A 115,343-nucleotide genomic window follows, 5' to 3' on the forward strand; every position below is an offset into this window, starting at 1 on the left:
CGTAAACAGGCTTTAATTCCTTTAAAGACCATTTTTTGATATTCTTTGTCAGTTATATTTGAAGAACGATTTCCTATAGATTTAAAAGAAAAAAATGAAAAATTTTTTCTTTTAACTAATTTAATTAATTGATCTATGGAGGTATTTTTTATGTTAGAAAATTGATGTTCAATTAGATACATATTGTTATAATAATGGTGAAATATGATTAAGTTTCCATAGAAACAAAATCTTATTTGAGGTAAATTATATGTTTCTTTAATAGAAGTGTGGAATTGAATATTTTCAAAATATTGTATACTATCATAAGATATATATCCATATAACCCAGAATAAAATTTTGAATAATTTTCACTCTTAAACTTTTTAAAAAAATTGTCTATTAAAATTGGAAGATCCAATTTATCATTAATAAAAATATGTTTGTGAACACAATTGGGATAAGATATTTTTACTACATTTTTATCCAAAATAAGTTCCGAAACTGGATTTATGCAAAGAATAGAAGAGTAATTTTTTGTAAATTGATAATCAGAAAATTCTAACAACAATGTATTTGGAAAACGATCTCTTAATTTTAAATATAATTCTATTGGTGTAGTACTATCCGCTAAAAGTTTTTTCTGAATAGTTCTAAAATGAAATTCGAACATGATTTATGGTATTTTTTATGAGAAAAGTTTGCCCTAAAGACAAGTTCTAGGAGACGGGGACGTTGTTGGACAGTTTTCTCCAACTAACTTCTTAACTGAAAGAATACCATTCTCTTTTTATCTAATCTATAACAAAGATAAATAAATTTTTCATATTTATTATTGATTTTAATTATAAAAAGTACAATTTAAATTCAAAAAAATGAAAGAATCTATTTTGGAAATAATAAACAACAAAAATTTATTTTTAAAAATAAAGGAGTTCACATAAGTTTTATTCAAAATATTCTTTCATCTTGAGTTGATCAAAAATATCAACATCTACTAAACTAAAAAAGTATTTCAACAATAACAAGATGAAATGAATGTTTTTTTCATTTCTAATGGTCTTATTGTAAGATAAAATATAACATCAATTGAATCAAGATAAAATGAATAATCAAATCAAGGTGAAGAAATAGATTTTAAAAGCCTAAATAGAATTTCTATTCCTTAAATAAGGGGAAGATTTTTGTTAGATTATTTTTGAATTTGAAAATATTCAGAATTGTATTTTACACGAAACAAATAATGAAAAAAAAGAATATTTTTCTCTTAATTAAAAGAGGATTATTGAGGATTATTATGGAATTTTTTTACTTGATTTAATTTTACAAAATATGTAATTTTATTTTTTTATCTTATAGTTTAAACTTTATACTTTATGAAAAAATGAAAGAATTTTTTTGTTTTATTTTTTCTTTTTTTGTAACCTTTTTCTTTTTATTTTCAAAAGAAAAAGAAGAAGAAAAAAATTATAAAAAAAATGTAATTAAATATATTAAAGATCATGTGAAGTTTGCTCTTGAAGAAATGGAAAAATTTAAAATACCAGCTAGTATTAAATTAGGACAAGGAATTTTGGAATCTTCAAGTGGAAATAGCACATTAGCAAAACTCACAAATAATCATTTTGGAATAAAGTGTGGAAAAGAATGGAAAGGAGATATTTATTATCATGATGATGATCTTCCAAAAGAATGTTTTAGAAAATACAAATCGGTTAGAGAATCTTTTAATGATCATTCAAAATTTTTAAAAAAATCTCGTTATTCTAAACTATTTCTTTTAAAAATTAAAGATTATCAATCTTGGGCAATTGGGTTGGAAAAAGCTGGATATGCAACTTCGTTAAATTATTCTGATCAACTGATTTCTAAAATAGAAAAGTATTCTCTTTGGATCTTTGATGAAGAAACATCTCAAGAAATAGAAAAAAGAATAGACAAACATTTAAATAAAATAAAAATGAAAGAAAAAGAAACAAAAAAAACTATTCTTAAATCTTTTTTTCAAAAGATTTATTTTCTTTTAAAAAGAAAGCTAACAAAAAATTAATAATTATTATTCATGAATCCCAATAATTTAAAATATAGCAAAAGTCATGAATGGGTGGGGGTCGATCTATATAACAAAGAAATTTATGTTGTCGGAATTACTCATTTTGCCCAAAATGAATTAGGAGATATTATTTACTTAGACATAGATGATGCTATTGTAAAAACGGAAATAAAAGAAGGAAATGTTTTTGGAACAATAGAAGCAGTGAAAACCGTTTCAGATTTGTTCATGCCAGTTTCAGGAAAAATACTTGAAATTAATCAAAATATAAAATCAAAACCAGAATTAATAAATAAAAATTCTTATGATGATGGATGGATTATGAAAATTAAAATTTTGCATAAAAAAGAATATGAAAAACTAATGTCTTTTGAAGAATACAAAAAATATATAGAAAAATAAATGTACAATGTATTTAAATAAAATATAAATAAAAATAAAAAAGAAAGAATAAAAAAGAATAAACTTGATTATTTATTCAATAATGATATGAAAATAGTTGAAAACTTTGATTTTCTTGATGATGAAAAAATTGAAGAAAAGATAATTGATTTTAAACAGAAAAATATTACTTTTATTCGCTTTTTGATTCCTTCTATTCATTGTAGTTCTTGTGTTTTCCATTTGGAAAATTTGTCTAATCTTCATAAAGATATCTTTGAATCTACAGTTGATTTTCCCAATAAAAAAGTTGGAATTACATTTAATAATGTAAACTTAAAACTAAGTGAATTAGCAAGATATCTTGATAAAATGGGTTATAAACCATCTATTAATTTTGAATCCGTAGATAAAAATATGGATTTTAATAGTAATAAAAATAAAAAAATATTTGATAGAAAATTAGTAGGAAAATTAGCCATTTCTTTTTTTTGTTTCGGAAACATTATGCTTTTATCTATTCCAGAATATGTAGGGGCTTATGAAGAAGATTTATGGTTTTTAGAGCATCGTTATTTTTTTCGTTATTTAATGATTATTCTTTCTTTACCTGTAGTTTTTTTTTCTTTTATAGATCATATAAGAGATGCATTTTTAGGATTAAAAAAATATATTTTTAATATAAATGTTCCAATTTCTATTGGAATATTAGTTCTTTTTTCATGGAGTTGTTATGAAGTCTTTTCTGATTTAGGATCTGGATACTTTGATAGCCTTTCTAGTTTTTCTTTATTTTTACTCATTAGTAGGATGCTTCAAATTCATACTCATCATAAAATACTGTCTTTTGAAAAAAATTATAAATCTTTTTATCCTATTTCTGTTACGAAAATACAGAATAATGAATTTCATGAAAAAGAAGAAAAAATTTTACTTTCTCTTTTAAAAAAGGGAGATATCATTCTCATTAAAAATGAAGAAATTATTCCTGCAGATTCTTTATTAATAAAAGGAAAAGCAATATTGGACAATAGTTTTATTACGGGAGAATCTTATTTGGTAGACAAAAAAATAGGAGATCGTATTTATGCTGGATCAAAACAAAAAGGAGAAGCTATTTTTTTAAAGGTCATTAAAAATGTAGATCAAAGTTATTTAAGTCTATTATGGAAAAAAAATTTTCGTGATAAAAAATCATTTTCATTTCATATTAATTCTTTAACTAATAAATTAAGTCAATACTTTACTCCTATTGTTTTGATTATTTCGTTAATAACGGGAATATATTGGTCATTTTCTACTAATGTAGAAAAAGTATTTCAAACAATTTTTTCTGTTTTAATTATTACTTGTCCTTGTGCATTAGTTCTTTCAAATCCATTAATATTAGGAAATATTATACGGTATTTTTCTAAAAAAGGATTTTATGTCAAAGATATTTTTACAATGGAACGAATTTCCACTATAAGTACTTTAGTGTTTGATAAAACAGGAACTATTACGGATCCAAATAAAGAAAAGATTTTTTTTGTAGGAAATATTTTAAAAAATTACGAAAAAAAAATGATTACTTCTTTATTAAGAAATTCAAATCATCCTTTGAGTAAAAGAATATTAAAAGAATTATCTGTAAATATAAAAGAATATTATCCTATAAAGGATTTTAAAGAAGTAATTGGAAAAGGATTAGAAGGAAGAATTAATAACGTTTCAGTAAAGATTGGATCTGAAAAATATTTAGGAATTACTACTACTAATTGTTACAAAAACAATACAAAAACAAGTGTTTCTATTTCTATAGATGATAAATTTATAGGTTCTTTTTTCTTTAGAAATCATTATCGTGATGAAATAGAAAAAATATTTAAAAATTTAAAAAAATATAAAATTGTTATTCTTTCCGGAGATAGTAATGAATTAGAAAAAAAATATTTAGAGTCTATTTTACCCATATCAAGTAAAATATTTTTTCATCAAAGTCCAGAAGAAAAACTAAATTATGTAAAAAAATTACAAAATAAAGGAGAAAAAGTAATGATGTTTGGAGATGGAATTAATGATTCTTTTGCATTAAATCAAAGTGAAGTAGGAATTGCTGTATCAGAAAATACTAGTAGTTTTTTTCCAAACTGTGATGCTTTTATTCATTCTAGTAATTTAGATAAAATTTTTTTATTTCTAAAAGTATCTAGAATATCGATTATACTGGTAATAACTAATTTTATAATTAGTTTATTTTACAATGGAATAGGAATTTTAGTTGCTGTAACTGGACATTTAAAACCTTTTATTGCTGCTGTTTTAATGCCCTTAAGTTCTTTATCAGTTATCATATTTTCTATGTTGTCTACTTGGATAATTTCACGTAGATTTCTATCTTAGATAGAAGAAAATTTTTAGGGATATGGATATATTAATTCTTATGATATTATCTAGTATTTCTTTGGGGGGTATTTTTCTTATTATTTTTTTAATAAGTCTTTATTCTGGTCAATTTGATGATTATGAAACTCCTAGAGTTAGGATTTTAATTGATGATGATATTCTTTATTATAAGAATAATAAAGAAAAAAATGAATCAAATGAATAATAATATATTATGATGACGAAAATAGAACCAGAAACATGCTATTATAACAATCATATTGTTAAAGCTTTTCTATATGCAACTATTTTTTGGGCTACTGTTGGTTTTTTGGCTGGATTAATTATTGCTCTTATGTTATTTTATCCTGAATTTCCTGAATTTTTACTAGGAAATAAATTAAGAAATTCTCATGGAATGATGGGATTTGGACGTTGGAGAATGTTACATACCAGTACTACTGTTTTTGCTTTTGTTGGAAATGTTATTTTTACAGGATCTTATTATTCTTTGCAACGTCTTTTAAAAACAAGAATTTTTAGTGATGTTCTTAGTTGGATTCATTTTTGGGGATGGCAAATATTTATTCTTTCTACTTGGATAACTTTTTTATTGGGAATAAATACTAGCAAAGAATATGCTGAACATGAATGGCCTATAGACATATTGATTCTTTTTATTTGGATTGTCTATGGAATCAATATGATAGGAAGTATCTTAAAAAGAAGAATTAAACATCTATATGTTAGTATTTGGTTTTTTTTAGGAACATGGGTAGCTGTAGCTATGTTGCATATATTTAATAATCTTGAATTACCTATTTCTCTTCTATCTTTTAAAAGTTATTCTATATATGCTGGAGTACAAGATGCTTTAATGCAGTGGTGGTATGGACATAACGCTGTTGCATTTATTTTAACAACTCCTATACTTGGGTTAATGTATTATTTTGTTCCAAAAGCATCTAACCAACCTATTTTTTCTTATAAACTTTCTATTATTCATTTTTGGTCGTTAATTTTCATATATATATGGGCTGGGCCACATCATTTAATGTATACCTCTCTTCCTAATTGGGCTCAAATGTTGGGAACCATCTTTTCCATTATGTTGATTGCTCCTTCTTGGGGGGGAATGTTAAATGGATTGTTAACCTTAAGAGGAGATTGGAAAAAAGTAAAAAAAGATCCTATTCTAAAATTTTTTACTGTAGGTATTACTTGTTATGGAATGGCAACTTTTGAAGGACCTATGCTTGCAACTAAAACACTGAATTCTATTGGTCATTTTACAGATTGGGTTATTGCTCATGTTCATTTAGGAACTTTAGGGTGGAACGGATTTATGGCTTTTGGAATAATTTATTGGATAACAAAAAGATTATGGAATACTAAATTGTATTCTACTTCATTAGCAAATATTCATTTTTTTTTAGGAATACTTGGAATTATATTGTACATATTTCCTATGTATTTTGGATCTGTATTACAATCTGAAATGTGGAAAAAATTTAATCCTGATGGAACTCTAGCATACAAAAATTTTTTAGATACAGTTTTATCCATTATTCCTTTTTATAAAATTAGATTTTTAGGTGGAATTCTTTATTTTTTAGGATTTATTCTGATGATTTATAACATATTTAGAACTATAAAAAAAGGTTCTTTTCTTGAGAAAGAATCTTTTCAAAGAATTCCACTTTATGACGATAGTAGTAATAAAAATGAAAAGTTTCATAGTTGGTTAGAAAGAAAACCTATACAACTAACTCTCCTTTCTTTTGTAGCTGTTTTTATTGGAGGATTTATAGAAATTGTTCCTACTTTAGTAATAAAATCTAATGTTCCTACTATTAATAGTGTAAAACCTTATAAAGCTCTTGAATTAGAAGGAAGAGATCTTTTCGTAAGAGAAGGATGTAATGCATGTCATAGTGCGCAAGTTCGTCCATTTAGAGATGAAGTTGTTCGTTATGGAGAATATTCTAAAGCAGGAGAATTTGTATATGATCATCCATTTCTTTGGGGATCTAAACGAACAGGACCTGATTTAGCAAGAGAAGGAGGAAAAAATCCTAATTCTTGGCATTATAAACACATGTATAATCCTCGTTCTACATCTCCAGGATCTATTATGCCAAGGTATCCTTGGTTAGTTTACAATAAATTAGATAGATCAAATACAGAAAAAAAAATAAAATCTATGATAAAATTAGGAGTTCCATATTCTTCAGAATACATAAAGAATTTCCATTATGATATGGATTATCAAGCTAATAAAATTGTTTCTGATATATATAATGAATATCCAGAAATAAAAAAAGAGATAGATTTACAAAAAAGAAAAGAAAAAGAAAAATTTGTTCCTTTGGAAAAAAGAGAGATTATAGCTCTTATTTCTTATTTGCAACGTTTAGGAATAGATATTAAATCTTAATTCATGATAAGTTTTTTTAAACATTATTTTTCAACTGAAAAAAATATTGGAATTTTTCAAACTATTATATTAATTTTATTTTTAATGACTTTTTTTTTCATTTTGTTTTTTGTGTTTTCAAAATCTAAAAAATATTATAAAAAAATAAGTGAGTTGCCTTTAGAATAATAGAAAAAAAACAGGAATATTTTTATGAGATCCAAAATTCCTTCTTTTATTATGATTCCTTCTACTTTATCTATTATAATGTTTATGTTCTATGTTTTTTTAGGATATAACTATATAGGTCATCCAATAACTATATCTTTTTTTGTAACGGTAACAATTTTATTATTTATTTTAGATACTATTGATGATTTAATATTTCGCAGGAAAATAAAATTTTTAACAGAAAAAGAAAAACGTGCAATTTTTGAGGAAAATGAAGGAAATTATTTTTTTAAGCTTTATCAATTTATATTTGATGATCCTAAAAAGATAAATAATCAAGGAGTCAAAAAAATAGATCATGGATTTGATGGAATTATAGAATTAGACAATAAACTCCCAATGTGGTGGATTCACCTCTTTTTTCTTACAATTATTTTTTCTTTCATTTATTTTTTTTCTTATTTATTTACAGATTTTTCTAATCCTTATAAGGAATATGAAATAGCTTATAAAAAGCAGTTAGAAGAAATAGAAATTTTTGAGAAAAAAAAACCTCAAATTACTATAGAAAACGCTTTTTTTGACAAAAAGTTTGTAGATAGTGGAAAAATTCTTTTTGAAGAAAATTGTGCTACTTGTCATAAATCTGATGGAAGTGGAAACATAGGGCCTAATTTAACAGACGATTACTGGATAAATATAGTTGATAAAAATTTATATAAGAATATATTTTCTATAATTTGGAATGGAAGTCAAAATAATCCCACTATGCGAGCTTTTGGAAAGTCAGGAGAAATTAAAGGAAATGATATTCAAAAAATATCTAGTTATGTTTATTTCATAAATAAAAAATCAAAAAAACCTATAAAATATAAAGAACCTCAAGGAAAAAAAATCATGGATTGGAACTAATTGATAGTTATCATGTTTATTGATAATATTTTTTTTAAAACGTTTTTTAAATTTGAATAATGAAAATAAAATTTTCATGGGAAATAGGAATTGTCCTATCTTTATTTGTTTTTATAGTTTTTATTATTTATACTGCATTTTTTTTTCCTCATGTAGGAAGTCAACTTGTATCAGATAAATATTATGAAGAAGAAATAAAATATCAAGAAATTATAAATGAAAAGAAAAATGCATTAAAACTTCCTAAAAAAATTAAAATATCCATTTTATCTTCTGGAATCAAGATCATATTTCCACAAATTCTTATAGACGATAAGAATAATGTTCATGGTTTTTTTACTTTATTCCGATATTCGTCTAAAGATTTAGATATTTCACGTTCTTTTGAAAAGATAAAAAATTCAAATAAAACATTCTTTATTCCTAAAAAACTATTGAAAAAAGGATATTACAAACTTATAATTAGATGGAAATCTAATGAAAAAAAATATTTTCTTGAAAAGAATTTTTTTTGGTCATGAAAAAAACATTATAACGGTTTATTTTACTTTCAATTCATTTTCTGTTTTCAAAATTATTTTATTATATAATGAGAAAAAATATAAGTAGTTTTCGTGAAGAATCCTTAGACTATCATAGTCAATTCCCTCCTGGAAAAATACAAATTACTCCTACTAAAAAATACAGTAGTCAAAGAGATTTATCTTTGGCATATTCTCCTGGAGTTGCAGAACCTTGTAAAGAAATAGCTCGTTCAGCTAACGAAGTTTATAAATATACTTCCAAAGGAAATCTTGTCGCTGTAATTACTAATGGGACAGCTGTATTAGGTCTTGGAGACATTGGAGCGTTAGCATCTAAGCCTGTTATGGAAGGAAAAGCTCTTTTATTTAAAATATTTTCCGGAATCGATGTTTTTGATATAGAGATAGATGAATCTGATCCAGATAAGTTCATAGATGCAGTAAAAGCTATAGCTCCAACTTTTGGAGGAATTAATTTAGAAGATATAAAAGCTCCAGAAGCTTTTGAAATAGAACGAAGACTTAAATCAGAACTAAATATTCCTGTAATGCATGATGATCAACACGGAACAGCTATTATTTCAGGTGCAGCATTAATTAATGCTATTAACTATGTTGAAAAAAATATTCATCATATAAAAATGGTGGTGAATGGAGCAGGAGCTGCAGCAATTTCTTGCACAAGAACTTACAAACAACTTGGAGTAAATCCTAAAAACATTCTTATGTTTGATAGTAAAGGGTTATTACATACTTCAAGAAAAGATTTAAACAAAGAAAAAAAAGAATTTGCAGTAAATACTTCTTCTATTCAAAAATTAGAACAAGCAATTCAAAATGCTGATGTTTTTATAGGATTATCTATAGGTGGTATTTTAACTCCAAAAATGTTAAAAAGTATGGCAAAAGATCCTATTGTTTTTGCTATGGCTAATCCTGATCCAGAAATTGATTATAATTTAGCAGTAAAAATACGCCCAGACGTCATTATAGCAACTGGAAGAAGCGATTATCCTAACCAAGTAAACAATGTATTAGGATTTCCTTATATTTTTAGAGGAGCACTAGATGTTCATGCAAGGATCATCAATGATAAAATGAAATTAGCAGCTGTTCACGCCATTGCTTCTTTAGCAAAAGAGCCTGTTCCAGAACAGGTAAATATTGTTTATAATAAAAAAAATCTTTCTTTTGGGAAAGAATATATTATTCCTAAACCTTTTGATAATCGATTGATAACTCGTGTAGCTCCTGCTGTTGCAAAAGCCGCTATGGATTCTGGAGTAGCAAGAAGTCCTATTTTAGATTGGAAAATCTATCAAGAAAAACTACTTGATAGAATGGGATACGAAAGTAAATTACTTCGTATGATTCAAAATAGAGCACGTACAAATCCTAAAAAAATTGTTTTTTGTGATGGAATAGAATATGATATTATTAAATCTGTTCAAATACTTAATGAAGAAGGAATTGTTTCTCAAGCTATTGTTTTAGGAAATGAATATAGAATCAAACGATTAATTGATGAAAATAATTTAGATGTAGAATTGAAAATAATAGATCCTGAAAAAGAAGAAAATAAAAAAAAAATAGATTTTTATGCTAAAATTCTTTGGAAAAGAAGAAATAGAAAAGGATTAACTCTATATGATGCAAAAAGTCGCATGCGTACCCCTGATCATTTTGGAGCAATGATGGTGGATCAAGGAGAAGCAGATGCTGTGATTACGGGATACTCAAGAAGTTTTTCATTAAGTTTACGACCTATGTTAGAAGTTATAGGAAGAGCCGAATCTGTTCATAAAATAGCAGGAATGATAATTTTATTAACTAAACGTGGTCCTCTATTTTTAGCAGATACAGCCGTTATTCCAGATCCAACTATACAAGAATTGGCTAGAATAGCATTAATGGCTTCTAATGTCGTAAAAGCTTTTGATATAGAACCACATATAGCTATGTTATCTTTTCAAAACTTTTCATCTAGTTCTAAAACTTCTTCTAAAGTTTCTCAAACCGTTGCTTTTTTGCATAAAAAATATCCAAATTTAATAGTAGATGGAGAATTACAACCAGATTTTGCTTTAAATGAATTTTTGCTAGCTAGCAAATTTCCTTTTTCTAAACTTGTTAAAAAAAGAGCAAATATCTTTATTTTTCCTAATCTTGAATCAGGAAATTTAACTTATAAATTTATTAGAGGATTAGGATTAGGAAATGTTCAAACCATCGGTCCAGTTATGTTAGGAATGCGAAAGCCAGCACATGTAATGCAAATGCAATCAAATATAGAAGAAATCGTAAATCTGACTACTTTATCTGTAATAGATGCACAAATAAGAAAAAATTAAAAATATGTGTTTTAAAAAAAACTTTTTTTCCAAAAAGAATTTTAACTTGTTCTTTAAAGAAAGAAGAAACAGAATTAGATGTAGTATAAAAGATAGGAGGATGAAGAGGATCATCATCATTCCATGTTTTTTGAATAGAAATAGTATTTTTATTAGAGTTATTAAGATATAATAAATTATTATCATATAATTTTTTTTGTATATACTGAACGACTATCTTTTGTACATCAATTATATGAACTTTTCCGTGAAAAAAATTATTTATTTCATTTTTTATAAATAGATAATGAGTGCAAGCTAACAATAATGTGTCTATTGATTGAAAACGATTTAAATAAAATTCAACGATAGGATTCATATTTTTTTTTTCAAATCCATTTTCAATAATAGGAGCTAACAAAGGAGTAGCTATTTGTTGAATTACATTCTCTAAATCTAGATGATGAAAATATTTTTTTATTTCTTTTATAAAAAAATTTGAACGTATAGTAGCAGGAGTTCCCATTATTCCTATTCTTTTTATAGAAGAAATTAATGTCTTATTTTTTATTATAGGTTCTATAACATTAAATATTAATAATTTTCTCCCAAATTCTTCTTGAATATTATTTAAAGCATTGGATACTATTGTATTACAAGCTACCACTATCGCTTTACACTTTTTTTTGTATAGAAAAGAAGCAATTCTCATTGAATATTTTCTAATAAATTCTTTAGATTTATTTCCATAAGGCATATTTTCAGTATCTCCAAAATAAATAATCCATTCATTAGGCATATGAATTTGAATTTCCTTAGCTATAAGAAGTCCGCCAATTCCAGAATCAAATATTCCAATTGGAGATGATGGAACTTTTATCATTTCTTTAAATGAAAATTTTTACTTAATTTGTTTTTTAACCTTGCAGCTTTATTCATATGGATTATATTTCTTTTAGCTAACTTATCTATCATAGATAGTATTTTGTAAAATTTTTCTTTTTTATTTTCTTTTATTAATTTTTTAATAGCTGTTCTTGTACTTTTATACAGATATCTGTTTCGTAGCCTTCTGACATGATTTTGCCTAATTCTTTTTATAGCAGATAAATGATTTGCCATAATTTAATCTGTTTTATGTTTTATAGCCCATAGGGGAATCGAACCCCTCTTTTCAGGATGAAAACCTGATGTCCTAACCAATAGACGAATGGGCCTTTTCTAAAATCTTATTTAGGACAAATTAAATTTTTTTTCTCTTTAATACAAGTTACAAGTATTTTACTTACATTTGTTTATAATGTTTTACGTTTAGTTTTAATTTTTGTTATTTTATATTTTTTTCATAACACACATAAGAAAAAGTAAAAATTATTCCGATTTTAAAGAATATAAAAAATTCTAAAATTGTTTTATTCGTGTTGTTCTATTATCATTTTTTTTCTATCCCTTTATTTGGTGGTGGGAATATAAAATATAATCAGAAAAAATATGAAAAAATTTCTTTTAGAAAAAAAAAACAAAAACCATTCTTATACTCAGACAAGAAAAAATCAATCAAAAATCATTTCTTATACTCAGACAAGAAAAAATCAATCAAAAATCATTTCTTATACTCAGACAAGAAAAAATCAATCAAAAATCATTTCTTATACTCAGACAAGAAAAAATCAATCAAAAATCATTATCCAATTTTGGATAACAAACTTCTTTTTAAAAAAAAAACTGATTCTATTATTCAAATAGCTAAAGACTATATAGATACTCCATATAAATATGGAGGGACCAACAAAAAAGGAATTGATTGTTCTGCTTTCATAAAAAATATTTTTTATTCTCACAAAATATTATTGCCACGTGTGTCTTACCACCAAGCTAAAAAAGGTTTTTTCGTCCCAAAAAAGAAAATAGAAAAAGGAGATCTATTATTTTTTGCAACAGGAATCTCTAAAAAAATTAATCATGTGGGAATGGTGATTCATGTTGAAAATCATAAAAGTATATTTTTTATTCATGCTTCTACATCAAACGGAGTAACAATTTCTCAATTATATCAAAAATATTGGAATAATAAATTTATTACAGCAAGAAGAATTCTTCAATTGTCAAAATAATCAATTGAAAATCCTAAATGTTTTAAATCTTTCCAAAAATCAGGATATGATTTATCGACAACATCTGGTTCCTCTATTTGAAGAGAATAACATAATCCAAGTGGAGAAAAAGACATAGCCATTCTGTGATCTTGATAAGTTTTTATTCTTATAAATGAATTTATTTTCTTTGAAAAAAAGTCTTTTATTTCTAAAGAAGAATTTGTAATATGTATTTTTATTCCTAATTTGAATAATTCATTTTTTAATGCTTGTAATCTATCTGTTTCTTTGATTTTTAATGTTTCTAATCCTTTTAATATACATTTTATCCCTAATGATGCACAAGTGACCACAAGAGTTTGTGCAATATCTGGAGTTTTATTTAAATCTAAATCAATAAATTTTAATGGAGTAAAATTGGATTTTTTATTTAGAAAAATTTTTTTTTTACTAAAAATAGTGGATATTCCAAAATATTTTTCGTAAATGAAAGAGACTTCTTTGTCTCCTTGTAGACTTTCATGAGTGTATGATTTTAAAGCTATATTGCATTTTTTTGATATAGCGGCCATAGAATAGTAATATGAAGCAGAACTCCAATCTGATTCTATAGAAAAACATTTTTTAACTTTTTCTTTTCCTGGAAAAATATGAATTATCTTGTTCTTCCAAGAAACTTTTATTCCTACTTGATTTAATAAGTCAAAAGTCATTTTGATATATGGAATAGATGTAATTTCTTCTTTTAAAGAAATTTTCAATCCTATATCGAATTTACTGGCTATTAACATCAAGGAACTAATATATTGACTACTAATTTTTGCATTAATATCAATTTCCCCTCCTAATATTTTTTTTCCAATAATTTTTATTGGAGGGTATCCTACTTTTTCTAAATAATAAATTTCTGAACCTAATTTTTTTAAAGCATCTACAAGAACGGATATAGGTCTCTCTTTCATTCTATTGGATCCTGTTAAAATTACTTTTTTTCCTTCTTGTATAGAAAAATAAGAAGTTAGAAAACGCATGGCCGTTCCCGCATGATGAATATCTATTAAAGAATTAGAAATAATATGATCATTCAAATTTTTTTTTAAAATTTCTGTATCCTGACAATTAGAAAGATTTTCTATATGAATATCATTTGGATAAATAGCTTTTAAAATTAAAAGACGATTCGATATACTTTTAGATCCTGTTATAGATATAGAACCATATAGTAAAGAATTTTCTAGTTTATGAATAGTAATATAAGAAGACATATTTTTTATTTTAATTTTTCATTATTATGGTGTCTTTTATGATCTCTTATTTTCTTTTTTTTTAACTTTTTATTAAAAGATTCTTCCAAATTAATTCCCGTTTGATTTGCCAAACAGATTAAGACAAATAAGACGTCTGCTAATTCTTCTCCAAGATCATCTATTGTATTATTCTTTTTGCATTCTTTTTTTTGAGATTGCTCTCCATAATTTCTTGCAATAATTCTAGAGACTTCACCTACTTCTTCAGACAATAAAATAGTGTTAGTTAATATATTAAAATAACGTACTCCATGATTTAGAATCCAATGATGAACTAATTTTTGTATATCTTTTATTTCCAAGATGATTTTTTATTTATGATTGATATATTGATTCTTTTTTTTTAGAACTAATATTTTTTTTACATGATTTATGATTGATTTACGATCGATTTTATATTTCTTTAACAATTCCATTGGTTTTCCACTTTCTCCAAAAGTATCATTTACTGCAACTATACTTTGATAAACAGGATGTTTTTTTTGGTTAGTATTGGTCGTAATAATTCTAGCAACACTCTCTCCTAATCCTCCTAAATAATTATGTTCTTCTGCAGTAACAACACATTTTGTTTTCTTAATAGAATTTAAGATCGTTTTCTCATCTAATGGTTTTATTGTATGAATATTAATTACTTCACAATTAATTTTTTCTTCTTCGTATAATATTCTAGCTGCTTCCAATGATTCCCAGACTAAATGCCCTGTACTAATGATAGTGATATCTTTTCCTTTTGTTAAAATAATTGCTTTTCCAATCTCAAATTTTTGATTCAATTCTGTAAAATTAGCGACAGAAGGACGTCCAAAACGGAAATAAACAGGACCTGAGTAATCAGCTATCGCTAAAGTGGCGGCGTAAGTTTGATTGTAATCACAAGTATTTATAACGGTCATTCCAGGAAGCATTTTCATCATTCCAATATCTTCTAGACTTTGATGTGTAGCTCCATCTTCTCCTAAAGTTAATCCAGAATGTGAGGCACATATTTTTACATTTTTACAAGAATAAGCAATGGATTGACGTATCTGGTCATAGACTCTAGATGTGGCAAAATTAGCAAATGTTCCAGCAAAAGGAATATATTTTCCAATGCTAAGTCCAGCTGCTATGCTTATCATATTTGCTTCTGCAATTCCAATTTGGAAAAAACGTTCAGGAAATTCTTTAGAAAATTGATTCATAAATAAAGAGTTAGTAAGATCCGCACACAATGCAACAATTTTTTTATTTTTTTTTCCTAAAAAAGTCAAAGCATTTCCAAATCCAGCTCTAGTTTCTTTCAATCCTTTATTTTCATATAATTTCATAATTTTTCATTTTTGTTATTGGAAAATCTCCTAAACTGTCAGGAACAGGAAGTTGAGAAAGGGCTTTTTCCAATTCTTCTTGATTAGGAGATTTTCCATGCCATAAATGATTTCCTTTCATAAAATCGACCCCATACCCCATTTGGGTATGTAAAATAATTAAAATAGGTTTTCTTTTCCCAATTTCATTTTTTGCTTTTTTTAAAACATTAATAACTTTTTCTATATGGTTTCCTTTTAATTCTTCTAAAACTATCCAATCAAAAGATTCAAATTTTTTTTTAAGATTTCCAAGAGATAATACTTTATCAGTAGGTCCATCTATTTGTTGTCTATTGTAATCTACAGTTGCTATATAATTATCTATATGTTTAGCTCCTGCATATAAAACAGCTTCCCATATTTGTCCTTCATTTAATTCTCCGTCTCCATGTAAACTATAAACTATTTTATTAAATTCTTTACTGAGTTTTTTTGATAATGCTGCTCCAATGGCAACGGACATTCCTTGTCCTAAGGATCCAGAAGAAATTCGTATTCCTGGAAGACCTTTTTGTACAGAAGGATGTCCCTGTAAACGAGAATTTAATTTTCTGAAAGTTGATAATTCTTTTATGGAAAAGAAACCTGTACGAGCTAATATACTATAATAAACAGGAGATATATGTCCGTTTGATAGAAAAAAAAGATCTTCTCCTTTCCCATTCATAGTAAATTTTTTAGGATTGAAAGACATAATTTCTTTATATAAAGCTACCAAATATTCTGTACATCCCAAAGATCCACCAGGATGTCCTGAATTAGCGTTATTGATCATTCTTAAAATATCTCTTCTTACTTGAGTACATAAATCCTTTAAATCATTTACATTCATATTCTTATTCTTAAATTTTATTTTCTTTCTCCATTTCAATAACATGAAATTATTGAATTGTTTTTTTTTTGAAAAAATTTTATTTCTCTTTCTTTTCTTACAAAAATGTAAAATTTTTACATGAAATTTATAGAATTTCAAAACACAAAAATAACAATTAATTATGAGTATTTTAAATAAAAAAGCAAGATTTCAATATCAATTTATTGAAGAATATATAGCTGGTATACAATTATTTGGTACTGAAATTAAGTCTATAAGACAAAATAAAGCAAATATCACGGAAAGTTTTTGTCAAATAAAAAATGGAGAATTATATTCTATTAATATGTATATATCTGAATACAAATTTGGAACAAATTGGAATCATAAAAGCAGAAGAGAAAGAAAATTATTGTTAAATAAAAAAGAATTAATGAGGATAGAAAAAAAATTAAAAAATCCTGGATTAACTGTAATTCCTACTAAATTATTTATTAATGAGAAGGGATTTGTAAAATTACAAATAGTTTTAGCAAAAGGAAAAAAAGTATATGATAAACGTGAATCTATACGAAAAAAAGAAATGATTCGTGAATTAATGAAAAAGAAAATAAGTTATTAACATTATTAATAACAAAAAAAAAATTAAAAGAATAATAAAAATTTATTTAACTCTTTATATAAGATTACACTATATTTGTTGGTATTCAAAGAAATTATATAGTTTTATGAAAAACGTCAATTTTTTTATTATTACTTTATTTATTTTTCTTTCATTTTTTTCGTTTTTATTTTCTCAATCTTATACTAAAAAGTATAAATGGTTTATTAAAATAAGATCGCATGATATAAATTATTATCCTATTCCTAAAAATAGATCTATTTTTACTGCCAAATCAACTTTATTAGATTTTTTTGAAAAAAAAAACAATACAATTAATCCTTTTTTTTCCGATGTAGAAATCGGATATTTTTTCAATAGAAGAATAGGTTTTTATTTGAATAGTATGTTAGGAATGGTTGATAATCAGAGATGGAATAAAATGGATTATTTTTTTGTGAAATTCATTCATGGAATGAATATTCATCTATTTTCAAAATATAAAATTGATCCTTATTTGAGATTAGGAGGAGGATATCATCAATATAATTACGAAAATAGCATGTTAAAATTAAAAACTGACAATTCAAATTTCTATAAGTTAAATCAAAAACATTTTGTTCTGTTTAATGGAGGATTGGGAATAAATTTTTGGATTGTTTCTAATGTGGGGTTAAATGTTCAAAGTGATTACAATTATGTTATTTCATATCTTTCTAAAGACTATTTGAATTTTTGGGGACATTCTGTGGGATTAACATTTCGTTTTGGAAACAATGATGATCATTATGATGATGATTATATTAAAATTAAAAAAAATGAAAAGGAAAAACAAAAAGAAAATAAAGAAATTACTGATATAGAAAAAGAAAAAAAAGAAGAAAATACTACTTCTACTACGACACTTTCTTCCCCTCTTGACCTTAAAGAAAAAACACTTACTAATACTACTTCTACTACGACACTTTCTTCCCCTCTTGACCTTAAAGAAAAAAAAGAAGAAAATACTACTTCTACTACGACACTTTCTTCCCCTCTTGACCTTAAAGAAAAAAAAGAAGAAAATACTACTTCTACTACGACACTTTCTTCCCCTCTTGACCTTAAAGAAAAAAAAGAAGAAAATACTACTTCTACTACGACACTTTCTTCCCCTCTTGACCTTAAAGAAAAAAAAGAAGAAAATACTACTTCTACTACGACACTTTCTTCCCCTCTTGACCTTAAAGAAAAAAAAGAAGAAAATACTACTTCTACTACGACACTTTCTTCCCCTCTTGACCTTAAAGAAAAAAAAGAAGAAAATACTACTTCTACTACGACACTTTCTTCCCCTCTTGACCTTAAAGAAAAAAAAGAAGAAAATACTACTTCTACTACGACACTTTCTTCCCCTCTTGACCTTAAAGAAAAAAAAGAAGAAAATACTACTTCTACTACGACACTTTCTTCCCCTCTTGACCTTAAAGAAAAAAAAGAAGAAAATACTACTTCTACTACGACACTTTCTTCCCCTCTTGACCTTAAAGAAAAAAAAGAAGAAAATACTACTTCTACTACGACACTTTCTTCCCCTCTTGACCTTAAAGAAAAAAAAGAAGAAAATACTACTTCTACTACGACACTTTCTTCCCCTCTTGACCTTAAAGAAAAAAAAGAAGAAAATACTACTTCTACTACGACACTTTCTTCCCCTCTTGACCTTAAAGAAAAAAAAGAAGAAAATACTACTTCTACTACGACACTTTCTTCCCCTCTTGACCTTAAAGAAAAAAAAGAAGAAAATACTACTTCTACTACGACACTTTCTTCCCCTCTTGACCTTAAAGAAAAAAAAGAAGAAAATACTACTTCTACTACGACACTTTCTTCCCCTCTTGACCTTAAAGAAAAAAAAGAAGAAAATACTACTTCTACTACGACACTTTCTTCCCCTCTTGACCTTAAAGAAAAAAAAGAAGAAAATACTACTTCTACTACGACACTTTCTTCCCCTCTTGACCTTAAAGAAAAAAAAGAAGAAAATACTACTTCTACTACGACACTTTCTTCCCCTCTTGACCTTAAAGAAAAAAAAGAAGAAAATACTACTTCTACTACGACACTTTCTTCCCCTCTTGACCTTAAAGAAAAAAAAGAAGAAAATACTACTTCTACTACGACACTTTCTTCCCCTCTTGACCTTAAAGAAAAAAAAGAAGAAAATACTACTTCTACTACGACACTTTCTTCCCCTCTTGACCTTAAAGAAAAAAAAGAAGAAAATACTACTTCTACTACGACACTTTCTTCCCCTCTTGACCTTAAAGAAAAAAAAGAAGAAAATACTACTTCTACTACGACACTTTCTTCCCCTCTTGACCTTAAAGAAAAAAAAGAAGAAAATACTACTTCTACTACGACACTTTCTTCCCCTCTTGACCTTAAAGAAAAAAAAGAAGAAAATACTACTTCTACTACGACACTTTCTTCCCCTCTTGACCTTAAAGAAAAAAAAGAAGAAAATACTACTTCTACTACGACACTTTCTTCCCCTCTTGACCTTAAAGAAAAAAAAGAAGAAAATACTACTTCTACTACGACACTTTCTTCCCCTCTTGACCTTAAAGAAAAAAAAGAAGAAAATACTACTTCTACTACGACACTTTCTTCCCCTCTTGACCTTAAAGAAAAAAAAGAAGAAAATACTACTTCTACTACGACACTTTCTTCCCCTCTTGACCTTAAAGAAAAAAAAGAAGAAAATACTACTTCTACTACGACACTTTCTTCCCCTCTTGACCTTAAAGAAAAAAAAGAAGAAAATACTACTTCTACTACGACACTTTCTTCCCCTCTTGACCTTAAAGAAAAAAAAGAAGAAAATACTACTTCTACTACGACACTTTCTTCCCCTCTTGACCTTAAAGAAAAAAAAGAAGAAAATACTACTTCTACTACGACACTTTCTTCCCCTCTTGACCTTAAAGAAAAAAAAGAAGAAAATACTACTTCTACTACGACACTTTCTTCCCCTCTTGACCTTAAAGAAAAAAAAGAAGAAAATACTACTTCTACTACGACACTTTCTTCCCCTCTTGACCTTAAAGAAAAAAAAGAAGAAAATACTACTTCTACTACGACACTTTCTTCCCCTCTTGACCTTAAAGAAAAAACACTTACTATCCCAGATAATGAAAAAAATTGCTGTGAAGGAGAAGAAGATCAAGATGAAGATCGAATTCCAGATAAAAAAGATTTATGTCCTGATCAATTTGGATTAAAAAAATTTCATGGATGTCCTGATACAGATTCAGATAATATTCCAGATTATGAAGATAAATGTCCAAAAGAATTTGGAAGAAGGAAAAATAATGGATGTCCTAATCAGAATATAATTTTTAGACCTATTTTATTTAATACTGGTCAACATACATTATCTTCTAATTCTATTTCTATTCTTAATGAAGCAGCTGAAATTATGATAAAAAAAATTCCTAATTCAAAATTTTATATAATTGGATGCACAGATATTCATGGAAAATCTTCCTTTAACAAAACTTTAGCCATGAAAAGAGCTTCTTCCGTTTTTAAATTTTTAGTTTCTAAAGGAGTATCTCCTTATAGGATAAAAATGAAAAGATTTATAAAATGTAAAAATAAAGGAAAACGTGTTGAAATCATTATAAAAAAATAAACTAAGAATTAAGAAAAAACCTCTCGATCAAGAGGTTTTTTCTTAATTCTTCTTAGAAAGAGAAAAGGAAATATAAAGACTCAATTGATAAAGAATAATCAAAGGAATTAAAACAATTATTGTGCTTAAAATATCTCCAGGAGTAATTGCAGAAGCAATAATAAATATGATTAAAAAAGCATGTTTTCTATACTTTTTTAAAAAGGAATAAGATAACAATTCTATTTTTGTTAAGAAATATATAAAAACTGGAAAAAGAAAAGTAATTCCCATAGATAATATAGAATGCATCATAAGAGATATGTAATCAGATAAATCAAATACATTTCTTGGAAATGAACTTATTTTAAAAGAATAACCAAAATAAATTAAAAACGGACATAACACAAAATAACCGAAAAAGATCCCTAATGAAAATAAAAATGTAACAATTGCAATGATTTTTTGAGAATATTTTTTTTCTTTCTCAGAAAGAGCAGGTTTTATAAACTTCCAAAATTCATAAAAAACATAAGGAAAGGACAAGATAATTCCTCCTATAAAACAAGTCCATACATATGTATTAAATTGACCGAATATTTTTCTATTTTGTATTTCCAAGTTTTTAGAAAAATGGAAAATGGATTTTTTTTTGAATAAAAAATTTTCTAATTTGGAAAACATGCGATAAGTAATAAAATCCGTTTTTGCAGGACCAAAAAGAATATAATCAAATAGAATATGTTTATTATTCATTAATAAAACCATTGCTATTATAATAGCACATAGACTGTGAATCACATGTTTTCTTAATTCTTCTATATGTTCCAAAAATGGCATTTCTTTTTTCATATGTAAAAAATGAAACAGATTTAAAACAAATAAGATAAAAAAAACAAATCCAAATTGAACATAATAATTTGTCAGTTATTTGAAAATTTTTTATTACATGAAATGTGGAATTATTGGACTTCCAAATACAGGAAAATCAACACTTTTTAATATTATTTCTAATAATGAAGTTTTATCAGAAAATTTCCCTTTTTGTACCATAGAACCAAATTATGGAATCGTAAGTGTTCCAGACAAAAGATTGTATGAACTCAAAAAGATCATTAATCCAATAAGAATAATTCCATACAAAATAAAAATTGTAGATATTGCTGGATTAATTAAAGGTTCCCATAAAGGAGATGGATTAGGAAATAAATTCTTATCTCATATTCGGGAAACAAATATTCTCATTCATATGATCCGATTTTTCACTGATATTAGTGTTCTTCATGTAGAAAAATCTATTGACCCTATTCGAGATAAAGAAATCATTGATTTAGAATTACAGTTAAAAGATTTAGAAACAATAGAAAAAAGATTAGATAAAATGAAAAAAAATAAAATCGATCAATCTTATATTCTATTAAAAAAAGTTTTTTCTTTTTTAAAAGAAGGAAAAAATATTAGGATGTTTCCTTTTAAAAGTCATGAAAAAGAATACATAAAAAATTTGCATTTATTGACAATAAAACCTGTTATATATGTATGCAATATAGATGACAATCAAAATTGTTTTTTTCTAAAAACTATAAAGGAAATGGGAAAAAAAGAAAAATCTCATACGATAATTTTATCGTTAAAAAACAAATCAATAATAAAAAAAAATAATAAAGAAAATTTCCATGAATCTGGAATTTATAAATTAATAAAAAAAGCATATGAACTATTAAATCTGCAAACTTTTTTTACAATAGGAAAAAAAGAAATTCGCGGATGGTCTATTCCAAATCACTGGACTGCTTATCAAGCATCTTCTGTAATACATACAGATTTAAAAAAAGGATTCCTATGTGCAGAAGTCATTCATTACAATGATTTTATCAAATATGGTTCATTAGAAAATGCAAAAAAAGCAGGAAAAATGTTTTTAGCAGGAAAAAATTCTTTTCTCCAAGATGGGGATATTATTCATTTTCGATTTAATAAATGACAAATTTTATTTTGATTAATTTCTTTTAAAATTTCAAAAATTAATTGTATAGTTTTCTCTACATCTTCTTTATGAATCATTTCTACTGTCGTATGCATATATCTGAGAGGAATAGATATTAATGCAGATGCGACTCCTTTATTTGAATAAGCGAAAGCATCTGTATCTGTTCCAGTAGATCTAGATGAAACTAAACGTTGAAAGGAAATTTTTTTACTTTTAGCAGTATTAATAATAAGTTCTCTAAGATTTTTTTGTATTGAAGGTGCATATCCAATAACAGGACCTTTTCCACATTTAACATCTCCTTGGATTTTTTTATCAATCATAGGAGTAGAAGTATCATGTGTAACATCAGTAACTATAGCTATATTAGGTTGAATTGTATTGGAAATCATTTTAGCTCCTTTTAATCCTATTTCTTCTTGAACAGAATTTACTACGTATAATCCAAATTCAAAATTATGTTGATATTCCTTTATCATTTTTGCGACTTCGGCAATTATAAATCCTCCTATTTTATTATCTAACGCTCTAGAAACAAAATAATTCTTGTTCATAATAAAAAATTGATCAGGATAAGTTATTACACAACCAACATGAACTCCCATTTGAGAAACTTCTTTTTTATTTAAAGCACCTATATCCACGAATAGATTATCTATATTTGGGGATTTTTCTTCTAAAAATTTTCTTGTATGAATAGCAGGCCAACCAAATATTCCATGTATATATCCGTTTTCTGTATGTATAATGACTCTTTTAGATGGAGCTATTTGATGATCTGATCCTCCATTTCTAGATACATAAATAATTCCATTATCTGTTATATAATTCACATACCAAGATATTTCATCTGCATGTGCTTCAATAATTAATTTATATGAAGAATTAGGATTAATTATCCCTACTGCTGTTCCATATAAATCCGTTTCTACTTTCTCTACATAAGTAGAGATGTAACTTTTCCATATTTTTTGTCCTTCATTTTCATCTCCTGTTGGAGAAAAACTATTTAAATAATTTTTTAAAAATTTTAGAGACTCTTCACTTATAGAATAAAAATCTTTTTTTTTCATGACATTAAATTAATACAACCTTTAAATACAAATTTAACAGAACCAGTTAAATAAATTTCTTTATATTTGTTTTGTGTTTTTTGAAATGAAACCCACAATTTTCCTCCAAAAGTATGAACTAAAAATTCTTGATGAGTGTTTTTTTTTTCTGAATGATTTTTTTTTATTTCATTTATTTCATATGCTGCGATTACAGAAGCAACAATTCCTGTTCCACAGGATAAAGTTTCATTTTCTACACCTCTTTCATAAGTACGAACTTGTAAAATGTTGTTTTTAAGTATTTTTACAAAATTTACATTAACTCCACCTATTTTAGAATAAAAATTGTGAAATCGTATAATTTTTCCACGTTTGAAAACATCTATTTTTTTTATGTCTTTTTCTTTTATAAAAAAAATATGATGTGGAGAACCTGTGTTCAAAAAAACATGATTATTAGAATTAGCAACTTTTTTTATCATATTTCTATCTATATCAAGTAACTTTACAGAAATTAAATCTTTATTTTTTATTATTCCATAATGATATCCATCTACAGCTTTGAAATAGATTTTATTTTTTTTTGTGATTTCTAATTTTCTTGAAAAAGAAACGGCACAACGTCCTCCATTTCCACACATTGTGCTTTCTTTTCCATCAGAATTATAATATTTCATATAAAAATCACTTTTGGAATCATTTTTAATGAAAATAATTCCATCTGCTCCAATTCCAAAATGTCTATCACATAATTTTTTTAAAAAATGATTTTCTTTCTGAATCTGTGTTTCTTTGTTTTTGTTTCTAATATCTATTAAAATAAAATCATTTCCTGTCCCCTGAAATTTAAAAAAATCTATTTTCACAATAATTCAATTCACAATAATTCAAAATAATTCAATTCACAATAATTCAAAATAATTCAATTCACAATAATGAAGTTAATAGATAGAAGTTAATATAATTTTTTAAACTTTTTTACTAAAAAAAAGTTTAATTTTTATTTATTATTGTTTCAACAAATTTATATATTTGTGTTGTATTTGTTTATATGTATTGTATATTGATTGATTACAAAGATCTAAGATTATAGTTTATTATACAAACTTTCAAAAGTTATGATTATGAAGAAAATAATCACTTACATTATCATTAGCAGTTTAATGAGTTCAGTAGTAACTATTGCTGCTTACAAAAAATATTCTAACGAAGAATCTTTTCCTTTTCCATCGTCATCTGTCATTTCCCCTTCTTTGATGAAAACGTCATCAAATCCTTCAGCCTCTTTAGTTAGTAGTTCTGCTACTACAACAGGATACCCTGATTTCACTAGAGTTGTGGAAAAAACTATACATGCAGTAGTTAATGTAAAAAATTATTCTAGAAAATCTAATGTAAGAGGAAATGGAAGAATGGATCCGTTTGACTTTTTCTTTGGATTTCCTGATGATTCCTTTGGAGAAAAAGAAAAAACTTCTCAAAAAAATGATTTTATAGGACTTCATGGATCTGGAGTGATTATATCTCCTAATGGATATATTGTAACTAACAATCATGTCGTAAAAGATGCAGACAAAATAGAAATAACTCTTAATAATCAAAGATCTTATAGAGCAAAATTAATTGGATCAGATCCTAGTACAGATATTGCATTGTTAAAAATAAATGAGAATAATTTGCCTTTCATTTATTTTTCAGATTCTAATAAAGTGAAAGTGGGAGAATGGGTTTTGGCAATAGGAAATCCTTTTGATTTAAATTCTACTGTTACTGCAGGAATTATAAGTGCTAAAAATAGAAGTCTAGGAATTTTGAGAGAGGAGAATCAAGCTGCTATAGAATCTTTTTTTCAAACAGATGCAGCGGTTAATCCTGGAAATAGTGGAGGAGCATTAGTTAATACAAATGGAGAATTAATTGGAATTAACACTGCTATTTCTTCAAATTCTGGAAATTTTATAGGATATAGCTTTGCCGCTCCTTCTAATTTAGTGAGAAAAGTTATACAGGACATCAAAAAATATGGAACTGTGCAACGTGCATTTTTAGGAATTAAAGGAATGGATCTTTCTCAAGATGAATATTTAAAAGCTTATAATAATGAAACACACAAAAATATAAAACAACAACAAGGTTTTTTGGTTGGAGAAGTTCTTAATGGAAGTGGTGCGTATGAAGCAGGAATTAAAAAAGGAGACATTATTAAAAGTATAAATGGAAAGAGAATACAAAATCTTGCTGATTTATCATTTATTGTGGGGACAAAACATCCAGGAGATAAAGTCAAAGTAAGTCTTATTAGAAATGGAAAAATAAAGAGTTTTGATATAACTTTAAGAGATTTACAAGGAAGAAAGAAAATTAGAAAAAAAGAGGAAATTAGTTCATATGAATTACTGGGAGCAACTTTTGAATCTGTTGGAAAAGAAGACAAAAAATATTTTGGGATTAATCACGGAATTAGAATAAAAGAAATAAATCCAGGTCGTTTAAGTAATATGGGAATGGAAGAAGGAGATATTATTTTATCTATTAATGGAGAAAAAATGGAAACATCTAGTGATGTAGATCAAATCTTATCTCGTCTTTTAAAAAAATGTTCAGTAACAGATGTGACCATAAAATCCATTAAACAAAATGGACAAGTTTATATAGTAGGATTTGAAATTAATTGATTTTTTTACAGTAAAGAAAAATTGCAATTATTCCAAAAATACCGTTTGGCAGCCAAATGAATAAATAAGAAGGAAAATAATCTTTTTCTGAATATATTTTCGTAATTTCTATGAAAAAAACATATAAAAAAGCTAATATGATTCCAATCATAAGATTGTTTTCTGTTTCTCCTTTTTTTTTTACTGATGAAATAGATAATCCTAAAATAGTAAAAATTAAAGTAGAAAAAGGCAAACTTGTTCTTTGATAATATTCATTTAAGTGGGAATTAATATTTTTGGATCCTCTTTTTCTTTCTATTTCAATAAATTTTTTCAATTCAGGAGTGGTCATAGTTTCTGCTATATATTCTTCAGGAAGGAGTTCTTCTGGAGAAATAGAAAAATATTTCTCCAGATAAATTCCTTTTGAAGTTGAAGAGAAATCTTTATTATTATTATTTCTTATATAGGTTTCTATATAATTAGATAAAATATATTTCCTATATTTTATAGACCAAAAAATGGTTTTAGATTTTAGAATATATACTAATCTTTTTCCATTAAATTTTTGATAAACACATTCATATCCAATATTTTTTTTTCTTGAAAAATTTCGAATAAAAATATATTCATTTTTAGATATTTGAGTACTTATTGTTCGAATGTTTCCATATTTATATTTTTGACTTGCCAAATATTTATAATGAAATTTATTTTTTATTTTATTAGATAAAGGCAAAAGAGAATAGTTTATTGTAAAATTCCCCAGTCCTATGATAGAAGATGAAACTAGATAAGGAATTGTTATTCTTTTGAAACTAATTCCGCTTCCTAAAATAGGAATATATTCTGAATATTGAGTTAATCTAGAAGAGAAAAATATAACAGATAAAAAAAGAGCAATAGGAGAAAAAGTATTAGCTAACCATATCGACCAAAATGGATAATAATGGATTAAAGCTTCTTTAATAGATCCTTGGTTACTTTCTAATCTGTGGATTCTGTAAGTTAAATCAATAATAACAGATAGTACTTGTATTGCAATAATAATAAATAGAAAAGTGAGAAGAACATTACGAATGATATAACGATCAAGTATTTTCATTTATAATCTTTTTTTTATAAAAATATAAAAACATGTATGATTTATTTTTCTTAGAACTGAAAAATTCATCTAATTTTGATTCCTATGGTTTTGTTTGTATAACTTAGTATCTGAATGGATCAGATCAGTATCCTCTAACTAACTACTTATATTATGTTTTGAGACTACTGACTATAATAATGAAAAAGGGAGCAATCATAACTAACAATAATTCCTAAATTTAGGAATAGATTTTTTTATCTAAAAAAAAAAGATGATTTGATCATAATTGATAAAATAAATCAAACTATTTTATAGTTTTCTTATTTCTTATATGATTCAATATAAAAATCATTATAAAAATGAAGTTTCAAGTTTTTTTTAAAAAAAATAAAAAATTATATTGTCTTTGTCTTTTTTGAATTCAAAATAAAAAATGAATTTACGGCATGATTTTTACTCTCATAATCCAGTTCTTTTGAAAGAAAGTATAGAGAATTTGATTACAGATAAAAATGGAATTTATGTAGATGTTACCTTCGGTGGAGGTGGACACTCTTATGCTCTTTTAAAGAGATTAGATAAAAGAGCAACTTTAATTGCTTTGGATAAAGATAAGGAAGCAATTAAAAATAATTTTATAAAAGATGAACGATTTCATTTATTTCATGATAATTTTATTCATATTAAACATATATTAAATTGCAATCATATTAAAAAGGTATCAGGGTTATTAGCAGATTTAGGAATTTCTTCTTTACAAATAGAAAATCCTCTTAGAGGATTTTCTTATAGATTAAGAAATTGTATTTTGGATATGAGAATGAATCAAGATGATCCTTATTCTGCTCAATATATTATTAATAAATATTCTAAAGATAAATTATTTCATATGTTTTATGAGTATGGAGAATTTAAAAATGCAAAAAAAATTGTAAAAAAAATATTAAGAGAACGTTTTAACAAACCTATTAAAACAACATTTGATTTAAAAAAAATTTTTTTTCTAAAAAAAGTATCTTTTAAAGAGAAAAAAAATTTTTTTTCTAGACTTTTTCAGTCTCTACGAATAGAAGTTAATAATGAAATCAACTTTTTAAAAAATTTATTGATAGAATCTTCTAAAATTATGCAAAAAGGAGGGAGAATTGCTATTATTTCATATCATTCAATAGAAGATAGAATTGTAAAGTCTTTTTTTAAAACAGGTTTTTTTCTTAAAAAAAAAGGAATTATAAATATTCATAATGATATGATTCCATTCAGAATGATACATAAAAAAGTTATTAAACCAAATAGATTAGAAATTATAAATAATCCAAGATCTAGAAGTGCTAGGTTAAGAATTGCTGAAAAACAATAAAAATATTTTTAATTTGTTAATTAAAATCAAAATAATCATAAAATGAAGAAAAATTTTTCTATCAAAGACATCCTGAAAGGAAAATTTTTAGTTAAAGGAAATGCATATCGTAGCTGGAACTTTATTGTTTTTCTGACGGGGCTTTCTTTAATAAGTATTACTAGTTCTCATCTCATGGACAGAAAAATTAGAAAAATGACTAAGATTAGTGAAGAAATAAAAGAATTAAAATCTGTGTATGCAGATGTACATAGTCAATGTATGAAAAGACAATTAGCATCTTCTTTAAAAAAGAAATTAGATAATAAGTTGAAATACTTAAAAGAACCACCATACGAATTAATTTTAGAGGAAAAACAAGATATGTATAGTTAAGTCTTTAAAGAAATGATGAAACAAAAAAGATATATTTCATTATATAAGTCTTATTTAATTGGTTTTCTATTCATGTTTCTTGCGGCAAGAATTATTTTTAATTTATTCCAGATTCAAAATTCTTCAGAAAAAAATAGAAAATTTGTTATTAGAACCAATTTAATTAAAGCAAAACGCGGAAATATTTATGCTTCTGACAATAGTCTTATAGCTATGTCTGTTATTAAATATGATGTTCATATAGATTTTAAATCTATTTCAGAAAAATTATTTCGAGAGAATATTTTTTTTTTATGTGATTCTTTGGAATGTTTGTTAAAAAAACCAAAATCTTTTTTCTATAAAAAATTTAAATCAGAAAAAAAAAAGGGAAATAGATATTTTTTATTAGGAAAAAATTTGGATTATACATCCTTAAAAAAATTACGTGAGTTTCCTATTTTCAATCAAGGACAAATACGAGGAGGTTTTATTGTGGAAAAGAAAATATGTAGAATTTCTACATTGAAAAATGTAGGAGAAAGAACATTAGGATATGATGACCATAGAGGAAAAGCTGGATTAGAAGGTGCCTTTAGTAAATATCTTAAAGAAAAAGATGGAAAAAGATTAGAACAACGTATTAGTTATAAAGTATGGAAACCATTGAAAAATGAAGTAGATCCAGAAGATGGAAAAGATGTTTATTCTACTATAGATATATCTTTGCAAGATATTGCTTACCATGCATTACTTAAAGAGTTATCCATTTCCCGTGCAGAACATGGATGTGTTGTTCTCATGGATGTAAAAAGTGGAGAAATTCCTGTTATGGTGAATTTGGAAAGGACAAAAAAAAATACTTATGAAGATTTAAGAAATTTTGCCGTATGGGAAGGAAATGAACCTGGATCTACTTTCAAGACTATGTCTATTCTTGCTGCTTTAGAAGATAAAAAAATAGATGTAAATATGATTGTCAATACTGAAGGAGGTGTTTTCAAATTGAAAGGGAGAGAAATACGTGACACCCATTATAAAGGAGAAAAAAAAATGACTCCAAAACAGATTTTGGAACGTTCCTCAAACATAGGAGTGGTAAAAATTATTTTGGATCATTACAAAAATGATATAAAAGGATTTATAAAACATTTATACAAATGGAAACTAAATCAAAAAATAGGAATAGATATTCCAGGAGAAAGTGATCCTTTCATTCCAAAACCTGGAGAAAAAAATTGGAGTGATTTAACATTACCATGGATGACTTTTGGATACAACATAAAACTAACTCCTTTGCAAATTCTTACTTTTTATAATGCTATTGCAAATGGAGGAAAAATGATAAAACCTCTTTTTATTAGAGAAATAAAATTTCATGGAAAAAGCATAAAAAAATATACAAAACCTATAATCATAAATCCTTCTATAGCGTCAAAAACATCTTTAAAAAAAATTCAAAACATGTTAGAAGGAGTTGTAAAAAATGGAACAGCTAAGAAATATTATCATCCAGAATATCCTTATGCAGGGAAAACTGGAACTACACAATTAGATTATTGGAAAAGAAAATTTTTAACGACTTTTTATAAAAAAAATAAGAATAAAACAATTTTTAATAAAAAAAATAAAAGAACAGCTTATTATTATAATAGTTCTTTTGTAGGATATTTTCCTGCTCATGCTCCTAAATATTCCTGTATTGTTGTGATTTCAAAGCCGAAAAAAAGATATTATGGAATAGAAGTCGCAGTTCCAATTTTTGATAAAATAGCTAGATACATTTACACAAGAACAGAAAAAAAAATGTTTTCCAAAACAAATAAAGCAAATATTGATTTTTTGAAAAAAATTAAAGAATCTAAAAAATACTTTTACTCTACTATTATTGAAAAAGGAATTATGCCTAACCTTCTCTCTGTTCCTGGAAAAGAAATCATTCCTATTTTGGAAAATAAAGGGTTAAATATAAAATATAATGGAATAGGAAAAGTTCTTCATCAATCAGTGAAACCAGGAGAAAAATTGAAAAAAAATCAAACAATAGTTCTTGAATTAGAAGAATGAAAAAAAAATTAAAACATCTTTTAGAAAAAGTCAATGTATTAGAAATAATAGGAGATTCTTTAAAATGGATAGAAGGAATTTCTATGAATTCTAAAACAGTCAAAAAAAATATGATTTTTGTTGCCAATAAAGGCAAAAGAATAGATGGACATCAATTTATTATGGAAGCGATCCAAAAAGGCGCTACTGCTATAATTTGTGAAAAAAAACCTTTTCTCTTACACAAGAGTGTAACCTATATCCTTGTTCCAAATTCTACGGATTCTTTAGGAGTAATTTCTTCTAATTTTTATGATCATCCTACAAAAAAAATAAAATTAGTAGGAATTACTGGAACGAATGGAAAAACTTCTGTTGCAACCATACTTCACCACTTATTTTATAAGATGGGAGAAAAATCTATTCTTATTTCTACCATGGGGATAAAAATTTTATTAGAGGAATTTTATACTATATATCCTCATACCACACCTAATATTATTGAAATCAATAAATATTTAAATCTATCTATACAAAAAAAATGTAAATATGCATTTATGGAAGTTAGTTCACATGGAATTCATCAAAAAAGAATTTCAGGATTATTATTTACAGGTGGAGTATTTACTAATATTACACATGATCACTTAGATTATCATAAATCTTTTGAAAATTATCTTTCAACTAAAAGAGATTTTTTTGAAAAATTTTTGCATAAAAATTCTTTCGCATTAATTAATTCAGATGATAAAAATTCACATAAGATCATAAGAAATGTTTTGTCAAAAACTTATTTTTATGGAGTAAAAAAAAAAGCAGATTATAATATAGAAATTTTAGAAAAAAATATTCATGGAAACAATTTGATGATTAATGGACAGACTTTTTTTACTCGTTTGATTGGAGAATTTAATGTTTACAATTTATTAGCAAGTTATGCAACAGCTATGCTATTGGGAAAAAAAGAACATGAAATATTGAAAATCATAAAAACAATACAACCTATAAAAGGACGTTTTGAACAATTTGTCTCTCATTCAGAAAGACGTATAATTGTTGATTACGCTCATAATCCAGATGGATTAAAGAACGTTTTAAATACTATTAAGAAAATGAAAAAACAATATGAAAAATTAATTTGTGTAATAGGTTGTGGAGGAAATAGAGATAGAAAAAAACGTTCTTTAATGGGAAAAAGAGTTTATGAAACATGTGATATATCTATTTTCACATCAGATAATCCTAGAGAGGAGGATCCAAATCAAATTTTGAAAGATATGAAGAAATTCAGATCATATCTAAAAAAATCTGCTATTATAACTGTTATAAATAGAAAAAAAGCTATTCAAACTGCAATTCAAATTTCAAAAAAAAAAGATATCATTCTTATAGCAGGAAAGGGACACGAAAATTATCAGGAAATAAAAGGAAAACGTTATCCTTTTGACGATATGCAAATCGTTAAAACATTATTAAAATGAAAATATTAGAGGTATATAAGTATGATGATTTTTCATAGTTTTTTTTTTAATATTCTTGATTATTCTTTTGTAAATTCTATTTCTTTAAAATTAAGATCAGGAATTGCTTTTGTTTTGTCTCTTTTTATAGCATTAATTTTGAATAGAAAAATTATTCTATGGAATTATAGAAAAAAAAGAATAGGAGAACATATACGAGACCTTGGGTTAATTGGACAAAAGGAAAAAGAAGGAACTCCAACAATGGGGGGGGTTATAATCATAATTTCTGCATTAATTCCCACATTTTTTTTTTCTACATTGAAGAATGTATACGTGATAATTTTGATTGTGACTACACTATATATGGGATGTCTTGGTTTTATAGATGATTACATAAAAATCAAATATAATAAAAATGGACTTAATGTCATTGGGAAAATATTTGGTCAAATAATTTTAGGAATTTTTATTGGAAGTATTATGTCTTTTCATAAAAATATTACTATTTTAAAAAAAATAGATCCTATAAAAATCGTTCAAAAATATTCTTCAGTAGTAGAAAAAGAACATGCTTTGAAAACAACTCTTCCTATTCCTAGGATTGTTCATAACAATGAGTTTGACTATGCTTGTCTTTTGAAATGGTATAATAAGAAATGGGAAAAATATGCATGGTTGATTTTTATTCCTATAGTCATTTTCATGACGATCTCATTATCCAATGGGGCTAACCTTACTGATGGAATGGATGGGTTAACAGCTGGAATTTCTTCTATTATTTTACTCACATTATTTTTAATAATATCTATTTCTAGAATATTATCTTATGAGGATATTCCTAATATCAGAGAAATATTTGTATTCTCTTTTTCTTTTTTAGGATCTTTGATTGGATTTCTTTGGTATAATACATATCCAGCACAAATTTTTATGGGGGATACGGGAAGTTTAACTATAGGGGGAGTTATTTCTACACTGGCGTTTCTTACTAGAAAAGAATTAATACTTCCTATTTTATGTGGTATTTTTTTTATAGAAAATATTTCTGTTACAATACAAGTGTTGTATTTTAAATGTTCTAAAAAAAAATATGGGACAGGAAGAAGAATTTTTCTAATGGCTCCTTTACATCATCATTTTCAAAAATTAGGATATCATGAAAGCAAAATTGTCAATCGTTTTTTTATTATACAAGTGATTCTTTCTATGATCGTATTGGGTTTGTTCATTATATAATGATGACAATAATGGAAAAGAAATTAATAGTTGTATTGGGAGGAAGAGAAAGCGGAGTTGGAGCTGCTTTACTAGCTAAAAAAAAGGGGTTTACTCCATTTGTATCTGATTCTGCAGTTATTCCAAAAAAATATAAAAGAATTTTAATAGAAAATAAAATTTCTTTTGAGGAAAATGGACATACAGAAAATTTAATAGCTAAAGAAGCACTCAAAGTAATAAAAAGTCCTGGAATTTCTTCTGTAAAAAATCCATTGATAAATAAAATTAATCACTTGAAAATTCCTATTGTTTCTGAGTTGGAATTTGTAAAAAGTTATCTGAAAACTTCTTATGTTATTGGAATTACAGGAAGTAATGGAAAAACGACAACCAGTTTCATTGTTTACAGAATTCTTAAGAAAGAAGGTCTTCGTGTAGGAATAGCAGGAAATATTGGACGTAGTTTCTCACGGGAAGCTCTAAAGAAAGAAAAAAAAGATGTTTATGTTTTAGAATTGAGTAGTTTTCAACTAGATGATTTTTTAAAATTTCGTTCTAATATTGCAGTAATATTAAATATTACAAGGGATCATTTAGATAGATATAATAATATTGAAGAGTATATTTTTTCAAAATTTAAAATTGCAACCCTTCAAAAAAGGGAAGATTTTTTGATTTACAATTACGATGATCCTATGATCAGAGAAGGATTGAAAAAATATTCTATTCAATCCAAATGTATTCCTTTTTCTATTAAAAAAGAATTACATGTGGGAACTTATATAAAATGGAATAATATTTTTTTTAAGAAAAAAGAAAATGAAGAAAGAGATATTTTAAATGTAAAAAATATTCCTTTAAAAGGAGATCATAATCTTTATAATATTATGGCTTCAATCACCATATCAGAAACATTAAATATTCAAAAAAAATCAATAATCTCTACTATATCAAAATTAAAACCTATCAAACATAGGATGGAAAAAGTATTAAGTATTAATGGAGTGCAATTTATCAATGATTCTAAAGCAACAAATGTCAATGCTGTTTTTTATGCATTAAAAAACATGAATCCTCCTATAATATGGATTGCGGGAGGAAAAGATAAAGGAAATGATTATAGAGAACTTGTCCTCTTGGTTAAAAAAAAAGTCAAAGCAATAATTTGTTTAGGAAAACAAAATAAAAAATTTGTAGATTTTTTTAAAGAAATCATAGATATTATTGTGGAAACGGATAACCTGAAAAAGGCTGTTCGTATTGCTTACACTTTATCTACTCGTGGAGATAATATTATTTTATCTCCTGCATGTTCTAGTTTAGATCTTTTTCAAGATTATAAAGAAAGAGGAAACAAATTTAAACAAGAAGTAAGAAATCTTTTCTATGAAAAAAATAGATATTTTTTTTAATAGATATATCAAAGGAGATAGATATCTGTGGGCTTTTATCACTTTATTAGCTATATTTTCTTTTTTACCAGTTTACTCTGCGAGTACAAATTTAGTGTCTATATATGGAGGAACAAATACAGTATTCAGTTATCTATTCAAACATGCTATTTTTTTGTTAGTAGGATTCTGCATTCTTTTTTTTACTCAATTCATAGACTACAAATATTTTTATCATCTTTCTATCTTTTTAATGCCTATAGTGTTCATATTACTTGTTTTTACTGTTAGTCAAGGAAGAGAAGTCTATGGCGTAAATGCTTCTCGTTGGTTGCATATTCCTATTATTAATATCTCTTTTCAAACTTCTAATATTGCTGGAGTTGTTCTCTTTATTTATTGCGCTAGATTTTTATCTCAAGAAAATAAAAAAATAAATTTTTTGAATTCTTTTTTTCCTTTAATTTTTCCTATATTTTTTATTATTGGACTTATTTTTCCATCTAATGGATCTACAGCAGCTATTGTTTTTATTTCAGTTTTAATTTTACTTTTTATAGGAGGATATCCATTTACAGGAATTATAGGTATTTTATTAATGGGAATCATAGCTGCAAGTATATACATTTATTTTGTACTAAAATGGGGAGAAAAAAATCCAAAAAATAGAGTTTATACGTGGAAAAGTCGTATCGAAAATTTTTTGGATCACAACTCTGAAGAGAGTTATCAAATGAAACAATCCAAAACAGCTATTTTTTTAGGAAATAAATTTGGACGTGGTCCTGGGAAAAGTGTTTTAAAAGCTTTTCTTCCTCAATCTTCTTCAGATTTTATTTATGCTATTATTATAGAAGAATATGGATCTGTAGGAGGAGTTATTCTTTTGTTTATTTATCTCCTTATTTTGCTTAGAATTATGATAATTGCAACAAAAGTACAAAATTATTTTTGTACTTTATTAGTCTTTGCTGTCGGGTTTCCGATTATCAATCAAGCACTGATTAATATGGGAATCACCGTTGGATTATTTCCTGTCACAGGACAAACTTTACCATTAATTAGTGCTGGAGGGACTTCTATGTGGGTTACTTTTTTTAGTTTTGGAATAATACTGAGTGTTAGTAAAATGATAAAACATCCTGATACGTCTGATCATAATAGTAAGAGAAAAGAAACAGATGTTTCTACTCCTCCTACTACTAAAAAAAAAGATTTTTATTATAAAAATATGAATTAATTCATGAAGAATATTTCTCCTAGAATTATTATTTGTAGTGGAGGGACCGGAGGGCATATTTACACAGGGATAGCTATTGCAGATGAACTTAAAAATAAAATTCCAGAAATCAATGTTTTATTTATTGGATCTAAAAAAAACATGGAAATGCAAGAAATTCCTAAATGTGGATATCCAATAGAAAGGATTTGTATTTCAGGTGGAAAAAGAAAACTTTTTTCTTCTTCAGGGTTTATTTTATTTATAGAATTGATATATAGTTTTTTTTTAGCCAATAAAATTATTAAAAAATTTTCTCCTGATATAGTTGTTGGAACAGGAGGATACGTGAGTTTTCCAACATTATATGCTGCAAAAAAAAATAGAGTTCCCATTCTTATTCAAGAACAAAATTCTTTTCCTGGGTTAACCAATAGAATATTTTCTCGTTATGCAAGAAAAATATGTATTGCTTATGAAGAATCCAAAGAATATTTTCCAAAAGAAAGAACTATAATCACTGGAAATCCAGTTAGATCTGGAATATTACAATTACCAAGTAGAGAAGAAGCTTGTTTTCACTTAGGATTAAAAAAAGAAAAACCGATTATTTTATCTATAGGAGGAAGTCAAGGTTCTAATAGTATTAATAATGCTTGGATAAAAGGATTAAAAAAACTGATACATCTAGATATACAATTGATTTGGCAATTAGGAAAAGTAGATATTCATAGAGTAAGAAAAAATGGAATTTCTCATCATCATAATTTTATTTTAATGGAATTTATTGATAATGTTCCGATGTGTTATGCAGCAGCAGATATCATTGTATCTAGAGCTGGGGCTTTAACTATATCAGAGATATGTTTAATAGGAAAACCTTATATATTAATTCCTTTACCTTGGTCATCAGATGATCATCAAAATAAAAATGCTAAAATATTAGAAGAGAAAGAAGCTGCTTTGATAATAAAAAACGAGGATATAGATGAAAAATTAGTGGATTCTACTATTCAACTTCTTAAGAATTCTAGTATGAAAAAAAAAATGAGTAAAAATATCTTCCAATTAGGAAAACCTAAAGCAACTAACGATATTGCAAATGAAATATTACAGATTATTTTATGAATATTATTAATCAAATTGATTCTTTTTACTTTTTAGGAATAGGAGGAATAGGAATGAGTTCTTTAGCCAGATATTTTCATAAGATGGGAAAAACAGTTTCTGGATATGATAGAGATAAAACCCTTTTAACAAAAAAGTTAGAAAAAGAAGGAATATCAATTCATTATCATGATAACATAGAAATATTGCCTAAATGGATTCATTCCAGACGATGTTTAATTGTTTATACTCCAGCTATTCCTGATAATCAAAAACAATGGATTTTTATAAAAAAATATGTAAAAAATATAAAAAAACGTTCTCAAGTATTATCTTTAATAACAAAAAATAAAATTTGTATAGCTATAGGAGGAGCACATGGAAAAACAACCACTTGTACTTTACTAGGACATATTTTATATAGTTCTGGAAAAAATGTAACTGCTTTTTTGGGAGGAATATCTGAAAATTATCAATCGAATCTTATATCTAATGGAACGGAAATTTTTTTAGTAGAAGCTGATGAATTTGATCGTTCTTTTTTATATTTATCCCCAAATATAGCATGTATTACGTCTTTAGATCAAGATCATATAGAGACTTATCCAGAAAAAGAATCCTTGATAAAGGCTTACGTAGAATTTTCTAATAGAATAAAAAGTCCATATGAAAAAATATTTCTTTGCAAAGAAGAATCTTTTTCATCTAAAAACGCTATCTATTATTCTGTAGAAAGAAAAGCAAATTATTATTCCAATCATGTTTATGTAAAAGAAAATAAATGGTATTTTGATTTTCATACTCCAACAGAAACATGGAAATCTCTTCCCTTACCGATTCCAGGAATACATAACTTAAAAAATGTGACAGCCGCATTAGCTATATCAGATTTTTTAAAAATAAAAAATGAAGATGTTAGAAAAGCTTTATTTTTATTTAAGGGAATTAAAAGAAGATTTTCGATTCATTATCAATCTATAAAAAAAATATATATAGATGATTATGCACATCATCCTACAGAAATTAATGCTCTAATTACTACTGTAAAAAAATGTTTTCCAGGAAAAAAAATATTGGGAATTTTTCAACCACATTTATTTAGTAGAACTAAATACTTTGAAGTCGCTTTTGCTAAAAGTTTAGAAAAACTTGATCTTTTGATTTTATTAGATGTTTATCCAGCCAGAGAGTTCCCTATTGATGGAATTAGTTCTAACCGTTTATTAGATAAGATTCAAATGAGTTCTGAAAAAAAAGAAGTTTCTACTATAAACAAAGTTTTAAAAAAAATTAAAAAAAAAAATTTTGATATTCTTCTCACAATAGGAGCCGGAAATATTGATATTTTAATCCGTCCTATAAAAGAATGGTTGTATAAACAATATGGATAGATGAAAAAAAAAATAATATTTATCACTATTTTATTAGTATATATAATTTTTATGATATTTTTTTATTTTTTTTCTCAAAAAATACATATAAATAGAAATTTTAAAAGATTCAATATAGTTATTAATCCATTATCATCTAATGATCATTTTGTAAATGAAAAACTTATTAAAAAAATTCTATTTTCTAGAATAGAAAAAATTGAAAAAAAAATCGGTCAATTATGTATATTAAGAATGGAAAAACAATTAAATGATTACCCTTTTATAAAAAAATCTGAAGTGTTTATTGATGTGGATGGAACCCTAAATATTAAAGTTTTGCAAAAAGAACCTATTTTAAGAATAAAAAATGGAAATAAAGAAAAAGAATATTATCTGACTAAAGAAGCGGAAAATTTAGAACTTTCTTCTTTTTATTCATCAAAAGTGATTTTAGCAAAAGGATCTTTTTCAAAAGAAGAAAAAAAACATTTAGCTAATTTAGTCAAGGAAATCAATTCTGATGAGTTATTAAAAAATCAAATTATTAGTATCAAGAAAACGGCTCATAATTTATTTTTTTTAATTCCAAAAATAGGAAATCATCAAATTATATTAGGGGATCTGGAGGATTTTAAAAGTAAATTAAATAAATTAAAAGCTTTTTATAAGCAATACTTAAATAAAATAGAGATCAATCAATATAAAAGTATTGATTTACAATATAAGGACCAAGTAGTCGCTAAAAAAAGATAAATTTATGGAATATCAAGATATAGCTATAGGTCTTGATGTAGGTACTACGAAGATTGTAGCTATGGTAGGAAGGAGAAATGAATATAATAAAGTTGAGATTTTAGGTATAGGGAGATCTAAAAGTATAGGTGTTCATATAGGTGTTGTGAACAATATCACTCAGACAATAGAAGCCATTCGTGAAGCTGTGTCAGAGGCAGAACATAGTTCAGGTTTAAAAATTAAAGAAGTAGTTGTTGGAATTGCAGGACAACATATTAGAAGTCTACAACATAATGATTATATTACAAGGTTAGATTTCGAAAATGTTATTAATCAAAAAGATATACAAAAATTAATAGATCAAGTTCATCAACTGGTGATGCTTCCAGGAGAAGAAATAATTCATGTTCTTCCACAAGAATACAAAGTAGATAGTCAAGCAGAAATAGTAGAACCTATAGGAATGTATGGAAGTCGTTTAGAGGCAAATTTTCATGTAGTGGTAGGACAAATTTCTTCAATTAGAAATATTGGAAGATGTGTAAAAGCAGCAGGATTGAATTTGGCAGGAATGACTTTAGAACCTTTAGCTTCTGCAGAAGCTGTATTAAACATGGAAGAAAGAGAAGCTGGTGTGGCTTTAGTGGATATAGGAGGAGGGACGACGGATATTGCTATCTTTAAAGATAACATTATTAGACATACAGCCGTTATCCCTTTTGGGGGAAATGTAATCACTGAAAATATTAAAACAGATTGTTTAATTATTGAAAGACAAGCAGAATTGCTAAAAATAAAATTTGGATCCGCGTGGCCTGGTGAAAATAAAGAAACAGAAATTGTTTGCATTCCTGGATTAAGAGGTCGTGATCCTAAAGAAATTTCTTTAAAACGTCTTTCCCAAATTATCCATACAAGGGTATGCGAAATTTTGGAACAAGTAAATATAGAAATAAAAAATTATGGAAATGAGGAACAAAAAAAACGACTTATAGCAGGATTAGTGATGACAGGAGGAGGATCTCAATTAAAGCATATTCGTCCTTTAACAGAATATATTACGGGAATGGATGTTCGTGTAGGATATTCAAATGAGCATATTGCAGGAGGAGAAAATGGAATGATAAGTAATCCAGAATATGCAACTTCTATAGGACTGGTTATTAAAGGATTAGAAGATAATAAAATTTGTACAGAAATGATTTCTAGATATGATGAGGAAAATTCTTATGAGTTTTTTCCGATTTCTAATCGTAGATCTAATTATAACAAGGATTCTTTTCAAAAGAAGAAAAAAAATAAAAAAAAATCTAAATCTTTTCTTGAAATTTGGGCAGATAAATTCCGTCAAATATTGAATGATACAGAATAATAAACAATGAAAAAAGAAGATTACATACAAAAAAACAACAACGTTCAATTTGGAATTCCAAAAAATCGTTCCGCTGCAATCAAAGTTATTGGTGTAGGAGGGGGGGGAAGTAATGCTTTAAGCTATATGTTTGAACAAGGAATTACTGGGGTCGATTTTATAGCATGTAATACAGATGCACAAGCTCTCAATAATAATCCAGTCCCTGTAAAAATTCAATTAGGAGCTTCTATTACAGAAGGATTAGGAGCAGGAGCAGATCCAGAAGTAGGAGAAAAAGCGGCTTTAGAAAGTCTAGAAGAAATTAAAAGTATTTTAGATTCTAATACAAAAATGACTTTTATCACAGCAGGGATGGGAGGTGGAACTGGAACAGGTGCAGCTCCAATTATTGCAGGAATTTCTAAAGAAAAAGGGATTCTTACTGTAGGAATTGTAACAATTCCATTCCATTTTGAAGGAAAAATGAGGTTACAACAAGCCCAAAAAGGGATAGAAGCTCTCAGAAAAAATGTGGATTCTCTCATTGTCATTAATAATGATAAATTGAGAGAATTATATGGAAATTTAGGATTTAAAGCAGGATTTGCAAAAGCAGATGAAGTGCTGACTACTGCGGCTAAAGGAATAGCAGAAGTTATTACTCACCATTATAAACAGAACATCGATTTGAGAGATACTAGAACCGTTCTCAAAGAAAGTGGAACAGCGATTATGGGATCAGCAATTTCTGTAGGAGAAAATAGAGCCAAAGAAGCCGTTGTACAAGCGTTAGATTCTCCATTACTGAATGATAATAAGATAACGGGAGCAAAAAACGTTCTTTTGCTAATTGTTTCAGGAAAAATTGAAATAACTATAGATGAAATAGGAATTATCAGTGATTATATACAAGCAGAAGCAGGAAACAATGCGAATATTATTATGGGGATAGGAGAAGACGAAAATTTAGAGGAAAGTATTTCAGTGACAATAGTTGCTACTGGATTTCCTACTGAAGTTCAGAGAGCTATTCACCACGAAGAAAAAAAAATATTTCATAGGTTAGAAGAACCTTCTAAAAAAAAATTAAAGAAAGTAGAAGAAATTCATTCTTATACTAAAAAACGAATAGACTCTTTTCCTTCACAAAAAAAATATCCTCAAGATATAGGAATTTCTTCTTATAAAAAAGGAAACTTATCATCTAATCAAAAACAAAATATTTTTAATCAAGCTATTACTTCTTCTCCTTCTTCCAGCAGAAGTAGTAATTTTGTGGAAGAGAAACATAAAAAATATATGATGCTAGAAGATCATTTTGATCTTCCTATTTCTTCGGAAAAAAGAAAGAAACCATTCTTAAAAGATAGAATGAAACATTCTCATCCTCATATGAATAAGAATCATAATTCAGAAACAGAAAATAATAATTCATAAAAAATGAGGATCTTAATAAGAAAAATTAAGAAAATTCTATATGAACCATTCTCCTAGTATTCCCAAAGGGACCAGAGATTTTTCCTCAATGGAGATGAATAAACGAAATTATTTAATTCAAATTATTAGAAATTATTTTGAACTTTTTGGATTCTATTCTATAGAAACACCTTCTTTTGAAAATATTTCCACTCTTATTGGAAAATATGGAGAAGAAGGAGAATATTTAATGTTTAAGTTACTTCATTCAGGAAATTTTTTAAAGAAAAAAATTTCAGACTTTTTTTTAAAAAAAAATAAAGAAACTATTATTGATAGTACAAAATATTTAACGGAACAAATATCCAATAAAGCACTTAGGTATGATTTAACAGTTCCTTTTGTTCGTTATGTAGTCATGCATAAAAATGAAATTCTTTTTCCTTTTAAAAGATATCAAATACAACCTGTATGGCGTGCAGATAAACCACAAAAAGGAAGATTTAGAGAATTTTATCAATGTGATGCGGATATCATAGGGTCTTCTTCTTTATCTTTATGGCAAGAAATAGAATTCATTCAACTTTGCGACAAAATTTTTACGAAATTAAAGTTTCCTATAATCATTCATATTAACCATAGGGATATTTTAGGAGGATTATTGGAAATTTCTGAAATAGAAGATCATTTATGGAAAAATTTTACGACTTCTTTAGATAAATGGAATAAAATAGGAAGAAATTTAGTAAAGAAAGAAATGCTTAAAAAAGGAATTTCATCTGCTTCTTTCGAAAAGATAGCATATTTTTTTGAAATGAAAGAGAATTTTTCAAAAAAAAGGAAACTTTTAAACGTTGCCTTCCAATTTTCTAAAAAAGGAAAAAAAGGAATAGAAGATCTTAGTTTTATTTTTAATAAAATAAAAAACATTTCTTTAAAAAAGACAAAATTAGAATGGAATATTTCTCTAGCCAGAGGAATGAACTATTATACAGGAACAATATTTGAAATATTCCCAACAAATAGTGATGATTCTTATTCTATTGGAGGAGGAGGGAGATATGACCAGTTAGCTAGTTTTTTTGGAATGAAAAACATTTCTGGAGTAGGAGTTTCCTTAGGGTTAGATAGAATTTATTTAGCTATGGAAAAAGAAAATTTATTCCAAACTATTTCTAATTTTCCTTCAAAAGTATTGTTTATTAACTTCGGAGATGAAGAAGTTCTATATGCATATAAAATGATCAATTTTTTGAGAGAAAAAGAAATTTCTACTCAATTGTATCCAAATGCGGTGAGAATCAATAAACAATTTAAATACGCCAACGACAATAATATTCCATTTACTATCAGTATAGGGAAAAATGAAATGGAAAAAAATAAAATAAGAGTAAAAAATATAAAAAAAAGAATAGAAACAGAATATGACAATATAAATGATGTGGCTAAACTGATAAAAAATTCATCAGAATGAACATGTTATATGGTAAAAAAAAAGAAAAACACATCCTCATTCATCAAATACACCATTTATTAATGATAAATAATTTTTTTTGAAACTTTTTTCTTCCAAAGAACATAACCTCCTATAGCCAATAAGAAAAGAAAAATAAATAAAAAACCTGTTAAAAAAAGCCCTTTAAAAAAATAAAGAGGGACAGAAATAATGTTTCCAATTATCCAGAATATCCAACTTTCTACTTTTTTCATAGACATTTGATACATCCCAGAAAAAAAAATACCAGTTGTCAACACATCAACCCAATCAGAATTGGATTGAAGTTTTCCATTATTGAAATAATAATAAACTATTGTACTCAAAATACAAGTAGATACAAACAATAAAGCTGTATAGCAATAATCTTTTTTATCTGAAAAAGATATAGAAAAATTTTTTTCTTTTTTCCTGTATTTCCATACATACCATCCATACAAACTCATTCCTGTATAATATAGATTGATAAGACAATCTCCATAAAGAGAGTTGATAAAAGTTATATAACAGTATATCACTGTACTTCCAATTCCTATTGGATATAACCATATATTATTTTTTTGTGCGAAAATGACACTCAATATACTAAATGTTGCAGCAGAAGATTCTAAAAAAATCTGGAAGAAACTCCTATTTTGATAAGGATATAAAAAAATATGAATCCATTCATTGATCATAACCAAATCAATTTATTTTTTTTATTTATCTATAATATAAACAAGGTAATGCTCATCTATTTTTCTATAAAAAGCAGAAAATCTCTTACTATATGATTTTTTAAGAATCCAACACGATATACAAAAATCTTTGTTTATGCAAAAAGGAGAAACTTTATAATGATCCAAAAAACTTGACGAGAGACCTCCTTCTAATTTATATAAACTTTCTTTGATCCCCCATATAATATGAAGATATTCTTCTTCTTGGTTTGGATGTATAAAAAGAGATTCATCCTCTCTAATAAATTTTTCTTTTACTTTAATTATTTTATTTTTTCTGAATTTTTCTATATCTATTCCTATATGGTAGGAACTAATTGCTATAGCTATTTTTTCAAAAGAATGACTTAATGAAATATACTTTTTTTGAGGAAAAAGAAAAGGTTTTCTTTTCTCATTGTAAAAAAGATTCATAATTCCTATATATCTTAAAGCATAACGAACTCCTAAAAATTCTTTTTTACGTTTTTTTGATAAAGAAAAAAAAATTTTTCTTTCTTTTTCAGAAAGAGTAATTAATTCTTTAGAAAATAGAGTTTCTAAATTGAACCATTTAAAAACGATAATTTTCGTATGAAATTTATTCAGTAGTATCATAAAAATGAGTGATGTCGTAGTAGAAATTCATAAAAATTATTTTCTAATAAGATTAAATCTCGTCATTTTTTGTACTATTGTGAAAATATCAATCTCAAAAAATTGAGAGAAGAACAATCTTTTTTTATGAAAAAAAAAATTTCAAAAGCATTAGAAAATGTTTTTATTACTACTGTTGATAATGAAAAAAAAAATATTATTGAAGCAGGAATAGTAAAAAATATAGATTTTCTTGAAGAAGAAATCATAATTCATCTCCACTTATCTAATCCTACTATGCACATAAAAAAAAAATTAGAAAAAGATATTGACCAATCTATAAAAAAAAATCAGAATGTAAATGATGCAACAAAGATTAAGATAAAAATAGAAACTGTATTATTAGATGCTACTAAAAAAACAATCAATGGGATAAAAAATATAATTGCCGTTGCTTCTGGAAAAGGAGGAGTAGGAAAATCCACAATAGCAACTAATATCGCTGTTTCTTTAGTGAAAATGGGATTTCATGTAGGATTGTTGGATGCAGATATTTATGGACCTTCTATTCCTTTAATGTTTAATATAAAAGAAGATATGATTTCCTCATGTATCGTCATAAAAAATGGAATTCATAAGATGAATCCTATCATTCGTTATGGGGTAAAAATTTTATCTTTAGGTTTTTTTTCAAAATCTGGACAGGCTATTGTTTGGAGGGGGCCTATGGCTACTAAAGCTTTAAGACAATTTATTCATGAAACTGATTGGGGAGGTTTAGATTTTTTAATTGTAGATTTACCTCCAGGAACAGGAGATATCCATTTATCCCTTTCACAAGAAATTCCATTAAAAGGAATTATTATAGTTAGTACTCCTCAAAAAATAGCTTTATCTGATGTCCATAGAACTGTAGGAATGTTTCGGATGAAATCTATTCATGTTCCAATACTTGGAATCATAGAAAATATGTCTTTTTTTTTGAAAAAAAAAGAAGAAAAATGCTTTTTTTTTGGAAAAAATGGAGTAAAAAATTTTTCTAAAAAAATGAATATTTTTTTTCTTGGAGAAATACCTATGATACAAAAAATACGAGAATCCTCTGATTTAGGAATTCCTATTGTTTTAGAAAACAATGAAATAAGAAAAATTTTTGGAAATATTACGAAAAATATAATTGATAAATTATCATAAAAATATATTTATTCAATAAAAAATTAATAACAAAATTTTATAAATTCTTTTACAATTAATATTAGAATAGGGATAGATTTTTCAGTTTCTTGAAAAATGGAATTAGTTTGATATTTTTTATTATGTTGATTCGATAAGCCCATTATAATAATGGAGATAGCAAATACTCGTAAACTCATATATCTAGCTGTAATCACATACGAAATGATATTATTCATTCCAACACTATCTCCACCCATGGATTGTATCATTGCATATTCTGCAGGGGTTTTATAGTTTGGATAAGGAAAAGCAACATATACTCCTTTTTGTATGATAATATTATGATTCATCGCTATATTTTCTGCTATTTCAAGCATTTTTTTATCATATGGTTCTTCTGTAATTCCAAAAAAAGAACTATTCAAATGATGATTTTCTTTTAAAGAAAAAAGAGATTTATCTGGTGGAAAAAGATTGATATGATCTTTAACCAACATGACATCTCCCATTTTGTAATTGGGATTCACTCCTACAGAAATATTGATTAGTATTAATTTATCTATGCCTATATTTTTACACAAGACAACAGGAAAAGTATTTTTCTCCTTTTCTTCATAAGAAGAAGACAAAGAAAAGGGTTCTATTAAAAAAACAACTTTTTTTTCTTCTATCTCTCCGAAAATCAATTCTCCACATAAATTTGAAAAATTTGGAATTTCTTCGTAAGAAATACATATAGGTTTTTTTATTATTTCCTTTACAAGTTTATTAAAAAACTGGCTTCCTAATAATAGAATTCCAAAATCAGGTTTTGTTTTGATTTTATTTTTTATATATATTGTTGATTTTTCTAAAGTCATAAATGAAATTTTTTTTATTTTTTTCTCAAAAAATTATTGACGACATTTTTCCTATCCTAAAGGAAAAGGTAAATAAAAATAAAACAAAGTAAAATTGATTGAAATAAGATATACATTTTTTAGTATTTATGTTTTTTAAATGAGTAGTGAGTTAAGTTATTTTCACAATAGGATAATAGAATAGTAGTTATTGGTTTTTTTTTTTTATCATCGTATAACATTTACTTCTCTAGATAAAACAATCCCTAACTTGTTTTTGATGTCTTTAGTTATTTTTTCTGAAAAAGAATATATATCTATTCCACTCGCCTTTCCATAGTTGACTAAAACTATAGGTTGTTTTTTATAGACTCCCACATCTCCTATTTTTTTTCCTTTCCATCCAGTTAATTGAATCAATGAACTAGCAGATAATTTTACTTTTTTTTTAGAAATAGAATATCCAATAATAGTCGGGTATTTATTTTTCAATTTTTTGAATTCAAAAATTCCTACTATAGGATTCATAAAAAAACTACCAGCATTTCCAATTTTTTTTGGATCGGGAAGTTTTCTTTGTCTAATGTGAAGAATTGCCTTCCTCAAGTCATGAGTATTAGGTTTTTGAATATTCATTTTTTCTAATTCCTTTTGTATTTCAATGGATGATGTATTCAATTCTTGATGTTTTTTTTTTAATAAAAAAAGGACTGATAAAATCAGGAATTTATTTCTGTATTTTTTAAAAAAAGAATGACGGTATTGTAGTTGACATTCTTCACGTGTTAATTCTCTAATTATTCCATTGTCTGTTTCATAGACTTCCACTTTCAATAAAGTATCCTTTATTTCCGTTCCATATGCTCCAATATTTTGAATAGGAGCTGCTCCAACTGTCCCAGGGATAAAAGATAAATTCTCTAACCCACTGAATCCTTTTTTTATAGTCCAATTGACAAATTCATTCCAATTTTCTCCCGCAAAAGCTTTCACTATTACTTGATCGTTGTTTTCCTGAATGATATTTTTTCCTTTTATTCCCATTTTTATTACTAGTCCCTGATAAAAATTTTTTAAAAAAAGAATATTACTTCCATTCCCCAAAAAAAATTTTGGAATAGATGGATATTTACAAAAAGTTTCTTGGATATCTTCTATCCCTTTCACATTTACAAAATAATGCGCATACACATTGATTCCAAATGTATTAAACTTTTTTAAAGAAAAATTTTTTTTAATATTTAACATGCATATAAACATTTTTATAAAAAAAATAAATAAAGACAATTTTGTACGTAAATATTGTATGATTAAATTTATCAATTAATATAAAATTGTTTTTCTTTATGAAAATGAAAAAAGTAGGAAGTTTTTTTTGGGGAGTCATCCTAGGAACAATGGCAGGGTTCGTCGTTGGAATTCTGTTAGCTCCAAAAAAAGAGAAAGAGTCTAAAATTAGAAATATATTAGGAAAAAAAACTGAAGAATTGATAGAAAATTTACAAAATATAAGCAAAAAAATAGGAAATCAAGTTGATCAAATCAAATCAAATTTTGAAAAAAAATGGAGCAAAAATAAAATTGATAAAATGGATAAAGTAGAAGATGAATTGGGGACTTAATAAGTGTTTCTTTTTTATCCTATTTAAAAATTTTTTCAATAAAAAGTTGACATTTTTTAAAAAAAAAGCAATAAAACTGTTCGTCTCCATCATGACAGAAATTTTTTTAAATTTCCTTTTACTTATGTTTTTCATAATTATCCTTTTTGTAGGAAGTTTTTCTTTATCTTTTTTCTTATCCTATTATTTTGGAAATTATGTTGTAGGGTTTGGAGTTATAACTATTTTATATCTTTTTATTTTTCTATTTTTATTTTTTTTCTGTAAAAATATTATACGTATTTGTATAAAAAATTCATTAAAAAAATCAATATTTAAATTTTTTGATCCAAAATAAAAACTCATGAAGAAATCAGAAGTGATTTATGGGATTCATCCCCTGATAGAAGCAATTCAATCTAATAAAAAAACTATTAGTAAACTTTTTTTTCAAAAAGGACAACAACCAAAATCTAATACTTATAAAAAATTAATAAATCTTTCCAAAAAAAAAAATATTCCAATTCAAATTGGAACAAAAAAAAAATTTTCTCAATTGAGAAATAAAAATCATCAAGGAGTTTTTGGAATTTTATCTCCAATAGCCACTTATCATATAGAAGATTTACTTCCTATGTTTTATGAAAAAAGAAAAAACCCTCTTTTGCTCATTTTAGATCGTATTACTGATGTTAGAAATTTTGGATCTATCATTCGTACTGCTGCATGCGCAGGAACAGATGCTATCATTATTCCAAAAAAAAATACAGCATTAATAGGATCTGATTCTATCAAAACTTCCTCAGGAGCTTTATTTAAAATTCCAATATGTAAAGAGAAAAATATTCATAACACAATAGAATATTTAATGTCCTACGGATTAAAAATTGTTTCTGCTACAACAGAAAAAGAGAAATCTAGTATCTATTATAATGTTGATTTTTCAGGACCGATAGCACTAATCCTAGGAAATGAAAAAAATGGAATTTGCAAAAAATATTTAGAACTTTCTTCAGAAAAAGCAAAAATACCAGCAGTAAAGAAAGGAATATCATCTTTAAATGTATCTGTCGCTTGTGGAATTCTTTTATATGAAATCTTTAGACAAAGACATTTTTTATAAATTTAAAAATCATTTTGAAATTGTTTTAAAAAACGAATATCGTTTTCGAAACAAATTCGAATATCATCTATTTGATAAATTAGTAGAGCGAGTCTCTCTATGCCCATTCCAAAAGCAAATCCAGAATAAATTTCTGAGTTAATGTGAACGTTTTTCAAAACTTGTGGATCTATCATTCCACAACCCATTACTTCTAACCATCCTGTCTTATCATCACGATAGATATCCACTTCAGCACTAGGTTCTGTAAATGGAAAATACGAAGGACGAAATCGTATTTTGACTGATTTTCCAAAAAGAGAATTTATCAAATATTGAATGATTTTTTTTAGGTCTAAAAAAGATACTTTTTTATCTATATAAAATCCTTCTGCTTGATGAAACATAAAATTTGAATGAGATGAAATTGTTTCATTTCTATACACTTTCCCTATAGATAAAACACGAAAAGGAGGCTTATGTTTTTTCATATATCGTATTTGCACAGAGGAAGTATGTGTTCTTAACAAAATTTCTGGATTTTTACATAAAAAAAATGTGTCCTGCATCTCTCTAGATGGATGATCTACAGGAATATTTAAAGCTGTGAAATTGTGCCAGTCATTTTCTATTTCAGGTCCCTCAACATAAGAAAAACCAATCATTTTAAAGATGTCTAGAATCCTATTTTTTACAATAGATATGGGATGTAAAGACCCTATTTCTAGAGATTTTCCTGGAATTGTAGGATCGAATTTTAAGGTTTTTTTATTTTCTATGAGGTTTATTTTTTGAAAATGAAGTATTTTATCTTGAACATTTTTTTTTAATTCATTGATAATTTTTCCAATATTTTTTCTATTTTCATGTGGAATTTCTTTTAATTTTTTAAATAAAAAAGTTAAAATTCCCTTTTTTTTACCAAGAAATTTAATTCTAAAAAATTCTAAATCATTAGATGTTTTAGCTTGAAAACACTTGATCTCCTCTCTTATTTGATCCATCTCTTTTTGATCCATAAAATTTTTATTACATTATAATTTCGTCAATAATTTTTTCGTCCTTCATATAACGAATGATAGCTTCTTTAATAAAAAAAGATTGTTCTTCTTGATTGAAGAATGGAATATTTTTTATCAATAAATAATGAGGCCATCCTTCTCTATCTCTTCCAATAAAAACATAATAACCAAAAGGTTCTAAAATTCTACATATTGCAATATGCAAAATATTGATTTTATCTTCTCTACTGAAAAATATATTTTGACCTTTGCCTAGTTCTTGAATTCCTATCAAATAAATAATTCCAATGAGATCAATTTTTCCCTCTATGCAAAAATGATTTCGTATGTATAAAATAACTTTATTCCAATTGAAATGAAATTTTTGTATAAATTCTTTTTTCATTTTACTAAAAACTAAAAATAAAATAGTTATTATTTATGACTGTTTCAGATATTATGATTATAATTACAATTTTATATGGTGGATATCAAGGATTTAGAAAAGGGTTTCTTTCTCAGCTATTTTTAGCTATGATATTTTTTATTCTGATTTACAAAGGAGTAGATTTATTTAATTTTTCTTCCAATGTCTTAATAAAGACAGTCAATATAAGAAATAAAGAACCTATTTTGACAGGATATTCTCTAGTCATTTCATTTTTTATGATAACGATTATAGCTTTTTTAATAAAAAAAATCATAGAATTTTTTTTATCCATTACATGGATGAATCCCATTGATAAATGGATGGGTGGGATCCTAGGCATGATTAAATATTTTTTTTATCTATCAATATGTCTTTTTTTTATTAAAGAAACAAATAAAAAAATAGATTTAGTTCCTGATAATTTTCTTAAAAACTCTTTTGAAAAAGAATTTCAATATTTTTTCTCTATCTATAAGAAAGGTCCACTCTTTTTTTTTAGAAAATTGGAAGAATTATACTTCTTATTTTCAAATTGGATCAAAAAATGATAAAATGGATAGGAAAAAAATAAATGAATCTAAGAAGAATCAGAGGAGGACTAGGAAGAAATCAGATGATATAAAAATATGATTATGTATGAAAAAAGAGAGTCTAAAAAAAACGTTTTTTTTTTGTTGAAATTAGAGGATCCATAATAGGTCTTATACAAGGAAATGATATCTTCTATATTTTCTGTAATTTTTTTTGATTGTAAAAGCACATCCAACATTAATAGAGTATTTTTTGTTCCATATTTTTTATGAATAATTCCCATTACCTGTTGATTGATTTGTTCCTCTATTTTTCTTAAAATTTTAATTTTTGTAGTAGGATCATTCCCTTCTTTTCTATTATTATATGTTCTATTTCTATTATCATCTATTGTTATTTTTTTTATAATGTTGAAATGTTCAATCATAAGATGCTCAAGTATCACTAAATTTTTCTTTTGTTTATATTTTAAAGGTTTATGACTATTCATCACATGAAATAAGGTTCTATTAGTAATAATCTCTGCAGATTCAATGATTTCTTTCGTTTTATTGCATATATGAATATAAAGAATCCCAGCAATTGGTTCACTGTTTCTTGTCTTTCTAAGAACTCTAATTAAAGAATTATGGATTTTAGAAAAATTTTCTTTTACTTTTAAAAGTATTTTTCTACTCTCTCTAAGATTTTTAAAATTTTCTTGAGTAATTCCTTCTATACTCTTTTTGTAAAGATTTTCTATAGATTCAAGTATAGGTTCTAAAAAATAAGAAGTTTTTTTTAAACTTTTTACTAAAGTGAAGTCCTCTATTCCAAGAATACCTTTTTTATCTTCTATTTTTTGATCTATTTTAGAATTTTTATAACTCTTATAAAAAACAAAAAAAATTGAAATAAGAAAAAATATAAGGGCCCATATTTTTAAATAATACAGAAAATATGCAGTTATTCCTGCCATTATAAAAGCTATTAACCCTGTTAAAAACCAACCTCTTATAACTTTTAAAACCCCTGACACTCTATAAACAGCACTTTCTCTATCCCAAGCTCTATCTGAAAGAGAAGTTCCCATAGAAACCATAAAAGTGACAAAAGTTGTAGATAGAGGAAGTTTCTGAACAGTTGCTATAGAGATCAATATACTAGATATGGTCAAATTAGCAGAAGCCCGAACCAAGTCAAAAGCAACATTGTCATCTTGTTGTTTTTTTTGCTTAAAATTTTTTTCTATTTTAACCAGAAATCTTTTTGGAAAGAATTTAAAAAATTTATTTCCAAAATATAAAAAGAACCGAACAATTCCTCTAGAAAAAGAATTTGATAAAAACTTTTCTGTTCCTTCATTTTGTCTACTTAAATTAATTTCCGTACTGGTAATTGTTTTGGTTTTATTGGAAAACCAAAGTGTTAATATCATAATAACCCCTGAAAATATCAAAACTAAAGATGGAACCTTTACATTTCCAGATAAACTTTTCATATTAAATTCTTCTGCAGGTGGACTTCCTGCTTCTTTCCATATATTATAAGATTGTATACTCGCTATAGGAATTCCTATAAAGTTGACTAAATCATTCCCAGAAAATGCCATTGCTAATGAAAATGTCCCATATAAGACGACAAATTTTAAAATATTATATCCTATAGAAACAAAGAGATTTGCTACAATAATACATGTAGAAAATAATACAAATAAAAAAACAAAAAAATGATTGTGAATCCATTTGATAAAATGTCCTATAATTAAGTAGAATCCCCCCGTAAAATTATCTAATCCTTGTAAAGTACTATGCAGTCCTTTGACAATAAGAAAATAGGTCATACTACTCAATGAAATAGCTGACCATATGATTACATACTTTAATCTATTTTTATATTCAAAACTTAATAAAAATCGTACAAAATAATGAATAAAAGCACCAGAGACAAAAGAAATTATAATAGATAAAAAAATTCCTATACTGATTGTCAATGTTTTTTCTGATTTAATGTATTGACTTAAATAATGAAGAGGGACATTGTTGTAATACATTTTGATTATGGAGATACTGAATGCTCCACCTAATAAACAAAAGACCATAGAGACTGTAGTAGAAGTAGGTAATCCTAATGTGTTAAAAATATCCAATAAAATAATATCGGAGATCATTACAGATAAAAAAATAAAAAGAAGATCAGAAAAATAAAAATAAGAAGGATCAAAAACTCCTTTTCTTGCGACTTCCATCATTCCACTTGATAAAAAAGCACCCAATAAAATGCCTAAACTAGAAAAAATCATGATTGTTTTACGAGAAGCAACCTGAGATCCAATAGCGGAATTTAAAAAATTAACGGCATCATTAATCAAACCCACAATAAGATCAAAAATAGATAATACAAAAAGGATGACTATAATTGATGGATAAAAAAGTTTCATAAAGAGGTTAATATTGTATTAATTAATAATCAATTTCACGAAAAAAACAAAAGTATCTCATTTTTATAGGTTGTTTTTTTTTATAATTTTTTATGTGATTTTACAATTTTTTTAAAGATTCTTTTATGAGATTTTCTACTGTAGAAAATTCTGGATGTTGCTCTAAAATTTCATCCAAAACTTTCTTAGATTCTTTAGTAGAAAAACCAAGGACGTTCAAAGCACTTAAAGCTTCTTTTTTGATTCTATCAGGAAATAAGTTTTCTTTCTTAACGTTATTATTTTCTGTTTTTTTCTTAGGAGGAAGAATGACTTTAGTAATTTTATCCTTTAGTTCAATTATAATTCTTTTTGCCGTTTTTATTCCGATTCCTTTTACTCTATTGAATGTTTCTATATCTTCTATAGAAATAGATTTTTCTATTTCATATGGAGTTAAGGAAGACAATAAAATTATAGCAGAATTTGGACCAATCCCATTGACAGAGATCAAATATGAAAATATTTTTCTCTCTTTTTTATCAAAAAATCCATACAAAACATGTTGATTTTCTTTTATAAAAAGATAAGTATATATGTGTATTTTTTTTCCTTCTCTTTCATTTAAGAATGAAGAATAGGTATACGAAGAGATATGAATATAATATCCTATTCCATGACAATCTATTATTAAATAAGATTGATTTTTTTCTATTAACTTTCCTCTTAAATGTGTTATCACCTTTTAAATTCTAAAGAAAAAAAATATTTTTCATAAAATTATTTTATTTTTTTCTAAAAAAAATTTTAATAGGGACTCCTCTGAAATCGAAGTGATAACGAATATTTTTTTCAATAAATCTTTTATAAGATTCTTTTATATATTGAGGAAAATTAGAAAAAAAAATAAATTTTGGTGTATTATATGTGGGAAGCTGAGTGCAATATTTTATTGTTATCAACTTTTTTTTTCCAGAAAGAGGAGGGTTTTTTTGCATAATGGGTAACATAACTCTATTTAATAGATTTGTTTTTAATCTGTTTTTACGTCTTTTCAAAACTTGATAAGCTGTAGGAATAATCTTGTTAATTCCTACTTTATTTTTCGCAGATATAAAAAGAATAGGAACATTCTCAAATGGAGCAATTTTTTTTCTAATAAAAATTTCGTAATTTTTTTGTAGAGAAAAATTTCTACTTAAATCCCATTTATTCATAAGAATTATGATTCCTTTGTAATTTTTTTCAACTAGTCGGAAAATATTCGTATCCTGTGCTTCCCATCCACGAACAGTATCTCCCATCAAGAGACAAATATCTGTATATTCAATCGTTTTTATTGTTCTCATAGTAGAATAAAATTCAAGACTTTCACTAATTTTTGATTTTTTTCTAACCCCAGGAGTATCAACTAAAATACATTTATATCCACATTTTTTGTAGAAGACATCTAAACTATCTCTAGTGGTTCCAGAAATATTTGTTACAATATGATGGTTTTTTTCTAAGAAAGAGTTAATTAGTGTCGATTTTCCTACATTTGGACGACCAATGACAGAAAAACGGGGAATATCCTCGTTTTCCTTGATTCTTATTTTTTTTTTTCTTCCTTTCAATATTTCTATTAATTTATCTAATAATTCTCCCGTCCCACTGCCATTGATAGCGGATATACAGTAATAATTACTAAATCCTAACATAAAAAAATCTGTATCGTAATACATGTATTTTCCATTATCTACTTTATTCACTACTAATAAAATAGTTTTTTTTAATTTTCTTAATAATTGAGAAATTTCTTTATCCGTATCTAAAATTCCCATTTGGATATCTACTAAAAATAAAATAACATCCGATTCTTTTACAGATATGAAAATTTGGTTTCTAATTTCTTTTTCAATGACATTGTTCTTCTTTTTTTCAGAAGTATATCCTCCTGTATCTACTATAGAAAATGGAATTCCATTCCATTCAGAATTTCCATAAATACGATCTCTTGTGACACCACTTTGGACATGAACAATTGCTTTTTTTCTTCCTACAAGACGATTAAATAGTGTCGATTTTCCTACATTTGGACGACCTACTATAGAGACGATATAACTATAACTCATAATAGATATTCTTAACGTTTTATGATTTTTAAAAGAAATTAATTATGTAAACAAAGGTAAAAATTTTTCATTAGTTTCATTCATAGATTCTTAGTCAAAGTGTATCTTGCTAAAAATTGAAAAAAAATAATGCGTTTCGATATTGTTAGCGTTATTCCTGAAATTCTAAAGGGCCCATTCTCCAATTCTATTTTAAAAAAAGCCATAACTAAAGGGGTCATTGAAGTTTATGTTCATGATTTAAAACAGTATGGAATCGGAAAACGTAAGCAAGTGGACGATTATCCTTATGGGGGAGGAGATGGAATGGTTCTTAGGATAGAGCCTGTATATCAGTGTTTTTACAATCTTTTATCAGAAAGAAATTATGATGAAAAAATTTTCATGACTCCTGAGGGAAAAGTTTTCTCACAAAAAGATGCTCAAGAATTCACTCAAAAAAAAAATATTCTTATTCTTTGTGGACGTTACAAAGGGATTGATCAGAGAATTAGAGATCACTTAATTTCCAAAGAAATATCTATTGGACATTATGTTTTATCTGGAGGAGAACTTGCGGCAGCTGTAATAGTAGAAGCAATAGTTAGATTGTTACCTGGAGTCATCAATAATCCAGATTCTATTCTTACGGATTCGTTTCAAAAAAACATTCCACCTCCTCCTCTTTATACTCGTCCAAGAATCTATAAAGGTTGGGAGGTTCCAAAAATTCTTTTATCTGGACATCATAAAAAAATAAAAGATTGGCAGAATAAGAAATCTTTGCAGGATAAGAATAAAAAGAAAATAAAATTTTGATCTAATGGATTTTCCCATAAATTAATCTTTGAACCACTTTATTGATTTTTTCGAAATCAAATTCTTTTATCACATCTTGCATCATTTTTCTAATCTTTTGATTACACAAATTTCCTATACTTCCTTCATGAGAATGAGAAAATATCCCATTCGTAAATGGCTCAAAACATCCATTTTTGATATCCATCCCAACTTTATGATAAGCTTCTCTAAATGAAAAACCTTCTTTGACTAATTTATTAACAACTTCTACACTGAATAAATATTTATACTTATCCTCTTTAAGGATATCATTTCTCACTATGATATTGTTTAACATATATCTAAATATAGAAAAACATTTTTTTAATTCATCAAATATAGGAAGAAATCTTTCCTTAACAATTTGAAAATCTCTATGATATCCTGAACACAAATTGGAAGAAATCAAAGAAATTTCATTTGGCAATGAAGAGATCCTATTACATTTCGCTCTGATGATCTCAAAAACATCTGGATTTTTCTTATGAGGCATGATACTAGATCCGGTAGTAAGATGATCAGGAAAACTAATGAAATTGAAATTCTGACTTAAATATAAACAAATATCTTGAGACATTTTACTCAAAGTTATCGCAAGAGAAGAAAGTGATTCTGTAACTATTCTTTCCATTTTTCCACGTCCCATTTGAGCATATACGACATTATAATTTAAATTTTCAAATCCTAATAACTCAGTGGTCATTTTTCTATTTAAAGGAAAAGAAGATCCGTACCCAGCTGCGGATCCTAAAGGATTTTTGTTGGTGATACGATAAGCTGTTCTAATTAACAACATATCATCTACCAAGCTTTCTGCATAAGCAGCAAACCAAAGACCAAAAGAAGAAGGCATAGCTATTTGATAATGAGTATAACCAGGAACTAATACGTTTTTATATTGTTCACTTAATTCTAATAATAAGTCAAAAAAAGAAGAAACAATAAATACAATTTCTTTGATTTTTTCTCTAACAAAGAGTTTCAAATCTACCAAAATTTGATCATTTCTAGATCTACCACTATGAATTTTTTTCCCTACTTCTCCCAAACGATCTGTTAATAATAATTCTATTTGAGAATGAATATCTTCTATTCCTTCATCTATTTTTAAATTATTTGTTAATATTTCGTTTGTGTAAATATTTCGTAACTCTTTGATTAAAATTTCTAAATCTTTTTTATTTAACAATCCAATATTTTCTAACATCATCACATGAGCTATGGTTCCGATAACATCATGTGGAGCCAGAAGTATATCTAATTTAGAATCCTTTTCTGAAGTGAAATCTTCTATTTCTTTATTAAGAAGATTATTTTTTTCCCAAATTTTCACGTAATAACATTTTTTATATTTTCTCTATCTTTGATTGCATGATGATGCATCATGCCTACAATAGATGATTGGTAGGGTAAAACTATAAATTTTTATGGAAATAGGGAAAATTTATTCTAATAAAATTCATGGATTATGAACAAACATAATAATAAAAATACAGATTCTTCTTCTAAAACATATAATACGGATACAACGTATACGGCAGATAGTATCCAATCTCTAGAAGGAATTGAGCATATAAGACTTAGACCTTCTATGTATATTGGAGATGTAGGAATTAGAGGTCTGCATCATTTAGTCTTTGAAGTCATAGATAATTCTGTTGATGAAGCATTAGCAGGCTTTTGTAATAAAATATGGGTAACTATTCACAAAAATGGATTTGTAACAATATTAGACAATGGTCGTGGAATCCCAATAGACATTCATAAAAAAGAAGGAAAATCTGCTCTTGAAGTAGTTATGACGAAAATTGGTGCAGGTGGAAAATTTGATAAAAATTCCTATAAAGTTTCTGGAGGGTTACATGGAGTCGGAATATCCTGTGTTAATGCTTTATCAAAAAAACTTATAGCCACAATTTATAGAAATGGAAAAATTTATCAACAAGAATATTTCAAAGGAAAACCTCTTTATAACGTAAGAAATTTAGGAGAAACTAATATGCAAGGAACAAAAATTCATTATCTAGCTGATAGTTCTATCTTTAGTTCTATTATATATCATTATGATATATTGTCAACACGTTTGAAAGAATTATCTTTTTTAAATAAAGGACTTCACTTATTTTTAACAGACGAAAGAAATAATATAGAAAAAAATCATTCAAAAAAAGAATATTTTTTTTCTAAAAATGGGTTAAAAGAATATCTACCTATTCTAGATAAAAATCAAGAATCATTAACAAAAAATATTATTTTTATTGAAGGAAAAAAAGAAAATACTTTTGTGGAAGTAGCTATGCAATATAATACTTCTTTTAAAGAAAGAATTTATTCTTATGTAAATAATATCAACACTTGTGAAGGAGGGACACATCTTTCTGGGTTTAGGAGAGCCTTAACCAGAACATTAAAAAAATATGTAGAAGGATATGGTGGAATTCTTTCCAATAAGGAAAAAGTGGAATTGACGGGAGATGATTTCAGAGAAGGAATCACAGCGATTATATCTATTAGAGTTATGGATCCTCAATTTGAGGGACAAACCAAAACAAAATTAAGCAATCACGAAGTGGGAGGAATTGTAGAGAAAATTGTAGGGGGAATGTTTGCTACTTATTTAGAAGAACATCCTGTTGATAGAAAAAAAATTATTGACAAGGTGATATTGTCAGCTAAAGCACGTCAAGCTGCTAAGAAAGCACGTGAATTAATACAAAAAAAAAATACTATTCATAATAGTATTTTACCTGGAAAGTTAGCAGATTGTTCTTTAAACAATCCAGAAACTTGTGAAATTTATTTAGTAGAAGGAGATTCTGCAGGTGGAACAGCTAAACAAGGGAGAGATAGAAATTTTCAAGCTATTTTACCTTTGCGAGGAAAAATACTAAATGTAGAAAAAGCAATGCAATATAAAATATTCGAAAATGAGGAAATAAGAAACATATTTACTTCTTTAGGAGTTTCTATTGGAACAGAAGAAAATCAAAAAATTTTAAATGTAAAAAAACTTAGATACAATAAAATTATCATTATGACAGACGCGGATATAGATGGAAGTCATATTTCTACTTTGATTTTGACATTATTCTTTCGTTATATGAAACCTTTAATAGAAAAAGGGCATATTTATATTGCAACACCCCCACTTTATTTAATCAAAAAAGGGAATCATTCTCAATACGCTTGGAGTGATCAAGAAAGAGAAACTATTTTCAACAGATTAGGAGGAAGAAAACATGTCAATGTTCAACGTTATAAAGGATTAGGAGAAATGAATGCAGAACAACTTTGGGAAACAACCATGAACCCTAAAAAAAGAACTCTACGAAAAGTTCATATAGAAAATCATTCTGAAGCAGATAAAATATTCTCCATTCTTATGGGAGATGAAGTCCCTCCACGTAGAATTTTTATAGAAAACAATGCGATACATGCAAAAATTGATGTGTAAGAAACATTTCTATTTCCTTTTTTTGTTTTTTTTACACAAAAAAATAAATTAATGAATTATACCCAATCAATCCTATTAGGGATTATTGAAGGGCTGACAGAGTTTTTTCCTATTTCTTCTACAGGACACATGATACTTGCAGCTTCTCTGATGGGAATACTGGAAAAAAAAATAACTAAATTATTTCTAATATCTGTTCAGTTAGGAGCTGTTTTATCGGTATTCTTTTTATATAGAAAACAGTTTTTTTTTCAAAAATGGGATTTTTATCTAAAAATTTTTATAGCAAGTCTTCCTATAGGATTTTTCGGTTTTTTATTGAATGATAAAATAAATTTATTTTTAGAAAATACACTTATGGTGTCCATCTCCCTTTTTATAGGAGGACTAATAATTCTAAAAGTAGAAAATTATTATGAAAAAAACTTTACTAAAAGTAGTAATAATAATAACAACATCACTTATTTGAAAGCTTTCATTATTGGATTGTGTCAATGTATGGCGCTTATTCCAGGAGTCTCTAGAAGTGCAACGACGATAGTTTCTTGTATGTTACAAAATGTTCATAGAAAAAAGTCTATTGAATTTTCTTTTTTTTTATCCGTTCCTGTTATTGGAATTGCTACATGTAAAAAGTTACATGACTTTTATTTTCGTTTTCTTGATTTCCATTCCTTCAACAGATTATTTTTCACAAATACAAATCCATGTCCTCCATTCTTATTGCAAGAAATAGGATTATTAGTTATTGGAAATATAGTATCTTTTATTACAGGAATGATAGCTATCAAGTGCTTTATGACATATATAAAAAAAAATAATTTTAAATTATTCGGATATTACAGAATCATTTTGGGAATTGTTTTTATAGTTATTCATTATTTTATGAATAGTCCATTATTTTTTGGAAAGTTTTGATTCAAAATCTTTCAGAATTTATCAATGGAAGGCTTTTATTAATAGATAAACCATGGGGGTATACTTCTTTTGAAGTAATTAAAAAAATTAGGAAAAAGATTAGGAGTTTTCTTTCTCCTACTACTCCCATGAGGAAAAATTCATTCAAAATAGGACATGCAGGAACTTTAGATCCTCTTACGACAGGACTTTTAATTGTTTTGACAGGAAGATATACGAAACAAGTAAATCACATTCAAAATTACAATAAGATTTATACAGGAATTCTAAAACTTGGATGCGAAACTCCATCATTTGATTCAGAAACAGAAGAATGTAATTTTTCTTCTTTATCTCACATTACTCCTGAATTGATTCAACAAGTTTCTAAAAAATTTTTAGGGGAAATAGATCAATTTCCTCCCTCTTTTTCTGCTTTAAAAAGGAAAGGAAAACGATACTATGAATATGCTAGAAAAGGAAAAGAAGTAAATCATATGAAACCTAGACGTGTAAAAATTTATCAGTTTCATCTCCTAAAAATTAGAATTCCCTATATCAAATTTTTCATAGAATGTGGGAAAGGAACTTATGTTAGATCTATAGCTAAAGACTTTGGGAAAGTCTTAAAAAGTGGAGCATATTTACTTTCTTTAAGAAGAGAACAAATAGGATCTTTTTCTATGAATAAACCTATAGAACTAGAACTTTCAAAAATTATAGGATTTCCATGTCACATGGAATAATTATTGAATTTTATATTTTTTTTTGTACCACATATGAAATTTTTCATGTGCTTCTTCATTAGTTAATCCTCCTTTTTTTACTCCTTCTAATAAATGTATTTTTAGGAATACGCCATTTTTAGATAAAATAGATTTTACAGTTTCTGTAGGTTGTGCTCCTTTCATTAACCATGATATAGCATTTTTTATTTTTAAGACTGTTGAAGGAGGATCCGTATGAGGATTGTAAGTTCCTAGTTTCTCAATAAATTTTCCATCTCTTGGAGAACGAGAATCTGTTACAACTATATGATAAACAGGTCTATGTTTTTTCCCAATTCTTTTTAACCGTATTTTTACAGACATAGTTTTTATAATTTTTTGACTTAATTTTTTTATTATAAAACAAAATTATTGAATATGATTTTTTTATCAAAAAAATTTTTTGTGTGAAGATATGAAAATCTATTATATAACGATCACTCTCCTCACTCTCCCTATCCCTATCCTTACTTTACTAAAACCTAAAAGGAGGAGATAATTATAATGTTTTTGAAAAAAAATGGTATATATTTACATTTTTCATATTTTATAGACCCGTTGTGTAACGGTAGCACAGCAGATTTTGGTTCTGTTAGTTGGGGTTCGAGTCCCTGCGGGTCTGTTACTGTATTTTTTGGGGAAGGGAAAAGGTAAAAATATGTTGTATATATTTACTAAGACATACTTTCTTATTGAGATATGTTGAATTTTACAAAATGAGTATTGGAATGAAAGTAAAAAAAGAAAAAATTTTACTAATAGCATTTTTAAGTGTTTTAGCATGTGTGTTGATACATTTATTAAAATCCTTTTTGGGATTGGAAAAATTTACTCTTTGCATATTAAGATATTTTGTCATATCTCTTTTTATGTTATATGCCTTTATGAAAAAGGATTTAACAACTTGGATTTTGTTATCCATCATTATAGGAATAGAAGTAGGACTAGATTTTCCAAAAATAGCCATAGAACTGAGATTTTTGTCTCAAATATTTTTGAGAATGATTAAAACAATTATAGCTCCAATCTTATTTTCCACTTTAGTTGTTGGGATAGCGAGTCATTCAAATATTAAACAATTAGGGAGTATGGGGTGGAAATCCCTTCTTTATTTCGAAATAGTTACGACCCTCGCATTGTTCATTGGTCTTATTGCAATTAATTTATCTCAAGCTGGAGTAGGAATTGTAATGCCATCAGGAATCACGGAACAACAACTCCCTAAAGTTGAAAATAGAACTTGGCAAGAGACTGTCCTTCATGTTTTTCCAGAAAATTTTATAAAATCCATATATCATGGAGATGTATTACCTATTGTCGTTTTTTCCGTTATTTTTGGTATATCTATGGTCTTCTTGGATGAAAAAAAACGTACCCCTATATTACTCTTTGCAGAGAGTCTTTCAGAGATCATGTTTAAATTTACGAAGATCATTATGTATTTTGCTCCTATAGGAGTAGGATCCGCTATTGCTTATACAGTAGGACATATGGGATTGGATATATTATATAATCTTTTTCAGTTATTATTAACACTTTATATTGCTTTATTTATCTTTTTGATATTTGTTTTATTCCCCATTCTTTTATGGATAAAAGTTCCTTTAAAAGGTTTTGTGAAAGCTTTAACTGAACCTGTATCACTAGCCTTTGCGACTACAAGTTCAGAATCTGCTTTACCTCTACTTATGGAAAATTTAGAAAAATTAGGCGTTCCTAGAAAAATTATTGCTTTTGTTATTCCTACAGGGTATAGTTTTAATTTAGATGGAACGACTCTTTATCTATCTTTAGCGACTGTATTCGTTGCACAAGCTTCTGGAATTCCTTTAAGTTTTAGTCAACAAATATTTATAGGGTTAACGTTAATTTTAACTAGTAAAGGGGTCGCTGGAGTTCCTAGAGCCTCTTTAGTCATTCTTTTAGCAACTGTAGCATCTTTTGGATTACCTACTTGGCCTATTTTAGCTATTATAGGAATAGATGAATTAATGGATATGGCTAGAACGACCGTAAATGTTATAGGAAATGGATTAGCTAGTTGTGTTATAGCTCGTTCAGAAGGAGAATTAGACGATAAAAAAATGTTAGATTATCTCAATAAAGATTGAGAATTAATGAATTATTTTTTATTCTTTTTGTTTTGAATTTGAAGGATTTTTTTTATAGAAAAAAAAAATATTCTATAGATACAAATGGAGTAGTTACAAAAAAGAGTTTTTCCAATATTGCTCTAATAAAATATTGGGGGAAACAAAAGAATAAAATTCAAATTCCGTTGAATTCGTCTATTAGTTATTCTCTAGAAGATGTTTACACGGTAACACGATTGATTTACCATCTTAAAGAAAGAAAAAAAAGAAATTTTTCTGTAAGAGTTTTTTTTTCAGGAAAAGAAGAAAATCGTTTTATTCCAAAAATTTTAGAATTTTTTCATAGAATTTCATTTTATTGTTCTTATTTACGAGATTTTCATTTCGTGATAGAAACAGAAAATACTTTTCCACACAGTAGTGGAATCGCTTCTTCTGCTTCTTCTATGAGTGCTTTAGCTTTATGTATCATGGAAATAGAAAGAAAATTAGTTTCTTCTTTGAAGGAAGATTTTTTTTTAAGAAAAGCTTCTTTTTTAGCTAGATTAGGATCCGGTAGCGCTTGTAGATCTATTTATCCTGGACTTGTAGTTTGGGGGATTCATAAATCCATAAAAGGAAGTAATAATCTTTATGCTATCCCCTACCCCTATCAAGTTCATCCTATTTTTACCGAAATGGTAGATACTATTTTAGTCATAGATGAAGAGCCTAAAGAAATATCTAGTTCCAAAGGACATCAATTAATGAATAATAATCCTTATGCCAAAGAGAGATTTAAATGCGCCCATAAAAATATGGAGAGACTGATCTCTATATTAAAAGTAGGAGATTTACAAGATTTTGGAGAATTAATAGAACATGAAGCTTTGAGCCTTCATGCCATGATTATGACCTCTCATCCCTATTTTTTATGGATGAAGCCAAATACACTTAACGTTCTTTATAAAGTATGGGATTTTAGAAAACAAAGCAGAAAAAATATCTATTTTACACTAGATGCAGGAGCCAACGTTCATCTTTTATATCCTATTCAAGAAAAAAAATTCATCATGAAATTGATAGATAATGATCTGTTATCTTACTGTAAAAAAATTATAGAAAGTTTTTGTAAATAAATTCATATCGATCATGAATTGATGAATATGATGAAATTGTCTATATTTGACTTACAATTAAAATAAGAGAATAAATGGTGGACGTAGCTCAGTTGGTTTAGAGCATCAGATTGTGGTTCTGAGGGTCGCCGGTTCGAATCCGGTTGTCCACCCTCCTTAGGATTAGGAATTTAATACTTGTTTTATTCTTGTCAAAGCTTTTATGATTTCTTCTTCTGTAGAAGCATAAGAAATACGTAAACTTTCATTATCGCCAAAAGCGCTTCCACTAACAGTAGCTACTTGAGCTTTTTCAAGTAAAAACGTTGATAATTCATCAGAATTATGAATAATTTTTCCATTAAATTTTTTACCAAAAAGATCTGAAACATTTGGAAAAACATAAAAAGCTCCATCAGGGTTATTAAATTGGAATCCAGGGATTTCTTTCATCATTTCCAAAATTAAATTTCTTCTTTTTTTAAATTCCTTGATCATATATCCAATTTGATTGGGTGAAGCTTGTAACGCAGAAATAGCTGCACGTTGCGCGATAGAATTAGCACAAGATGTTGTTTGTCCTTGTATTTTATCACAAGATTTAGAAATCCATTCTGGAGCTCCAATATATCCAATTCTCCATCCCGTCATAGAAAAAGCTTTAGATAACCCATTCATTGTAATGACTTGATTCTGAATATCAGGAAAAACACCAATACTGGTATGTTTTACTGAGTAACAAATGTGTTCATAAATTTCGTCAGAAAGAATGATGATTTTGGAATGTTTCTTAAAAACTTCTACTAAGTTTCCTAATTCTTGATAGGAATAAATACTTCCTGTAGGATTGCAAGGGGTACTAAAAATAAATAATTTCGTTTTAGGTGTAATAGCTTTTTCTAACTGTTTTGGATGAATTTTAAAATTTGTTTTCATAGTTGTTGGAATAATTACAGGAGAAGCTTCACACAATTTTACCATTTGATAATAACTCACCCAATAGGGAGATGGAATAAGAACTTCATCATCTTTATTAAGTAAAGATAAAAGAACATTCATAATAGATTGTTTCCCACCGGTAGAAACCACAATTTGAGACGTAGAATATTTTAATCCATTATCACGTAAAAACTTTTTGCATATTGTTTCTCTCAGTTCTAAATATCCAGAGACTGGAGTATAATAATGAAACCCTTCATCAATCGCTTTTTTTGCTGCTTTTAAAACAAAATCAGGTGGAAAAAAATTAGGTTCTCCCAAACTTAAATTAATAATGTCATATCCTTTTTTTTTTAATTCTCTAGCTTTTCCAGACATAGCTAAAGTTTGCGAATAAGATAGATTTTTTAATCTATGGGATAATAATCTATTTTTCATAGATAGAAAATTTGAAATGATTACAAATCTAAATAAATTTGATTTATATTATTTATTATTTTGATTCTTATCTCTTATCCATCATTTCAATAATAAAAATTGTTTCTCAGTATGGAATTGATTCAAAAATATTTTCCAGATTTATTGAATAAACAAATTGATCAATTATCATCTTTAAAAAAATTATATGCATACTGGAATGCTTCTGTAAATGTGATTTCTAAAAAAACATTTCACGATTTTTATCAAAAACATGTCCTTTTTTGTTTAGGAATTGCTAAAGTTTTTCCTTTTTTTTATGGATCCCGTGTTCTGGATTTGGGAACGGGAGGTGGATTTCCAGGAATTCCTTTATCCATAGTTTTTCCTTGTACAGAGTTTATATTGGTTGATTCTATTAATAAGAAAATAAAAATTGTAGAGGAAATTATAAAAAATTTGCATTTAAAAAATGCACATGCTATTTGTATACGTGCAGAAAAATTAGAAAATAAATTTGATTTTGTTGTGAGTAGAGCTGTAGCAAAAACATACAAAATACAGAATTGGATTAAAAATAAATTTCGATATAAATTGAATCCAATCATTCCAAATGGATCCTTATTTTTAAAAGGAGGAGACCTTGATAAGGAACTAAAACAATTTCCTCATGCAGTAGAATATCCTCTATCTCATTATTTTAATGAACCATTTTTTATTACTAAAAAAGTGATTTGGATTTCTAATCAATAAAATAAAAAAAAACAAAAATAAATATGAACCCTAAAAAAATATTTCTAGAAAAAATAAAACAAAAAGGAGGATGGGTCAATGCTCATGCTCATTTAGATAGAGCTTATACTTTAACAAAAAAAAATTTTCAATACTCTTATTCTTCTCTTGAGAAAAAATGGTATTTGGTTGATGAAATAAAACGTTTAGCAACAGAAGAAGACATTTATATTCGTATGGAAAAAGCTTTGGAATACTTTTTAAGACAAGGAACACAAGCTTTGTGTACTTTCATTGATGTCGATGAAATTATTGAAGACCGCGCCTTAAAAGCCGCAAAAAAGTTGAAAAATAATTATGGGAATTCTATCCGTATTCTTTTTGCAAATCAAGTTCTTAAAGGAGTTTTGAATAAAAAATCTAAATATTGGTTTGATAAATCAATAGAATTTGTGGATATCATTGGGGGATTACCTGCTAAAGATTCTGGGAGAGAAGATGAACATCTTGATATTTTACTTAATACAGCTAAAAAAAATGGAAAGTTAGTTCATGTTCATGTAGATCAATTTAATACGGATAAAGAAAAAGAAACTGAAAAACTTGCAAAAAAAACTATTGAACATGGAATGCAAGGAAAAGTAGTGGCTATTCATAGTATTTCTTTAGCAGCGCATACTAGAAAATATCGTTATGAAATATACAAATTAATGAAAAAAGCGAATTTAATGGTAATCTCTTGTCCTATTGCTTGGATAGATCACACTAGAAGTGAACGTTTGACTCCAAGTCATAATTCTATCACTCCAGTAGATGAAATGGTTCCTGAAGGAATCATAGTTGCTTTTGGAACAGATAATATCTGTGATATATACAAACCCTTTTCTGATGGAAATCTTTGGATAGAATTACGTGTGATGTTAGAAGCTTGTCATTATTATGATATAGATCATTTGATTCAAATCGCTACAGAAAACGGATTAAGAGTATTAGGACTCCTTCCTAAATAAATAACTTAACTCCTAACTCAACTCATAAAATATGAGTTGAGTAAAGAAGAAACACAAAAAAAAAATAGATTGATTCCTTTACTTTTTTCCTTCTTTTTCTGTCCGCATTTGCGGAAAAAATAATACTTCTTGAATCGAATTTTGTTTGGTGAGTAACATGACCAATCTATCTATCCCAATTCCAATTCCTGCAGTGGGAGGCATTCCAAATTCTAAAGCACGTATAAAATCTTTATCAAGAAACATAGATTCATCTGTACTTTTTTTTTCTGAAAATTTGATTTGTTCTCGAAAACGATCCAGTTGATCTATGGGATCATTCAGTTCTGAATAGGCATTAGCAATTTCTTGTCCATTAATAATAAGTTCAAAACGTTCTGATAAATTTTCTTTATAACGATGTTTTTTAGTTAAAGGACTCATTTCTATAGGATAATCTATAATAAAAGTAGGATCTATGTAATGTTTCTCACATTTTTCTTCAAAAATAGTTTCAATCATTTTTGCTTTACTCATTTTTATATTCTCTTTTATATTTAGAATATTCAACTGTTTACAAACTTTTCTTAAGTCCTTCTCTTCCATTTTTATAAGATCAAATCCCGTATGTGTTTTAATAGCGTCTAATATAGGAATTCTTGGAAATGATTTTTGAAAATCAATATTTTTGTTTTCTATAATAAAAATATCTTTTTTTTGAACTACTTTATTGTAAATACACTTTATCAGTTCTTCTGTAAATTTCATCATCCAGTAATAATCTTTATAAGCAACATAAAGCTCTAACACAGTAAATTCTGGATTATGAATTCTATCCATCCCCTCATTCCTAAAATTTTTAGAAAATTCATAGACTCCGTGAAATCCACCAATTATAAGTCTTTTCAAATAAAGTTCATTAGCAATACGTAAATACAATGGAATTCCAAGTGAATTATGATAGGTTACAAAAGGACGAGCCACAGCTCCTCCAGGAATGGATTGTAAAGTAGGAGTTTCCACTTCTATATATCCTTTCTTGTCTAAAAAATTCCTCATTTCCCGTATAATACGAGTTCTTTTTAAAAAAATTTCTTTTACATGATCATTTACAATAAGATCGACATAACGCATACGATAACGTTGTTCCGTATTGGAAAAAGCATCATATATTTTTTTGTTCTGATCGACTTTAACTTGTGGTAATGGACGCAAAGATTTAGATAATAAAGTTAATTTATGAACATGGATTGTTATTTCATCCATTTTTGTTTTAAATAAAAAACCTTTTACTCCAATAATATCTCCTATATCTATAAGTTTTTTTAAAAAAATATTGTAAGAATCCTCTTTCCCCATTTTTTCTGAATCGAAATGATTCTTATTCAAATAAATTTGAATACGACCTGTATGGTCTTGAATCTCTCCAAAAGAAGCTTTTCCTAAAATACGTAAACGAATTAAACGTCCCGCAATACTGATAGTTTTTTTTTCTGTAAATTTTTTTTGTATATTAACAATAGTAGTTGTAATGTAATATTCTTCTGATGGATAAGGGTTGATCCCTAACAATTTTAGTTGATCTAATTTTTTTCTACGTATAATTTGTTGTTCTGATAGTTGTTCTGATAAATGAAGCATAGAAATACTTAATTTTTTTCCTTGCAAAGGCCCCTAACTATAACTAGAAACTACTAACCTAACTAAGGTACATTTGTTTTTTTATATAATTAAATTTTTCAAAAAAAAAAGAAAAAAAGAAATATGAAAAAGAAAATCCTATTCGAAGATTTAGGAAAAAAAGGATATAAAGAAACTTGGGATTATCAAAAATTTTTATTTGATGATCTCATACAAAAAAAAATAAAATTTTCTAAAAAGTCTCCACAAATTCATGTCGGATATTTGTTATTTGTGGAACATCCACATGTATATACTATAGGTAAAAATGGAAAAAAAGATAAACATTTATTAGTCTCATCAGATTTTTTAAAAAAAATAAATGCCACATTTTATCAAACAGATAGGGGAGGAGATATTACTTACCATGGTCCCGGACAGTTAGTCGGATATCCTATTTTAAATATGGATTATTTTTTCACAGATATTCATAAATATTTACGTTTTTTAGAAGAAGTAATTCTTCATTTTTTACTAAAAAATTATGGAATAAAAGGGATAAGAGAAGAAGGAAAAACGGGAGTTTGGTTAGAAGAAAAAAACGGAAAATCAAGAAAAATATGTGCGATAGGAATTAGAATCAGTCGTTGGGTAACAATGCATGGATTTGCTTTGAATATAAATACAGATTTACGGTATTTTAATTATATCATTCCTTGTGGAATTAAGAATAAAGAAGTGACTTCTTTAAAAAAAGAATTAAAAAATAATCATCACATTTCTTTTTCAGAAGTGAAGCTTTTAGTCAAAAAATCTTTTCAAGAAATTTTTCAGGTAGAATTCATTTCATGAATAGATTGAGCAATCATAATCCCATCTTTTTCATCTATTTCTTTTAAAATGACATCTTGTAATGTATTTATAAATGTTGGAATAAAAGAAATTTTTGTTCTAATATAATTTTCTGTATATCCATACAAATATTCATTATTAGAGTTTTTTTCAAACAATACCGTTTTTTTTGTATGAATTTGTTTTTCACAAAAAAAACGATATTTTCTTTTTGAAAGAATTCTTAGTATTTTGTTTCGTTTTTTCTGTATTTTTTTAGAGACGTGATCCCCTTGCTGGGTATTATAATACGATTTTGTATTCGGTCTATGAGAATAGGTAAATATGTGAAAAGATGAAATATCTAGTTTTTTCATGAAATGATAAGTTTCTAAAAAATATCTATGTGTTTCTCCAGGAAATCCCACAATAACATCTGAACCTATATAAGCATTTGGTATTAAATGACGTATTGTTTTTACTTTTTCTTGATAAAGCTCTTTTCTATAACGTCTCTGCATTTTTCCCAAAATATAATTACTTCCAGATTGGAAAGGAATATGAAAATGAGGAACAAAATGTTTACTTTTTGACAAAAATTCAATACATTCATTTTTTAACAAATTAGGTTCTATTGAAGATAACCGAATTCTTCCCATTTCTATTTCTTTTATTTGATTGATTTCCTGTATCAAATCAAAAAAGGTATATGTCCGACGTTCATTTTTATGAAATATTTTTTTTCCATAGTCTCCAATGTTAATTCCTGTTAATACAATTTCTTTAACTCCTTTTTTTAAAAGATATTTGATATTTTTTAATATAGTTTCTATACTCTCAGAACGAGAAGGACCTCTTGCTATAGGAATGACACAATAACTACACTTGTAATCACATCCATCCTGGATTTTTAAAAAAGAACGAGTTCGATATCCAATAGAATATGATGAAAAATAAGAATAAGAACATGTTTCCTTTGAAAACAGAATCTTTGCAGGAGAATTTTTTTTTGAAAAATTGATTTGATTCAAATAATCTATGATATGAAATTTTTCTTCATAACCTAACACGAGATCAACTCCGATTATTTCAGAGACTTCTTTAGGATAAAGTTGAGCATAACATCCTATTGCAATAACAAAAGCTTTTTCGTTTTTCCTCATAGCATAACGGACAATACACTTAAATTCAGTCTCCGCATTTTTTGTGACAGAACAACTATTGATCACATAAATATCTGCAAACCCATTGAAAGAAACATGTTCATAATTCAAATCAGAAAATTTTCTTGCAATCGTAGAAGTTTCTGCGTAATTTAGTTTACAACCTATCGTATAAAATGCAACTTTTTTTTTCATAAATTAGATTTAGATTCTATAGATAGACTCCGCAGATAAGCATATTTGATCATTTTGAGTTTGAGGAAAAATAATCTATAATTCCACTATGATTAGCTTTGATAGCACGTTTTCCTTTTGTCCAATTTGCTGGACATACTTCTCCTTTTTTTTCATAATACTGAAGTGCATCTATCATACGAATTGCTTCATTGACATTTCTTCCTAAAGGAAAGTCATTAATTAAAAGATGTCGTATAATTCCTTCTTTGTCTATTAAAAACAATCCTCTATAAGCAATAAGTTCTCCCGTTGCTTTCCATTCCTCATGATTATGATTGCAAATCCAATCTCCAGATAAAACTCCATAATTATGGGAAATAGTTTTATTTACATCAGAAACAATAGGATAAGTAACCCCTAATATTCCTCCTTTTTCTTTTGGCATTTGCAACCAAGTCCAATGAGATTGTTCTGTATCCGTAGAAATCGCAATAATTTGTACATTTCTTGATTCAAATTCCTTGATTTTTTCTTGAAATGCATAGATTTCTGTAGGACAAACAAAAGTAAAATCTTTTGGGTAGAAAAAAAGTAAAACGTACTGACTCCCTTTAAATTGTTCTAAAGTAAAATTGTGGACAATATCTTTTCCATTCAATACTGCGCTAGATGTAAAACTAGGTGCTTTTTTTGCAATTAATGTATTCATTTTTATCTAATTTTAGATGACGAATTTACCAAAATTCTTATTAAGAGTCAAAAAGATAATGATGATTGGGTTTATTTGTAAATTTCATACATACCTATGTAATTTTTTATTCAGTTCATTTTTTCTATTTGTTAGATGCATTATTTTTTTTATAATATGATTTCTCTTTTCATCATCACTTTCTATATTTTTTTGAAAATGCATAATTTCTTGTTGAATTGATTTCAAAATATATTGTAATTGATATCTCAATAACATGTCCGTGAGATATTTGTCTATGTTCTCTTTTTCTGAAGAAACTTCAATTCCTTTTTTATCCCATTTGGATAATGAATAACAGGATTTTTTATTCTGTTTTTTTGAAATTTTTAATTTTCCATTATTTCTATTGCATATTTTATCAAATAATTTCTGATTAGAATCCAAAGCAAAACGTAACCCATGGCATTCAAAAATATGCAATATTTCTTCAATCACTGTAATTTCTTGTTTTCCTTTTTTTATTATTTGATTTCCATGATTTAAAATAAACTGAATCAACTTTTCTTCCATGAGAAGAAGGTTGTTCTTAGGACTCCTAAGAACAACCTTCTTCTCATTCAAAAATTTTCTCTTTTTCTTTTTAAGACTTCTTATTCTTTGAAATTCAGAAATTAGAATTTCTTGACGAAGTTCTAATACTTTTGAAGCTTCTTGTAAATATAATTCCTGTTGGATCACATTAGATATTTTTGAAATACTATTCAAAATATTTATAACTAAAAATGATTTTTTAATTGGATCATCCTTGTGAAATTTTTCATATACTTTTTTTTTGAAAGAAACAAAATTATAACTATTTTTTTCTATAAAATCTTTCAATTGAGAAGAGGAATATTTTTTTGAGAGAGAATCTGGATCTTCTCCATCAGAAAGAAATAATATACGAAGATTCATTTCTTGTTCCAGAAACATATTTATTCCTCTTAAAGAAGCTTGAATCCCAGATTTATCTCCATCATAAAATAGAACGATAGTTTTCGTAAATTTTTTTATCAATAAGATTTGATCAACAGTAATAGCAGTTCCAGAAGAGGAAACAACATTTTTTATTCCAGATTGATGTAAAGAAATGACATCTGTATATCCTTCTACTAAATAACAAAAATTTTCTTTTAAAATGGCTGTTTTTGCTTGTAATAAGCCATATAAAATTTTGCTTTTTTGAAATAAATTACTTTCAGATGAATTTAAATATTTTATAATAGATCGGAAAGAAGAACTTATTATATTCCTCTTCCTCCTCCTACTATTATTATTATTACTACTACTCTCAATCGTTCTTCCACCAAATCCTATAACCATTCCTGATAGATTATGTATTGGAAATATCACACGTTTACGAAAACAATCGAAATAATTATTCGATTTTTTATTCAAAACCGTAAGACCATATTTTTTTAAATCACCTATTTTGAATCCTTTTTTTAAGGCTTTTTCTGTAAAAAAACTCCAAGAAGAAGGTGCATAACCTAATTCAAATTCATGAATTATTTTCATATTAAATCCTCTTTGTTTTATCAAATAACTCAATCCCTTTTCTTTTCCTTCTTTTGTAAACCACAATTGATTGATAAAAAAACGTTTTGCATAATCTTGCATTAAGTATAAATTTTTTTTATGGTCTCTCTTTTTAAGATCTGTTTCTTCATGAATATTTATCTCGTATTTTTTAGCTAAAAAATGTAATGATTCGACATAAGTGAAATGTTCGTGTTCCATAAGAAAAGTTATAATATTCCCACCTTTTCCAGAACTAAAATCTTTCCATATTTTTTTTGTAGGAGAAACGATGAGAGAAGGCGTTTTTTCATTAGAAAATGGACTCAGTCCTCTATAATTGATTCCACTTTTTTTTAAGGAAACAAAATCTCCTATAACTTCTTCAATGCAGGAAACTGAAAATATTCGTTTTATAGTTTCTTTAGAAATCATAATTATTTTGATTGAATCAAAATTGAAAATAATAATAATAAATCAATTATTTATTGATTTCTAATTTCATTTTATGAATAATTTTTTTTGGATTAGAATTAGAAAAAATGGTAGTTCCTGCTACTAATATATCTGCTCCATTTTTGAATAATAAAGAAGCATTTTCTAAATTGACTCCTCCATCCACTTCTATCAATGCAGAAGAGTCTTTTTTTAATATTAAGTCTTTAGTATCTTTTAGTTTTTGATACGTTTGACTAATAAATTTTTGTCCGCTAAACCCAGGATTTACGCTCATTATCAAAACAAAATCTATATCTTTAATGATATCTTGCAAAAGAAAAACTGGAGTATGTGGATTGACTGCTACTCCGACCTTCATCCCATATTCCTTAATAGAAAAAATAGTTCTATTTAAGTGAATACAAGCTTCGTAATGAACATGTAAATGATCTGCTCCACATTCTTTAAATTGTTCTATATACCGTTCCGGGTGTAGAATCATTAAATGGACATCTATAGGTTTGGATGCATATTTTTTGACATATTTTATAAATAATGCTCCAAAAGAGATATTAGAAACAAAAGAAGAATCCATAATGTCAATATGGAACCAATCCGCTTCACTTTTATTCAACATTTCTATATCACGATATAAAAAAGCTAAATCTGCTGAAAATAGAGATGGAGCTATAATTTTTTTCATATTAGAATCAGTTATAGGTTCGTTATTTATTATTTAATTGTGAAATCATAATTTCACTAATTCCTGTATTAGAAAAACCTCCATCATGATACAGATTTTGCATTGTTACTTTTCTTGTCAAATCAGAAAAAAGTGTAATAATGTAATTTGCACAATCTTGTGCAGAAGCGTTTCCTAAAGGAGACATTTTCTCAGAAAAAAGAAAAAATTGGTTGAATCCTTTAATTGATTTTGCTGCTTTTGTAAAACTAGGAGATTGTGAAACGGTATTTACTCTTACCTTTTTTTTGGTTCCCCAATGATAACCAAAATTACGTGTAATACTTTCTAAATATGCCTTATAATCAGACATATCTTCATAATATGGAATACTTTTTTGAGAGGCTATGTATGTCAGAGCAACAATAGAACCCCATTCATTCATGGCGTTTTTATCCCAAGCAATTTGCATGATCTTATGATAAGATACTGCAGAGATATCCCATCCCTTCTTTAAGAATTCATAATTAAGAGATGTATAATGGCATCCTTTTCTAATATTTATGGACATAGCAATGGAATGTAAAATAAAATCTATTCCTCCTCCAAAATGATCCAATGTCTTATCAAAAAGAATATTCAGATCTCTAACAGAAGTAGCATCAGCTGGAATTACCATAGATTCTGTTTTATGAGATAAAATATGAATTTTTCCCATTCTTAAAGAAGAAGGAGTATTGGTTAATACAAAAGACGCTTTTTCCTCATAAGCACGTTCTGCTACTTTCCAAGCAATAGAATTTTCATCCAAAGCCCCAAATATAATTCCTTTTTTTCCCTTCAATAGATTGTAAGACATAATATAACTCTTAGTTCAAAGAAAAATTTAACTAATAAAAATACCTATTTTTTGACATATTAAAAACTTCCTTTAGGATAGAGAAATAGTCCAATTTTTCCCATGTAAAAAGTTCAACTTCTTGTTTTTTTTTATTTCCTTCTATATCCGAAAAAGACTTACATACTTTTCTTGGGTTCTTTCCCATATGCCCATAAGCAGCAGTTTCTTCATATATAGGATGACGTAATTTTAATCTTTTTTCTATAGCGTAAGGTCGTAAGTCAAAAATTTTCTTTATTTTGACTACGATCTCTTCATCTAGATAATTAGATGTTCCATAAGTGTTCACAAAAATTCCTATGGGTTCTGCTACTCCTACAGCATAGGATATTTGTATCAATAATTCATCTGCAATTCCTGACGCAACAAGATTTTTAGCAATATGTCTAGCTGCATAAGCTCCAGATCTATCTACTTTAGAAGAATCCTTTCCAGAAAAAGCACCTCCTCCGTGTGAACCTCTTCCTCCATAAGTATCTACGATAATTTTTCTACCGGTAAGACCTGTATCTCCATGAGGCCCACCAATAACAAATTGACCTGTAGAATTTATGTAATATTTTGTTTGATCCGTAAACAATTTTTTTATTTTCTTAGAGAGGATATTTCTTTTAACCCTTGGAATTAATATATTTTTAATATCGTGAACAATACGTTCATGCATTTTTTCTTTTGTATCAAATTCATCATGCTGAGTAGAAATGACGATAGAGTGAATATGAATAGGAACATTTTTATCCGAATACTCTAAAGTCACTTGTGATTTTGCATCTGGACGTAAATAAGTCATTTCTTCTCCTTCATTTCGTATGAATGAAAGTTCTTTCAATAAATTATGTGACATTTCTAATGTTAAAGGCATATAATTTTCTGTTTCCTTAACCGCATATCCAAATACGATTCCTTGATCTCCAGATCCTTGTTCTTCTTTATTAGAACGTTGAATTCCTTTGAATAAATCTATAGACTGTTCTTGAATAGAAGAAATCACTCCACAAGAATCCGCATTGAATCTATATTCATTTTTAGTATATCCAATTTTTCTAAGGAGATCACGTGCAATTTTATGAACATTCACCCAAACTTTAGAATTCACTTCTCCAGACAATACAATTTGACCTGTAGTCACTAAAGTTTCTATAGCGACTTTTGCTTCTGGATCATATGCCAAAAAATGATCTAATATAGCGTCCGATATTTGATCGGAAATTTTATCAGGATGTCCCTCTGAAACAGATTCACTAGTAAATAAATAAGTCATTTTTTTTAGGATGTATTCTTTTGATCCTATTCTCCTAAATCTTAATCTTTACTTTAATTAATTCTATTTTGAATATTAATGGACTCTTTGTGTAAAAGTTTGAAAACTCCTTCAAGGAGTTCTTTAGAAAGTCCTAAACTTGTTCCTAAGTTGATAGATTTCTTCAGAAGATCACACCATCTATTTGGTTGTAAAATAGCTATATCTGACTCCTTCTTTAGGGATCCTAATTGTTTAGAAATTTTCATCCTTTCTGATAAAAGAGCAATTAGATTTTCATCTAATTCATCAATGAATATTCTTAAAGAATCTAAATTTTTTTGAATTTGATTTTGATTCTTCTTAATTGAAGAGCAATTCATCAACTTTTTTAATAGAACTAAAAGTTCTTCTGGAGTAATTTGTTGTTGAGAATCACTCCAAGCCCTTTCAGGATCACAATGGCTTTCTATCATTAATCCATCATATTGAAAATGATAAGCTATTTTTGAAATATCCAAAATTCTTTCTTTATTTCCACAAATATGTGAAGGATCACATATCACAGGAATTCTAGGAAAAAATCTCCTAAATTTTGACAAAATATTCCAATTTGGCTGATTTCTGTATTTAGCCGATTTATATGTGTAAAAACCACGGTGGATCACCCCTAATTTTCTAACTCCTTTTCTAAATAAACGCTCTAAAGCTCCTATCCATAATTCTATATCAGGATGAATAGGATTTTTTACTAAAATAATTGGATCCTTTTCTCCTTCTAAAGAATCCGCTATTTCTTGAACAATAAATGGACTCGATGTACTTCTTGCTCCTATCCAAAGGATATCTATATCAAAAGACAACGCTAACTCAACATGTTCTGAATTAGCTATTTCCGTAGCAACCATGAATCCTGTATTTCTCTTTACATTTTTTAACCATTGAAGTCCTTCTTTTCCAACTCCTTCAAAATTATTTGGCTTAGTTCTCGGTTTCCATATCCCTGCTCTAAATACTTGCACATATGTAGGATCCAATCTCTTAGCTGTTTCTATGACTTGTTGTTCACTTTCTGCACTACAAGGTCCGGAAATGGTTAAAGGGTTCTTCCATTTTTCAATCCAGGATCTATCTATACTATTATTTAGAATATTTTTTTCCATCACAATAGATTATTTAATAATTGATTATACATATTTTTTATCTTTTATATTTTTGCATTTTTCATATATCTATCAACTTTATGAAAGTCTTTATTTTTTAATAAATCACGAAATATTTCTATCTGATTCAGATAAACATTTATAGCTTGAATTAAATTATTTCTATTAGAAATAAAAATAGGTAACCAAGTTTCAGGATTGCTTTTCGCTAAACGCGTAGTAGAAGTCAATCCACTTCCTATCATATTATTAAAAATTTTTTCTTCATTTTCATTTTTAAATTTTTTTAAAACTGTACTGGACAAAGCAAAAGAAATGACATGAGGCAAATGAGAGATGTAAGCAATATATAAATCATGTTCTTTAGAAGTCATATTATAAATTAGACGCATTTTCATGGTTGAATAAATTTTTTCTGTCATCTCTATCGCATCTGGAGCACTCAGTTCTGAGTCACAAATAACACAATTTTTTTTATAAAAAAGATCTGAATGAGCTGAAGTAGGTCCAGAATTTTCAACTCCTGCAATCGGATGTGTTGCTACAAAACGACTTCTTTTTGGATGTGAAAAAACACTATTACAAATATCATATTTAGTAGAACCAGTATCCAAAATAACTGTATCACTTCTAATTTTATTAAGAATACTTGGAAGTATTTTTTCTATTCCATCGACAGGAATAGATAAAATAATTACTGAAGATTGCAAAATAAGATCCTGTAAAGGAATAATTTCATCTACAATGCCAAGTTCCACAGCATGTGTCGCATTTTTATGATTAGAATCTGTTCCTATAAATTTATCTCCAAAATTGGATTTTCTTAATCCTAAACTAATAGATCCCCCTATTAACCCTAATCCTATAATTCCAATATTCATGAAATAATTCTATTTTTTGCTTTTTCCAAAGTGTTGACAGAACAACAAAGAGAAAATCGGACATATCCTTTTCCATTTTTACCAAATACACACCCAGGTGTAATAAATATGTGATAATCCTTGAGAATCCTGTCAGAGAATTTCTGATCATTTTTATCTAAATGAGTAATTCTTGACCAAACGAAAATTCCGGAACTTTTTTTCTTATATTCTAAACGAAGATGATCACATATTTCCCAAATAATTTTTCTACGTTTTGTATATTCTTGATTGAGTTTCTCAAACCATTCTGAATTTTGATTCATGGCTTCTATAGCTCCAATCTGGATTGGATAATACATTCCAGAATCCATTTGACTCTTTACTTTTATGATATTCTGAATAAATTCTTTTTTTCCTATTATCATTCCCACACGCCATCCAGCCATATTATAGCTTTTACTTAAAGAATTTAATTCTAATGCAACATTTTTGGCTTCTCTAATATTAAAAATACTCAAAGGAAATTCGTTAGTTAATAAACTATAAGGGTTATCATGAACTAGTAAAATATGGTTTTTTTTCGCAAAAGAAACAATTTTTTCTAAATCTTCAAAAGAAATAGTTGCACCTGTAGGCATATGAGGATAATTAATCCACATTATTTTTACTTTGGATAAGTTTTTTTTATTCAACAATTGAATATCAGGACACCAATTTTCTTTTTCATGTAGATCATAATAAATAATTTTCGATTCCAAAAGTTTAGATACTGAAGAATAAGTAGGATATCCTGGATCTGGTATTAAAACTTGATTTCCTTTATCCAAATAAGACATACTAATATGCATAATTCCCTCTTTAGAACCCATTAATGGCAAAATCTCATTGGTAGGATCAATATCCACTTGGTATGTTTTTTTATACCAAATAGAAATTGCGTTACGCAATTTTTCTATTCCAATATAGCTTTGATAAGTATTAGCATTTTCTAGTTTTGATGATTCTTGCATTTTATGGATAACACTATTTGGTGGAAGTAAATCTGGATTTCCAATCCCTAAATTAATTACTTGGATTCCTTTCTTCTCAAGATTTTGAATTTCTCTCATCTTTTTGGAAAAAAAGTATTCCGATATTTGATGTATTCTTTTTGAGACAATCATTTCTTCACTAGAGTCTAATTAATTCTACCATTTTTGTATTCTCCCATAATAGAAAGTTGATGAAGACATGAAATTTTTTGTAGATGTTCTTTCATTCTCTCATAATTTTTGATGCTTTTGAATACAATATCTACATAAAAAGAATATTCCCAAGGTCTTTCTATAATAGGAATAGATTGTATTTTCGTCATATTAATTCCAAGGCTAGAAATAAGACTCAAAATTTGAGATAAGCTTCCAGTAGTATGTAAAATTTTGAATTTTAGAGAAGCTTTGTTAAAATCATTTTCTTTTTTTTTTTTAGAAAAATTTTTAATAATAAAAAATCGAGTAAAGTTACTCGAAATAGTTTGAATACTTCTATAAATGATTTCCAATTCATATTCCTTAGCCGCATTCTCTGATGCTATTGCGGCCAAACCTTTTTTTTTACGTATAGAAATATATTTAGCAGCAGCAGCTGTATCATAATATTCTGATATTTTGATATTAGGATAAGCTCCTATAAATAATTCACATTGTAAAAGGGCCATTGGATGAGAATAAATCTCCTGAATCTCCTCTATTTTTTGTCCAGGAAAAGCCATTAAATGATGTTGTACAGGTATATATGTTTCTCCTACTATTCTTAAATTGTATTCAGATAAAAGACTATAATTTGTTAATATAGTTCCCGCTATAGTATTTTCTATAGCCATCACTCCAATATCTACATTGGATTTCGCGACAGAACAAGCAAGTTCTCTAAAACTTGAACATTCCATTAATTGATAATGACATCCTTCAAAATATCTGGAAACTGCTGCATGGTGAAAACATCCTTTTACCCCTTGTATAGCTATTTTTTTCATGAAAAAAAAATAATTCCCTTAGCAAAATCCAAAGTGGTCCTTGATTAATTAAAATTAAGCGGAAAAAAAACGCAAGCAAATATAAAAAATAATTTGATTATATGCAATTATTATCTACTTTTTAGTTCAAAATATTTTCCTATTCTTCTTGTGGAAGATGGAAGAAAGAAACTATTTCCACCCAAACAAAACATCAACTTAAAATTAAAACGGTTAACTTTATTTGAATGAGTTATTATTATTGAAATAATCATTTTTTTATGCTAAAAAAAAAGAGAGATTTGATGAAAGTGAAAGGATGGAGAAAAGAGAATAAATATCCTTCCCTTTCGGAAGTTTTCTCTTCTGTTTCTGTTCCTAAACAAAAAGGAATATGGAAAAAATTATTCGCTTTTACTGGACCAGGATTATTGATAGCTGTAGGATATATGGATCCAGGAAACTGGGCAACAGACATTTCTGGAGGAGCTAAATTTGGATACATGCTTTTATCCGTTATTTTTATTTCCAATTTTTTTGCTATCATTCTGCAACATTTAGCTCTAAAATTAGGAATTGTTTGTGAAAGAGATTTAGCACAAGCTTGTAGAGATCATTATTCCCCTTTGATTAGTTTTATGTTGTGGATTTTATGTGAAGTTGCTATTGCAGCTTGTGATCTAGCAGAAATCATAGGCTCTGTTCTTGCCTTAAAATTACTTATTGGAATTCCTATCACGTGGGGGGTGTTAATTACTATTATAGATGTTTTACTCATTTTATTTTTTCAGTATAAAGGATTTAGATATATTGAAAGTGTTGTTGCAATATTAATTTTTACAATTATAGTTTGTTTTAGTTTTGAAATAATTAGTTCTAAACCAGAATTTATTCCCATTATAAAAGGAATCATTCCTAATCCTGAAATCATTAAAAATTCACATTCTTTTTATATCTCCATTGGAATACTAGGAGCTACAGTGATGCCTCACAATCTTTATCTACATTCTAGTATTATACAAACAAGGAATTATCCACGAACTATTGAAGGAAAAAAAATGGCCATAAAATATGCAACCATAGATAGTACGTTATCTTTATCCTTAGCTTTTTTTATTAATGCAGCGATATTAATCGTATCTGCAGCAACTTTTCATAAAGCTGGACATACAGAAGTAGCAAATATTATGGATGCTCACAAACTTTTAACTCCTATTCTAGGATCTAGCCTTGCCGGTGTTTTTTTTGCTTTAGCTTTATTGGCATCTGGACAAAATTCCACACTTACTGGAACATTAGCTGGACAAATTGTGATGGAAGGATTTCTTAATATTAGATTAAAACCTTGGATAAGAAGGCTAATCACGAGACTAATAGCGATTATTCCAGCTATGATCGTTTCTATTATTTATGGAGAAAAAGGAACTGCAGAATTATTAATTATTAGTCAAATAATTTTATCAATACAATTAAGTTTTGCTATTATTCCATTAGTTAATTTTACAGGAGATTATGAAAAAATGGGATCATTTGTAAATAGTCTTTTTTTAAAGATCTTAGCTTGGATCATTACTTTCATCGTGGTTTTACTCAATTTCTTTTTATTATATGACATAATAAAAAATTAATCATTAATCTTATTTTTCTGCTGCTAATACTTCAAAATTTATAGTGAACTCCCGTTGACTATGTAAACGGATGCTCGCTTGATATTTTCCAATTTTTTTAATAACTCTATTTCCAGGAATTCTAATAAATTTTTTTTCAATAGAAATCCCTTTTTCATTAAAAACTTTCATAAGATCTTGACTTTTGATAGAACCAAAGAGTTTCCCCCCTTTACTTACTTTAGCTTTTATTTTTATAATTAATTTTTTTAATTTGTTTTCTATTTCTTTTGATTTTTCAATTAAAACACTTTCGTTTTGAGAACGTTTTTTTAAAATTTCATGAATGTTTTTTCCCGTTCCAGGGAAAGATAAAATAGCATATCCTTTAGGAATGAGATAATTTCTCGCATAACCAGGTTTCACATCTAACTCATCATATTGAAACCCTAAATTTTCTAGGTCTTTTTTTAAAATAATTTTCATTTTTATTTTGATTTATCTCAAATCATCTGTAACAAAAGGTAAAAGACCAATTTGTCTACATCTTTTTATAGCGGAATTTAATTTATTTTGATTTTTTTGTAAAGTTCCCGTAATACGACGTGGTAAAATTTTTCCTTGTGCATTAAGAAACTTTACTAAAAATGTAGGATCCTTATAATCTATATACTTAATATTTCTTTGTTCAAAATAACAATATTTTTTTTCTAGTTTTGTTTCTATTTTAAGAGGAGACAAATATCTTAAGTCACTATCTCCTCCTTGTTTTGGAGTATTATTTTTATTATTGATATCCTCTAAAATCATAATTTTTTATCATTTTTTAATATTTTTTTTCTTCTTCTTTCTGCATATTCTATTCCATATTTATCTAATCTAACAGTGATAAAACGTAAAATACGTTCATCTTGTCTTAATTTCAATTCTAAATCAGATACTAAATTAGAGCTTAGTAAAAATTCAAACAAATGATAACAACCACTTTGTTTTTTTTGAATAGGATAAGCCAGTTTCTTTAGCCCCCAATGTTCTTGATAAACAATTTTTCCATTTTTTTCTATAAAAAAATTTTCATACTCTTTTGCCGTTTCTTTGGCTTTTTCATCAGAGAGAATAGGAGTTATTATCATAATTGTTTCATAATGTTTTATCATCATTAATGTTGAATTTTTTTTTGCATAAATGTAATATATTTTTATGTTCTTTTTTCAACAAAAAGACCTTATTATTATTTAATTTTTTCTTTAATTTTTCTCATCATGTTCTCTATACGTCGTATACTTTCTTTTTTTCCTATCATTTCCAAAATGATGAAAATATCAGCCCCCTCTAGTTTTCCTACTAAAGCTAGTCTAAGTAATTTCATTATTTGATGTTTTTCTTTTTCGTTTTCTTTTTTGGTGAAAAAAAACAAGAATAATCTCAAATGAACAGATGAAAATTGGTTAATATTTAATAATGATTTTTTACAAAATTCTAATTGATCAATGGTTTTTTTGTGACAAACTTTATTAAAAAAACTTTTTTCATAAGAACTGGGAGAAATAAAAAAATAAAAAGAATGTTCCCATATTTCATGAAGAAAATGAACTCTATCTATTGTTAGATGAATCACTTTAGTGAGATAATCTTCTTCATATTCATAAAAAAGAGAACGTTTCTTGAGTTCTTTGTAAAGAGAGAAAAGTATTTCTTTTTTTTTTTTTTTTAAATATTGTTTATTGAACCAATTAGTTTTATTTATATTAAAAAAAACACCAGATTTAGTGATTTTTTCTAAGGAAAATAAATTTATTAATTCTTTCAAGGAAAAAATTTCTTTTTTACCTCCAGGATTCCATCCTAATAAAGCTAACATATTCACAAAAGCTTCTGGAAAATAACCTAACTCCCTGTATCCTTTAATAATGTTTTTAGTTACAGGATCTTTCCATTGTAAAGGAATGATAGGATAATTCAAACTTTCCATATTTCTTTTGCTAAGTTTTCCTTTTCCATCATTTCTTAAAATTAAAGGTAAATGTGCAAACTTAGGAGGAATCCAACCAAGAGCCCTATATAATAATATGTGAAAAGACATAGAAGAAAGCCATTCTTCTCCTCGAATCACATGAGTAATTTTCATTAAATGATCATCTATAGTACTGGCTAAATGATAAGTAGCTACTCCATTAGATTTTAACAAAATTTTATCGTCTAAATTATCTGTATTTACAACAATAGTTCCACGTATCATATCATGTATTTTCAAATTTTCTCCAGGATTAATTTTAAATCTTATGACATAAGAAGAACAAGAATTCAGTTTCTCAGACAATTGTTTTCTTGTCATAGTCAATGAATTGTTTAGATGCATTCGAATATATGAATTATAAGAAAAAGTGAATCCAAGATCATGAAATTCCTTTCTTTTAAGATGGAGTTCATGATCTGTATCAAAAGCATAATAAGCATATCCTTCCTCCAAAAGTTTTTTTATATAAACACTATAAATTTCTCCACGCTGAGATTGATAATAAGGGATATGATTTCCTCCATAACCAACTCCTTCATCAGGTTCTATCTGACACCATTTTAATGTTTCCAAAATATATGACTCAGAATCAGAAACAAATCTTTTTCTATCCGTGTCTTCTATTCTAAGAATGAATGTTCCTCCATATTTTTTAGCGAAAAGATAATTATATAATGCAGTTCTTATTCCCCCTAAATGTAACGGTCCTGTAGGACTGGGTGCAAAACGAACTCTTACAGCCTTATTCTTCTTACTACTACTATGAATCATAATTTCAATATTCAATTTATTTTCCAATGCAAAATTTTGAGAAAATATTTTTTAGGATATCTTCATTTGTTATTTCTCCTGTAATCTTCCCTAAATGACGCAAAGCTTCTCTAATATGGATAGAGACTAATTCTTCTGTTTCTTTTTCTAAGAAAACTTTATGAGCAAGTAAAATCTCTTCTAAGGATTGTTTTATAGCTTCATAATGTCTACTTTGTGTTACGATGATATTTTTTTCTTTTAATTTTTCAATGAATAAATTACTTAAAGTCTCTAGCATTTTTTTTATTCCTTGATTTTTTTTTGCAGAAATTTCAAAAAAATAAGAAACTTTTGATTTCAAATTATAAAAATCTTGAAAAGAAGATTGATCTGATTTATTAGCAACTGCTATAATTTTTTTAAAGGAATCTTTATCAAGAATCATTTGAATTTCATTCAAAATTTCTTTCTGTTTTTTTCTATTTTTTATAGATGCTTCGAAGAGATATAAAATGACTTGAGCTTCTTGTATTTTTTTCATCGTTTTTCTAACTCCCATCATTTCTATTGGATCTTTTGTTTCTCTGATTCCTGCAGTATCCACAAAATGAAAACGAATTCCATTCAAAATAATTTCACCTTCTACGCTATCTCTAGTCGTTCCTTTTATATGGGATACAATAGAACGGTCTTCCTGAATGATGTGATTAAATAACGTAGATTTTCCTACATTGGTATCTCCAATAATTACGACATAAACTCCTTTTTTCATAGCATTTCCTAATGAAAAAGATTTCATTAAATCTCTTAATGTTTTTTCTAATTCATTCAAAAATAAAAGAAGTTCTGATTTTTCTGTAAAAATTACATCTTCTTCAGAGAAATCCAATTTCAGTTCTAGTAGAGAAACAAAATCTAATAATTTTTTTTGCAAGTTCTTAATGGTGTCAGTTAGTGCTCCTTTGATCTGTTGAAAAGAGATTTCATGATAAGCTTTATTTTCTGAAAATATTAATTCTGCTATTGCTTCAGCTTGTGATAGATCTACTTTTTTATTTAAAAATGCACGAAATGTAAATTCTCCAGGACGAGCTAAACGCATTCCTTTATGGATAAGAAGTTGCAAAATTCTTTCTTGAAGATAAGAAGAACCATGACAAGATATCTCTACCATATTTTCTCCTGTATAAGAAAAAGGAGATTTAAATATAGAGATTAAAACTTGATCCAAAAAATTATTTTTATCTTCTATAAGATATCCTAAATGAATAGTATGTGTAGATTGATTTTCTAATTTTTTTCCAGATTTAATGGAAATAAAAATATTTTCAACAATGGATATAGAATTTTTTCCAGAAATACGAAAAACAGAGAGAGCACTGGAGCCAACAGGAGTAGCTAAAGCAACAATAGTGGTCTCATCCTCTAACTCTTCTAACATAGAAAAAAAATTATGATAAAAAATAAAGATTTTTTTTTTAATTTGTATTTATTTTTTTTGTGTTCTTGTGTTATGATGTCTATATGTATCTAGATGAATTTTATCATTTTTTTTGTAAAACTCTCCAAAAAGTATATCCAGAAAAAAAGGAGGTGGAAACTATATTTTTTATACTCACTACTCATTTTTTTAAGTGGGATCAAATAACAGTTCTTTTAAAATTAAGTAAAAAAGAACAAATAAACTCTTTTCAATACAAAAAATTGATAAGAAAATTATGGGAATTAAGAAAAAATAGACCCATTCAATATGTTATTGGAAAAACTTCCTTTTTTGGAATGGATTTCATGGTTAATGAAAAAGTATTCATTCCAAGACCAGAAACAGAAGAATTAGTCTCCTGGATAATACAAGATCACAAAAAAAATAATGAAAAAATTCAAATATTTGATCTTGGAACAGGAAGTGGATGTATTAGTATTGTTTTAAAAAAAAAACTACCTAAAATACAACAGATTCATGCTATAGATTTTTCTCATGAAATTTTGTCTATAGCAAAAAAGAATGCGATGTTTCATGACGTAAGAATTTTTTTCAAAACAGTTGATATTTTGAAAAATTTAACTTCAATTCCAATTGAAAAATATCCTATGACTATTATAGTCAGCAATCCTCCTTATGTAAGGTTCTCTGAAAAAAGATTACTTCATCCCAATATTTTTCAATATGAACCTTTTCAAGCATTATTTGTTTCTGATGAAGATCCCTTAATTTTCTATAAAAAAATAATTTTTTGGATCCAAAAAAAGTTTACTGGAAAAGTATGTATTTATTTTGAAATAAATCAGTTTATTTATTCAGATATTCTTGATCTTATGAAAAAAACAGGATTTCTAAATGTAGAAATTAGAAAAGATATTCAAGGTTTTTTCAGAATGATTCGCGTAATCAATTAAATATCACATCACATAAAATGGATAATCAAAAAAAAAACATAAAAGAAGAAATATACAAACTCAGAAAAGAATTATCAGAATATAATAATAAATACTACAATTTGGACACTTCGGATGTCTCCGATTACGACTTTGATAAAAAATTAAAAAAATTATCTTTTTTAGAAAAATCCCATCCAGAATTATATGATCCTACATCTCCTACAATAAGAATAGGAGAAGAAGTCAATCCATCGTTTTTTACAACAACCAATTATCACAAATATAAAATGTATTCTCTCCAAAATACTTATTCTAAAAAAGAATTAATAATTTGGAAACGAAAGATCAAGAAATTTATTTCTTCTTTATCATTTGTCTGTGAACTTAAATATGATGGAGTTTCTATTAATTTAATTTATAAAAACGGTTGTCTAACCCATGCATTGACTCGTGGAAATGGAAAAAAAGGAGAAGATGTTACAAAAAATGTACGAACAATAGAATCCATTCCTTTAAAATTAAAGGGAAACAATTATCCTAGTTATCTTGAAATACGTGGAGAAATTTTTCTTCCTATAAAAAAATTTATGGAAATCAATACAGAACGTATAAAAAGTGGAAAAACACCATATGCTAATCCAAGAAATACGGCGAGTGGAACACTCAAAATTCATGACAGTAAAGAAGTATATAAACGAACTTTATCTTGTATTGCATATGCAGTCATAGGAAAAGACTTACCTTTTGATACACAATATCAATCTTTAAAAGATATCCAAAAATGGGGGTTAAAAGTTCCAGAAACTGCACGTCATTGTAAAACAATGAAGGAGATTTTCCATTTTATAAACTATTGGAATCTATGGAAAAATAAATTACCATATCATATTGATGGAATAGTCATTAAAGTCAATGAATATAAAAAACAATCCATTTTAGGATACACAAACAAATATCCCCGTTGGGCTATTGCTTACAAATTCAGACAAAAATCATCGGAAACAAAATTATTAAATCTTACCTTTCAAGTAGGTCGTACTGGAATCATTACTCCCGTAGCCAATGTGTCTCCTATAGATATTTATGGAACAAGTGTCAAAAGAGTTGCGCTTTATAATGATCGTTTTATAAAGAAAATGGGAATTCATTATGGAGATTCACTTTTCTTAGAAAAAGGAGGAGGTGTCATTCCAAAAGTAACAAAGATAAATGTAAAAAAACGATTAGTCAATTCCTTTCCTGTATCATTTTTAAAAAAATGTCCATCATGTAATAGTCCTTTAATAAGAAAAAAGGAATTATTTTATTGTATGGATGACAATTGTTCTTCTAGAAAAATTGGAAAAATACAACACTTTGTAAGTGAACGAGGAATGAATATCAAAGGAATTGGAAATGAAATAGTTAAAAAACTATATAAAAAAGGGATTCTCTGTAAGATTTCTGATTTATATCGATTAAAAAAAGAAGATTTTATTCAAATAAATGGAGTAAAAGAAAAATTAGCAGAAACTCTAATAAAAAATATAGAAAAATCTAAATCAAATCCTTATCATAAAGTCTTATATTCATTAGGAATTCGTCATGTTGGAGAAGATATTTCAAAAAAATTGACAGAACATTTTTCTAATGTCAATTATTTAATACATGCTGATCATAATCATTTAACGTCTATTTTCGGAATAGGAAAAAAAACCGCAAAAAGTATAAAAAATTATTTTTCTATTCCAGAAAACAAAAATATGATTGAAACTCTTATCAAAGATGGGTTATGTTTCCAAAAATGTTTTTTGAAAACAAAAGATTCTTCTCTTCCTCTAAAAGGAAAATCTTTTGTTTTTACGGGAAAATTATCGAGTATGACCAGAAACAGAGCAAAAAATATAGTAGAATTTCTAGGGGGAAGAGTTTTTAATCAAGTTAATAATCAAATTAATTTTATAGTTGTTGGAAAAAATTTTGGTTCTAAACTAAAAAAATGTATGGAAAGTAATAATGTAAAAATATTAACTGAAAAGATTTTTATTGAGCTGATTGAGACGAAAAAAAAAACAAATTTTAAGAATTTCTTTTAATAAAAATAGGGAAGATTGATGGTTTTGTTTTTTCATATAGAAAACAGTATATTTAATTTTTAGGGATGATTTTTTATTATATACTTAAAAGTATATAATAATCATCATCATTTAAGTAAGAAATCTATTTTTTTATGTTACTAAAAAATATATTTACAGAATCTGGATTCGAGTCTGAAGCAGAGTTTATTCCTTTAATGAGTCAAGATGAAGAAGATCAGCTTCTTAAAGATGACATTCCTGAACAATTATGTATCTTAACAGTAAGAAATATGGTTTTGTATTCTGGAATTGTTTTTCCAATTATAGCAGGAAAAAGTGGATCTATCCAATTATTGCAAGATGCTTATGGATTCGATAAAACAGTCGGGGTTTTAACACAGAAAAATTCTGGAATAGAAAATTTGAGTGAAAAAGATTTATACTCTATTGGAACCGTTGCTAAAATATTGAAATTATTAAAAATGCCTGATGGAAATACTACTGTCATTCTACAGGGAAAAAGAAGATTTAAAGTCAACCGTTTTATTCAAAACGATCCATATTTTAAAGCGGAAATTATAGCTTTAGAAGAAAACAAACCTTCTTGTAAAGATAAGGAATATTTGGCTTTAGTTGAATCTATCAAAGAGATCGCTATAAAAATTATTCAGGATAATCCAAATATTCCATCAGAAGCTAGCATTGCTATTCGTAATATAGAAAGTCCTTCTTTTTTAATCAATTTTGTAGCCGCTAATATGAATTTAGCTACTAGAGATAAACAAAAATTATTAGAATACGATGATTTAAAAAAAAGAGCAATGGAGACATTGCGTTTTCTCAATGTAGAACATCAACAAATAAAATTAAAAAATGATATTCAATCACGTGTTCGTAGTGATATGGATCAGCAACAGAGAGAATATTTTCTACATCAACAAATTAAAGCTATACAAGAAGAATTAGGGGATATTTCTTATGAAAAAGAGATTGATGAAATGCGAGCCAAAGCTTCTAGAAAAAAATGGCCTAAGGAAGCAAAGAAACAATTTGATAGAGAACTCTTGAAAATGCAAAGAACTAATCCTCAAATGCCGGAATATACGGTACAAAGAAATTATCTAGAATTGATGATTGATCTTCCTTGGGGAAGATATTCAAAAGATAGTTTTGATTTAGAATTTGCCCAAAAAATATTAGATAGAGATCATTACGGACTAGAAAAAGTTAAAGAACGAATTATAGAATATTTAGCCGTTTTGAAATTAAGAGGAGATATGCGTTCTCCTATTCTATGTTTTTATGGACCTCCTGGAGTTGGGAAAACTTCTTTAGGGAGATCTATAGCAACTGCATTAAAAAGGAAATATGTGCGTATTTCTTTAGGAGGATTACACGATGAATCTGAAATACGTGGTCATAGAAGGACTTATATAGGAGCTATGCCAGGAAGATTGTTACAATCCATACGAAAAGTAGGAACATCCAATCCTGTTTTTGTGATTGATGAAATTGATAAAATGGGAATAGGGGCAAATGGGGATCCTTCTTCTGCCATGTTAGAAGTTTTAGATCCAGAACAAAATACCTCTTTTTACGATAATTTTTTGGAAATGGGGTATGATTTATCAAAAGTCTTGTTTATTGCTACAGCAAATTCTCTTTCAAACATACAACCAGCTCTTATAGATAGAATGGAGATTATAGAAATGAATGGATATACTGTAGAGGAAAAAACGCAAATAGTTAAGAAACATATTTTTCCTAAACAATTGAAAGAAAATGGGTTAAGAAAATCTGATTTAATACTTGGAACTAAACAAATAGAAAAGGTTATTGAGAGTTATACCAGAGAATCTGGATTGAGAACTTTAGAAAAACATATTGCCAAATTAGCACGCTATGTGGCTAAGCATATTGCTATGGATAAAAAATATGTGAAACATTTCAATATTGAAAAAATAGAAGAAATTCTTGGAATTCCAAACGATCCTGACCGTTATGAAGGAAATAATGTTCCAGGAGTAGTGACAGGTTTAGCTTGGACTAATTTTGGGGGAGATATTTTATATATTGAATCCAGTTTGTCAAAAGGAAAAGGAAATTTGAGTATTACTGGAAATTTAGGAGAAATTATGAAAGAATCTGCAACTATTGCTTTACAGTATATCAAAGCTCATTATGAAGAATTTAACATAGATCCTAAAATGTTTGAAGAAAAAAATGTACATGTTCATGTTCCCGAAGGATCTGTTCCTAAAGATGGTCCATCTGCAGGAATTACTATGTTAACTTCTTTAGTATCAATTTATACTAAAAGAAAATTAAAACCTTATTTAGCTATGACTGGAGAAATCACCTTAAGAGGAAAGGTCCTTCCTGTAGGAGGAATTAAAGAAAAAATTTTAGCGGCTAAACGGGCTAACATCAAAGAAATTATTCTTTCACAAGAGAATAAAAAAGATGTAGAAGAAATTAAACAAGATCACTTAAAAGGATTAACCTTTGATTATGTTAGAGATATGAACGACGTAATTCATTTAGCCCTATTATAAAACAGAAATTTTTCTATGGACTCTCTGTGTTTTTTTTTATTTGTGATTATTTATGTGTCATGAAATGAATGAATTAGAAAATATAAGTTCTCCAGTTTATAGAGAACAGTTAATTAGACTAGGTAAAAAATATGGGACTCCTCTTTATATATATGATTCTTTCAAAATAGAGAAACAATACATAAAAATGAAAAATGCTTTTAGTGGGGTCAAATGTTTTAGAATTAATTATGCTTGTAAAGCAAATACAAATCTGAATGTTTTAAAATTTTTACAAAAATTAGGAAGTGGATTAGATACAGTTTCTATTCAGGAAGTTGAACTAGGATTAAAAGCTGGATTTCCAGCAAAACATATTATATTTACCCCAAATTGTGTTTCTATACAAGAAATAAAAAAAGCGGTTAGTTTCGGAGTTCGAATCAACATAGATAATTTATCCATTTTAGAACAATTTGGGGAGGATCATACAGATTATCCTGTAGGAATCAGAATTAATCCACATATAATGGCTGGAGGAAATTCAAAGATATCAGTTGGACATGTAGATTCTAAATTCGGAATTTCTTATTATCAAATTCCTCATATGAAAAAAATATTAAAAAATACAGGTCTTAAAATAGAGGGATTTCATATGCATACAGGATCGGATATACATGATGTAGAATCCTTTTTACAAGGAGCAAAAGTATTATTTAAAATTGCTCTAGATTTTCCATATATTGATTATATTGATTTTGGAAGTGGATTTAAAGTTCCATATAGAAAAAATGATATAAAAACGGATTTGACTTATTTAAGTCATTCTATGACAGAAAAATTTAAAGATTTTTGTAAAGAGTACGGAAAAACCGTTACTTTGATTTTTGAACCAGGGAAATTCTTGGTAAGTGAATCTGGATATTTTTTAGTGAGTGTCAATGTGGTAAAACAAACTCCTTCAACAGTTTTTGCTGGGGTTGATTCAGGTTTTAATCATTTTCTTCGTCCTATGTTTTATGACGCTTATCACTGTATTGAAAATATTTCTAATCCTAATGGACGTTTTCGTTTTTACACAGTGGTCGGATATATTTGTGAATCGGATACTTTTGGATTAAATCGTAAAATTTCTGAAATCCGTGAAGGGGATTTTTTATGCATTAAAAATGCAGGAGCTTACTGTTTTTCTATGTCCTCTAATTACAATTCTCGTTATAGACCTTCTGAGGTGATGATTTTAAAGGGGAAAGATTTTCTTATCAGAAAAAGAGAAACGATGCAAGATCTTCTTAGAAATATTGTAGAAATACAAATCTAATAAGATAAGAATGGAGAGATGGCAGAGTGGTTAATTGCGGCGGTCTTGAAAACCGTTGAGGTTTGGGAACCTCCGAGGGTTCGAATCCCTCTCTCTCCGCTGCTAATAAGCTGCTAATAAATTGATTCTTTATATTTTTTTTTGATTTACTAATTTTTTGAGTTGTTTTTCAACGCTTTCATTTGTTATTTTGTTAAATAACAATATCGATTTTCCTAATAAATGTCCTGGACACAATATTTCTTCTCCATTTTCTATTTTGTTCCAAAAATAAGATTTCAAACGAAGCATTTCTAACAATTTTTTTGACGTATTTGGAAGAAATGGCTCTGCTAATTGCGCTAGCATTCCAACAATTTGCAAAGAAACATAAAGAATAGTTTTTAATCGTTTATTTTTTTGAGGATTTTTCATTTTCCAAGGTTCTTCTTTAGTTAAATATTTGTTTCCAATTCTAGCCAAATCCATAAAACAGATTAGAGCTTCACGAAATCTATAGGATTCAATAAAATCACTTATGCTATCTGGAGTTTTTTTTATTTTCTTTAAGATTTCTTTATCCTTAATAGAAAGAATGCCAGGATTTGGAATTATTCCATTGTTATATTTTTGAATTAAAGTTATACTACGATTAACGAAATTTCCTAATATAGATACCAACTCATTATTATTTTTTCTTTGAAAATCTTTCCAATTAAAATTATTATCTTTTTTATCGGGCATATTTGCTATAAGAATATAACGAAGAGTATCCTGTTGATTGGGAAAATCTTCTAAATATTCATGGACCCATACTGCCCAATTTCTAGAAGTCGATATTTTTTCATTTTCTAGATTAAGAAATTCATTAGCACGCACTTGATATGGAAATATATACCCCTCATTATATGCTTTGAGTATAACTGGAAAAATAATACAATGAAATACAATATTATCTTTTCCTATAAATTGAATTAATTTAGTGTTTTTATCTTTCCAATAAGGTTTCCAATCTATTTTTTTTCGTTTTGCCCATTCTATGGTAGAGGAAATATATCCTATAGGGGCTTCAAACCATACATATAGAACTTTTTTTTCTTTTTCTGATATAGATATAGGAACTCCCCAATTCAGATCTCTCGTTATCGCACGAGGTTGTAATCCTTGATTTAACCAAGACTTAGTTTGTCCATATACATTTGTTTTCCAATATTTTTTATTAGTTAGAATCCATTTTTCTAAAAAATTTTGATATTTATTTAAAGGTAAATACCAATGTTTGGTTTTTTTCAAAACTGGATCACTTCCACTTATAGTAGATTTTGCCCCGATTAATTCTTCAGGACTTAAAGAAGTCCCACAATTTTCGCATTGATCTCCATAAGATTTCTCATGTTTACAATGGGGACAGACTCCGAATATGTATCTATCTGGTAAAAATTGTTTAGCTTCGTTGTCATAATACTGTTCAGATATTTTTTCAAAAATTTTTCCTTTTTTACAAAGTTTTTTAAAAAAAGAAGTAGAAATTTTGTAATGAATCTCTGTAGAAGTTCTAGAATAATTATCGAAATGTATTCCAAAATTAGTAAAACAATTTTTAATCATGGAATGATACTTATTAACTATTTTTTGAGGAGTTGTCTTTTCTTTTCTTGCTTGAATTGTAATAGGAACACCATGTTCATCAGATCCACATATAAAGATAACATCTTTTTTTTTACGTCTAAGATAACGAACAAAAACATCTGCAGGCAAATAAACGCCGGCTAAATGTCCTATGTGAATAGGTCCATTTGCATATGGTAAGGCCGCTGTGACTGTATATTTATTACAACACTTTCTCATAAGAAGAAGAAATGAAATATTAATAATCACCAATCAGTATGATGAAATAAATTTATAAAATAAAATTATTTATAGTTGTATTTTCATAATTTCATAAGACCATAATATCATAAAAATATAATGAATAAAAAATTATTTTTAATAGATGCATACACGATTCTTTATCAAGGGTATTACGCGACTATAAAAAATCCTCTTTTTACTTCCAATGGAATCAATACTTCTCCTATCATGAATTTTACTCACTTGTTAATGAAAATATTGAATGACGAAAAACCCTCTTATATGGCCGCTATTTTTGACACAAATCAAGAAACTTTTCGTAAAAAAAAATACCATAAATATAAAGCTCATAGAAAAAAAACACCAAAAGATATTTTTCTTTCTATTCCTTATTTAATGAAAATTTTGAAAGCTTTTAGAATTTTTTTTATTCATGCAAAATGTGGATACGAAGCAGATGATGTTATTGGAACCATAGCAAAAAAAGCAGAAAAAAAAGGATATATTGTTTATATCACAACTTTGGACAAAGATTTTTGTCAACTTGTCACAAAAAACATAAAAATTTACAGACCTCCTTTTAAAGGAAACCCAAAAAAAGTATTAGGAATTAAGGAAATAAAAGAAAAATTTGGAGTTAAATATCCAGAACAAATTATAGATTTGTGGAGTATGATGGGAGATTCTTCTGATAATATTCCGGGATTGCCAGGAATAGGAGAAAAAAATGCAATAAAATTTATTCAAAAGTATGGAAGTATTGAAAAATTATTCAATTCTACTCATGACCTTCGTGGTAAGATGAAAATAAATGTTGAAACAAACAAAGAATTAGGTTTTTTATCCAAAAAATTAGCCACTATTGTGACGAATGTCCCCATTTTTTCTTTTCAAGAAAAAAGATTTTTTGTAAAAAAACCCAACTGGAACTCCATAGAAAAAACATTTTTGGAACTTGAATTTAAACGATTATTAAAAAGTGCCTACCAATATTTTCTTGAAAAGAATTGAAGAAGAATAAATCACTTGCCATTATAAAAAAAATTATATTTTTTCATATATTTCCAAACTTCTGGAAAAAGAAAAGATTTCATATTTTTACCTTTTTTAATAGAATCCCTAATAAAAGAAGAAGATATTTCAATTATTGGAGCTTTCAAAAGAGAAATATTATCATGTTTTAAAAAATAATTCGAGAAAAAACCAATTCTAGGATATACCAAAATATCATATTTATTTAAAATAACCTTATAATTTTTCCATCTTTTTATGGAAGAGAGAGAATCTCTTCCTAAAATGAGAATAAATTTGTATTTAGGATATTTTTTCTCTATCATATCGAGTGTATAAATGGTGTAAGAAGGATAAAATCCGGATTCTATATCCAAAACACTCATTTTTTTATATTCTGAAATGGCTATATGAACCATTTTTATTCTGTGTGAATAATCCAAAAGATTCGTTTTTTTTTTAGTGGATTTTGTGGAGAAACGACAAACCAAATAAAATCTATATCTTCTAAAAATTCTACTATATAATTAGCAATCATAACATGTCCTAAATGAATCGGATTAAATGATCCAAAATAAAGTCCTATTTTCATATACTACTACTCTATACTTTCAAAGTAACTGAATCTTATAATTCAAACCTAAAGATATTGAATGATCATTCTTATTTTCTTTTTGAATATAATCCAAATACAATACATTTTTTCTTGTATATAAGAAATACAAGAGAATATCTTGATTATTTATAGGGTATTTGTATTCTACTCCTACAGAATAAATATATGCTTTTTTGAATAATTGATTTCTTAATATCCAATGAGTTTCAAAAAATCCTTCTTTAGATCTTCCAAGATCATATACTCCTTTTACAAAAAAATTCCATTTTGGAACAACGTAATTCAATTTTGCTAAATAAGTAACATAAGTTACAGGAGAAATTTTTCTTCCCTTATTTTTAGGATAATTTTTGCTCAATAAATGAAAATTTCTTGTTAAAAATCCATTCCTCTCTATATCTTCATCACTAAAAATGTAATCTATATCTAGAGAAACAGGATTAAAATCTAATTTACTTCCTAAGGCTAATAATTTCCAAAATTTTTCCTTATGATTCTCTTGAAAAATAGAATAGGACCATCTATTTTGTATCTTTTTTTTAAGAAAGCTCCAATTCCAATTGAAAGAATATCCCATAGGATAACGTACTTTTCTCAAAGGAATTGGTTTTTCAGCCAATTGATTATTACTAACACTATTTACAATTTGTAATTGAAATTCATGATTTTTAATTGGAGTATAAATAAAATTTAATCCAATAGGATTATTGTCCTTATTTTTATGAAATAAATCAGAATACTTGTATTGTGAAGAAACAGGAACAAAATGATGTTCCATACTTCCAAAAGAAATTGGTTGCTTTCCTATCAAAAAAGATAGCTTTTCATTCCATTTATATTTTAAATTAGCTAAATGAATGATGGGATTGGAATCCCCTATTCTATTTCTATTTTTATTCTCCTCTTCTTCTTCTTCAACTTCATGATCCATTTTTTTATGAAAAAGTTTTTGTGATAAACAATAACTTATCTCATTCACATTTCCTCTCATTTCTAATTTTAAGTCATCTGCAGAAAAAGAGACTCCATCAAAAATATTTCTTTCCATAACATCTTTTTCAAAAGGATTTTTTTCAACTTTAAAATTCATACTACTCATAAAATCTATGTACATATTCAAGTTGTTGTTGTTTTTGTTACTTGTTGTTTTTTCTTTTATTTCACTGTGTAAAAAAGGATTAAAAAATCCTAAAAAAAGAAATAAGAAGATAATTTTTGATATTTTCATATTTGTATTTTATTATGATCCCTATCGTTTAACAACGATAATTTTTTTTTTAAATTAAATTTATATAAATATAAAAACAAATCAAATAAATAAAATTTTTTTCAATGTCCAAAAATATTGCAAAAAAAAATGATAAAAATATTATTGGAACTCTTTTTGGTTTTTTCCTATTAGGAAATAGTATTTTTTTATTCTTAAGTTTTTTTTCTTTTCTTTTTCATTGGAAAAATGATCAAAGTCAGATTAATCAATTTTTTGATAAAGATATAGTTGCAGAAAATTTACTTGGAAAAATGGGAGCTACTATCTCTCACTATTTTATACACTGTGGAATAGGAATTAGTGCCTTTTTTTTTCCATTATTGTTATTTTTTTCAGGTTTAAAAATTCTTTTTGGATTCAAAAAAAAACTATTGTCCAAATCCATAATTTATAAATTTATATTTTTCAGTATATGGCTTCCAATCACTTTTAATTTTATTGCTCCTCATCATGGAATATTAAGTGGAATATTTGGATTTGAAATAGGAAATTTTTTGATCAACTTATTTGGAAGAGTCGGAGTCGGAATATTAGTCATTACAAGTCTTCTTATTTACAGTATTATTATATTTCGTATTTCTCCTCCTGAATTAAAAAATGGGATCCAAAAAATCCAATCATATAATTTTTTTTTCAAAAAAATTTTGAAAAAAAAAACGAAAAAAATTTTTGAAAAAAAAAAAAAGAAACCTATAAGTATAAATGAGATCCTCCATTTTTCTAATAACAAGAAAGAGATTTCTTTTTCTTTAGAAGAAAAAAATTTAGAGAATAATAAAAAAAAAATAATTCAAGTATTAACCCATTACAAAATAGGAGTTGATAAAATCAAATACACAATAGGTCCGACGATCACTTTATACGAAATATTTCCTAAAGTCGGCGTTAGAATTTCAAAAATAAAAAATTTAGAAAATGAGATTTCTTTAAATTTATCCGCTTTAAGGATAAGAATTATAGCTCCTATCCCTGGAAAAGGTTCTATTGGAATAGAAGTTCCAAATAATAAATGTTCTATTGTATATATGAAAAACATTCTTTTTTCTGAAGAAAGTTTCAATAAAAGTCATAAAATGGAACTCCCCATTTCTTTAGGAAAAACGGTTTTTAATGAAATTTTTATTTTAGATTTAGCAAAAATGCCGCATTTACTTATAGCAGGATCAACTGGACAAGGAAAATCTGTTGGATTAAATGCTATTATTATATTTTTGTTGTATAACAAAAATCCAGAAGATATAAAATTTGTTTTGATTGATCCAAAAAAAGTAGAATTATCTATTTACAAAAAAATTTCCAAATCTTATTTTGCTATCCTCCCTAATAATTGCGATGATCCTATTATTACAAATATATATAAAGTAAGGGATGTGTTAAATTCTTTATGCAAAGAAATGGATAAAAGATATGATTTTTTGGAAAAAAAAATGTATAGAAATATTCAAGAATACAATGAAAAGCATGAAAAAAAAGATCATATCCCTTATATCATCCTAATTATTGATGAATTTGCAGATTTAAGTTTATCTTTTAAAAAAAAAGAAATAGAAGGGTATATCACCCGGTTAGCACAACTAGCCCGTGCTGTAGGAATTCATTTAATTCTTTCTACACAACGTCCATCAGTAGATGTGATTACTGGATTAATTAAATCTAATTTTACAGCAAGAATTGCATTTAGAGTCAGTTCTAAAATAGATTCTAGAACAATTTTAGATTGTACAGGAGCTGAACAATTAATTGGAAAAGGAGATATGATCTTTTCTCATAAAAATGAATTAATACGATTACAATGTCCTTTTATTGAGATTTCAGACATTCAAAAAATTGTTGATTTTTACGGAAGAAAAAATCGGAAAAAAAACGAATACTTTTTTTTACCAAATCCGGATAAATAAAATAAGATTATTCATGATAATAGATAGATATAGATACAAAAAATTCTTTTCTAAAAAAGAGAAAAAAGAAAGTCTTAGTAAGACTGCTGCCGCTCCTATTTCTATCAGGCTATCAGAAGTAGTGTGTGTCATAGTAAAATTAAAATAAGAAATATAAAAAAGATGTTGATCAAACTAAAAAAGCTTGATAAATACATGATTCGTTTATTTATAACTCCTTTTTTAGTTATATTTTTTACAATATTTTTTGTATTTATTGTTCAATTTTTCTGGAGTAAAATTGATGAATTAACAGGAAAAAATATTAACATTTTAATAATCCTAAAATTTATATTTTACTTCGGTATTTCGGTCATCCCATTAGTTACGCCTATTTCAATTTTATTGACATCCATCATGACTTATGGAGGTATTTCAGAAAAACAAGAACTGAATGCCATAAAATCTTCTGGGATATCTCTTTTTAGGGTAATGAAACCTATTTTAGTAATTACATTTATACTATCTGTCTTATTATATTTTTTTTCTGATTATGCTATTCCAAAAGCAAAAAGGAAAACCAAAGAATTAGGATCTCAAATTTTAAGATCTTATCCCTCTTTAAAATTAAAGGAAGGAACCTTTGTAAACCTTTTTCCAGATTTTTTCATAAAAATAGATAAAAAATCTAAAAAAAATAGAAATCACTTAGAAAATATATTCATTTTTTTTTATGGAAAAAATTTATTAATCAATACTATTTTTTCTCAAAAAGGAATTTTAATTCCCAACCAAGAGAATGGATCTATTAAAATAAAACTAATTAATGGTGTTTTTTATAATGAAATTGATAATAAAAACCATTATAAAAAACAATATTCTTATTCTTACTCCTCTTCCTATCAAATCATAAAATTTGATACTTTAATTCAATCTTTTAAAGTTCCAACAGAAGGAATAAAAAATTTGGATGATTATTATTTTGATTCCTATCAAACCATGGATACAAAAAAATTGATCAATCAAATCAATCTTTTAAAAAAAGAAAAAAATCAGTTTTATAATAAATTTCAAAAAGAGAACTATGATTTTCTTAAGAAAAAATTGATACAAATTCAAAAAAAAAACTTGGCTAAGTATCAATTAGAACTACAAAAAAAATTAACGTTTCCAGTTACATGTATTCTGATGTTTCTTACTGGAGCTTCTTTAGGAGCTAAAATACGAAAAGGAGGCATAGGCCTTCCAACCATAATATCTCTAATTATATTCATCATCTATCATACTTTACTTACCATCACTCAAAATCAAGTAGAAAAATATGAAATATGTCCATGGATAGGAGCATGGATTCCAAATTTCATTTTGCTGACAATAAGCATATGGATTACTTATAAAACTGTAATTGATGATTTTTATAATGATTTTTTTTAAATAAAGAGGATTTATATTTATTCTATTAAAATAATATTATGGGTTGTTTTTATTCTAATAATCAATATTTGGTGAATTTTAATTGTATTGAAGAAGCTTTACAGGACATACAAGATGGGAAACTGATTATTGTCGTTGATGACAAAAATCGTGAAAACGAAGGAGATTTTATTGTTGCTGCAGAAAAAGTAACTCCTAAAATTGTTAATTTTTTAATTACTCATGGAAGAGGATTAGTTTGTGTTTCCTTAACAGGAGAAAGATGTGATAGACTAAAACTTCAAATGATGGTGAAAAATAACACAGATCCTAGAAAGACGGCTTTCACAGTATCCGTAGATGTGCGTGGAAATGGCGTTAGTACAGGAATTTCTGTTTCAGATAGAGCAAAGACCATCCTTGCATTAGTCAAAGAAGGAACCCCAGAATCTTTCAACAAACCCGGTCACATTTTTCCTCTTCGCGCAAAAAAAGGAGGAGTCTTAGAAAGACCAGGACACACAGAAGCTGCAATTGATATCACTAGGATGGCAGGATGTCTCCCCGGTGGGGTATTGGTAGAAATATTAAATAAAAATGGATCCATGGCACGTCTTCCCCAACTCATTCGAATTGCCAAAAAATTTCATATGAAAATTATTTCCATAGAAGATTTAATTAAATATAAAATTAAATATAATAGATAAGCGGTCTGGACGGGATTTGAACCCGCGACCCCATGCGTGACAGGCATGTATTCTAACCAACTGAACTACCAGACCAATAAATAAATTCGTTTTTTAAATTAAAGCATCTAATTTTTTTCTTATTTCTTCTTTAGAAGCAATTCCAATATGCATGTCTTTTTTTTCTCCATTTTTAAAAAAGAACATGGTAGGAATACTACGTATTCCATATTTATGAGAAATTTTTGGATTATTATCCACATTTAATTTGACGACTAATGCTTTTTCATGATATTCAGTCAATATTTCTTCCAATAGAGCAGACAAGGTCCTACATGGAGCACACCATGGAGCCCAAAAATCAACCAAAATTGGCTTATCCGATTCAGAAACAATTTTATCAAAATTTTCATCGTTTATTTCTTGTATCATATTTTTTCCATTTGTAACAGAACAAATTTACCTTTTTTGTTTTAAAAGTGAAAATCGTTTAACAAACGAATGTAAATGTCTATCCCATCCATAATTTCTGAAATCAAAATATACTCATTAGGAGTATGAGAACGGACGCTATCTCCTACACCCATTTTAATGGTAGGAAATGACATAAGACTTTGATCAGAAAGAGTAGGAGATCCATAAGTTTTTATTCCTATAAATTTAGCTTTCAATACAATAGGATGCATTGGGTTTATAAAAGATGAATTGGAATGATAAGTACGTGGTTTGATTTTAGAATCAATTCTTTTTTGTAAAATTTCAATCAATTCTTCATTTGAATATAATTCATTGGTTCTTATGTCTATAACAAAAGAGCAAAAATCAGGAATAACATTATGTTGTATCCCTCCTTGTATTTGAGTGACAGTCAATGTTGGAAATCCTAGCAGTTTTGATTTTCTATAGAACCGAAATTTTCTCAAATATTCTATGTCTCTTGTAGCAAGATAAATAGCATTAATTCCTATATCTCTTGCAGAATGTCCTGTTTTTCCTTCCGAAATGCAATCTAATACCATTAATCCTTTTTCAGCTATAGCAACTTGCATATTTGTTGGTTCTCCTACTATCCCTAAATCGATACATCCTAATTCAGGTAAAATGGATCTTACGCCTAGGGGACCAGAAATTTCTTCTTCTGCAGTAATCGCAAGTATTAATCTATAAGGTAATAGAGAGAAGCTACTTAAATATATAAAAGTAGAAATCAATGAAACAACGGAAGCTCCTGCATCATTACTTCCTAATCCAATTAATTTTTCTTCTTTTTTTGTTGCAGTAAAAGGATCCGTTTTCCAATTTTTACCTGGAGGGATTGTATCATAATGAGAATTTAATAAAATTGTACGTGTATTTTCTTTTTGATTATAATTTGTATTTTCTGTCCATATATTGTTAAATTTTCTTTTTATATGAAATCCATATCTAGAAAGATAGTCCTCTATCAAAAAAGAAACTTTCTTTTCTTTTTTGGAAATAGACGGTGTATTGATGAGTTGTATAAGAAGTTGTATAGCTTCTTTCTTAAGAACTTGCAAATTTACTAGAGACATAAAATAGTCTTATTATTAACGTCGTTTATTAAATAATAAGGAAGACCTATACTGACTTTAGAGACTCCATTATTTAATGCAAAAAAAGCATTTTCTAATTTTGGAACCATTCCATTCGAAATAGAATGGTTCTTTTTTATTTTTTGAAATAAACGAAAGTCTATTTTGGGATAATAAGATCCAGAATCATGTATGTTTCGTAATACTCCTTTTTTTTCGAAACAAAAATGTAATTCTACTTCTTCATAATATTTTTTTAAAGATATGGCTATGTATGCAGCTATGGTATCTGCATTAGTATTGAACAGATCTCCTTTTCCATTATGAGTTATAGGGCATAATACAGGAACTATATGATTTTCCATCATCAATTTTATTAGGGAGATATTAATACTTTGATTGGTGAGATCTCCTACATATCCATAATCAATATCAGTTTTTGTTTTTTTTAAACGTAAATATGATTTCATACAATTTCCATCAGCTCCACACAATCCTAATGCATTACAATTATAAGATTGTAATTTCGCAACAATGTTTTTGTTAATCAAACCTGCATAAGTCATAACAACGACATCAAGAGTTTTTTTATCCGTAATCCTTCTTCCTTGAAGAAATTTTTTCGTAATTCCCATTTGATCAGAAACAATATTTGCTTTTCTTCCTCCTCCATGAATCAAAACCTTATTGCCTTTTATCTGGCAAAATGCTTCTAAAGAAGAATCAAGGAATTTTTGATCATTGATTAAATTTCCTCCAATTTTGACTACATGTATTTTCATGATAAATATTGTAGAATTTTAAAAAAAATTATTTGAGAAGCATAAATTCTATTTTCTGCTTGTTTCAAAACAATAGAATATTCACTATCTAAAACAGCATCTTCTACTACTATATTTCTCCTTACAGGTAAACAGTGCATAAATTTAGCTTGATTAGTGAGTTTCATTTTTTTTTCAGTAATCATCCAATTAGAATTACGACAAAGTATTTTTCCATAATCTATATAACTGCTCCAGTTTTTAGCATAAATGAAATCTGCATTTAAAAATGCTTTATTTTGGTTATATATAATAGGAACTCCTTTAGAAAATTTTTTGCATAAATCGTACTTTTCTGGACAAGTAATGATAAAATCTATTTCCTCTATTTTAGAAATCCATTGAGAAAAGGAATTTGCCACAGAATGTGGCAATGGTTTTATATGAGGAGACCAACTTAACACCACTTTACATTTTTTTTTTGAAGAATTAGTAGTAGAATAAAAAGGAATAAATTCTGCAATAGTTATTATGTCCGCTAAAGATTGCAAAGGATGCAAAGTCGCACTTTCCATATTCACTACTGGAACTTGAGAATAATTCAATATTTTTTTAAAAAGAACTTCATGATAGTCATAATCTTTATCTAAAAGATTAGGAAAAGTTCTAACGGCAAGAATATCACAATATAGACTCATTACAGAAATAGCCTCTTTGAAATGTTCTTGAGTTTTTTTCATAATAACTCCATCATTCATTTCAATTTTCCATGAGTCTTTATGAATGTCTAAAACCCAAGTATTACATCCTAAATTGAAAGCGGCTTTCTGACAACTAATTCTTGTACGCAAACTTGGATTGAAAAAAACCAATCCAATTGTTTTATTTTTTCCAATATCTTGAAATTTATATGGATTTTTCTTCAAATGAATTGCTTCTTTAATGAGATCATACACGTTTCCAACATCTTCTACACTAAAAAAATTTTTCATAATTTATTTATATAATATATTCATTCCAAGCGGTTATAAATAATTGATTCATTGATCGCTTACAAAAAGCTTGGATGAAAGCTTTTGCAAGACGTGCATTAGTTAATAAAGGAATATTAAAATCTATGGCAGAACGTCTTATATTGTAATCGTTATCCAATTCTGATTGACTTAAATTTTTTGGAATATTAATAATCAAATCGAATTTCCTATTTTTGATTAAGTCAATCACATTTGGATTTTTTTTCACATTTGGCCAATGAACTCTTATTGATGGAATTCCATTATCGGATAAGAAACTATTTGTTCCTTTTGTCGCAAATAACATATATCCTTTTTTATATAAAAGTTTCACCATATCTAATAAATCTAATTTAGATTCAATAGGTCCACTAGATATAAGAATATTTTTTTTTGGAATAGTATATCCAACAGAAAGCATAGATTTTAAAAGGGCTTCATCAAAAGTATATCCTAAACATCCTACTTCTCCAGTAGAAGTCATATCCACCCCTAAAATAGGGTCCGCATCTTGTAAACGAGAAAAAGAAAATTGAGAAGCTTTGACCCCTAAAAAGTTTGTAGTAAAAAAATTAGGTTCTATTTTTTTTTTCTTTTTTCCAAGTAGAACTTGAGTCGCTAGTTCTATCATATTAAAATGAGATACTTTTGATACAAAAGGAAAACTACGGGAAGCTCTCAAATTACATTCAATGACTTTTATTTCATTATTCTTTGATAAAAATTGAATATTAAAAGGTCCAGATATATTAAAATATTTCGCTATTTTCTCTGATGTCCGTATTATTTCTTTTAATGTAGATAAATATAGATTATGCGGAGGATAGACTAATGTTGCATCTCCCGAATGGACTCCTGCAAATTCTACATGTTCTGATATAGAATAATATAAAATTTCTCCATTTTGAGAAACAGCATCTAATTCAATTTCTTTTGCATTTTGAATAAATTCTGTAATAACTAAAGGATATTCAGGAGAGACAGTGATCTTTTCACGAAGGTAATGCTGAAGTTCTTCATGATTAGAAATCACATTCATATCCGCTCCTGAAAGAACATAAGAAGGTCTGACTAACATAGGATATCCTACTTCTTCTACAAATTTAAAAATCGTATCTAAATCTGATAATTCTTTCCATCTCGGTTGTTCAATTCCCAAATCGTCCATTGCATTAGAAAACTTATATCTATTCTCTACTTTGTCTATAGAAATAGGAGATGTTCCTAGAACATGAACTTTATTTTCGTAAAGTTTTAAAACTAAATTATTAGGAATTTGTCCTCCCATAGATACAATTGTTCCTTTTGGCTTTTCTAATTCAATAATATCTAATACACGTTCTAAAGTGAGTTCTTCAAAATATAAACGATCACAAACATCAAAATCGGTACTTACTGTCTCCGGATTATAATTAATCATTATTGATCGATAATCTTCTTTATTAAGAGTATTTAATGCATTGACACAACACCAGTCAAATTCTACACTGCTTCCTATTCTATAAACACCAGATCCTAAAGTTATTACTGATTTTTCATCCTCTTCATAAATTACATCATGTTGAATTGCATGGTAGGTTAAATACAAATAATTTGTATGTGCTGGATATTCAGAGGCTAACGTATCTATTTGTCTCACATATGGAACTATGTTTTTTTCTTTTCTATATTTTCTAATTTTTTTTTCTATAAGAGGAAGACTCTTTTTATCTTTTTTACTCTTCTTAAGAAAAAAACTAGCTATTTGTATATCAGAAAAACCTTCTTTTTTCGCTTTTATAAATAATTCATCCGGAATATCCCTCCAATGATTATAAGAGGAAATCTTTTTTTTTGTTTGAAAAATGTTATCAAGTTGATATAAAAACCACAGATCTATCTTTGTTAGATGATGAATTTCTTTTATGGAAATTCCTTTTTCCAAAGCTTCTTCTAGTAAGAAAATTCTTTGATCTGTAGGTTTTTTAAGAGCGGATTGAATCAGATGAATGGATTCCAATTTTTTTGTATTTTTTTCATTTATAAATCCTTGCATTCCAATATCCAACATCCGAATTCCTTTTTGTAAAGCCTCTTCAAATGAACCTCCAATAGACATCACTTCTCCTACACTTTTCATACTACTTCCAATTCTATTGGAAACCCCATAAAATTTTTTTAAATCCCATCTTGGGATTTTACATACAACATAATCTAATGCTGGTTCAAAGAAAGCAGAAGTCGTTTTAGTAACAGAATTCTTTAATTCATGTAATCCGTATCCTATAGATAATTTTGCAGAAACAAATGCTAAAGGATAACCAGTTGCTTTAGAAGCAAGCGCACTAGAACGAGAAAGCCGTGCGTTTACTTCAATGACACGATAATCTTCCGATTTAGGATCTAATGCAAATTGCACATTACATTCTCCAACTATATCAAAATTTTTGGCTATGTGAATCGCTAATTTTCTTAAATTATAATATTCAGAATTGGTCAAAGTTTGCGACGGTGCGACCACAATACTTTCTCCAGTATGAATTCCTATAGGATCAAAATTTTCCATATTGCATACTGCAATACAATTATCATATTTATCTCTAACTATTTCATATTCTATTTCTTTCCATCCTTCTAAATATTCTTCTACAACAACTTGAGAGGAATAAGAAAAAGCTTTACGGACTATCTTTTTTAGATCATCAATATTGGTTGCAAAGCCACTTCCTAACCCTCCAAGAGTATAAGCAGATCTGATTATAATAGGAAAGCCTATTTTTAGAGAAGAAGTAACAGCATGATCTATCGAATGTACCACAAAACTTTTTGTTGTTTTTATATTAATACGGTTCAACTTTTTTTGAAAAAGACTTCTGTCTTCACTGTGTATAATAGATTGAATAGGAGTTCCTAAAACTTTAATTTTGTATTTTTCTAGAATTCCTTCTTTAAAAAGCTGAATTCCACAATTCAATGCCGTTTGTCCTCCAAAAGACAATAAAATTCCTTTTGGTTTTTCTTTAGAAATAACATTTTTTATAAAAAAAGATGTAAGAGGAAGAAAATAAACTTTATCCGCAATTTCTTTAGAAGTTTGAACAGTAGCAATATTCGGATTGATTAATATAGTAAAAATTCCCTCTTCTTTAAGCGCTTTTAATGCCTGTGTTCCAGAATAATCAAACTCACCTGCTTCTCCTATTTTTAATGCCCCTGATCCCAAAATCAGTACTTTATCTATTTTTTTATTCATATACTTTTATTGACTACAGAATTGAGAAAAAGATCGAACAAAAATTCGGTATCTGTAGGCCCACCTGATGCTTCTGGATGGAACTGTACCGAAAAAAAAGGTTTCTTTTCATGAATGATCCCTTCACAAGTATTATCATTTAAGTTTTTAAAAAATACTTCCCATTCCCTAGAAATATTTGTGATATCCAAAACATATCCATGATTTTGTGATGTTATAAAACTTTTTCCTGTTTTTAGTGATAAAACGGGTTGATTATGCCCTCTATGTGCATACGGAAGTTTATAGGTCTCTCCTCCTGCCGCAAGACCCAAAAGTTGATTTCCTAAACAAATACCAAATATAGGTTGTTCTTTTTTAAGAGCCATGCGAATATAAAAAATAGGTTTTTCATAAATTTTTGGATTTCCAGGTCCATTAGAAAGAACTAGCCCGTTATATTCTTCTTTTGTAAAATCATAATCCCATGGAACTCTTATTATAGTACAATCTCTTCGTAAAAAAGAACGTAAAATATTATTTTTTAATCCAAAATCAACAAGTAATATTTTATATTTTCCATTTCCATATACAATTTTTTCATGTGTAGAAACTTTTTCAGAAAGATTATCCTTATTTGGATCATAAAAAGGAATATTTTCTTTTTCCTTTTCCATTAAAATTTTCCCCAACATAGATCCTCCTCTTTTTCTAAGCCTTTGTGCAATGAATCTGGTATCTACACCATATAATCCAGTAACTTTATTTTCTTTCAACCAATCAGATAAGGAGGTTGACATATTCCAATGATTGGGACGATTAGAATAATATGAAATAATCAGACCAGATACTTGAACCTTATCAGATTCATAAAATTCTTGAACTGATTCTTTGTGAGAAGAAGATGGAATTCCATAATTTCCTATTATAGGATAAGTATAAGTTAAAATTTGACCTTTGTAAGAAGGATCTGTCAAACTTTCCGTGTATCCGGTCATAGCTGTGTTGAATACAACTTCTCCTGAAGAAGAAACTGGAGATCCAAAATGATAAGCTTCATATTTTGTTCCATCTTCCAATATCAACATAGCCGTTGTTCTATTATTATTTTTTTTCATTTTTCATCTAAATATGCTAAAGCATTTCTTAATTTTTTGAGGAATAATTTGATATGATTGACATTAATACTTAATGGAGGAAGTAATCGTAAAACACAGGAATTATTAGATATCCCAACAAATACTTTTTCCTTGTAAATTAAAATATTCTTCAAATCATGAATAGGAAAATCAAATTCTAAACCTAACATTAGCCCTCTTCCTCTTATTTTTTTGATTTTAGGAATCATACGTAATTCTTGAAATAAAATTTTCCCCATTTTTTTTGCATTTTCAATTAAATTTTCTTTTTTAATAATTTCTAATACAACAATTCCAGCAGTACAAGCCAAATGATTTCCACCAAATGTCGTTCCTAACATTCCGTGATATGGTTTAAATTTAGGATGAATAAGAACTCCTCCTATGGGAAATCCATTTCCCATTCCTTTAGCAACAGTAATCAAATCTGGTTTTATAGGATATAATTGATGAGAAAAAAAAGATCCAGTTCTTCCATATCCACTTTGAACTTCATCTATTATAAAAACTGTGTGATATTTTTTACAAAGAGACCAAGCTTTACAAAAAAAATCAAAGCCAGGATCTATGATCCCAGAGACTCCTTGGATTCCTTCCGTAATTACAGCGCAAATGTCTCCCTGTTTTAATTTTTTTTCTAACATTTCAATATCCTTATAATCTATAAATAGAGTCTCATGTTGAGCATCAAAAGGAGATACAAATTTGTAATTATCCGTAACGGATACACTTCCGCTTGTTCTTCCATGAAAAGCCCCTTTGAAAGCAATAATCTTTTTTTTTCCTGTATAAAAAGAGGCAATTTTTAATGCATTTTCATTAGATTCAGTTCCAGAATTACAAAGAAATAACGAATAATTTTTATATCCTGAAATACAACCAAGTAAATGGGCCAATTTTTTTTTTTGAAAAATAAAAACACTATTTGAATAATAAGGAATTTTATGAATTTGTTCTGTTAAAGATTGAACATAATTTGGATGCGCATGTCCAATGGAAATTACTGCATGACCACCATAAAAATCCAAATACATATGTCCTTGTTTATCAAAAACATATACTCCTTTACTTTTAGTTAATTCTATATCTAGAATAGGGTATACGTCAAATAATTCCATTTTTTACTTTTTACTTTTTTTTTTTAAAAACGAACAGATTTTAATTTCAAACCACAAGTTTCATCTAAATTAAATAGAAGATTCATATTCTGGACAGCTTGACCTGAAGCGCCTTTGATAAGATTATCTATAATACTTGTAATTATTAGTTGATCCTTCTCTTTCATAAGAGACAAAATACATTTATTAGTATTAATCACTTGTTTTAGATCAATGTTTATATTTATATCAGATATTTCCACAAACGGGTGATTTTTATAGTATTCTTTATAAAATTCTCTATTTTCTTCCAAAGAAAAACTGGAATAAGTATATAAAGTTGCTATAATTCCTCTGGAAAAATTTCCCCTATAAGGAATAAAATAAATTTCATAAGGAAAATGATTTTGGACTTTTTGAATCTCCTGTTTTATTTCTTTTAGATGCTGATGTTTAAAAATTTGATAAGTAGAAATATTGTTATTTCTCCAACTGAATTGATTGGTTTCACTAACTTTTTTACCAGATCCTGTGGATCCAGTTATAGCACTGATATGAATATGTTGTTTTAATAGCTTTTTTTTAGCTAAAGGTAAAATAGCTAAAAGAATAGCTGTAGCAAAACATCCTGGATTAGCTATACTATTGGATATTTTTATATTATCTTTTTGTAACTCTGGTAATCCATACACAAAACTTCTCCCTTTAAAAATAGATTGATCCATCAATCTGAAATCTTGACTAAGATCAATAACTTTTACATTTTCTGATATTTCCTTTAATTCTTTTCTAGACTGTCCATGTCCTGAACAAAGAAAGACTATATCTATTTTTTCATTTAAAGAATCAACAAACTTCATCTCTATTTCCCCCAGTAGATCTTGATGTGTCCAGTGAATCCATTTGTTTGGATGACTTCTACTTACTACACTATTAATTTTTGCTTTTGGATGATGAATTATTAATCTAATTAATTCTCCAGCAGTATATCCAGTTCCTCCTATAATCCCTATTTCAATCATTATTTATTTTTTTCTTTTTTATTTAAATTATGATACATTTTCATTTGATTACTTAATATTTTTGTGAATCCTTTCACATCTTCTGCAGTCCAAGCATGATTCATTTCTCCATACTGAGCCATATTAGATTTCATTAAATCGAATTCAGATTTAATACCAACTAAATGAAATCTGTAAGGAGATAAAATGAGATGGACAGTTCCAGTTAATCTTTTTTGTGTACTATTTAAAAACATCTCAATATCACGCATAACAGGATCTAAATATTGTGCTTCATGAAGTAACATTCCGTACCAATTGGATAATTGCTCTTTCCAATAGAGTTGCCATTTTGTAAGAATATGTTTTTCTAACAAATGATGAGCTTTAATAATAATAATAGCAGCTGAAGCTTCAAATGCAACTCTCCCTTTTATTCCTAAAATAGTATCTCCTATGTGAATTCCTCTTCCTATGGCAAATTCTGATGCTATTTTTTCAAGTTTTATGATATTCTTTATCGCTTTTCCCTTTTCTTTATTAATGCTTACTAATTCTCCTTTCTCAAATTCTAATTCTATATTTTCGCTTTTTTTTCTTTTTAACTTTGTTGTATAGGCCTTTTCCGGAAAATCGTGAGAAGAAGTGAGAGTCTCTTTTCCACTTATACTTGTTCCCCAAATTCCCTTATTAATGGAATATTTCGCTTTGTCCCAACAAATGGATACTCCACTATTTCGTAAGTATTCAATTTCTTCTTTTCTAGAAATTTTATTCTCCCTTATAGGAGATAAGGTCATTTTTTCTGGACAAATAATTTGAAAAGCGATATCGAATCTAATTTGATCATTTCCTGCTCCAGTACTTCCATGAGCAATTGCTTTTGCATTAATAAAAGTTGCATATTGTGCAATTTTAATGGCCTGAAAAATTCTTTCGGAACTAACTGAAAGTGGATAAGTATTATTTTTAAGAATATTTCCGAATATAAGATATTTTATGCAATTTTGATAAAATTCTTCTATGGAATCAATAGTTTTATGTGATTTTGCTCCAATGTGAAAAGCTCTTTCTTCAATTTTCTTTAATTCTTTTTTTTGAAACCCACCTGTGTTAATAATAACTGTGTGGACCTCGTATCCTTCTTCTTGGATAAGATATTTTAAACAATAAGACGTATCTAATCCACCACTATAAGCCAAAACGATTCTATCTCCATGAATTAAATAATTTTTTTTTTCGTTTTTATTTTGATGATGATGAATCATAAAATCCGATGAATTTTTTTCGTATAAAAGACCTGTACAAAGACACATTTTTCTTTTATTTCTAGTTAAAATATCGAAATTTGTACAACTTTGACATCCTTTCCAAAATTCTTCCGATTGAGGAAGTTCACTAAAAGTAACTGGTTTAAACCCCAATTCTGTATTCATTTTTATCACGGAATTACTTGTTGTAATACTAAAAATTTTAGAGTTTGGAAATTTTTTTCTGGAAAGTTGAAATATTTCAACTTTTATAATTCTTGCTAATCCTTTTTTTCTAAATTCAGGAAAAACAATCAAACCGGAATTAACAACAAATTCTTCTTTTTGAAAAACTTCAAGATAACTAAATCCTGCTATCTTTCCATCATAAAAGGCAATAACGGCATTTCCATTAATCATTTTTGATTTAATATATTCCGGATCTTTTTTAGCGATACCAGTTCCTCTACTTTTTGCTGATTCCTGTATTTTTTTGCAAATTAAGGAAGCATATTTTGTATCCTCATCATGAGATACTCTAACTTTTATTTTCATATTTGTATGAACACAAAAACACTAAGCACTAAGAAAAATAAATAAATTGTATCTTAATCTTATAGTAGGAGTAATAATAATAGAATAATAATAGGATGAATGATTC

Annotated in this window: 99 protein-coding genes, 5 tRNA genes and 1 pseudogene (1 of these 105 running past the window's edge); 52 read left to right on the forward strand and 53 right to left on the reverse strand. The window is 27.1% G+C overall.

The features are described from left to right. Window positions 1-653, reverse strand: the 5' portion of a protein-coding gene (locus H0H77_RS01085) for an anthranilate synthase component I family protein (RefSeq protein WP_185851759.1). 754 nt of this gene lie to the left of the window's left edge; the window shows 653 of its 1,407 coding nt (coding positions 1-653); the start codon lies at window positions 651-653; its stop codon lies beyond the left edge, outside the window. Window positions 654-1,364: 711 nt separating this feature from the next. On the opposite strand from H0H77_RS01085, the gene H0H77_RS01090 reads away from it, so the two are divergent. The 8 genes from H0H77_RS01090 to H0H77_RS01125 all read left to right on the forward strand — a co-directional run bounded on the left by H0H77_RS01090 (window position 1,365) and on the right by H0H77_RS01125 (window position 11,152). Further along, window positions 1,365-2,030, forward strand: coding sequence for a glycoside hydrolase family 73 protein (locus H0H77_RS01090; protein WP_185851760.1), 666 nt, complete (start codon window positions 1,365-1,367; stop codon window positions 2,028-2,030). 12 nt (window positions 2,031-2,042) lie between these two features. Then, window positions 2,043-2,435 carry a glycine cleavage system protein GcvH gene (gene gcvH, locus H0H77_RS01095; RefSeq protein ID WP_185851761.1) on the forward strand — a complete coding sequence of 131 codons (393 nt, stop codon included), beginning with the start codon at window positions 2,043-2,045 and terminating at the stop codon, window positions 2,433-2,435. Window positions 2,436-2,522: 87 nt separating this feature from the next. After that, window positions 2,523-4,796: a heavy metal translocating P-type ATPase gene (locus H0H77_RS01100; protein ID WP_185851762.1), complete on the forward strand. Its 2,274-nt coding sequence runs from the start codon at window positions 2,523-2,525 to the stop codon at window positions 4,794-4,796. 22 nt (window positions 4,797-4,818) lie between these two features. After that, entirely contained in the window at window positions 4,819-5,004 is a 186-nt protein-coding gene (gene ccoS, locus H0H77_RS01105; protein ID WP_185851763.1) for a cbb3-type cytochrome oxidase assembly protein CcoS, read from the forward strand. 9 nt (window positions 5,005-5,013) lie between these two features. Then, window positions 5,014-7,215 carry a cytochrome-c oxidase, cbb3-type subunit I gene (ccoN, locus tag H0H77_RS01110; RefSeq protein WP_185851764.1) on the forward strand — a complete coding sequence of 734 codons (2,202 nt, stop codon included), beginning with the start codon at window positions 5,014-5,016 and terminating at the stop codon, window positions 7,213-7,215. 192 nt (window positions 7,216-7,407) lie between these two features. After that, the gene (locus H0H77_RS01115) at window positions 7,408-8,277 is read left to right on the forward strand and encodes a cbb3-type cytochrome c oxidase N-terminal domain-containing protein (RefSeq protein WP_185851765.1); all 870 of its coding nucleotides are present in this window, start codon (window positions 7,408-7,410) and stop codon (window positions 8,275-8,277) included. Between the two features lie 59 nt (window positions 8,278-8,336). Next, window positions 8,337-8,798 (forward strand): FixH family protein, encoded by a 462-nt coding sequence (locus H0H77_RS01120; RefSeq protein WP_185851766.1) that lies wholly within the window; start codon window positions 8,337-8,339, stop codon window positions 8,796-8,798. 68 nt (window positions 8,799-8,866) lie between these two features. Further along, entirely contained in the window at window positions 8,867-11,152 is a 2,286-nt protein-coding gene (locus tag H0H77_RS01125; protein WP_185851767.1) for an NADP-dependent malic enzyme, read from the forward strand. On the opposite strand, the gene murI is transcribed toward H0H77_RS01125, so the two are convergent. The 3 genes from murI to H0H77_RS01140 form a co-directional block, all read right to left on the reverse strand. After that, window positions 11,112-12,014, reverse strand: a complete 903-nt coding sequence (gene murI / locus H0H77_RS01130; protein WP_185851768.1) for a glutamate racemase — start codon at window positions 12,012-12,014, stop codon at window positions 11,112-11,114. The genes H0H77_RS01125 and murI overlap by 41 nt on opposite strands. Next, window positions 12,011-12,253 carry a 30S ribosomal protein S20 gene (gene rpsT / locus H0H77_RS01135; protein ID WP_185851769.1) on the reverse strand — a complete coding sequence of 81 codons (243 nt, stop codon included), beginning with the start codon at window positions 12,251-12,253 and terminating at the stop codon, window positions 12,011-12,013. The genes murI and rpsT overlap by 4 nt, the downstream gene beginning before the upstream one ends. Before the next feature lie 23 nt (window positions 12,254-12,276). Beyond that, window positions 12,277-12,348 (reverse strand) — tRNA-Glu (locus H0H77_RS01140). Between the two features lie 201 nt (window positions 12,349-12,549). Here H0H77_RS01140 and H0H77_RS03080 point away from each other — a divergent pair. Then, window positions 12,550-13,245 (forward strand): C40 family peptidase, encoded by a 696-nt coding sequence (locus H0H77_RS03080; RefSeq protein WP_238783809.1) that lies wholly within the window; start codon window positions 12,550-12,552, stop codon window positions 13,243-13,245. On the opposite strand, the gene H0H77_RS01150 is transcribed toward H0H77_RS03080, so the two are convergent. From H0H77_RS01150 to H0H77_RS01165, 4 genes are read right to left on the reverse strand one after another with little or no spacing between them, the layout of a single operon-like run. Next, complete coding sequence (locus tag H0H77_RS01150; protein WP_185851770.1) at window positions 13,230-14,492, reverse strand: 3-phosphoshikimate 1-carboxyvinyltransferase; 1,263 nt, start codon at window positions 14,490-14,492, stop codon at window positions 13,230-13,232. The two genes, H0H77_RS03080 and H0H77_RS01150, sit on opposite strands and share 16 nt — an antisense overlap. A 5-nt stretch (window positions 14,493-14,497) precedes the next feature. Beyond that, entirely contained in the window at window positions 14,498-14,836 is a 339-nt protein-coding gene (locus tag H0H77_RS01155) for a nucleotide pyrophosphohydrolase (RefSeq protein ID WP_185851771.1), read from the reverse strand. Between the two features lie 9 nt (window positions 14,837-14,845). Then, window positions 14,846-15,844: a transketolase family protein gene (locus H0H77_RS01160; RefSeq protein ID WP_185851772.1), complete on the reverse strand. Its 999-nt coding sequence runs from the start codon at window positions 15,842-15,844 to the stop codon at window positions 14,846-14,848. After that, entirely contained in the window at window positions 15,831-16,718 is an 888-nt protein-coding gene (locus tag H0H77_RS01165; RefSeq protein WP_185851773.1) for a transketolase, read from the reverse strand. Before H0H77_RS01165 ends, H0H77_RS01160 begins: the two co-directional genes overlap by 14 nt. Window positions 16,719-16,881: 163 nt before the next feature. Between H0H77_RS01165 and smpB the strand changes: the two genes are divergently transcribed. Continuing rightward, the gene (gene smpB / locus H0H77_RS01170; protein WP_185851774.1) at window positions 16,882-17,322 is read left to right on the forward strand and encodes an SsrA-binding protein SmpB; all 441 of its coding nucleotides are present in this window, start codon (window positions 16,882-16,884) and stop codon (window positions 17,320-17,322) included. A 106-nt stretch (window positions 17,323-17,428) separates the two neighbouring features. Beyond that, complete coding sequence (locus H0H77_RS01175) at window positions 17,429-20,977, forward strand: OmpA family protein (protein ID WP_238783810.1); 3,549 nt, start codon at window positions 17,429-17,431, stop codon at window positions 20,975-20,977. 42 nt (window positions 20,978-21,019) lie between these two features. Here the strand turns inward: H0H77_RS01175 and tatC are convergent, their stop codons facing one another. Continuing rightward, the gene (gene tatC, locus H0H77_RS01180) at window positions 21,020-21,808 is read right to left on the reverse strand and encodes a twin-arginine translocase subunit TatC (RefSeq protein ID WP_185851775.1); all 789 of its coding nucleotides are present in this window, start codon (window positions 21,806-21,808) and stop codon (window positions 21,020-21,022) included. Between the two features lie 97 nt (window positions 21,809-21,905). Between tatC and ychF the strand changes: the two genes are divergently transcribed. Then, on the forward strand, window positions 21,906-22,940 hold the full coding sequence (gene ychF / locus H0H77_RS01185) for a redox-regulated ATPase YchF (RefSeq protein WP_185851776.1): 1,035 nt from the start codon (window positions 21,906-21,908) through the stop codon (window positions 22,938-22,940). On the opposite strand, the gene H0H77_RS01190 is transcribed toward ychF, so the two are convergent. Both H0H77_RS01190 and dapF read right to left on the reverse strand, forming a co-directional pair. Beyond that, window positions 22,919-24,019 carry a M42 family metallopeptidase gene (locus tag H0H77_RS01190; protein ID WP_185851777.1) on the reverse strand — a complete coding sequence of 367 codons (1,101 nt, stop codon included), beginning with the start codon at window positions 24,017-24,019 and terminating at the stop codon, window positions 22,919-22,921. The genes ychF and H0H77_RS01190 overlap by 22 nt on opposite strands. Next, window positions 24,016-24,867, reverse strand: a complete 852-nt coding sequence (gene dapF / locus H0H77_RS01195) for a diaminopimelate epimerase (RefSeq protein ID WP_185851778.1) — start codon at window positions 24,865-24,867, stop codon at window positions 24,016-24,018. The genes H0H77_RS01190 and dapF overlap by 4 nt, the downstream gene beginning before the upstream one ends. A gap of 258 nt (window positions 24,868-25,125) precedes the next feature. Between dapF and H0H77_RS01200 the strand changes: the two genes are divergently transcribed. Continuing rightward, window positions 25,126-26,676 carry a Do family serine endopeptidase gene (locus H0H77_RS01200; RefSeq protein WP_185851779.1) on the forward strand — a complete coding sequence of 517 codons (1,551 nt, stop codon included), beginning with the start codon at window positions 25,126-25,128 and terminating at the stop codon, window positions 26,674-26,676. On the opposite strand, the gene H0H77_RS01205 is transcribed toward H0H77_RS01200, so the two are convergent. Beyond that, window positions 26,669-27,763, reverse strand: a complete 1,095-nt coding sequence (locus tag H0H77_RS01205; RefSeq protein WP_185851780.1) for an LptF/LptG family permease — start codon at window positions 27,761-27,763, stop codon at window positions 26,669-26,671. The genes H0H77_RS01200 and H0H77_RS01205 overlap by 8 nt on opposite strands. A 415-nt stretch (window positions 27,764-28,178) precedes the next feature. On the opposite strand from H0H77_RS01205, the gene rsmH reads away from it, so the two are divergent. Genes rsmH through hisS form a run of 13 tightly spaced genes read left to right on the forward strand, consistent with a single transcriptional unit; the run spans window position 28,179 to window position 44,255 of the window. Next, complete coding sequence (gene rsmH / locus H0H77_RS01210) at window positions 28,179-29,105, forward strand: 16S rRNA (cytosine(1402)-N(4))-methyltransferase RsmH (protein ID WP_185851781.1); 927 nt, start codon at window positions 28,179-28,181, stop codon at window positions 29,103-29,105. A gap of 42 nt (window positions 29,106-29,147) precedes the next feature. Further along, entirely contained in the window at window positions 29,148-29,480 is a 333-nt protein-coding gene (locus H0H77_RS01215) for an FtsL-like putative cell division protein (RefSeq protein WP_185851782.1), read from the forward strand. 12 nt (window positions 29,481-29,492) lie between these two features. Continuing rightward, window positions 29,493-31,526, forward strand: a complete 2,034-nt coding sequence (locus H0H77_RS01220) for a penicillin-binding protein (RefSeq protein WP_185851783.1) — start codon at window positions 29,493-29,495, stop codon at window positions 31,524-31,526. Continuing rightward, window positions 31,523-32,986: a UDP-N-acetylmuramoyl-L-alanyl-D-glutamate--2,6-diaminopimelate ligase gene (locus H0H77_RS01225; protein ID WP_185851784.1), complete on the forward strand. Its 1,464-nt coding sequence runs from the start codon at window positions 31,523-31,525 to the stop codon at window positions 32,984-32,986. The genes H0H77_RS01220 and H0H77_RS01225 overlap by 4 nt, the downstream gene beginning before the upstream one ends. 24 nt (window positions 32,987-33,010) lie before the next feature. Further along, window positions 33,011-34,204, forward strand: a complete 1,194-nt coding sequence (gene mraY / locus H0H77_RS01230) for a phospho-N-acetylmuramoyl-pentapeptide-transferase (protein WP_394366559.1) — start codon at window positions 33,011-33,013, stop codon at window positions 34,202-34,204. Between the two features lie 11 nt (window positions 34,205-34,215). Then, window positions 34,216-35,598 (forward strand): UDP-N-acetylmuramoyl-L-alanine--D-glutamate ligase, encoded by a 1,383-nt coding sequence (murD, locus tag H0H77_RS01235; protein WP_185851850.1) that lies wholly within the window; start codon window positions 34,216-34,218, stop codon window positions 35,596-35,598. Continuing rightward, window positions 35,573-36,817, forward strand: coding sequence for an FtsW/RodA/SpoVE family cell cycle protein (locus tag H0H77_RS01240; RefSeq protein WP_185851786.1), 1,245 nt, complete (start codon window positions 35,573-35,575; stop codon window positions 36,815-36,817). The genes murD and H0H77_RS01240 overlap by 26 nt, the downstream gene beginning before the upstream one ends. Before the next feature lie 3 nt (window positions 36,818-36,820). Next, a complete protein-coding gene (gene murG, locus H0H77_RS01245) occupies window positions 36,821-37,924 on the forward strand; it encodes an undecaprenyldiphospho-muramoylpentapeptide beta-N-acetylglucosaminyltransferase (RefSeq protein ID WP_185851787.1) in 1,104 nt (367 codons plus the stop codon). Continuing rightward, the gene (murC, locus tag H0H77_RS01250) at window positions 37,921-39,294 is read left to right on the forward strand and encodes a UDP-N-acetylmuramate--L-alanine ligase (protein WP_185851788.1); all 1,374 of its coding nucleotides are present in this window, start codon (window positions 37,921-37,923) and stop codon (window positions 39,292-39,294) included. The genes murG and murC overlap by 4 nt, the downstream gene beginning before the upstream one ends. Further along, window positions 39,295-40,029, forward strand: coding sequence for a cell division protein FtsQ/DivIB (locus tag H0H77_RS01255; RefSeq protein WP_185851789.1), 735 nt, complete (start codon window positions 39,295-39,297; stop codon window positions 40,027-40,029). It begins immediately after the preceding gene. A gap of 4 nt (window positions 40,030-40,033) precedes the next feature. Continuing rightward, on the forward strand, window positions 40,034-41,383 hold the full coding sequence (ftsA, locus tag H0H77_RS01260; RefSeq protein WP_185851790.1) for a cell division protein FtsA: 1,350 nt from the start codon (window positions 40,034-40,036) through the stop codon (window positions 41,381-41,383). A gap of 6 nt (window positions 41,384-41,389) precedes the next feature. Beyond that, the gene (gene ftsZ, locus H0H77_RS01265; protein WP_185851791.1) at window positions 41,390-42,802 is read left to right on the forward strand and encodes a cell division protein FtsZ; all 1,413 of its coding nucleotides are present in this window, start codon (window positions 41,390-41,392) and stop codon (window positions 42,800-42,802) included. Window positions 42,803-42,842: 40 nt separating this feature from the next. Beyond that, window positions 42,843-44,255, forward strand: a complete 1,413-nt coding sequence (hisS, locus tag H0H77_RS01270; RefSeq protein WP_185851792.1) for a histidine--tRNA ligase — start codon at window positions 42,843-42,845, stop codon at window positions 44,253-44,255. 59 nt (window positions 44,256-44,314) lie between these two features. Here hisS and pnuC read toward each other — a convergent pair whose 3' ends face one another. Then, window positions 44,315-44,953: a nicotinamide riboside transporter PnuC gene (gene pnuC / locus H0H77_RS01275; protein WP_317168006.1), complete on the reverse strand. Its 639-nt coding sequence runs from the start codon at window positions 44,951-44,953 to the stop codon at window positions 44,315-44,317. 21 nt (window positions 44,954-44,974) lie between these two features. After that, complete coding sequence (locus tag H0H77_RS01280; RefSeq protein ID WP_185851793.1) at window positions 44,975-45,592, reverse strand: 4'-phosphopantetheinyl transferase family protein; 618 nt, start codon at window positions 45,590-45,592, stop codon at window positions 44,975-44,977. 126 nt (window positions 45,593-45,718) lie between these two features. Here H0H77_RS01280 and H0H77_RS01285 point away from each other — a divergent pair, with 126 nt between their 5' ends. Next, entirely contained in the window at window positions 45,719-46,765 is a 1,047-nt protein-coding gene (locus H0H77_RS01285; RefSeq protein ID WP_185851794.1) for an Mrp/NBP35 family ATP-binding protein, read from the forward strand. Between the two features lie 23 nt (window positions 46,766-46,788). Here H0H77_RS01285 and H0H77_RS01290 read toward each other — a convergent pair whose 3' ends face one another. Beyond that, entirely contained in the window at window positions 46,789-47,607 is an 819-nt protein-coding gene (locus H0H77_RS01290) for a purine-nucleoside phosphorylase (protein WP_185851795.1), read from the reverse strand. A gap of 207 nt (window positions 47,608-47,814) precedes the next feature. Further along, window positions 47,815-48,834 (reverse strand): UDP-N-acetylmuramate dehydrogenase, encoded by a 1,020-nt coding sequence (murB, locus tag H0H77_RS01295; protein ID WP_185851796.1) that lies wholly within the window; start codon window positions 48,832-48,834, stop codon window positions 47,815-47,817. Between the two features lie 98 nt (window positions 48,835-48,932). On the opposite strand from murB, the gene H0H77_RS01300 reads away from it, so the two are divergent. Next, entirely contained in the window at window positions 48,933-49,208 is a 276-nt protein-coding gene (locus H0H77_RS01300; RefSeq protein ID WP_238783811.1) for a YtxH domain-containing protein, read from the forward strand. Between the two features lie 343 nt (window positions 49,209-49,551). Continuing rightward, entirely contained in the window at window positions 49,552-50,310 is a 759-nt protein-coding gene (rlmB, locus tag H0H77_RS01305) for a 23S rRNA (guanosine(2251)-2'-O)-methyltransferase RlmB (protein WP_185851797.1), read from the forward strand. A 2-nt stretch (window positions 50,311-50,312) separates the two neighbouring features. On the opposite strand, the gene pheS is transcribed toward rlmB, so the two are convergent. Together pheS and H0H77_RS01315 are read right to left on the reverse strand one after the other, a co-directional pair. Beyond that, on the reverse strand, window positions 50,313-51,308 hold the full coding sequence (gene pheS, locus H0H77_RS01310; RefSeq protein WP_185851798.1) for a phenylalanine--tRNA ligase subunit alpha: 996 nt from the start codon (window positions 51,306-51,308) through the stop codon (window positions 50,313-50,315). Between the two features lie 10 nt (window positions 51,309-51,318). Then, window positions 51,319-51,696, reverse strand: coding sequence for a hypothetical protein (locus H0H77_RS01315; RefSeq protein WP_185851799.1), 378 nt, complete (start codon window positions 51,694-51,696; stop codon window positions 51,319-51,321). Window positions 51,697-51,731: 35 nt separating this feature from the next. Between H0H77_RS01315 and H0H77_RS01320 the strand changes: the two genes are divergently transcribed. Beyond that, complete coding sequence (locus tag H0H77_RS01320) at window positions 51,732-52,268, forward strand: CvpA family protein (RefSeq protein ID WP_185851800.1); 537 nt, start codon at window positions 51,732-51,734, stop codon at window positions 52,266-52,268. 50 nt (window positions 52,269-52,318) lie between these two features. On the opposite strand, the gene H0H77_RS01325 is transcribed toward H0H77_RS01320, so the two are convergent. The 3 genes from H0H77_RS01325 to der all read right to left on the reverse strand — a co-directional run bounded on the left by H0H77_RS01325 (window position 52,319) and on the right by der (window position 56,763). Continuing rightward, entirely contained in the window at window positions 52,319-54,670 is a 2,352-nt protein-coding gene (locus tag H0H77_RS01325; RefSeq protein WP_185851801.1) for an inorganic phosphate transporter, read from the reverse strand. Window positions 54,671-54,770: 100 nt separating this feature from the next. Then, window positions 54,771-55,391 carry a Holliday junction branch migration protein RuvA gene (ruvA, locus tag H0H77_RS01330; protein WP_185851802.1) on the reverse strand — a complete coding sequence of 207 codons (621 nt, stop codon included), beginning with the start codon at window positions 55,389-55,391 and terminating at the stop codon, window positions 54,771-54,773. A 43-nt stretch (window positions 55,392-55,434) separates the two neighbouring features. Then, window positions 55,435-56,763, reverse strand: a complete 1,329-nt coding sequence (gene der / locus H0H77_RS01335; RefSeq protein WP_185851803.1) for a ribosome biogenesis GTPase Der — start codon at window positions 56,761-56,763, stop codon at window positions 55,435-55,437. A 129-nt stretch (window positions 56,764-56,892) separates the two neighbouring features. Here der and trmD point away from each other — a divergent pair, with 129 nt between their 5' ends. Continuing rightward, a complete protein-coding gene (trmD, locus tag H0H77_RS01340) occupies window positions 56,893-57,561 on the forward strand; it encodes a tRNA (guanosine(37)-N1)-methyltransferase TrmD (RefSeq protein WP_185851804.1) in 669 nt (222 codons plus the stop codon). A 1-nt stretch (window position 57,562) separates the two neighbouring features. Here the strand turns inward: trmD and argH are convergent, their stop codons facing one another. Next, the gene (argH, locus tag H0H77_RS01345; protein WP_185851805.1) at window positions 57,563-58,915 is read right to left on the reverse strand and encodes an argininosuccinate lyase; all 1,353 of its coding nucleotides are present in this window, start codon (window positions 58,913-58,915) and stop codon (window positions 57,563-57,565) included. A gap of 135 nt (window positions 58,916-59,050) precedes the next feature. Between argH and gyrB the strand changes: the two genes are divergently transcribed. From gyrB to truB, 3 genes are read left to right on the forward strand one after another with little or no spacing between them, the layout of a single operon-like run. Continuing rightward, on the forward strand, window positions 59,051-61,036 hold the full coding sequence (gene gyrB / locus H0H77_RS01350) for a DNA topoisomerase (ATP-hydrolyzing) subunit B (RefSeq protein WP_185851806.1): 1,986 nt from the start codon (window positions 59,051-59,053) through the stop codon (window positions 61,034-61,036). Window positions 61,037-61,087: 51 nt separating this feature from the next. After that, a complete protein-coding gene (locus tag H0H77_RS01355; RefSeq protein ID WP_185851807.1) occupies window positions 61,088-61,954 on the forward strand; it encodes an undecaprenyl-diphosphate phosphatase in 867 nt (288 codons plus the stop codon). After that, entirely contained in the window at window positions 61,951-62,679 is a 729-nt protein-coding gene (truB, locus tag H0H77_RS01360; RefSeq protein WP_238783812.1) for a tRNA pseudouridine(55) synthase TruB, read from the forward strand. Before H0H77_RS01355 ends, truB begins: the two co-directional genes overlap by 4 nt. On the opposite strand, the gene rpsP is transcribed toward truB, so the two are convergent. Beyond that, window positions 62,680-63,024, reverse strand: coding sequence for a 30S ribosomal protein S16 (gene rpsP / locus H0H77_RS01365; RefSeq protein WP_185851808.1), 345 nt, complete (start codon window positions 63,022-63,024; stop codon window positions 62,680-62,682). A 227-nt stretch (window positions 63,025-63,251) separates the two neighbouring features. On the opposite strand from rpsP, the gene H0H77_RS01370 reads away from it, so the two are divergent. From H0H77_RS01370 to H0H77_RS01385, 4 genes are all read left to right on the forward strand, one after another. Then, window positions 63,252-63,322, forward strand: a tRNA-Gln gene (locus H0H77_RS01370). 94 nt (window positions 63,323-63,416) lie between these two features. Continuing rightward, window positions 63,417-64,811 (forward strand): dicarboxylate/amino acid:cation symporter, encoded by a 1,395-nt coding sequence (locus H0H77_RS01375; protein ID WP_185851854.1) that lies wholly within the window; start codon window positions 63,417-63,419, stop codon window positions 64,809-64,811. After that, a complete protein-coding gene (locus tag H0H77_RS01380) occupies window positions 64,808-65,911 on the forward strand; it encodes a diphosphomevalonate/mevalonate 3,5-bisphosphate decarboxylase family protein (RefSeq protein ID WP_238783813.1) in 1,104 nt (367 codons plus the stop codon). The genes H0H77_RS01375 and H0H77_RS01380 overlap by 4 nt, the downstream gene beginning before the upstream one ends. Window positions 65,912-65,988: 77 nt before the next feature. Then, window positions 65,989-66,063: transfer RNA gene (locus tag H0H77_RS01385), tRNA-His, on the forward strand. A 10-nt stretch (window positions 66,064-66,073) separates the two neighbouring features. On the opposite strand, the gene H0H77_RS01390 is transcribed toward H0H77_RS01385, so the two are convergent. Beyond that, window positions 66,074-67,267 carry a pyridoxal phosphate-dependent aminotransferase gene (locus tag H0H77_RS01390; protein ID WP_185851809.1) on the reverse strand — a complete coding sequence of 398 codons (1,194 nt, stop codon included), beginning with the start codon at window positions 67,265-67,267 and terminating at the stop codon, window positions 66,074-66,076. A 111-nt stretch (window positions 67,268-67,378) separates the two neighbouring features. On the opposite strand from H0H77_RS01390, the gene rsmG reads away from it, so the two are divergent. Then, complete coding sequence (rsmG, locus tag H0H77_RS01395) at window positions 67,379-67,999, forward strand: 16S rRNA (guanine(527)-N(7))-methyltransferase RsmG (RefSeq protein ID WP_185851810.1); 621 nt, start codon at window positions 67,379-67,381, stop codon at window positions 67,997-67,999. Window positions 68,000-68,022: 23 nt separating this feature from the next. Next, the gene (locus H0H77_RS01400; RefSeq protein WP_185851811.1) at window positions 68,023-68,988 is read left to right on the forward strand and encodes an amidohydrolase family protein; all 966 of its coding nucleotides are present in this window, start codon (window positions 68,023-68,025) and stop codon (window positions 68,986-68,988) included. 78 nt (window positions 68,989-69,066) lie between these two features. Here the strand turns inward: H0H77_RS01400 and lysS are convergent, their stop codons facing one another. Next, entirely contained in the window at window positions 69,067-70,608 is a 1,542-nt protein-coding gene (gene lysS, locus H0H77_RS01405) for a lysine--tRNA ligase (protein WP_185851812.1), read from the reverse strand. A gap of 123 nt (window positions 70,609-70,731) precedes the next feature. Here lysS and lipB point away from each other — a divergent pair, with 123 nt between their 5' ends. Further along, window positions 70,732-71,439, forward strand: a complete 708-nt coding sequence (gene lipB / locus H0H77_RS01410; RefSeq protein WP_185851813.1) for a lipoyl(octanoyl) transferase LipB — start codon at window positions 70,732-70,734, stop codon at window positions 71,437-71,439. On the opposite strand, the gene mtaB is transcribed toward lipB, so the two are convergent. The 10 genes from mtaB to H0H77_RS01460 all read right to left on the reverse strand — a co-directional run bounded on the left by mtaB (window position 71,418) and on the right by H0H77_RS01460 (window position 82,307). Next, window positions 71,418-72,776, reverse strand: coding sequence for a tRNA (N(6)-L-threonylcarbamoyladenosine(37)-C(2))-methylthiotransferase MtaB (gene mtaB / locus H0H77_RS01415; RefSeq protein WP_185851814.1), 1,359 nt, complete (start codon window positions 72,774-72,776; stop codon window positions 71,418-71,420). The genes lipB and mtaB overlap by 22 nt on opposite strands. Before the next feature lie 49 nt (window positions 72,777-72,825). Then, window positions 72,826-73,467: a peroxiredoxin gene (locus H0H77_RS01420; RefSeq protein ID WP_185851815.1), complete on the reverse strand. Its 642-nt coding sequence runs from the start codon at window positions 73,465-73,467 to the stop codon at window positions 72,826-72,828. A gap of 84 nt (window positions 73,468-73,551) precedes the next feature. Then, window positions 73,552-75,441, reverse strand: coding sequence for a DNA primase (gene dnaG / locus H0H77_RS01425; RefSeq protein ID WP_185851816.1), 1,890 nt, complete (start codon window positions 75,439-75,441; stop codon window positions 73,552-73,554). Window positions 75,442-75,487: 46 nt separating this feature from the next. Beyond that, complete coding sequence (rpe, locus tag H0H77_RS01430; protein ID WP_185851817.1) at window positions 75,488-76,147, reverse strand: ribulose-phosphate 3-epimerase; 660 nt, start codon at window positions 76,145-76,147, stop codon at window positions 75,488-75,490. Between the two features lie 22 nt (window positions 76,148-76,169). Beyond that, window positions 76,170-76,985 (reverse strand): enoyl-ACP reductase FabI, encoded by an 816-nt coding sequence (locus tag H0H77_RS01435; protein WP_185851818.1) that lies wholly within the window; start codon window positions 76,983-76,985, stop codon window positions 76,170-76,172. Between the two features lie 31 nt (window positions 76,986-77,016). After that, window positions 77,017-78,288, reverse strand: coding sequence for a methionine adenosyltransferase (gene metK / locus H0H77_RS01440; RefSeq protein ID WP_185851819.1), 1,272 nt, complete (start codon window positions 78,286-78,288; stop codon window positions 77,017-77,019). A 53-nt stretch (window positions 78,289-78,341) separates the two neighbouring features. Then, complete coding sequence (locus tag H0H77_RS01445; protein WP_185851820.1) at window positions 78,342-79,430, reverse strand: bifunctional 3-deoxy-7-phosphoheptulonate synthase/chorismate mutase type II; 1,089 nt, start codon at window positions 79,428-79,430, stop codon at window positions 78,342-78,344. A 44-nt stretch (window positions 79,431-79,474) separates the two neighbouring features. Next, the gene (locus H0H77_RS01450; RefSeq protein WP_185851821.1) at window positions 79,475-80,311 is read right to left on the reverse strand and encodes a prephenate dehydrogenase; all 837 of its coding nucleotides are present in this window, start codon (window positions 80,309-80,311) and stop codon (window positions 79,475-79,477) included. After that, on the reverse strand, window positions 80,308-81,402 hold the full coding sequence (locus H0H77_RS01455) for a pyridoxal phosphate-dependent aminotransferase (protein WP_394366558.1): 1,095 nt from the start codon (window positions 81,400-81,402) through the stop codon (window positions 80,308-80,310). Before H0H77_RS01455 ends, H0H77_RS01450 begins: the two co-directional genes overlap by 4 nt. 68 nt (window positions 81,403-81,470) lie before the next feature. Then, a complete protein-coding gene (locus H0H77_RS01460) occupies window positions 81,471-82,307 on the reverse strand; it encodes a prephenate dehydratase (RefSeq protein WP_185851823.1) in 837 nt (278 codons plus the stop codon). Window positions 82,308-82,567: 260 nt separating this feature from the next. Between H0H77_RS01460 and H0H77_RS01470 the strand changes: the two genes are divergently transcribed. After that, window positions 82,568-83,914: an Nramp family divalent metal transporter gene (locus H0H77_RS01470; protein ID WP_202983700.1), complete on the forward strand. Its 1,347-nt coding sequence runs from the start codon at window positions 82,568-82,570 to the stop codon at window positions 83,912-83,914. A gap of 9 nt (window positions 83,915-83,923) precedes the next feature. Here the strand turns inward: H0H77_RS01470 and rplI are convergent, their stop codons facing one another. The 5 genes from rplI to mnmE form a co-directional block, all read right to left on the reverse strand. Further along, window positions 83,924-84,379, reverse strand: coding sequence for a 50S ribosomal protein L9 (gene rplI / locus H0H77_RS01475; RefSeq protein ID WP_185851825.1), 456 nt, complete (start codon window positions 84,377-84,379; stop codon window positions 83,924-83,926). 12 nt (window positions 84,380-84,391) lie between these two features. Beyond that, window positions 84,392-84,703 carry a 30S ribosomal protein S18 gene (gene rpsR / locus H0H77_RS01480; RefSeq protein WP_185851826.1) on the reverse strand — a complete coding sequence of 104 codons (312 nt, stop codon included), beginning with the start codon at window positions 84,701-84,703 and terminating at the stop codon, window positions 84,392-84,394. Then, window positions 84,700-85,050: a 30S ribosomal protein S6 gene (gene rpsF, locus H0H77_RS01485; protein WP_185851827.1), complete on the reverse strand. Its 351-nt coding sequence runs from the start codon at window positions 85,048-85,050 to the stop codon at window positions 84,700-84,702. Before rpsF ends, rpsR begins: the two co-directional genes overlap by 4 nt. A 74-nt stretch (window positions 85,051-85,124) precedes the next feature. After that, complete coding sequence (gene gltX / locus H0H77_RS01490; RefSeq protein WP_185851857.1) at window positions 85,125-86,681, reverse strand: glutamate--tRNA ligase; 1,557 nt, start codon at window positions 86,679-86,681, stop codon at window positions 85,125-85,127. A 16-nt stretch (window positions 86,682-86,697) separates the two neighbouring features. Continuing rightward, the gene (gene mnmE, locus H0H77_RS01495) at window positions 86,698-88,104 is read right to left on the reverse strand and encodes a tRNA uridine-5-carboxymethylaminomethyl(34) synthesis GTPase MnmE (RefSeq protein WP_185851331.1); all 1,407 of its coding nucleotides are present in this window, start codon (window positions 88,102-88,104) and stop codon (window positions 86,698-86,700) included. A gap of 152 nt (window positions 88,105-88,256) precedes the next feature. Between mnmE and H0H77_RS01500 the strand changes: the two genes are divergently transcribed. The 5 genes from H0H77_RS01500 (at window position 88,257) to H0H77_RS01520 (ending at window position 95,053) form a co-directional block, all read left to right on the forward strand. Beyond that, window positions 88,257-89,060 carry a N5-glutamine methyltransferase family protein gene (locus tag H0H77_RS01500; RefSeq protein WP_317167997.1) on the forward strand — a complete coding sequence of 268 codons (804 nt, stop codon included), beginning with the start codon at window positions 88,257-88,259 and terminating at the stop codon, window positions 89,058-89,060. A 17-nt stretch (window positions 89,061-89,077) separates the two neighbouring features. Further along, the gene (ligA, locus tag H0H77_RS01505; protein ID WP_185851333.1) at window positions 89,078-91,117 is read left to right on the forward strand and encodes an NAD-dependent DNA ligase LigA; all 2,040 of its coding nucleotides are present in this window, start codon (window positions 89,078-89,080) and stop codon (window positions 91,115-91,117) included. A gap of 134 nt (window positions 91,118-91,251) precedes the next feature. Beyond that, on the forward strand, window positions 91,252-93,654 hold the full coding sequence (gene lon / locus H0H77_RS01510) for an endopeptidase La (RefSeq protein WP_185851334.1): 2,403 nt from the start codon (window positions 91,252-91,254) through the stop codon (window positions 93,652-93,654). Window positions 93,655-93,718: 64 nt separating this feature from the next. After that, entirely contained in the window at window positions 93,719-94,954 is a 1,236-nt protein-coding gene (gene lysA, locus H0H77_RS01515; protein ID WP_185851335.1) for a diaminopimelate decarboxylase, read from the forward strand. Window positions 94,955-94,966: 12 nt separating this feature from the next. After that, a tRNA-Ser gene (locus tag H0H77_RS01520) sits at window positions 94,967-95,053 on the forward strand. Window positions 95,054-95,083: 30 nt separating this feature from the next. On the opposite strand, the gene metG is transcribed toward H0H77_RS01520, so the two are convergent. Then, window positions 95,084-96,781, reverse strand: a complete 1,698-nt coding sequence (metG, locus tag H0H77_RS01525) for a methionine--tRNA ligase (RefSeq protein ID WP_185851336.1) — start codon at window positions 96,779-96,781, stop codon at window positions 95,084-95,086. 117 nt (window positions 96,782-96,898) lie between these two features. On the opposite strand from metG, the gene H0H77_RS01530 reads away from it, so the two are divergent. Then, the gene (locus tag H0H77_RS01530) at window positions 96,899-97,795 is read left to right on the forward strand and encodes a 5'-3' exonuclease (RefSeq protein ID WP_185851858.1); all 897 of its coding nucleotides are present in this window, start codon (window positions 96,899-96,901) and stop codon (window positions 97,793-97,795) included. An 11-nt stretch (window positions 97,796-97,806) separates the two neighbouring features. On the opposite strand, the pseudogene nadD reads toward H0H77_RS01530, so the two are convergent. Both nadD and H0H77_RS01540 read right to left on the reverse strand, forming a co-directional pair. After that, a pseudogene (nadD, locus tag H0H77_RS01535) lies at window positions 97,807-98,387 on the reverse strand (nicotinate (nicotinamide) nucleotide adenylyltransferase). A gap of 19 nt (window positions 98,388-98,406) precedes the next feature. Next, the gene (locus H0H77_RS01540) at window positions 98,407-99,639 is read right to left on the reverse strand and encodes a porin (protein WP_185851337.1); all 1,233 of its coding nucleotides are present in this window, start codon (window positions 99,637-99,639) and stop codon (window positions 98,407-98,409) included. A 104-nt stretch (window positions 99,640-99,743) separates the two neighbouring features. On the opposite strand from H0H77_RS01540, the gene H0H77_RS01545 reads away from it, so the two are divergent. From H0H77_RS01545 to ribB, 4 genes are read left to right on the forward strand one after another with little or no spacing between them, the layout of a single operon-like run. Further along, the gene (locus H0H77_RS01545) at window positions 99,744-101,579 is read left to right on the forward strand and encodes a DNA translocase FtsK 4TM domain-containing protein (RefSeq protein ID WP_185851338.1); all 1,836 of its coding nucleotides are present in this window, start codon (window positions 99,744-99,746) and stop codon (window positions 101,577-101,579) included. 13 nt (window positions 101,580-101,592) lie between these two features. Beyond that, window positions 101,593-101,727 (forward strand): hypothetical protein, encoded by a 135-nt coding sequence (locus tag H0H77_RS03095; protein WP_262886688.1) that lies wholly within the window; start codon window positions 101,593-101,595, stop codon window positions 101,725-101,727. Between the two features lie 47 nt (window positions 101,728-101,774). Continuing rightward, window positions 101,775-102,992: an LptF/LptG family permease gene (locus H0H77_RS01550; RefSeq protein ID WP_238783780.1), complete on the forward strand. Its 1,218-nt coding sequence runs from the start codon at window positions 101,775-101,777 to the stop codon at window positions 102,990-102,992. A 38-nt stretch (window positions 102,993-103,030) separates the two neighbouring features. Next, window positions 103,031-103,678 (forward strand): 3,4-dihydroxy-2-butanone-4-phosphate synthase, encoded by a 648-nt coding sequence (gene ribB, locus H0H77_RS01555; protein ID WP_185851340.1) that lies wholly within the window; start codon window positions 103,031-103,033, stop codon window positions 103,676-103,678. 1 nt (window position 103,679) lies between these two features. On the opposite strand, the gene H0H77_RS01560 is transcribed toward ribB, so the two are convergent. The 10 genes from H0H77_RS01560 to H0H77_RS01605 all read right to left on the reverse strand — a co-directional run bounded on the left by H0H77_RS01560 (window position 103,680) and on the right by H0H77_RS01605 (window position 115,237). Next, a tRNA-Asp gene (locus H0H77_RS01560) sits at window positions 103,680-103,753 on the reverse strand. Between the two features lie 18 nt (window positions 103,754-103,771). Continuing rightward, a complete protein-coding gene (gene trxA, locus H0H77_RS01565; protein WP_185851341.1) occupies window positions 103,772-104,089 on the reverse strand; it encodes a thioredoxin in 318 nt (105 codons plus the stop codon). A 41-nt stretch (window positions 104,090-104,130) separates the two neighbouring features. Beyond that, a complete protein-coding gene (locus H0H77_RS01570) occupies window positions 104,131-105,210 on the reverse strand; it encodes a M20 family metallo-hydrolase (protein WP_185851342.1) in 1,080 nt (359 codons plus the stop codon). Further along, on the reverse strand, window positions 105,201-105,992 hold the full coding sequence (gene argB / locus H0H77_RS01575) for an acetylglutamate kinase (RefSeq protein WP_185851343.1): 792 nt from the start codon (window positions 105,990-105,992) through the stop codon (window positions 105,201-105,203). The genes H0H77_RS01570 and argB overlap by 10 nt, the downstream gene beginning before the upstream one ends. Beyond that, a complete protein-coding gene (locus H0H77_RS01580; protein WP_185851344.1) occupies window positions 105,989-106,963 on the reverse strand; it encodes a Rossmann-fold NAD(P)-binding domain-containing protein in 975 nt (324 codons plus the stop codon). The genes argB and H0H77_RS01580 overlap by 4 nt, the downstream gene beginning before the upstream one ends. A 7-nt stretch (window positions 106,964-106,970) precedes the next feature. Then, window positions 106,971-110,216, reverse strand: a complete 3,246-nt coding sequence (gene carB / locus H0H77_RS01585) for a carbamoyl-phosphate synthase (glutamine-hydrolyzing) large subunit (RefSeq protein WP_185851345.1) — start codon at window positions 110,214-110,216, stop codon at window positions 106,971-106,973. Continuing rightward, window positions 110,213-111,313 carry a glutamine-hydrolyzing carbamoyl-phosphate synthase small subunit gene (gene carA, locus H0H77_RS01590; RefSeq protein WP_185851346.1) on the reverse strand — a complete coding sequence of 367 codons (1,101 nt, stop codon included), beginning with the start codon at window positions 111,311-111,313 and terminating at the stop codon, window positions 110,213-110,215. Before carA ends, carB begins: the two co-directional genes overlap by 4 nt. After that, window positions 111,310-112,452: an aspartate aminotransferase family protein gene (locus H0H77_RS01595; protein ID WP_185851347.1), complete on the reverse strand. Its 1,143-nt coding sequence runs from the start codon at window positions 112,450-112,452 to the stop codon at window positions 111,310-111,312. Before H0H77_RS01595 ends, carA begins: the two co-directional genes overlap by 4 nt. A 23-nt stretch (window positions 112,453-112,475) precedes the next feature. Then, window positions 112,476-113,453, reverse strand: coding sequence for an N-acetyl-gamma-glutamyl-phosphate reductase (gene argC / locus H0H77_RS01600; RefSeq protein ID WP_185851348.1), 978 nt, complete (start codon window positions 113,451-113,453; stop codon window positions 112,476-112,478). After that, complete coding sequence (locus H0H77_RS01605; protein WP_185851349.1) at window positions 113,453-115,237, reverse strand: argininosuccinate synthase domain-containing protein; 1,785 nt, start codon at window positions 115,235-115,237, stop codon at window positions 113,453-113,455. Before H0H77_RS01605 ends, argC begins: the two co-directional genes overlap by 1 nt. Window positions 115,238-115,343: the final 106 nt, after the last annotated feature.

This window comes from Blattabacterium cuenoti (assembly GCF_014251255.1).
Taxonomy (GTDB): domain Bacteria; phylum Bacteroidota; class Bacteroidia; order Flavobacteriales; family Blattabacteriaceae; genus Blattabacterium; species Blattabacterium cuenoti_W.

Bases quoted from the DNA above. Each gene is read 5' to 3' on its own strand.
- rpsT (WP_185851769.1), bottom strand. From the start codon at position 12,253: ATGGCAAATCATTTATCTGCTATAAAAAGAATTAGGCAAAATCATGTC.
- metK (WP_185851819.1), bottom strand. From the start codon at position 78,288: ATGACTTATTTATTTACTAGTGAATCTGTTTCAGAGGGACATCCTGAT.
- dnaG (WP_185851816.1), bottom strand. From the start codon at position 75,441: ATGATTTCTAAAGAAACTATAAAACGAATATTTTCAGTTTCCTGCATT.
- H0H77_RS01320 (WP_185851800.1), top strand. From the start codon at position 51,732: ATGACTGTTTCAGATATTATGATTATAATTACAATTTTATATGGTGGA.
- rplI (WP_185851825.1), bottom strand. From the start codon at position 84,379: ATGAAAATTATTTTAAAAAAAGACCTAGAAAATTTAGGGTTTCAATAT.
- H0H77_RS03095 (WP_262886688.1), top strand. From the start codon at position 101,593: ATGATAATAGATAGATATAGATACAAAAAATTCTTTTCTAAAAAAGAG.
- H0H77_RS01355 (WP_185851807.1), top strand. From the start codon at position 61,088: ATGAATTATACCCAATCAATCCTATTAGGGATTATTGAAGGGCTGACA.
- H0H77_RS01550 (WP_238783780.1), top strand. From the start codon at position 101,775: ATGATTCGTTTATTTATAACTCCTTTTTTAGTTATATTTTTTACAATA.
- H0H77_RS01400 (WP_185851811.1), top strand. From the start codon at position 68,023: ATGAACCCTAAAAAAATATTTCTAGAAAAAATAAAACAAAAAGGAGGA.
- lysA (WP_185851335.1), top strand. From the start codon at position 93,719: ATGAATGAATTAGAAAATATAAGTTCTCCAGTTTATAGAGAACAGTTA.
- rpsP (WP_185851808.1), bottom strand. From the start codon at position 63,024: ATGTCTGTAAAAATACGGTTAAAAAGAATTGGGAAAAAACATAGACCT.
- pnuC (WP_317168006.1), bottom strand. From the start codon at position 44,953: ATGATCAATGAATGGATTCATATTTTTTTATATCCTTATCAAAATAGG.
- H0H77_RS01595 (WP_185851347.1), bottom strand. From the start codon at position 112,452: ATGGAATTATTTGACGTATACCCTATTCTAGATATAGAATTAACTAAA.
- pheS (WP_185851798.1), bottom strand. From the start codon at position 51,308: ATGGATCAAAAAGAGATGGATCAAATAAGAGAGGAGATCAAGTGTTTT.
- H0H77_RS01120 (WP_185851766.1), top strand. From the start codon at position 8,337: ATGAAAATAAAATTTTCATGGGAAATAGGAATTGTCCTATCTTTATTT.
- H0H77_RS01115 (WP_185851765.1), top strand. From the start codon at position 7,408: ATGAGATCCAAAATTCCTTCTTTTATTATGATTCCTTCTACTTTATCT.
- ligA (WP_185851333.1), top strand. From the start codon at position 89,078: ATGGATAATCAAAAAAAAAACATAAAAGAAGAAATATACAAACTCAGA.
- H0H77_RS01090 (WP_185851760.1), top strand. From the start codon at position 1,365: ATGAAAGAATTTTTTTGTTTTATTTTTTCTTTTTTTGTAACCTTTTTC.
- H0H77_RS01285 (WP_185851794.1), top strand. From the start codon at position 45,719: ATGAAAAAAAAAATTTCAAAAGCATTAGAAAATGTTTTTATTACTACT.
- H0H77_RS01460 (WP_185851823.1), bottom strand. From the start codon at position 82,307: ATGAAAAAAATAGCTATACAAGGGGTAAAAGGATGTTTTCACCATGCA.
- argB (WP_185851343.1), bottom strand. From the start codon at position 105,992: ATGAAAATACATGTAGTCAAAATTGGAGGAAATTTAATCAATGATCAA.
- H0H77_RS01290 (WP_185851795.1), bottom strand. From the start codon at position 47,607: ATGACTTTAGAAAAATCAACAATATATATAAAAAATAAAATCAAAACA.
- H0H77_RS01375 (WP_185851854.1), top strand. From the start codon at position 63,417: ATGAGTATTGGAATGAAAGTAAAAAAAGAAAAAATTTTACTAATAGCA.
- carA (WP_185851346.1), bottom strand. From the start codon at position 111,313: ATGAAAAAAAATAATAATAGAACAACGGCTATGTTGATATTGGAAGAT.
- murI (WP_185851768.1), bottom strand. From the start codon at position 12,014: ATGATAAAAGTTCCATCATCTCCAATTGGAATATTTGATTCTGGAATT.
- H0H77_RS01240 (WP_185851786.1), top strand. From the start codon at position 35,573: ATGAAAAAAATAGATATTTTTTTTAATAGATATATCAAAGGAGATAGA.
- H0H77_RS01455 (WP_394366558.1), bottom strand. From the start codon at position 81,402: ATGAGAGAAATTCAAAATCTTGAGAAGAAAGGAATCCAAGTAATTAAT.
- rsmH (WP_185851781.1), top strand. From the start codon at position 28,179: ATGAATTTACGGCATGATTTTTACTCTCATAATCCAGTTCTTTTGAAA.
- H0H77_RS01450 (WP_185851821.1), bottom strand. From the start codon at position 80,311: ATGAATATTGGAATTATAGGATTAGGGTTAATAGGGGGATCTATTAGT.
- rpe (WP_185851817.1), bottom strand. From the start codon at position 76,147: ATGAAAAAAATTATAGCTCCATCTCTATTTTCAGCAGATTTAGCTTTT.
- gyrB (WP_185851806.1), top strand. From the start codon at position 59,051: ATGAACAAACATAATAATAAAAATACAGATTCTTCTTCTAAAACATAT.
- H0H77_RS01160 (WP_185851772.1), bottom strand. From the start codon at position 15,844: ATGAAATTATATGAAAATAAAGGATTGAAAGAAACTAGAGCTGGATTT.
- H0H77_RS01100 (WP_185851762.1), top strand. From the start codon at position 2,523: ATGAAAATAGTTGAAAACTTTGATTTTCTTGATGATGAAAAAATTGAA.
- H0H77_RS01445 (WP_185851820.1), bottom strand. From the start codon at position 79,430: ATGGAAAAAAATATTCTAAATAATAGTATAGATAGATCCTGGATTGAA.
- rpsR (WP_185851826.1), bottom strand. From the start codon at position 84,703: ATGATTTTAGAGGATATCAATAATAAAAATAATACTCCAAAACAAGGA.
- H0H77_RS01605 (WP_185851349.1), bottom strand. From the start codon at position 115,237: ATGAAAATAAAAGTTAGAGTATCTCATGATGAGGATACAAAATATGCT.
- ccoS (WP_185851763.1), top strand. From the start codon at position 4,819: ATGGATATATTAATTCTTATGATATTATCTAGTATTTCTTTGGGGGGT.
- murB (WP_185851796.1), bottom strand. From the start codon at position 48,834: ATGTTAAATATTAAAAAAAATTTTTCTTTAAAAAAGTTTAATACATTT.
- rpsF (WP_185851827.1), bottom strand. From the start codon at position 85,050: ATGATAAAACATTATGAAACAATTATGATAATAACTCCTATTCTCTCT.
- H0H77_RS01200 (WP_185851779.1), top strand. From the start codon at position 25,126: ATGAAGAAAATAATCACTTACATTATCATTAGCAGTTTAATGAGTTCA.
- metG (WP_185851336.1), bottom strand. From the start codon at position 96,781: ATGAGAAAGTGTTGTAATAAATATACAGTCACAGCGGCCTTACCATAT.
- H0H77_RS01280 (WP_185851793.1), bottom strand. From the start codon at position 45,592: ATGATACTACTGAATAAATTTCATACGAAAATTATCGTTTTTAAATGG.
- H0H77_RS01205 (WP_185851780.1), bottom strand. From the start codon at position 27,763: ATGAAAATACTTGATCGTTATATCATTCGTAATGTTCTTCTCACTTTT.
- murG (WP_185851787.1), top strand. From the start codon at position 36,821: ATGAAGAATATTTCTCCTAGAATTATTATTTGTAGTGGAGGGACCGGA.
- hisS (WP_185851792.1), top strand. From the start codon at position 42,843: ATGAACCATTCTCCTAGTATTCCCAAAGGGACCAGAGATTTTTCCTCA.
- murD (WP_185851850.1), top strand. From the start codon at position 34,216: ATGGAAAAGAAATTAATAGTTGTATTGGGAGGAAGAGAAAGCGGAGTT.
- H0H77_RS01420 (WP_185851815.1), bottom strand. From the start codon at position 73,467: ATGAATACATTAATTGCAAAAAAAGCACCTAGTTTTACATCTAGCGCA.
- mnmE (WP_185851331.1), bottom strand. From the start codon at position 88,104: ATGTTAGAAGAGTTAGAGGATGAGACCACTATTGTTGCTTTAGCTACT.
- H0H77_RS01390 (WP_185851809.1), bottom strand. From the start codon at position 67,267: ATGAAAAATAGATTATTATCCCATAGATTAAAAAATCTATCTTATTCG.
- gltX (WP_185851857.1), bottom strand. From the start codon at position 86,681: ATGATTCATAGTAGTAGTAAGAAGAATAAGGCTGTAAGAGTTCGTTTT.
- H0H77_RS01125 (WP_185851767.1), top strand. From the start codon at position 8,867: ATGAGAAAAAATATAAGTAGTTTTCGTGAAGAATCCTTAGACTATCAT.
- carB (WP_185851345.1), bottom strand. From the start codon at position 110,216: ATGAATAAAAAAATAGATAAAGTACTGATTTTGGGATCAGGGGCATTA.
- tatC (WP_185851775.1), bottom strand. From the start codon at position 21,808: ATGAAAAAAGAAATGCCATTTTTGGAACATATAGAAGAATTAAGAAAA.
- ftsZ (WP_185851791.1), top strand. From the start codon at position 41,390: ATGAAAAAAGAAGATTACATACAAAAAAACAACAACGTTCAATTTGGA.
- H0H77_RS01570 (WP_185851342.1), bottom strand. From the start codon at position 105,210: ATGTCTCTAGTAAATTTGCAAGTTCTTAAGAAAGAAGCTATACAACTT.
- ychF (WP_185851776.1), top strand. From the start codon at position 21,906: ATGAAATGTGGAATTATTGGACTTCCAAATACAGGAAAATCAACACTT.
- H0H77_RS01175 (WP_238783810.1), top strand. From the start codon at position 17,429: ATGAAAAACGTCAATTTTTTTATTATTACTTTATTTATTTTTCTTTCA.
- ribB (WP_185851340.1), top strand. From the start codon at position 103,031: ATGGGTTGTTTTTATTCTAATAATCAATATTTGGTGAATTTTAATTGT.
- ccoN (WP_185851764.1), top strand. From the start codon at position 5,014: ATGATGACGAAAATAGAACCAGAAACATGCTATTATAACAATCATATT.
- H0H77_RS01165 (WP_185851773.1), bottom strand. From the start codon at position 16,718: ATGAATGTAAATGATTTAAAGGATTTATGTACTCAAGTAAGAAGAGAT.
- lysS (WP_185851812.1), bottom strand. From the start codon at position 70,608: ATGCTTCATTTATCAGAACAACTATCAGAACAACAAATTATACGTAGA.
- H0H77_RS01470 (WP_202983700.1), top strand. From the start codon at position 82,568: ATGCTAAAAAAAAAGAGAGATTTGATGAAAGTGAAAGGATGGAGAAAA.
- lipB (WP_185851813.1), top strand. From the start codon at position 70,732: ATGAAAAAGAAAATCCTATTCGAAGATTTAGGAAAAAAAGGATATAAA.
- mraY (WP_394366559.1), top strand. From the start codon at position 33,011: ATGATTTTTCATAGTTTTTTTTTTAATATTCTTGATTATTCTTTTGTA.
- rlmB (WP_185851797.1), top strand. From the start codon at position 49,552: ATGAAGAAATCAGAAGTGATTTATGGGATTCATCCCCTGATAGAAGCA.
- argC (WP_185851348.1), bottom strand. From the start codon at position 113,453: ATGATTGAAATAGGGATTATAGGAGGAACTGGATATACTGCTGGAGAA.
- mtaB (WP_185851814.1), bottom strand. From the start codon at position 72,776: ATGAAAAAAAAAGTTGCATTTTATACGATAGGTTGTAAACTAAATTAC.
- lon (WP_185851334.1), top strand. From the start codon at position 91,252: ATGTTACTAAAAAATATATTTACAGAATCTGGATTCGAGTCTGAAGCA.
- gcvH (WP_185851761.1), top strand. From the start codon at position 2,043: ATGAATCCCAATAATTTAAAATATAGCAAAAGTCATGAATGGGTGGGG.
- H0H77_RS01580 (WP_185851344.1), bottom strand. From the start codon at position 106,963: ATGAAAAATTTTTTTAGTGTAGAAGATGTTGGAAACGTGTATGATCTC.
- H0H77_RS01315 (WP_185851799.1), bottom strand. From the start codon at position 51,696: ATGAAAAAAGAATTTATACAAAAATTTCATTTCAATTGGAATAAAGTT.
- smpB (WP_185851774.1), top strand. From the start codon at position 16,882: ATGAGTATTTTAAATAAAAAAGCAAGATTTCAATATCAATTTATTGAA.
- H0H77_RS01150 (WP_185851770.1), bottom strand. From the start codon at position 14,492: ATGTCTTCTTATATTACTATTCATAAACTAGAAAATTCTTTACTATAT.
- H0H77_RS01435 (WP_185851818.1), bottom strand. From the start codon at position 76,985: ATGTCTTACAATCTATTGAAGGGAAAAAAAGGAATTATATTTGGGGCT.
- murC (WP_185851788.1), top strand. From the start codon at position 37,921: ATGAATATTATTAATCAAATTGATTCTTTTTACTTTTTAGGAATAGGA.
- ftsA (WP_185851790.1), top strand. From the start codon at position 40,034: ATGGAATATCAAGATATAGCTATAGGTCTTGATGTAGGTACTACGAAG.
- H0H77_RS01190 (WP_185851777.1), bottom strand. From the start codon at position 24,019: ATGAAAAAAAAAGATTTTTATTCTATAAGTGAAGAGTCTCTAAAATTT.
- H0H77_RS01220 (WP_185851783.1), top strand. From the start codon at position 29,493: ATGATGAAACAAAAAAGATATATTTCATTATATAAGTCTTATTTAATT.
- rsmG (WP_185851810.1), top strand. From the start codon at position 67,379: ATGGAATTGATTCAAAAATATTTTCCAGATTTATTGAATAAACAAATT.
- H0H77_RS01545 (WP_185851338.1), top strand. From the start codon at position 99,744: ATGTCCAAAAATATTGCAAAAAAAAATGATAAAAATATTATTGGAACT.
- trxA (WP_185851341.1), bottom strand. From the start codon at position 104,089: ATGATACAAGAAATAAACGATGAAAATTTTGATAAAATTGTTTCTGAA.
- H0H77_RS01300 (WP_238783811.1), top strand. From the start codon at position 48,933: ATGAAAATGAAAAAAGTAGGAAGTTTTTTTTGGGGAGTCATCCTAGGA.
- H0H77_RS01225 (WP_185851784.1), top strand. From the start codon at position 31,523: ATGAAAAAAAAATTAAAACATCTTTTAGAAAAAGTCAATGTATTAGAA.
- der (WP_185851803.1), bottom strand. From the start codon at position 56,763: ATGAGTTATAGTTATATCGTCTCTATAGTAGGTCGTCCAAATGTAGGA.
- H0H77_RS01540 (WP_185851337.1), bottom strand. From the start codon at position 99,639: ATGAAAATATCAAAAATTATCTTCTTATTTCTTTTTTTAGGATTTTTT.
- H0H77_RS01215 (WP_185851782.1), top strand. From the start codon at position 29,148: ATGAAGAAAAATTTTTCTATCAAAGACATCCTGAAAGGAAAATTTTTA.
- trmD (WP_185851804.1), top strand. From the start codon at position 56,893: ATGCGTTTCGATATTGTTAGCGTTATTCCTGAAATTCTAAAGGGCCCA.
- H0H77_RS01325 (WP_185851801.1), bottom strand. From the start codon at position 54,670: ATGAAACTTTTTTATCCATCAATTATAGTCATCCTTTTTGTATTATCT.
- H0H77_RS01255 (WP_185851789.1), top strand. From the start codon at position 39,295: ATGAAAAAAAAAATAATATTTATCACTATTTTATTAGTATATATAATT.